107 protein-coding genes (2 of these 107 running past the window's edge) are annotated in these 113,691 nt (G+C 64.7%); 61 read left to right on the top strand and 46 right to left on the bottom strand.

Features of this window, described 5'->3' with window-relative positions:
- Positions 1-922, top strand: the 3' portion of a protein-coding gene (locus ACW5CM_RS13465) for a mannitol dehydrogenase family protein (RefSeq protein WP_457125303.1). The gene continues 557 nt to the left of window position 1, outside the view; 922 of the gene's 1,479 nt are visible here — the last part of the coding sequence; the start codon falls outside the window, past its left edge; its stop codon occupies positions 920-922.
- A 69-nt stretch (positions 923-991) separates the two neighbouring features.
- Here the strand turns inward: ACW5CM_RS13465 and ACW5CM_RS13460 are convergent, their stop codons facing one another.
- Positions 992-1,489, bottom strand: coding sequence for a DUF4188 domain-containing protein (locus ACW5CM_RS13460; RefSeq protein WP_439255539.1), 498 nt, complete (start codon positions 1,487-1,489; stop codon positions 992-994).
- Positions 1,490-1,559: 70 nt separating this feature from the next.
- On the opposite strand from ACW5CM_RS13460, the gene ACW5CM_RS13455 reads away from it, so the two are divergent.
- The 4 genes from ACW5CM_RS13455 (at position 1,560) to ACW5CM_RS13440 (ending at position 7,259) form a co-directional block, all read left to right on the top strand.
- On the top strand, positions 1,560-2,168 hold the full coding sequence (locus tag ACW5CM_RS13455; RefSeq protein WP_457125302.1) for a MerR family transcriptional regulator: 609 nt from the start codon (positions 1,560-1,562) through the stop codon (positions 2,166-2,168).
- 249 nt (positions 2,169-2,417) lie between these two features.
- On the top strand, positions 2,418-6,263 hold the full coding sequence (locus tag ACW5CM_RS13450; protein WP_457125301.1) for an SdrD B-like domain-containing protein: 3,846 nt from the start codon (positions 2,418-2,420) through the stop codon (positions 6,261-6,263).
- A 252-nt stretch (positions 6,264-6,515) separates the two neighbouring features.
- Positions 6,516-7,025 (top strand): nucleoside deaminase, encoded by a 510-nt coding sequence (locus ACW5CM_RS13445; protein WP_457125300.1) that lies wholly within the window; start codon positions 6,516-6,518, stop codon positions 7,023-7,025.
- A gap of 57 nt (positions 7,026-7,082) precedes the next feature.
- Entirely contained in the window at positions 7,083-7,259 is a 177-nt protein-coding gene (locus ACW5CM_RS13440; RefSeq protein ID WP_439255545.1) for a hypothetical protein, read from the top strand.
- A gap of 12 nt (positions 7,260-7,271) precedes the next feature.
- Here the strand turns inward: ACW5CM_RS13440 and ACW5CM_RS13435 are convergent, their stop codons facing one another.
- Positions 7,272-7,664: a winged helix-turn-helix transcriptional regulator gene (locus tag ACW5CM_RS13435; protein WP_457125299.1), complete on the bottom strand. Its 393-nt coding sequence runs from the start codon at positions 7,662-7,664 to the stop codon at positions 7,272-7,274.
- Between the two features lie 83 nt (positions 7,665-7,747).
- Here ACW5CM_RS13435 and ACW5CM_RS13430 point away from each other — a divergent pair, with 83 nt between their 5' ends.
- Positions 7,748-8,158 carry a RidA family protein gene (locus ACW5CM_RS13430; protein WP_438252592.1) on the top strand — a complete coding sequence of 137 codons (411 nt, stop codon included), beginning with the start codon at positions 7,748-7,750 and terminating at the stop codon, positions 8,156-8,158.
- Positions 8,159-8,192: 34 nt separating this feature from the next.
- Here ACW5CM_RS13430 and ACW5CM_RS13425 read toward each other — a convergent pair whose 3' ends face one another.
- The 6 genes from ACW5CM_RS13425 to ACW5CM_RS13400 all read right to left on the bottom strand — a co-directional run bounded on the left by ACW5CM_RS13425 (position 8,193) and on the right by ACW5CM_RS13400 (position 17,046).
- Positions 8,193-8,573, bottom strand: coding sequence for a nuclear transport factor 2 family protein (locus ACW5CM_RS13425; protein ID WP_457125298.1), 381 nt, complete (start codon positions 8,571-8,573; stop codon positions 8,193-8,195).
- Positions 8,574-9,012: 439 nt separating this feature from the next.
- Positions 9,013-12,363: a DEAD/DEAH box helicase family protein gene (locus ACW5CM_RS13420; RefSeq protein ID WP_457125297.1), complete on the bottom strand. Its 3,351-nt coding sequence runs from the start codon at positions 12,361-12,363 to the stop codon at positions 9,013-9,015.
- Between the two features lie 10 nt (positions 12,364-12,373).
- The gene (locus tag ACW5CM_RS13415; protein WP_457125296.1) at positions 12,374-13,432 is read right to left on the bottom strand and encodes a DUF8606 domain-containing protein; all 1,059 of its coding nucleotides are present in this window, start codon (positions 13,430-13,432) and stop codon (positions 12,374-12,376) included.
- 21 nt (positions 13,433-13,453) lie between these two features.
- Entirely contained in the window at positions 13,454-14,563 is a 1,110-nt protein-coding gene (locus tag ACW5CM_RS13410) for a restriction endonuclease subunit S (protein ID WP_457125295.1), read from the bottom strand.
- Positions 14,560-16,014 (bottom strand): type I restriction-modification system subunit M, encoded by a 1,455-nt coding sequence (locus ACW5CM_RS13405; protein WP_457125294.1) that lies wholly within the window; start codon positions 16,012-16,014, stop codon positions 14,560-14,562. Before ACW5CM_RS13405 ends, ACW5CM_RS13410 begins: the two co-directional genes overlap by 4 nt.
- Positions 16,015-16,149: 135 nt before the next feature.
- A complete protein-coding gene (locus ACW5CM_RS13400; protein WP_457125293.1) occupies positions 16,150-17,046 on the bottom strand; it encodes a hypothetical protein in 897 nt (298 codons plus the stop codon).
- A gap of 145 nt (positions 17,047-17,191) precedes the next feature.
- Here ACW5CM_RS13400 and ACW5CM_RS13395 point away from each other — a divergent pair, with 145 nt between their 5' ends.
- Positions 17,192-17,719 carry a helix-turn-helix domain-containing protein gene (locus tag ACW5CM_RS13395; protein ID WP_439255551.1) on the top strand — a complete coding sequence of 176 codons (528 nt, stop codon included), beginning with the start codon at positions 17,192-17,194 and terminating at the stop codon, positions 17,717-17,719.
- The gene (locus ACW5CM_RS13390; protein ID WP_457125292.1) at positions 17,716-18,267 is read left to right on the top strand and encodes a VapC50 family PIN domain-containing toxin; all 552 of its coding nucleotides are present in this window, start codon (positions 17,716-17,718) and stop codon (positions 18,265-18,267) included. The genes ACW5CM_RS13395 and ACW5CM_RS13390 overlap by 4 nt, the downstream gene beginning before the upstream one ends.
- Positions 18,268-18,422: 155 nt before the next feature.
- On the opposite strand, the gene ACW5CM_RS13385 is transcribed toward ACW5CM_RS13390, so the two are convergent.
- The 5 genes from ACW5CM_RS13385 to ACW5CM_RS13365 are packed head-to-tail and all read right to left on the bottom strand — an operon-like array spanning position 18,423 to position 24,087.
- Complete coding sequence (locus ACW5CM_RS13385; RefSeq protein WP_457125291.1) at positions 18,423-20,633, bottom strand: arylsulfatase; 2,211 nt, start codon at positions 20,631-20,633, stop codon at positions 18,423-18,425.
- Positions 20,630-21,442, bottom strand: coding sequence for an ABC transporter ATP-binding protein (locus ACW5CM_RS13380; protein ID WP_457125290.1), 813 nt, complete (start codon positions 21,440-21,442; stop codon positions 20,630-20,632). The genes ACW5CM_RS13385 and ACW5CM_RS13380 overlap by 4 nt, the downstream gene beginning before the upstream one ends.
- A 38-nt stretch (positions 21,443-21,480) precedes the next feature.
- Positions 21,481-22,275, bottom strand: a complete 795-nt coding sequence (locus ACW5CM_RS13375; RefSeq protein WP_457125289.1) for an ABC transporter permease — start codon at positions 22,273-22,275, stop codon at positions 21,481-21,483.
- Entirely contained in the window at positions 22,272-23,075 is an 804-nt protein-coding gene (locus ACW5CM_RS13370) for an ABC transporter permease (protein ID WP_457125288.1), read from the bottom strand. Before ACW5CM_RS13370 ends, ACW5CM_RS13375 begins: the two co-directional genes overlap by 4 nt.
- A 7-nt stretch (positions 23,076-23,082) precedes the next feature.
- Complete coding sequence (locus ACW5CM_RS13365) at positions 23,083-24,087, bottom strand: ABC transporter substrate-binding protein (RefSeq protein ID WP_457125287.1); 1,005 nt, start codon at positions 24,085-24,087, stop codon at positions 23,083-23,085.
- 146 nt (positions 24,088-24,233) lie between these two features.
- On the opposite strand from ACW5CM_RS13365, the gene ACW5CM_RS13360 reads away from it, so the two are divergent.
- Positions 24,234-25,259 (top strand): LacI family DNA-binding transcriptional regulator, encoded by a 1,026-nt coding sequence (locus tag ACW5CM_RS13360; RefSeq protein ID WP_457125286.1) that lies wholly within the window; start codon positions 24,234-24,236, stop codon positions 25,257-25,259.
- A gap of 114 nt (positions 25,260-25,373) precedes the next feature.
- Here ACW5CM_RS13360 and ACW5CM_RS13355 read toward each other — a convergent pair whose 3' ends face one another.
- Positions 25,374-26,222 carry a hypothetical protein gene (locus tag ACW5CM_RS13355; RefSeq protein WP_457125285.1) on the bottom strand — a complete coding sequence of 283 codons (849 nt, stop codon included), beginning with the start codon at positions 26,220-26,222 and terminating at the stop codon, positions 25,374-25,376.
- A 238-nt stretch (positions 26,223-26,460) separates the two neighbouring features.
- Here ACW5CM_RS13355 and ACW5CM_RS13350 point away from each other — a divergent pair, with 238 nt between their 5' ends.
- Entirely contained in the window at positions 26,461-27,444 is a 984-nt protein-coding gene (locus ACW5CM_RS13350; RefSeq protein ID WP_457125284.1) for a PfkB family carbohydrate kinase, read from the top strand.
- A gap of 79 nt (positions 27,445-27,523) precedes the next feature.
- Positions 27,524-28,111 carry a TetR/AcrR family transcriptional regulator gene (locus ACW5CM_RS13345; protein ID WP_457125283.1) on the top strand — a complete coding sequence of 196 codons (588 nt, stop codon included), beginning with the start codon at positions 27,524-27,526 and terminating at the stop codon, positions 28,109-28,111.
- A gap of 102 nt (positions 28,112-28,213) precedes the next feature.
- On the opposite strand, the gene ACW5CM_RS13340 is transcribed toward ACW5CM_RS13345, so the two are convergent.
- Positions 28,214-29,437, bottom strand: coding sequence for a hypothetical protein (locus tag ACW5CM_RS13340; protein WP_457125282.1), 1,224 nt, complete (start codon positions 29,435-29,437; stop codon positions 28,214-28,216).
- Between the two features lie 99 nt (positions 29,438-29,536).
- On the opposite strand from ACW5CM_RS13340, the gene ACW5CM_RS13335 reads away from it, so the two are divergent.
- Both ACW5CM_RS13335 and ACW5CM_RS13330 read left to right on the top strand, forming a co-directional pair.
- Positions 29,537-30,787, top strand: a complete 1,251-nt coding sequence (locus ACW5CM_RS13335; protein WP_457125281.1) for an MFS transporter — start codon at positions 29,537-29,539, stop codon at positions 30,785-30,787.
- Complete coding sequence (locus ACW5CM_RS13330) at positions 30,777-31,346, top strand: DapH/DapD/GlmU-related protein (protein ID WP_457125280.1); 570 nt, start codon at positions 30,777-30,779, stop codon at positions 31,344-31,346. The genes ACW5CM_RS13335 and ACW5CM_RS13330 overlap by 11 nt, the downstream gene beginning before the upstream one ends.
- Before the next feature lie 73 nt (positions 31,347-31,419).
- Here ACW5CM_RS13330 and ACW5CM_RS13325 read toward each other — a convergent pair whose 3' ends face one another.
- Positions 31,420-32,085, bottom strand: a complete 666-nt coding sequence (locus ACW5CM_RS13325) for a hypothetical protein (protein ID WP_457125279.1) — start codon at positions 32,083-32,085, stop codon at positions 31,420-31,422.
- Positions 32,086-32,163: 78 nt separating this feature from the next.
- Complete coding sequence (locus ACW5CM_RS13320; protein ID WP_457125278.1) at positions 32,164-32,460, bottom strand: DUF503 domain-containing protein; 297 nt, start codon at positions 32,458-32,460, stop codon at positions 32,164-32,166.
- 100 nt (positions 32,461-32,560) lie between these two features.
- Here ACW5CM_RS13320 and ACW5CM_RS13315 point away from each other — a divergent pair, with 100 nt between their 5' ends.
- The 3 genes from ACW5CM_RS13315 to ACW5CM_RS13305 all read left to right on the top strand — a co-directional run bounded on the left by ACW5CM_RS13315 (position 32,561) and on the right by ACW5CM_RS13305 (position 36,312).
- Positions 32,561-33,901: an HNH endonuclease gene (locus tag ACW5CM_RS13315; protein WP_457125277.1), complete on the top strand. Its 1,341-nt coding sequence runs from the start codon at positions 32,561-32,563 to the stop codon at positions 33,899-33,901.
- Positions 33,902-34,059: 158 nt separating this feature from the next.
- A complete protein-coding gene (locus tag ACW5CM_RS13310) occupies positions 34,060-34,632 on the top strand; it encodes a PadR family transcriptional regulator (RefSeq protein ID WP_457125276.1) in 573 nt (190 codons plus the stop codon).
- On the top strand, positions 34,633-36,312 hold the full coding sequence (locus tag ACW5CM_RS13305; protein WP_457125350.1) for an ABC1 kinase family protein: 1,680 nt from the start codon (positions 34,633-34,635) through the stop codon (positions 36,310-36,312).
- A 10-nt stretch (positions 36,313-36,322) separates the two neighbouring features.
- Here ACW5CM_RS13305 and ACW5CM_RS13300 read toward each other — a convergent pair whose 3' ends face one another.
- Positions 36,323-36,814: a single-stranded DNA-binding protein gene (locus ACW5CM_RS13300; RefSeq protein WP_457125275.1), complete on the bottom strand. Its 492-nt coding sequence runs from the start codon at positions 36,812-36,814 to the stop codon at positions 36,323-36,325.
- A gap of 303 nt (positions 36,815-37,117) precedes the next feature.
- Here ACW5CM_RS13300 and ACW5CM_RS13295 point away from each other — a divergent pair, with 303 nt between their 5' ends.
- The 3 genes from ACW5CM_RS13295 to ACW5CM_RS13285 all read left to right on the top strand — a co-directional run bounded on the left by ACW5CM_RS13295 (position 37,118) and on the right by ACW5CM_RS13285 (position 41,892).
- Positions 37,118-40,417, top strand: coding sequence for a M66 family metalloprotease (locus ACW5CM_RS13295; protein ID WP_457125274.1), 3,300 nt, complete (start codon positions 37,118-37,120; stop codon positions 40,415-40,417).
- A gap of 127 nt (positions 40,418-40,544) precedes the next feature.
- Positions 40,545-40,904, top strand: coding sequence for an ArsR/SmtB family transcription factor (locus ACW5CM_RS13290; RefSeq protein WP_438252682.1), 360 nt, complete (start codon positions 40,545-40,547; stop codon positions 40,902-40,904).
- Position 40,905: 1 nt separating this feature from the next.
- Entirely contained in the window at positions 40,906-41,892 is a 987-nt protein-coding gene (locus ACW5CM_RS13285) for an SRPBCC family protein (protein WP_457125273.1), read from the top strand.
- 94 nt (positions 41,893-41,986) lie between these two features.
- On the opposite strand, the gene ACW5CM_RS13280 is transcribed toward ACW5CM_RS13285, so the two are convergent.
- Complete coding sequence (locus tag ACW5CM_RS13280) at positions 41,987-43,756, bottom strand: sugar phosphate isomerase/epimerase and 4-hydroxyphenylpyruvate domain-containing protein (protein WP_457125272.1); 1,770 nt, start codon at positions 43,754-43,756, stop codon at positions 41,987-41,989.
- A gap of 109 nt (positions 43,757-43,865) precedes the next feature.
- On the opposite strand from ACW5CM_RS13280, the gene ACW5CM_RS13275 reads away from it, so the two are divergent.
- Genes ACW5CM_RS13275 through ACW5CM_RS13250 form a run of 6 tightly spaced genes read left to right on the top strand, consistent with a single transcriptional unit; the run spans position 43,866 to position 49,414 of the window.
- Positions 43,866-44,414, top strand: coding sequence for a TRAP transporter small permease (locus ACW5CM_RS13275; RefSeq protein WP_438252685.1), 549 nt, complete (start codon positions 43,866-43,868; stop codon positions 44,412-44,414).
- Positions 44,411-45,685 (top strand): TRAP transporter large permease, encoded by a 1,275-nt coding sequence (locus ACW5CM_RS13270; RefSeq protein ID WP_457125271.1) that lies wholly within the window; start codon positions 44,411-44,413, stop codon positions 45,683-45,685. Before ACW5CM_RS13275 ends, ACW5CM_RS13270 begins: the two co-directional genes overlap by 4 nt.
- Positions 45,682-46,641: a shikimate dehydrogenase gene (locus ACW5CM_RS13265; RefSeq protein ID WP_438252687.1), complete on the top strand. Its 960-nt coding sequence runs from the start codon at positions 45,682-45,684 to the stop codon at positions 46,639-46,641. Before ACW5CM_RS13270 ends, ACW5CM_RS13265 begins: the two co-directional genes overlap by 4 nt.
- Complete coding sequence (locus tag ACW5CM_RS13260; protein WP_438252688.1) at positions 46,641-47,684, top strand: DctP family TRAP transporter solute-binding subunit; 1,044 nt, start codon at positions 46,641-46,643, stop codon at positions 47,682-47,684. The genes ACW5CM_RS13265 and ACW5CM_RS13260 overlap by 1 nt, the downstream gene beginning before the upstream one ends.
- Positions 47,685-47,703: 19 nt before the next feature.
- Positions 47,704-48,678, top strand: a complete 975-nt coding sequence (locus ACW5CM_RS13255) for a phosphotriesterase family protein (RefSeq protein WP_457125270.1) — start codon at positions 47,704-47,706, stop codon at positions 48,676-48,678.
- A 46-nt stretch (positions 48,679-48,724) separates the two neighbouring features.
- Positions 48,725-49,414, top strand: coding sequence for a TetR/AcrR family transcriptional regulator (locus ACW5CM_RS13250; protein WP_457125269.1), 690 nt, complete (start codon positions 48,725-48,727; stop codon positions 49,412-49,414).
- A 48-nt stretch (positions 49,415-49,462) separates the two neighbouring features.
- On the opposite strand, the gene ACW5CM_RS13245 is transcribed toward ACW5CM_RS13250, so the two are convergent.
- From ACW5CM_RS13245 to ACW5CM_RS13235, 3 genes are read right to left on the bottom strand one after another with little or no spacing between them, the layout of a single operon-like run.
- Positions 49,463-50,188: a ribonuclease H family protein gene (locus tag ACW5CM_RS13245; RefSeq protein ID WP_457125268.1), complete on the bottom strand. Its 726-nt coding sequence runs from the start codon at positions 50,186-50,188 to the stop codon at positions 49,463-49,465.
- A 48-nt stretch (positions 50,189-50,236) separates the two neighbouring features.
- Positions 50,237-50,464 carry a hypothetical protein gene (locus ACW5CM_RS13240; RefSeq protein ID WP_457125267.1) on the bottom strand — a complete coding sequence of 76 codons (228 nt, stop codon included), beginning with the start codon at positions 50,462-50,464 and terminating at the stop codon, positions 50,237-50,239.
- Between the two features lie 7 nt (positions 50,465-50,471).
- Entirely contained in the window at positions 50,472-51,374 is a 903-nt protein-coding gene (locus tag ACW5CM_RS13235; protein WP_457125266.1) for a VOC family protein, read from the bottom strand.
- 124 nt (positions 51,375-51,498) lie between these two features.
- On the opposite strand from ACW5CM_RS13235, the gene ACW5CM_RS13230 reads away from it, so the two are divergent.
- A complete protein-coding gene (locus tag ACW5CM_RS13230; RefSeq protein WP_438252694.1) occupies positions 51,499-52,566 on the top strand; it encodes a mechanosensitive ion channel family protein in 1,068 nt (355 codons plus the stop codon).
- Here ACW5CM_RS13230 and ACW5CM_RS13225 read toward each other — a convergent pair.
- A complete protein-coding gene (locus ACW5CM_RS13225; RefSeq protein ID WP_457125265.1) occupies positions 52,532-52,882 on the bottom strand; it encodes a protealysin inhibitor emfourin in 351 nt (116 codons plus the stop codon). The two genes, ACW5CM_RS13230 and ACW5CM_RS13225, sit on opposite strands and share 35 nt — an antisense overlap.
- Positions 52,857-53,921, bottom strand: a complete 1,065-nt coding sequence (locus ACW5CM_RS13220) for a M4 family metallopeptidase (RefSeq protein ID WP_457125264.1) — start codon at positions 53,919-53,921, stop codon at positions 52,857-52,859. Before ACW5CM_RS13220 ends, ACW5CM_RS13225 begins: the two co-directional genes overlap by 26 nt.
- Before the next feature lie 171 nt (positions 53,922-54,092).
- On the opposite strand from ACW5CM_RS13220, the gene ACW5CM_RS13215 reads away from it, so the two are divergent.
- Both ACW5CM_RS13215 and ACW5CM_RS13210 read left to right on the top strand, forming a co-directional pair.
- On the top strand, positions 54,093-55,610 hold the full coding sequence (locus ACW5CM_RS13215; protein WP_439256385.1) for an SDR family NAD(P)-dependent oxidoreductase: 1,518 nt from the start codon (positions 54,093-54,095) through the stop codon (positions 55,608-55,610).
- A 174-nt stretch (positions 55,611-55,784) separates the two neighbouring features.
- Positions 55,785-56,654 carry a metallophosphoesterase gene (locus ACW5CM_RS13210; RefSeq protein ID WP_457125263.1) on the top strand — a complete coding sequence of 290 codons (870 nt, stop codon included), beginning with the start codon at positions 55,785-55,787 and terminating at the stop codon, positions 56,652-56,654.
- A 59-nt stretch (positions 56,655-56,713) separates the two neighbouring features.
- Here ACW5CM_RS13210 and ACW5CM_RS13205 read toward each other — a convergent pair whose 3' ends face one another.
- On the bottom strand, positions 56,714-57,508 hold the full coding sequence (locus tag ACW5CM_RS13205; protein WP_457125349.1) for a GntR family transcriptional regulator: 795 nt from the start codon (positions 57,506-57,508) through the stop codon (positions 56,714-56,716).
- A 110-nt stretch (positions 57,509-57,618) separates the two neighbouring features.
- On the opposite strand from ACW5CM_RS13205, the gene ACW5CM_RS13200 reads away from it, so the two are divergent.
- Genes ACW5CM_RS13200 through ACW5CM_RS13175 form a run of 6 tightly spaced genes read left to right on the top strand, consistent with a single transcriptional unit; the run spans position 57,619 to position 63,371 of the window.
- Positions 57,619-59,127, top strand: coding sequence for an ABC transporter substrate-binding protein (locus ACW5CM_RS13200; RefSeq protein WP_457125262.1), 1,509 nt, complete (start codon positions 57,619-57,621; stop codon positions 59,125-59,127).
- Between the two features lies 1 nt (position 59,128).
- The gene (locus tag ACW5CM_RS13195) at positions 59,129-60,145 is read left to right on the top strand and encodes an ABC transporter permease (protein ID WP_438252700.1); all 1,017 of its coding nucleotides are present in this window, start codon (positions 59,129-59,131) and stop codon (positions 60,143-60,145) included.
- Positions 60,142-61,047, top strand: a complete 906-nt coding sequence (locus ACW5CM_RS13190) for an ABC transporter permease (protein ID WP_438252702.1) — start codon at positions 60,142-60,144, stop codon at positions 61,045-61,047. The genes ACW5CM_RS13195 and ACW5CM_RS13190 overlap by 4 nt, the downstream gene beginning before the upstream one ends.
- Positions 61,044-61,853, top strand: coding sequence for an ABC transporter ATP-binding protein (locus ACW5CM_RS13185; RefSeq protein ID WP_457125261.1), 810 nt, complete (start codon positions 61,044-61,046; stop codon positions 61,851-61,853). Before ACW5CM_RS13190 ends, ACW5CM_RS13185 begins: the two co-directional genes overlap by 4 nt.
- Positions 61,850-62,656, top strand: coding sequence for an ABC transporter ATP-binding protein (locus tag ACW5CM_RS13180; protein WP_457125260.1), 807 nt, complete (start codon positions 61,850-61,852; stop codon positions 62,654-62,656). The genes ACW5CM_RS13185 and ACW5CM_RS13180 overlap by 4 nt, the downstream gene beginning before the upstream one ends.
- A complete protein-coding gene (locus tag ACW5CM_RS13175) occupies positions 62,640-63,371 on the top strand; it encodes a tyrosine-protein phosphatase (RefSeq protein WP_457125259.1) in 732 nt (243 codons plus the stop codon). The genes ACW5CM_RS13180 and ACW5CM_RS13175 overlap by 17 nt, the downstream gene beginning before the upstream one ends.
- A gap of 133 nt (positions 63,372-63,504) precedes the next feature.
- Here ACW5CM_RS13175 and ACW5CM_RS13170 read toward each other — a convergent pair whose 3' ends face one another.
- Positions 63,505-66,033, bottom strand: a complete 2,529-nt coding sequence (locus tag ACW5CM_RS13170; protein ID WP_457125258.1) for a DEAD/DEAH box helicase — start codon at positions 66,031-66,033, stop codon at positions 63,505-63,507.
- Between the two features lie 165 nt (positions 66,034-66,198).
- Complete coding sequence (locus ACW5CM_RS13165; RefSeq protein WP_457125257.1) at positions 66,199-66,573, bottom strand: zinc ribbon domain-containing protein YjdM; 375 nt, start codon at positions 66,571-66,573, stop codon at positions 66,199-66,201.
- Between the two features lie 74 nt (positions 66,574-66,647).
- Between ACW5CM_RS13165 and ACW5CM_RS13160 the strand changes: the two genes are divergently transcribed.
- Positions 66,648-67,010, top strand: a complete 363-nt coding sequence (locus ACW5CM_RS13160) for an ArsR/SmtB family transcription factor (protein ID WP_439256401.1) — start codon at positions 66,648-66,650, stop codon at positions 67,008-67,010.
- Positions 67,007-68,638 carry a SulP family inorganic anion transporter gene (locus ACW5CM_RS13155; protein ID WP_457125256.1) on the top strand — a complete coding sequence of 544 codons (1,632 nt, stop codon included), beginning with the start codon at positions 67,007-67,009 and terminating at the stop codon, positions 68,636-68,638. The genes ACW5CM_RS13160 and ACW5CM_RS13155 overlap by 4 nt, the downstream gene beginning before the upstream one ends.
- Positions 68,639-68,653: 15 nt before the next feature.
- Here the strand turns inward: ACW5CM_RS13155 and deoD are convergent, their stop codons facing one another.
- Together deoD and ACW5CM_RS13145 are read right to left on the bottom strand one after the other, a co-directional pair.
- Positions 68,654-69,364, bottom strand: coding sequence for a purine-nucleoside phosphorylase (gene deoD, locus ACW5CM_RS13150; protein WP_457125255.1), 711 nt, complete (start codon positions 69,362-69,364; stop codon positions 68,654-68,656).
- Between the two features lie 28 nt (positions 69,365-69,392).
- A complete protein-coding gene (locus ACW5CM_RS13145) occupies positions 69,393-70,418 on the bottom strand; it encodes an FUSC family protein (protein ID WP_457125254.1) in 1,026 nt (341 codons plus the stop codon).
- Between the two features lie 133 nt (positions 70,419-70,551).
- On the opposite strand from ACW5CM_RS13145, the gene ACW5CM_RS13140 reads away from it, so the two are divergent.
- The 6 genes from ACW5CM_RS13140 (at position 70,552) to ACW5CM_RS13115 (ending at position 76,636) form a co-directional block, all read left to right on the top strand.
- Entirely contained in the window at positions 70,552-71,625 is a 1,074-nt protein-coding gene (locus tag ACW5CM_RS13140) for an iron-siderophore ABC transporter substrate-binding protein (RefSeq protein ID WP_439256404.1), read from the top strand.
- Positions 71,626-71,642: 17 nt separating this feature from the next.
- Positions 71,643-72,668, top strand: coding sequence for a FecCD family ABC transporter permease (locus ACW5CM_RS13135; RefSeq protein ID WP_457125348.1), 1,026 nt, complete (start codon positions 71,643-71,645; stop codon positions 72,666-72,668).
- The gene (locus ACW5CM_RS13130) at positions 72,665-73,687 is read left to right on the top strand and encodes a FecCD family ABC transporter permease (protein WP_457125253.1); all 1,023 of its coding nucleotides are present in this window, start codon (positions 72,665-72,667) and stop codon (positions 73,685-73,687) included. The genes ACW5CM_RS13135 and ACW5CM_RS13130 overlap by 4 nt, the downstream gene beginning before the upstream one ends.
- Complete coding sequence (locus tag ACW5CM_RS13125; protein ID WP_438252714.1) at positions 73,684-74,484, top strand: ABC transporter ATP-binding protein; 801 nt, start codon at positions 73,684-73,686, stop codon at positions 74,482-74,484. The genes ACW5CM_RS13130 and ACW5CM_RS13125 overlap by 4 nt, the downstream gene beginning before the upstream one ends.
- Positions 74,474-75,415 carry a siderophore-interacting protein gene (locus ACW5CM_RS13120; protein WP_457125252.1) on the top strand — a complete coding sequence of 314 codons (942 nt, stop codon included), beginning with the start codon at positions 74,474-74,476 and terminating at the stop codon, positions 75,413-75,415. The genes ACW5CM_RS13125 and ACW5CM_RS13120 overlap by 11 nt, the downstream gene beginning before the upstream one ends.
- A 165-nt stretch (positions 75,416-75,580) precedes the next feature.
- A complete protein-coding gene (locus tag ACW5CM_RS13115; protein WP_457125251.1) occupies positions 75,581-76,636 on the top strand; it encodes a DUF998 domain-containing protein in 1,056 nt (351 codons plus the stop codon).
- A 15-nt stretch (positions 76,637-76,651) separates the two neighbouring features.
- On the opposite strand, the gene ACW5CM_RS13110 is transcribed toward ACW5CM_RS13115, so the two are convergent.
- Positions 76,652-77,659: a LacI family DNA-binding transcriptional regulator gene (locus ACW5CM_RS13110; RefSeq protein ID WP_457125250.1), complete on the bottom strand. Its 1,008-nt coding sequence runs from the start codon at positions 77,657-77,659 to the stop codon at positions 76,652-76,654.
- A 214-nt stretch (positions 77,660-77,873) separates the two neighbouring features.
- Here ACW5CM_RS13110 and ACW5CM_RS13105 point away from each other — a divergent pair, with 214 nt between their 5' ends.
- The 11 genes from ACW5CM_RS13105 (at position 77,874) to ACW5CM_RS13055 (ending at position 92,391) form a co-directional block, all read left to right on the top strand.
- Positions 77,874-79,880: a beta-galactosidase gene (locus tag ACW5CM_RS13105; protein ID WP_457125249.1), complete on the top strand. Its 2,007-nt coding sequence runs from the start codon at positions 77,874-77,876 to the stop codon at positions 79,878-79,880.
- A 105-nt stretch (positions 79,881-79,985) separates the two neighbouring features.
- Positions 79,986-81,212 (top strand): sugar ABC transporter substrate-binding protein, encoded by a 1,227-nt coding sequence (locus ACW5CM_RS13100; protein ID WP_457125248.1) that lies wholly within the window; start codon positions 79,986-79,988, stop codon positions 81,210-81,212.
- A 65-nt stretch (positions 81,213-81,277) separates the two neighbouring features.
- On the top strand, positions 81,278-82,897 hold the full coding sequence (locus ACW5CM_RS13095; protein WP_438252721.1) for an ABC transporter permease subunit: 1,620 nt from the start codon (positions 81,278-81,280) through the stop codon (positions 82,895-82,897).
- Positions 82,897-83,811, top strand: a complete 915-nt coding sequence (locus ACW5CM_RS13090; RefSeq protein ID WP_438252722.1) for a sugar ABC transporter permease — start codon at positions 82,897-82,899, stop codon at positions 83,809-83,811. The genes ACW5CM_RS13095 and ACW5CM_RS13090 overlap by 1 nt, the downstream gene beginning before the upstream one ends.
- A 146-nt stretch (positions 83,812-83,957) precedes the next feature.
- Positions 83,958-85,490 carry a sodium/proline symporter PutP gene (putP, locus tag ACW5CM_RS13085; RefSeq protein ID WP_457125247.1) on the top strand — a complete coding sequence of 511 codons (1,533 nt, stop codon included), beginning with the start codon at positions 83,958-83,960 and terminating at the stop codon, positions 85,488-85,490.
- 99 nt (positions 85,491-85,589) lie between these two features.
- The gene (locus ACW5CM_RS13080; RefSeq protein ID WP_457125246.1) at positions 85,590-87,416 is read left to right on the top strand and encodes a helix-turn-helix domain-containing protein; all 1,827 of its coding nucleotides are present in this window, start codon (positions 85,590-85,592) and stop codon (positions 87,414-87,416) included.
- Positions 87,417-87,508: 92 nt separating this feature from the next.
- Positions 87,509-88,771: a hydroxymethylglutaryl-CoA reductase, degradative gene (locus tag ACW5CM_RS13075; RefSeq protein ID WP_457125245.1), complete on the top strand. Its 1,263-nt coding sequence runs from the start codon at positions 87,509-87,511 to the stop codon at positions 88,769-88,771.
- On the top strand, positions 88,768-89,709 hold the full coding sequence (locus ACW5CM_RS13070; RefSeq protein ID WP_457125244.1) for a hydroxymethylglutaryl-CoA lyase: 942 nt from the start codon (positions 88,768-88,770) through the stop codon (positions 89,707-89,709). The genes ACW5CM_RS13075 and ACW5CM_RS13070 overlap by 4 nt, the downstream gene beginning before the upstream one ends.
- A gap of 13 nt (positions 89,710-89,722) precedes the next feature.
- Positions 89,723-90,157, top strand: coding sequence for a hypothetical protein (locus ACW5CM_RS13065; RefSeq protein WP_438252727.1), 435 nt, complete (start codon positions 89,723-89,725; stop codon positions 90,155-90,157).
- The gene (locus ACW5CM_RS13060) at positions 90,157-91,545 is read left to right on the top strand and encodes a tripartite tricarboxylate transporter permease (protein WP_438252728.1); all 1,389 of its coding nucleotides are present in this window, start codon (positions 90,157-90,159) and stop codon (positions 91,543-91,545) included. The genes ACW5CM_RS13065 and ACW5CM_RS13060 overlap by 1 nt, the downstream gene beginning before the upstream one ends.
- A gap of 150 nt (positions 91,546-91,695) precedes the next feature.
- On the top strand, positions 91,696-92,391 hold the full coding sequence (locus tag ACW5CM_RS13055; RefSeq protein WP_438252729.1) for a GTP pyrophosphokinase: 696 nt from the start codon (positions 91,696-91,698) through the stop codon (positions 92,389-92,391).
- Here ACW5CM_RS13055 and ACW5CM_RS13050 read toward each other — a convergent pair.
- Positions 92,388-93,602: an amidohydrolase gene (locus ACW5CM_RS13050; RefSeq protein WP_457125243.1), complete on the bottom strand. Its 1,215-nt coding sequence runs from the start codon at positions 93,600-93,602 to the stop codon at positions 92,388-92,390. The genes ACW5CM_RS13055 and ACW5CM_RS13050 overlap by 4 nt on opposite strands.
- Before the next feature lie 130 nt (positions 93,603-93,732).
- Here ACW5CM_RS13050 and ACW5CM_RS13045 point away from each other — a divergent pair, with 130 nt between their 5' ends.
- The gene (locus ACW5CM_RS13045) at positions 93,733-95,232 is read left to right on the top strand and encodes a SulP family inorganic anion transporter (protein ID WP_457125242.1); all 1,500 of its coding nucleotides are present in this window, start codon (positions 93,733-93,735) and stop codon (positions 95,230-95,232) included.
- 22 nt (positions 95,233-95,254) lie between these two features.
- Here the strand turns inward: ACW5CM_RS13045 and ACW5CM_RS13040 are convergent, their stop codons facing one another.
- The 3 genes from ACW5CM_RS13040 to ACW5CM_RS13030 form a co-directional block, all read right to left on the bottom strand.
- Complete coding sequence (locus tag ACW5CM_RS13040; protein ID WP_457125241.1) at positions 95,255-96,265, bottom strand: LacI family DNA-binding transcriptional regulator; 1,011 nt, start codon at positions 96,263-96,265, stop codon at positions 95,255-95,257.
- A 9-nt stretch (positions 96,266-96,274) separates the two neighbouring features.
- Entirely contained in the window at positions 96,275-97,933 is a 1,659-nt protein-coding gene (locus tag ACW5CM_RS13035) for a glycoside hydrolase family 13 protein (protein WP_457125240.1), read from the bottom strand.
- 163 nt (positions 97,934-98,096) lie between these two features.
- On the bottom strand, positions 98,097-99,023 hold the full coding sequence (locus ACW5CM_RS13030; protein WP_457125239.1) for a 2-hydroxyacid dehydrogenase: 927 nt from the start codon (positions 99,021-99,023) through the stop codon (positions 98,097-98,099).
- Positions 99,024-99,129: 106 nt separating this feature from the next.
- Between ACW5CM_RS13030 and ACW5CM_RS13025 the strand changes: the two genes are divergently transcribed.
- A complete protein-coding gene (locus ACW5CM_RS13025; protein WP_438252735.1) occupies positions 99,130-99,558 on the top strand; it encodes a DUF1761 domain-containing protein in 429 nt (142 codons plus the stop codon).
- A gap of 140 nt (positions 99,559-99,698) precedes the next feature.
- On the opposite strand, the gene purQ is transcribed toward ACW5CM_RS13025, so the two are convergent.
- Together purQ and purS are read right to left on the bottom strand one after the other, a co-directional pair.
- On the bottom strand, positions 99,699-100,406 hold the full coding sequence (gene purQ, locus ACW5CM_RS13020) for a phosphoribosylformylglycinamidine synthase subunit PurQ (RefSeq protein WP_438252736.1): 708 nt from the start codon (positions 100,404-100,406) through the stop codon (positions 99,699-99,701).
- Positions 100,403-100,651 (bottom strand): phosphoribosylformylglycinamidine synthase subunit PurS, encoded by a 249-nt coding sequence (gene purS, locus ACW5CM_RS13015; RefSeq protein WP_438253062.1) that lies wholly within the window; start codon positions 100,649-100,651, stop codon positions 100,403-100,405. Before purS ends, purQ begins: the two co-directional genes overlap by 4 nt.
- A gap of 173 nt (positions 100,652-100,824) precedes the next feature.
- On the opposite strand from purS, the gene ACW5CM_RS13010 reads away from it, so the two are divergent.
- Complete coding sequence (locus ACW5CM_RS13010) at positions 100,825-101,397, top strand: NADPH-dependent FMN reductase (RefSeq protein WP_438252738.1); 573 nt, start codon at positions 100,825-100,827, stop codon at positions 101,395-101,397.
- A gap of 120 nt (positions 101,398-101,517) precedes the next feature.
- On the opposite strand, the gene ACW5CM_RS13005 is transcribed toward ACW5CM_RS13010, so the two are convergent.
- From ACW5CM_RS13005 to ACW5CM_RS12990, 4 genes are all read right to left on the bottom strand, one after another.
- Positions 101,518-102,195: a response regulator gene (locus ACW5CM_RS13005; RefSeq protein WP_438252739.1), complete on the bottom strand. Its 678-nt coding sequence runs from the start codon at positions 102,193-102,195 to the stop codon at positions 101,518-101,520.
- On the bottom strand, positions 102,192-103,451 hold the full coding sequence (locus ACW5CM_RS13000; protein ID WP_457125238.1) for a sensor histidine kinase: 1,260 nt from the start codon (positions 103,449-103,451) through the stop codon (positions 102,192-102,194). Before ACW5CM_RS13000 ends, ACW5CM_RS13005 begins: the two co-directional genes overlap by 4 nt.
- 92 nt (positions 103,452-103,543) lie before the next feature.
- Positions 103,544-104,389: an exodeoxyribonuclease III gene (locus tag ACW5CM_RS12995; RefSeq protein WP_457125237.1), complete on the bottom strand. Its 846-nt coding sequence runs from the start codon at positions 104,387-104,389 to the stop codon at positions 103,544-103,546.
- A 28-nt stretch (positions 104,390-104,417) separates the two neighbouring features.
- Entirely contained in the window at positions 104,418-104,954 is a 537-nt protein-coding gene (locus tag ACW5CM_RS12990) for a YbhB/YbcL family Raf kinase inhibitor-like protein (RefSeq protein ID WP_457125236.1), read from the bottom strand.
- A gap of 209 nt (positions 104,955-105,163) precedes the next feature.
- Here ACW5CM_RS12990 and pyrE point away from each other — a divergent pair, with 209 nt between their 5' ends.
- Both pyrE and ACW5CM_RS12980 read left to right on the top strand, forming a co-directional pair.
- A complete protein-coding gene (gene pyrE / locus ACW5CM_RS12985) occupies positions 105,164-105,721 on the top strand; it encodes an orotate phosphoribosyltransferase (RefSeq protein WP_457125235.1) in 558 nt (185 codons plus the stop codon).
- A complete protein-coding gene (locus ACW5CM_RS12980) occupies positions 105,718-106,620 on the top strand; it encodes an ROK family protein (protein WP_457125234.1) in 903 nt (300 codons plus the stop codon). Before pyrE ends, ACW5CM_RS12980 begins: the two co-directional genes overlap by 4 nt.
- Here ACW5CM_RS12980 and ACW5CM_RS12975 read toward each other — a convergent pair.
- Positions 106,617-107,492: a helix-turn-helix transcriptional regulator gene (locus ACW5CM_RS12975; RefSeq protein WP_457125233.1), complete on the bottom strand. Its 876-nt coding sequence runs from the start codon at positions 107,490-107,492 to the stop codon at positions 106,617-106,619. The two genes, ACW5CM_RS12980 and ACW5CM_RS12975, sit on opposite strands and share 4 nt — an antisense overlap.
- Before the next feature lie 101 nt (positions 107,493-107,593).
- Here ACW5CM_RS12975 and ACW5CM_RS12970 point away from each other — a divergent pair, with 101 nt between their 5' ends.
- Entirely contained in the window at positions 107,594-108,286 is a 693-nt protein-coding gene (locus ACW5CM_RS12970; protein ID WP_457125232.1) for an SDR family NAD(P)-dependent oxidoreductase, read from the top strand.
- A 43-nt stretch (positions 108,287-108,329) separates the two neighbouring features.
- On the top strand, positions 108,330-110,009 hold the full coding sequence (pgi, locus tag ACW5CM_RS12965) for a glucose-6-phosphate isomerase (RefSeq protein ID WP_439256429.1): 1,680 nt from the start codon (positions 108,330-108,332) through the stop codon (positions 110,007-110,009).
- A 283-nt stretch (positions 110,010-110,292) separates the two neighbouring features.
- Here the strand turns inward: pgi and ACW5CM_RS12960 are convergent, their stop codons facing one another.
- From ACW5CM_RS12960 to ACW5CM_RS12940, 5 genes are all read right to left on the bottom strand, one after another.
- Positions 110,293-110,445, bottom strand: coding sequence for a hypothetical protein (locus ACW5CM_RS12960; protein WP_438252752.1), 153 nt, complete (start codon positions 110,443-110,445; stop codon positions 110,293-110,295).
- A complete protein-coding gene (locus ACW5CM_RS12955; protein ID WP_457125231.1) occupies positions 110,442-111,011 on the bottom strand; it encodes a YdeI/OmpD-associated family protein in 570 nt (189 codons plus the stop codon). Before ACW5CM_RS12955 ends, ACW5CM_RS12960 begins: the two co-directional genes overlap by 4 nt.
- A 1-nt stretch (position 111,012) precedes the next feature.
- A complete protein-coding gene (locus ACW5CM_RS12950) occupies positions 111,013-111,816 on the bottom strand; it encodes an HAD-IIA family hydrolase (protein WP_438252754.1) in 804 nt (267 codons plus the stop codon).
- A 108-nt stretch (positions 111,817-111,924) separates the two neighbouring features.
- Positions 111,925-112,761, bottom strand: a complete 837-nt coding sequence (locus tag ACW5CM_RS12945) for an SDR family oxidoreductase (protein ID WP_457125230.1) — start codon at positions 112,759-112,761, stop codon at positions 111,925-111,927.
- Positions 112,762-112,846: 85 nt separating this feature from the next.
- Positions 112,847-113,479, bottom strand: coding sequence for a metal-dependent transcriptional regulator (locus ACW5CM_RS12940; protein WP_438252756.1), 633 nt, complete (start codon positions 113,477-113,479; stop codon positions 112,847-112,849).
- 22 nt (positions 113,480-113,501) lie between these two features.
- Between ACW5CM_RS12940 and ACW5CM_RS12935 the strand changes: the two genes are divergently transcribed.
- Positions 113,502-113,691 carry the beginning of a TrmH family RNA methyltransferase gene (locus ACW5CM_RS12935; protein ID WP_438252757.1) on the top strand. 428 nt of this gene lie beyond the right edge of the window, so the window shows 190 of its 618 coding nt (coding positions 1-190); it begins with the start codon at positions 113,502-113,504; the stop codon falls past the right edge of the window.

Raw genomic sequence — 113,691 nt, 5'->3', positions numbered from 1 at the left:
CACGGTCATGTCGTGCGACAACATCCCCGGTAATGGTGAAGTCGCGCGGGGCGCGTTCACCGCCTTCGCGGCTCTGCGCGATGCGGAACTCGCCGAGTGGATCGCCGCGGAGGTCGCCTTTCCGAGTTCGATGGTCGACAGGATCACCCCGGTCACGTCGCCCGCGGACATCGTCGAGCTGTACGACCGCTTCGGTGTGGACGACGCCTGGCCGGTCGTCGCGGAGCCGTGGGAGCAGTGGGTGCTGGAGGACCGGTTCCCCACGGGGCGGCCGCGGTACGAAGACGTCGGCGTGCAGATGGTCGACGACGTCATCCCGTACGAACTCATGAAGCTGCGTCTGCTCAACTGCACGCACCAGGCCATGTGTTATTTCGGGCACCTCTTCGGCTATGCATACGCACACGAGGCCGTGGCCGATCCCGCGATCCGGCGCCTGCTCGTCGATTACATGGATCAGGAGGCGACGCCGACGCTGCCACCCGTCCCCGGTGTCGACCTCACGGCGTACAAGGCGTCGCTCATCCAACGCTACGCGAACCCCGACGTGCGCGACACGCTCGCACGGCTGTGCGCCGACAGCAGCGACCGGATCCCCACGTGGCTCGTGCCGGTCATCCGTGAGCAGCTGGCGGCGGGCGGTGACGTCCGCCGGTGCGCGGCGATCGTCGCCAGCTGGGCCCGCTACGCCGAGGGTGTCGACGAGAACGGTGCACCGATCGACGTCGTGGATCAGACACGGGAGCGGGTGATGGCCGCCGCGCGGCGTGACCGGACGCGGCCGGGGGCTTTCCTCGAGGAGCGCGAGTTCTTCGGGGACCTCGCGGATGACGCGCGGTTCGTCGCCGCCTATGTTGAGGCCGTCGGGCTCATCCGCGACCTCGGTGCACGCGAGGCGCTGCGCCGTATCGTCACAGACTGAGTCGTGTCGATCTGCTGAAGATCAGGGTGTTGCGAGCACCGTTGGAACCCAAGGGCGCGCTGCCGGGCGCTAGGCGTTACGCGATGCAGGCGTCCGCCCCTCGGCGAATCGCGCCTGTGCCCGGTTGTGACGCCCGCTGACTTCGACGAGCTCGGTAGCCTTCGCCAGCCCCATCTTCTTGGTCGACACGTACATGCTCTCGGCACGTTCGACGAGGAAGGTCTCGTGCCAGATTCCGACCGCGCCCGGTGCTTTGCGGGCGGCTTTGTTGAAGGCGGTCCAGGCCGGGCGATGCTCTTGCGAGGGTGCGGATGCGTAGGCGTAGAGCTTGTCAATGGATGACCAGTACTGCGTGACGTAGGGGCCGTCGCTGCCGAACATCAGTTGGAAGCCGAGCAGGCCTGATTCCTCGTCGACCGACAGCTCGCGCAGCATCCGGGGCATGGCGAAGAATGCCGGCATCCACAGATCGGGACGCCACCAGCGGTTGATCTGCATCCCGATATGGAAGACGATGAGCTCGCCCTCGTGGTGGTGGGTCATGCGACCGGTGATGACTTTTGACATGGTGTCCTCCTGATCGGATAGCGGCACTATCCATAATGGATAGCTGTACTATCGATGTCAAGAGGTGGCTATGAGAATTTCGGAGCTGTCGGCGCAGACGGGTGTACCGGTGCCGACGATCAAGTACTACCTGCGCGAGCGGCTGCTGCCTGAGGGGGAGCGCAGTGCGCCGACCCAGGCCGCGTACGGCGAGGTGCACGTGCAGCGGCTGCGCGTCATCCGCGCGCTGATCGAGTCCGGCGTGAGTATCGCGGAGACGCGGCAAGTGCTGGACGCGCTGAACAACCCGCCGGAGAACCCGCACGAACTGCTGGGTGCTGCGCATGCCGCGATCACGCCACCGGCCGACGAATCGCTTGATCTGACCTCGACGCGGGACATCGTCGTAGGCCTCGGGTGGAAGCCCGGGATGTGCGACGACGCGGTCCTGCACGACGTCGCCCGCGCGCTGCAGGGGCTGGAGCGCGCGGGCTTCGATCTGGCGAAGGGCGTGGTGCCGGTGTACCTCGAGAGTATGCGGGCGATTGCGGATGCTGAGATTGCCGGTGTGCCCACCGAGTCGGCTGAGGCCGCGGTCAGGTATGTCGTGCTGGGGTCGGTGCTGGTCGAACCGCTGCTGCTGGCGCTCAGGCGAGTCGCGCAGCAGGTGGCTTCGGTGGAGCGGTTTGGCGAGGCGTGAGCATCATCAGCAACTGATTCGTTCAGCCACTCATCGATGGTGGAGCTTGGGGTGAAAATAAAAAGCGTATCCGCGTAATGAATCACCCCTTTCGCCGTCTGTTCTTATGCGGAGACTCTTTTCTTCGCACGATGAGTCCTGGAACCCGAATCCCAGGGGTCATCGACCCAGCGCCGCGACCGCGGCGCTGACGCAGGGGCGCGTATATCCATACGCGCCTCTTTTTGTTTGCCTTCTGGGGAGAAGTCGATGTCACAATCCATCGCGCCGCGTTCGCGTGCGCGCATATTCATGCACTGGTTGGCAGGGATCCTTGTCGCCGTGCTCGCTGTGGGAGGTCTGAGCACTCCAGCGTTCGCGGCTGACGGCCAGGTCACTGTAAATCCGGTCGAATCCGGCAGCAACCACGGGGGTCTGCCCGTGCTGACCGAGGGCGGCACGTATGCGCTCCAGCTCGGCTACACGCGCATGGCGGATGGTGCCGTCGTCGCCATCACGCTGCCGGAGGGAATCACAATTCCCGCAGCTGCACTGAGCGTTCCCACCGGGAATACCGCCGTCCAGTCGCTCGGTATCAACGCCGACGGCCAGCTCGTGGTGACGTTCAACAAGCCGTTCCCAGAGGACATCGCCCAGGGTGTGCTCGATCTGAACTTCACGGTCGACGCGGTCGAGAACTCCGAGGAACGCGACCTCGTGTGGAATGTGGACGGCGTGCCCACCACACAGAAGGTCATCGTCGTCGCACCCGGTGAGTCGCCCCAGTCGACGACCACGTGGTCGAACAAGTCGGTTGGGGGAGTCTCTGTCCCGCACTCCGTCGTCGATGGCACGGTCGTCATCGACGAGCGCGCTCTGGACGTTGAATTCCCGTACACAGTTACCGTCTCCAGTACCGATGCGCGCGACGTGACCATCACCGACACCCTCGGCGCAAACCTCGCATTCGTCGAGGGCTCGCTGGAAGGCTCCAAGGTCGTCCGCGACGCCAGCGACCTCAACCCCGTCACCACGGCGCTCGACGCTCTCCCCGCCATCTCCGGGGCGAGCTTCACGCATTCCTTCCCCGCCGAGGCGAACTCCGTATATAAGTTCACCTACACGGCGAAGATCGCGGATGCCGCGGCACTCGACGCGGTCCGCGCTGAGCTGCAGAAGGCATACGACGGCGTCGACAAGGTCAACGGCGGCAACTACTTCGTCACACTGACCAACCAGGTGGACGTCAACGACCAGAAGCACTCCACGAGCACGCGCATTCAGGGCAGTGCCAAGGGCCTGGATCGCCCGGGCTACGGTGCGGCTTTCGGCAAGGCTGTGAACCCGAGTGCTGTCCAGCTCGCGGAGCAGCTCGCTGCCGGTGCGACCCTCGGTGATGTCATCCCGGTGACCTATACGCTGCGCGCCGACTTCACGGCCTTCGCTGACTTCGCCGGCGGTCCGTTCGCGATCGACCGCAACGTGATCATGACCGACACCCTGCCCGCCGAGGCCTCCTGGAGCGCAGACGAGGACGGGTTCCTCCTCCTCACCGACCAGAACGGCGACGTCATCACGCTCGCTCCCGCTGAGGGGCTCACGGGGAATATCGGCAACGCCATCCTCGCGGACGAGTACGTGCACACCTACGCTGTCGACGGCAAGATCCTGTATGTCAACCTCGGCATGGACCTCACCAAGTCCTACACGCTGAAAGCTGCCGCGAATATTGCCGCGCTTCCGCAGCGCTCGAGCCACGAGACGCAGTACGTGACCGAGTACCGCGTCGACAACCGCGTCTCGTTCGCCTATGGTGCGGGCGGCAAGCGCGAGTCGCGGTCGGCATCCACGAAGATCACCGTCCCGAAGGACACCTCCGGCGGCGTCGACGACCCGAACCGGTTTAACAAGACCACCCCGGGCAGCGCGATCACGCTGACCTCGGGTACGTCCACGACGATCCCGTACACATTCACTGTCGGCCGCGGCGTCGGGGATGCAGCATCCTCGAGAATCATCGATGTCGTCGACCACTCGGTGTTCGATGTAACCGAAGAGACGCTGCCAGCCATCCAGGCTTCGATCACCGGCATGTATGACTGGAATTATCCGCTCGACGGCGACACCTTCGATGTGTCGCTGGACGGCGATGGCAACCTGGTGATCGCACCGAATGCGGCGTTCCCGAAGGATGCTTTGTGGGGAGCATCCGCTGCCGCACCGTTCACCGGCACGTGGAACATCACCATCGACCTGCCGACGCATGTCCTGCAGGGCAAGCAGACGCTCGAGATCGACAACACGGCGCGCTACGAGGGTGCCGGTCAGGAGATCGTCTACACCTCGGGCTCCAGCACCAGCGCGACGAGCTTCGGCAACGAGATGGAGGTGCGCAAGCGCATCTACGACGCCGCGAACGATGCGTTCACCGGTAACCTCCGGGCCGAACTGGACTCCGATGGTGCTCTCACGCAGAGCGACTTCGTCTACCGGGTTGAGCTCATGCCGCACGGCACCTTCGCGAACATGGTCGCTGACGTCGTCGACGTGCTTCCTTCGGGCGTGGAGTTCGTCGGGTTCGTCGCCCCGGGTGACGTGGAGTCTGGTAAGACGACCGGTGGGGATTCGTATGCGATCCCCGGTTCGAATATCACCGCCACCTACGACGCCGACAACAACACTGTCGCGCTGGAAAAGGGACGCTTGACCAGTGGTGAGACGCTCGCGCTGTACTTCAAGGTGCGGGTCACGGACTATGACGCGAACGTTGGCATCACCAACAGGATCGGCGCCGTCGGGGCGACGATCACGCCGACGAACGAGTATCCGTTGAGTCTGCTCAAGCGCGACAGCACGGATGCCGCGAAGCTGATCACCGACCCTGGTGCTCGGTTCTCGGTACTTGCGGATGACCAGCAGACGGTCGTGCTGAGCGACCTGCGTGTGGTCGACGGCAAGCTTGTCACGGCCGAGGGCAAGACTCCGGTCGTCGCCGAGGTCGGCAGCTACTGGCTGCGGGAAGATGTCGCTCCGGCCGGATACAAGAAGGCTGACGAACTGAGCCCGATCACGGTCGACGCGAGCGGCACCTCTGCTGACGTCGTTCTGTACAACACGCCGGGCGAGACGGTCGAGCCGGAGAAGATGTACGCCATCGGCGACGTGACCTGGATCGACGCGAACAAAGACGGTCGGCAGGATGACGACGAGCAGGTGCTGCCCGGCGTCACAGTTGAACTGATCCAGGACGGCGAGGTCATCGCGACCACCACGACCGACGAGCGCGGTCGCTACCTGTTCGACGAACTGCCCGCGGGTGAGTACGAGGTCAAGTTCACGCTGACCGACGAGCAGCAGGAAACCTACGTTTTCACGCAGGCGGATGCTGGCACGGATGACGCCGTGGACTCGGATGCGGACCCGGAGACCGGGATGACGCAGACGATCGTCCTCGGTGAGGACAACACACGACTCACTCACGAGTACGAGTGGGCGAATGTTCGCGCCTCCGAGGGCATCGATCCCACCTGGGATGCCGGTGTGATCGTGCGTGAGCCGGTTGAGCCGACGGAGCCTGTGGAGCCGACGGAGCCTGTGGAGCCGACGGAGCCGACCACGCCGACGGAGCCTGTGGAGCCGACGGAGCCTGTGGAGCCGACGGAGCCGACGGAACCGACGGAACCGACGGAACCGACGGAACCGACGGAACCGACGGAACCGACGGAACCGACGGAGCCTGTGGAGCCGACGGAGCCTGTGGAGCCGGTCGAGCCGACGGAGCCTGAGGTTCCTGGTACGCCCGAGGGGCCGACCGCTCCCGAGGGGCCGACCGCTCCCGAGGAGCCGACCACGCCGACGGAGCCGACCACTCCGGAGGAGCCGACCACGCCGACGGAGCCGACCACGCCGACGGAGCCGACCGCTCCCGAGGGGCCGGTCTCGGACGCCCCGAACGACAGCGCCGATGAGCCTGTCGACCCGGCGCACCCGGGTACACCGGGCGTGAACGAACTGCCGAGGACCGGTAGCTCGGTTCCGCTGGGTCTCATCGGGGCCGCGTTGCTGCTGATGCTGGCTGGTGCCTCGATCTTCGTATGGAGACGCCGCACCGCCTGACAGTGCTGAAGAAGGGCGCGGACCGGTTTCCCTGGTCCGCGCCCTTTCCGGTCCCCCCTGTCGCTTCCCCCGGTCACTGAGCCTGGCTGACGGTGTTCTCATCGGTGTGGTCTTCGCCGGACTGGTCACGATCGCGCTATTCGTGGTGACGATCTGGCCTGTCGTGCGGTGGTCGAAGCGAATCGGGAAGAAGCGCCGAGTCTGAGAGGGGCAGTCGGTGGAGCGCTCGAGTGCGCGGGCTACGCTGGCGGCATGGATGCGAATGCAGCGGCCACGGGTGATCGCGAGAGTGCGGGTCGTGACAAGGACTTCTTGCAGCAGGCGGTGAGGCTGGCGGTCGACAACGTCGCCGACGGCGGTGGCCCATTCGGGGCGCTGGTGGTGCGCGATGGTGAGATCATCGGCGTGGGACAGAACAGGGTCACGCGGGATCATGATCCCAGTGCCCATGCTGAGGTGATGGCGCTGCGCGCAGCGGGGCGGCGCATCCGTGATTTCTCGCTGGAAGGTGCGACGCTGTACTCGTCGTGCGAGCCGTGCCCGATGTGCCTGGCCGCGTCGCTGTGGGCGCGCGTTGATCGTGTCGTCTACGCTGCTGACCGCCACGATGCAGCCGCCGGCGGTTTCGATGACCTTGCGTTCTATCGCCTGTTCGAGACCGAGCGTTCCGAGTGGGCGGTGCCGGTGGAATCGTTGCGGATCAGTGAGGCGGCGGCGCCGTTCGAGCGGTGGCTGAGCACAGAGGCGCGGACGGAGTACTGAGCCACGACCGCGGTCGACTCTCGGAAACGGCAGATGCTGCGCCGTTACGCTGGAGGAATGAACAAGACCAGCGTGTGGACCATCGTCGGTGTCGTCGTCGCCGTGATCATCGCATGGACGCTCGTCAGCGTGCTGTTCAGCGTTCTCTGGTTCGTCGTCAAGCTCGCTGTCGTGGCCATCGTCGCGGTGGCGGTTTACCTCGTGCTCCGCGGAGTGTTCAGCAAGCAGGAGTGAACGACTCTGCGGTTACGAGCGCAACCCGGTCGCGGAGTCATGTTCGGCATCGAACTGCTCCCGGGCCAGGTTGACATCTCCGAGGTGAGCGGATGTCCACGCGAGCAACGAGTCGATGAGGTCCTGCAGCGTCTGTCCGAGGTCTGAGATCCGGTATTCGACGGCGATTGGTCGTGTCTCGATGACAACGCGCGTCACCATCCCATTGCGTTCCAGCCGACGCAGAGCCGTAGTCAGCGACTTCTGAGAGACGGCGGGGATGGCTCTGCGCAGCTCATTGAAGCGTCGGGGCCGTTCGCAGAGTCGGTCGAGGATCAGGAGTGACCACTTGTCCAGCACTTGGTCCAGAAGCTCGCGGTGCTCGTCAGAGATCTGACCGGCGACGCTGAGGGCGGTTTCGTCCATGAAACCTAGTCTCGTTGAAGTGTCCTTCAAATACTAGGTATAAAAAGGTTACTTGATTATTGAGAGCGAAAGCAGGTAACCCCATGGCTGTAGAACTGATCACCCCGGAGGGCATGTTCCAGCCGGTCCCGTACCACCACGTCTCCGTCAGTTCGGGAAGCCGCCAGGTGAGAGTGTCTGGCCAGATCGCTCGCGACGAGCACGGCAACCGGCTGTTCCCCGGTGACCTGGCCGGCCAGCTCGCTCATGCGCTGCGCAACACCGCTCGCGGGTTGGCGGGTGCCGGAGCCAGTTTCGCTGATGTCGTGCGACTGCGGGTGTATGTCATCCCCACAGACGAGACGATGTATCCAGACTTCATGCGCGGGCTCGAGAGCGTGGTGGAAGAACTCGGGATTCCGCAGCCGCTGCCGCCGCTGTCTGTCATCGGGGTGAACTATCTGTTTGAGCCGGACGTGCTCGTCGAGGTAGAGGCGGATGCTGTGCTCGACTGAGCTGCGCGCCTGCTGGCGCGTGGTGGACAACGAGCTAGGCGCCGGCTCCGCCCGGTCGAGTTCCCGCCGGAGCCGTCTGCTCGACATCCGTCCAGACCTCGGTGAGCTGCACGATGAGACCGTCACGCATTCGGGCGAAGCTCGCGCACTCGAAATGCTGGATGCCGGCGTCATCGCGGCCGGTGACGCGGGAGCGGCACGCGGCCTCGGTTGGGCTCGCGACGAGTTCTTCGACCTTCAGATGCGCGAACCCGGGGTAGTCACGGTTGACCCGGATCCACTCGGCGCGTCCGAACGACTCACCGGTGTGCACGTACCGGCAGAGGAACTCAGGATGCAGGAATGACTCGAGGTCATCCCACCGCTTCTGGTCGATCGCGGTCATGAGTCCTCGTAGAGCGGTTCCGGCATCCATGACGGCATCCTACGGTCGACCACCGACAGCAGCGCCGAGCGGTCGGTGTGTCAAGGCGGGTCATCTTCGCAAGAGCGCGACGTCGGCGGTGATGGTCGTGAGCTCGGAGAGCTTCATGTTGAGATTCTTGCACTCGGGTGGGACGTTCAGATGGCCAGATTCCCGGTTGAGAAAGCAGTAAGATAACCGCCACAAACAGCCCGGTGGGTCGCGGTTCCGCCAGCCCGCGAAGGACTACTACTACAGGCAGCGACTCGATGTCGCGCACGAGCTTGTTCTTCTCACCACGCATCACGACTCGGAACCGAGCGAAAAGGTTGCCGCCGAGCAGGCCGCACCCGGTGGGGCGGTCCTTGCTGGTCTTTATGCCGGTCCGGTCACGAGTCAGCCGAGCATCGCGCTCGGCGTGAGCAAGCGACACCCCGCTGAGAGCCTCGTCCTATGCCACCTGCGAGGGAATAGCTGTTTCGCTGATGCCGCGCAGCGTCTCGACAATGAGGTCGACGTCCGCCTCAGGGAAGACGAGGTCGGGTCCGGTCGGCGCCTGGTCGGTGTACGGGGGTTCGAAGAGGCGCCCCGGATCCATGACTCCATTCTTCGTGAGCTCGTCCACGATGAGGTTTACGAAGCGAATCTGGACCACTGTGAACTTGGTTTCGTCGAGGTACCTCTCGAATGCTTCTGCGGCGGCAGAACGATCGAGTCCCACTAGACCACGGACGAAGAGGCCGAGGCCGCCTGGGCGATCATTTGCCCAGACCATGTCGACAGGACCAGCACCCGCAGCGACGAGCATTCCTTCCAGCTCGGTGAGGTCGTCCGGGGTGAGTTGCTTGTTGCGTCGCAGTCGCTGGAGAGCGAGCTTGTCGAGGTGCTGGCGGAGGTAGGCCTCAGCTTTGGAACGGAACCGTTCGAAATCGGTGCCCGGCGTGGCCCGAGGCAGTTCGATCTCGACGCCCTCACCGAGGACATCTTCGAAGTCGGTGTAAACAGGGTTGCGCCGAGTCCTCTCGATGAAGCGGACGAGGCTCCTGATCCGGCGGCGCGCGAGCTCGAGCATGGGGAGTGTCACATCGACCCACCACTCGTCACCGGCGAGCGACTCCAGCAGCACCGCTTGCTCGGCGACTGACGGTATCGACGTCTTTCCGAGAAGGGACGCGGCGATCTGCTGGACGGTTTCACGGATCCGCTCGGAGAGCATAACGTCACCGTCAAGCTGCGCGAGCTGGTGGTGGAGGATCAAAAGATCGAAACGCTTGGCATCCTCGTCGTCATCTCGCACGGATGACGGCAATCCTGCCAGCCGCAACAGCTCCTCCACCCGTGGTGGAGTGAGGACCTTCCACGCGCCGGTGTGCGAAAACTCCTCGACTGCCTTCCTGGAGGGGCGGACGACGAAGTTGTCGAGGTTCATCCCTGCAACGATCTTGTGCAGTGTGGACACGGTCGTAGAACGCAGTTCGGGTTCCGCCTCTCCGAGCGCCGTGACGAGCCCGAGTCGCGCTTCGAACAGGCGCTGTGAGAGCGACTTCTGCAGTTGACCGGGCGATCCGGGGAGGTCCTGGCTGAAATAGTCGAGATTGCCGCAGAAATCGAAGACGAGGAAGTCCTTCTTATCCTCGCCGGGGCCGAAGAGGTCGGGTCGCAGGCGTGTGCCTCGGCCGGTCATCTGCCAGAACTTTGATTTCGAGCGCACCACCTTGAAGAACACGAGATTCACAACCTCGGGCACGTCGATGCCGGTGTCAAGCATGTCGACGCTGATCGCGATGTGGGGGACCTTCTCGGCAATGGAGAAGTCATCGATCAACGACTGCGCGTACGGTGTGTCGTGCGTGATGACGCGAGCGAAGTGCCCCGCGAGCTCGGGGTACGCGATGTTGAAGCGCTTCTCGATGAACTCGGCGTGCTTCTGGTTCTTCGCGAAGATGATCGTCTTTCCGAGTCGGTCGCCACCTGCCACCTTGTAGCCGCGCACCATAAGAGTCTTCAGAACCTTGTCGACGGTGTCTTCGTTGAACAGGAACCTGTTGATCTCTTCTGCGCCCACCTCGTCAGGTGGGCCATCCTCGCCCCAATCGAGGGCATCCCACTGGTCCTTCTCCTCCTCGCTGAGGTCGTCGTAGCGGATGCCCGCGCGTAAAAATCCACCTTCGAAGCTGATCCCCTTCGGCGGTACGAGGTAGCCGGCATCTACGGCTTCGTCGAGCGAGTAGTTGTCGGTCGGTACTCCGTCTTCAAGGTGGAATAGGCGGTAAGTGTTGTGGTCGACCTCATCCTTTGGTGTGGCGGTGAGGCCGACGAGCATGGCGTCGAAGTAGTCGAAGATCGCGCCGTACTTGGCGTAGATGGAGCGGTGGGCCTCGTCGATGACGATGAGGTCGAAGTGACCCGGCCCGAACCTGCGGAGGCTATCGTCGATCTCGTTGATGAGATTCATCATCGTGGGGTAGGTCGAGACATAGACGCGGCCGTCGACCGCCTTCTCGTTGACAAGATTGATGGTTGTTGAGCCGGGAAGGTGGGTCTTGAACGCGTTCGTTGCTTGCTTGACCAGCGCTTTCCGATCGGCAAGGAACAAGACCCGTTTGACCCAGCTTGCTTTCTGCAATAGATCGATGAGCGCAATCGTGGTTCTGGTCTTTCCGGATCCCGTGGCCATAACAAGCAGCGCCTCGCGCTGCTTGCGGTCGAACGCATCACCGACCGCCTTGATCGCGCGTACCTGATACGGTCGCCCCGCGATGTCGGTGTTCACTGGCTGGTGAGCCAGCGACAGCATGGTGCCGCGGCGTTGGATGAGGAGCTCGAGTTCGTCACGGGTGTAGAAGCCCTGAATCTCTCGGGGTGGGTAGCCTCCCGCGTCATCCCAAATGCGATGCACGTAGCCATTTGTGTAGAAGATCACCGGTCGACGCCCGAATTGTTTCTCAAGGCAGTCAGCGTAAAGCTTCGCCTGTTGCTGGCCCACCTCAGGCGACTTCGACGTGCGCTTTGCCTCGACGACCGCCAGCGGCAGGCCATCCAATCCCCACAAGACGTAGTCGACAAACCCCCGGCCCTCGGCGTTGGGCATGCCCGTGACCTCGAACTCGCGGTCGCGTTCCTCCTCCATCGGCCACCCCGCTTCACGGAGTAGTACATCAATGAACAAGTCGCGTGCCGCGGCTTCGTCGTAGTCGCGGGTGTCGGGTGCCGCCGCTGCCTGCGCTGCCGCGATCTGTGACTTCAGGTTCGCGATCTGTTCCTCGTGTGCGGCGAGTCGGTCGTCCCGTTCGGCAAGCACCCGTGTATGAGCCTCGTCCTGCTGACGGAATTTCTCGGAGAGACGGGAGACATCCTCAGGCGAGAGCGGTGTTGCTGCAGAGGCTAGCTTCGGATCGAACTGCGCCTGCAGCGGGACAATATCCGGACGCGGCGAGTGATGGTATGAGGCCCAGACGACGATGTTGAACAGCTCGCGCAGCACAGCGAGCGCAACGTCCGCGCCGATCTGCCGGGTGTCGTGCACTGCCGTGTTCGAGAGGCGGCGAATCACGTTCAGCTTTTGTGCGATTGGCGCCGGCACGCGCGACTTGAACGCGGCGTCATTGATCTTCGCGGAGAGATCGTCGCGGTACGGTCCGTCCAGCGACAGCACCTCGTAGAGATAGTCGACAACCCGCTCCACGACACGGCGGCTGTAGAAGCACGCCGACCGCGGGTCGGAGATCAGGTATGACTCCGCGCGAACACAGTCGTCGTGCACGTGCGGCAGTGTCTGCCGCACGAAGTCGAAGTTACCCATGCCGCTGCCCCTACTCGCCTTCTTCGTCGATTCCGAAGTGCTGGGTGAGTCGCTCCAGCGTGAACTCCTGGCGGAGCTTGCACGCGCTGTGCTGACTCGCGAACATACCCTTCTCCCAGTAAGCATCGCGCTCGGAAATCGTCTTGATCCATTCGACGGGGACGACCCACTCTGCGTTTTCATCGACGTCGTCGCTCTGGTGCGTGTATTTCCCGGTGAGAGGTTGTGATGCAAGCGGGGCGAGCTCATCGCCAACGCGCACGCGGGCGTCTTCGAAACGCTGTGCCGGTGCGAGCACCTTGCCGACACCGACAAAGCCAGTCCCGGGAACATTGACCCAGATGCGGGCACCGATGGGCAGCGACCTGATCGTCTGCGAGTAGAACTTGCCCCCGCCGGCAGAGACGAAGCCGAACCGGCGAGCGTCTTCCCACGGTCGATCGCCCCCGAAAGATACGTACCAGTCGACGCCGTTCCAGGGAGCACGCTTCGAGGTCGACTTCGTGGTCTGTGCCGACGGAGCGTCGACGGATGCTGCGAGCCACGACCTCGCTAGGTACCGCCGATCCTCATCCTCGATGTAGGTGAAGAACACCGCGTTGATCGGCACGCCGAAGCCGCGCAGGTAATTGACGATGCGCTCCGAACTGGCGTCGAGCGCCGAGGCGACGACGGTCAGCTGCATCTCGGCGTTCAGCTCGTCGGGTGGCGCCGAGCCGAAGACTTCCTCGAATGCTGACTCGAACGGCTGGCCGAGGAACTTTCCGGCGATGTCGATGACGTCATCACGTGAAAGCGTCGACACCCACGAGCCGTAATCGAGCACCTGCGCAACGACCTCGCGTGGTGTGCGATCGCGCTTGAGTTCCAGCACGTGCAGGTTGCCGTCGGCGTCGATCGCCAGCAGGTCGATGCGCTTCCCGTATGGCGTCACAACTTCGCTGCCGATGATCAGCAGAGGGATGCCGAGGAGCGACGGGTCGCGCTTGAGAAACTGGTGCAGCTCGTTCTCCGTGGGCAGCGCAGCGGGTGTGAGCGGCTTGGGCTGGTCGCCGTCGATGCGCCACATTCTCATTTCAACGGGCATGAGTCACAGCTCCCCTCGGAATGCGCGGGACTGAAGAGAGGCGAAGAGTTCGTCGTCTGCTCGAAGAGCGCGCTGAAGAGTGCCGTGCTGTCGAGTCGCTCGATCCGCTCGCGCCTCGAACGTCAGTCGCGCCTCGATTGGCGGTAAGGGGATGGGGACCTTCCGCAGATCGCCGATGTTCAGACCTTGCACGGCTACACCTTTCGTGTGCCGTGCCATCCAGCGCTGAAGCCCTGGAGCGGACATCGAGGCCCGGACGTACTGTGAAGTCGCGGAGTCGGTGATCGACAATCTCGCCGAATCCTGGGTGATATTGGCGCCGTCCAATTCGGGCGGGATTTGGGCGAACCGGCCGACATGGCCGCGGATCGACATCAACAGGTCACCCTCGCGGAGCAACGACCGCTTGTACGAGGCGGAGATCGCCGGATCGGTGCGGCGGACGCCGGGGACCGAAATTCCTCCGTTCTTCATGTCTGCTACCCGTATATACGGGACGCCACCGCTGATCTCGGGTCCGGGCTTCAGTATCCCGTAGGTGATCGGCCGGCCTGCCTCGATCAACTCGTCGAGGGGGGAGACGGGTAGTCCTTGTGGGTTCTCCGCTGGATCGCCGAACATTTCGTGGTAGATCGACAGGGTCAGGGAGCCGAGGTGGGCAAGCACCTGATGGCGCTTTGCGCGGATTGTGTCGGCCTGGTCGAGGATTGTCGCAATCCTTCGCTGCTCCTCCAGTGGCGGTTGCGGCACCCTCGTTTCCTTGAGCACCTTGAAATGACGTGAGTACCCGAGGCTCGGGATTCGCCGCGAGCGCAGGTAGTGATAGACGTACTTTGGATCGAAGTCCTGACGGGTCTTCAGGAGCTTTACCCCGTCGGCTCCTACGGCAAACGGAAAATCAACGAACTTTAAGGCGCGTGTGTGATCCCCGAAGACGATAACGGGCGGTTCCGAATGGACAATCGAAGTCTGGTCATTGGTGTAGCCCGCGACGACCGAGCGACCCTGATCGATGATCGGGACGGCACCGGAAGGGAGGAAGGCTGACTGTGGGATCTTCTCGTTGCCCCGTGAGACGTCTGTGATCGCCTCGGCAAAGGGCACGGTTTTCATGTGAGCATCGCTTTCAGCTCGGCAAGGCCGGCTTCGATCTCGGTCTCTAGCTTCTCGATATCGGAGATGATGTCGAGCGGGTCGCGGTGCTCGATCTCGTCGTGGACGACTTCTTTGTAGCGGTTCAGCGACAGATCATAGCCTTGCGCGACGATATCGGCCTTGGGCACGAGGAAGGACTGCTCGGTTCGCGCTCGCTTCTTTTCGGCATCCCGCGCACCCCATCGCGCAAGCACGTCAGGTACGTCGTTCGCTTCGATCGGGTTGCGCTTGTCGTCGAGCGAGAAGCCGTCGGCACGCACGTCATAAAACCAGACGTCATCCGTGCCACCAGAGTTGGTCTTCGTGAAAAAGAGGATGGCAGTCGAGACTCCAGCGTAGGGACGGAAGACTCCCGAGGGAAGCTTGACGACAGCATCCAGCTTCTGGTCTTCCACGAGTGCTTGGCGAAGTGTCTTGTGTGCGTTGCTCGACCCGAACAGCACACCGTCTGGCACGATGACGGCCGCGCGCCCGCCTGGCTTGAGGAGCTTCAGAAATAGCGCTAGAAAGAGCAGCTCGGTCTTCTTCGTCTTGACCGTGCTCTGTAGGTCCTTTGAGGTCGACTCGTAGTCGAGCGATCCGGCGAAGGGTGGGTTGGCGAGGATGAGCGTGTACTTCTCAGCGTCCATCGCTGCGCCTTCGGAGAGCGAGTCGCGGTAGCGGATGTCGGGGGACTCGATGCCGTGCATCAGCATGTTCATGCTGCCGATGCGGAGCATGGTGGAGTCGAAGTCGTAGCCGTGGAACATCGAGTGGTGGAAGTGCTGCCGCTGCGTGGCACTCAGGAGCGTAGTCGAGTGGGTGTCTCGGACGTACTCGCTCGCGGAGACGAGGAAGCCGGCGGTCCCGCATGCGGGATCACAGATCTCGTCTCCCGGTTGGGGGGCGGTCATCTTCACCATGAGGTCGATGATGTGGCGCGGAGTGCGGAACTGCCCGTTCACGCCGGCAGACGCGATCTTCGAGAGGAGGTACTCGTACAGGTCGCCGTTGGTGTCGCGGTCCGCCATCGGGATGCCGTCGAGCATGTCCACTACCTTCGACAGCAGGGCTGGCGCGGGGATGGTGAAGCGAGCGTCCTTCATATGTTGGCTGTAGGTGGTGCCGTCGCCCATATTCCGCAGGAAGGGGAACACCTCGTCGCCGATGATCTTGAACATCACCTCTGGAGACGTGTTCTTGAAGTGGCTCCATCGCAGTGCTGACTGTCCGGGCAGGAACACAGGGTTCTCGGGCGCGCCGCCGGTGATGCGCGCCTTCTTTTCCGCGAGGGTCTGAATGTCGTCGAGGCGCCGGACGAACAGGAGGTAGGTGACCTGTTCGATGACCTCGAGCGGGTTGCTGATGCCGCCCGACCAGAAGGCGTCCCAGACGCGGTCGATCTTGCTCTTCAACTCTCCGGTGATCATACGAGTAACTCTAGTTGGGCGTGGTGGCGCGGACTGGGTCACGGCTTGTCTCTCTATTGCGCGGCGCGTCCGGGCAGTAGATCAGTCTCCATGGGGCCACCGACACTGGGATGCCCGTCGTCGAGCCTCGTCGGATCAACTTAGGAAACTGGATTCCTCCTGGATCAATGCCGCGAGACGATTGCGCCCGGCCGCGATATCGAACGACATCCCAGCCGTCGAGTCCATGGCGTAGTGCAGCGGCCACGTCGTGAGTGTTCCGTAGCGTGCTGAGTAGATGCCCACGTGCTCGATCTGGAAGGTATCAGATTGATCTAGAAGGGCGTACGCCAACAACTGATGAAGGTGCTCAGGGCGCAGGATATCCGGCCTTAGCCCAGCCTTTATCTTCGGAGCCAGGTTCGACTTGATGTCAATAAGGACGCCGTTGGCGATCAGGTCGGCTTCAGCTGCGATCCGTTGTGCATCACCAGGTGCTGTCAGATCGAAGGTTGGGGCGATAGCCAACGGTGCCTCGAGCTGTCCGAGGAGGTTCTTGGAGGCAACGCTCATCAGGGCCGTGAGCTCTTCGATCGCCTTAGGGCTTGCTTCAGAGAGCATTGCTTCGGCCGAGAACGCGCGTCCGAGCACCAACGACGGGATGTACGGAGCCGATGCGGCGCCGGCGCGGAACGCGCTCACGCAAAGAGCCAGGGCCCACACTGCTTTGGCTTGAACGTCACGGGCTCCGGAGCTGGCTAAGAGCTGAGTCAGATCGTAGATCGTCGAGCGGTAGTCATCGTTGAATGGGAAGAGCTGAAGCGCCGCTTCCGGGGCCTTTTCGGGTTCGAGTGTTATTTGCACGAAGAGGTCAATCGCAGTCCCAACGGTTCCCGGGTGCGCGCCAGACGAGTCCACAAGGAGCTCGCCTGCCCTCGCTTTGTACTCCACTTGAAGCCCCTTGGAATTCGGGAAGGTTGTGCGCAGGTACTGTCCGATCGAGGAATTGCGGTCCCTGATGTCCTTCGTGAGCGTGCCATGGGTGAGGAACATGGCTCGAACCTACCGCTGGTTGCGGTGACGCGACTCGCATGAAGATGCGCCGACTCATCGAGAACCGATGCCGCGTGGTTCCTGAGAGCACGGCGGGCACGGACTCACCGTTCGATTTTTTCGAATTGCGGAGTAGCATGGGCGCATGAGCACCTCGACTGATGTGCCCCGCGGCGCACGCAAGGCACAGACTTATCTCCCCGAGGCAGAGGGCCGCGGTGAGCTTCTCGATTTCGCTGAGCTGTTGCGCGAGCTTGAGGGGTATCTGGCGCAGAGCTCGTCTAAGGCCGCACTTGTCGACCCCCACGGCAACGCCCGCCCGATTCCAGACGAGATTTTCCGTATCCTCGACCAGGTGACGAATGCGCTCGCTGCGGGCGAAGGCATCACGATCGTTCCACAAAGCGCGGCGATGACGACGCAGCAGGCAGCGGATTTCTTGGGGATCAGTCGCCCGACGCTTGTTCGCCTCTTGGAAGCCGGTGAAATCCCCTTCGAGAAGCCTGGTCGTCATCGTCGGATCCGACTCGAAGATCTGGTTTCGTACCAAGCAAAATTCCGCGCCGAACGTCGCGCCGCTCTCCGTGAGCTGCAACGGACCAGTGCCACGGCGAAGATCCGGATCGGAGACCCGAGCAGCGTAAAGCGCATGGCGGAGCTGGACGCTGAGTGAGTTTTCCGGCGTTCTTTGACACGAATGTCCTGTACGGGGCGCTGATCAACGACTTCATTCTCGAACTAGCGGATCGCGGTCTGTTCCGACCGCTCTGGTCGAAGGATGTGATGGCCGAACTGTCGAAGAACCTGGTCGCGAACGGTGAGGATCCGCACCTCGTCGAAAAGCGTGTTGCCACGATGGAGCACTACTTTGTCGGCGCGATGGTGACGGGCTACGACAATCTCGTTTCGACGATGACGAACGATAAGAAGGATCGACACGTCCTCGCGGCCGCGGTTCGCGGTGGCGCGGAAGTGCTTGTCACGTTCAATATGAAGGACTTTCCTGCGGACTCAGTTGAGCCGTTCGATCTCGAAGTCGTCCACCCTGATGATTTCCTCCTGGATCAACTCGACCTGTACCACGCGCCGACGTTGCGCGCCCTGGTCGAACTCGTTGAGGGATATGATTCCCCGACGATGACTATCGATGACTTTCTGCTTGCGCTCATCAGAGCCGGCGTGCCGAAGTTCGCGGAAGCCGTGCGCGCCCGGCTCTACTGATCCCTCAAGGCTCTAGTGCCGCTGCGAGCGGGTTCATGCCGAAGGCAGCTGAGACCGAGGTTGCTCGTCCACCGAGCGGTACGCCTGATCGGCACCCCGCACCACGGAGTATCCGCCACCCCTTCTATATATCCATCCACGCCACCCGATCGGGCCTACTCCAGCAACTCCACCGTCACGCTCTCGAAGTCGCCCTCAAATGCAAACTCTCCGACGCCATCCTTCCGCGCCGGCGACAACCGATCAGCCCCGATGTCCAGGCCCTGGAACGATACGAAGTACTCGAAGGTCTCATCCAGCCGCAGCTGCCCGCTTGGTTTCCCATCGATGAACAGCGCGGCGGTGCCGCCCGTGCTCTCAGAGTCGATCACAAAGCGCAGGCGCAGCTCAGTTTGCCCCGCCGGAACAGGAATCGTGGAGCGCAGAATCTTGTGGTCGCCGTAGTAGTTGAAGTCGTACTCGAGGTGGCCATCCCGGATCAACAATGAGTAGCCACTGTTCCAGCTGCCGTGTGCGATGAGTACTCCTTCTTCTGTCCCGCGAGGCCGCTCCACCGTCGTGGTGATCTCGAACGAACGGCCCGGAACAGGCGGAGCCGCGCCGTTTCCGATGTGCTGCACGCCTTTCAGATACACGAACTTCTTACGATCTCGGGGCGAATGGGGGCTGAACTTCGCATTGGCGCGCTGCGCAAAGCCGCGATCGTCCAGCGGCAGCACGGAGTTCTTCTCTGCCTGCACCCACCACTCGTCGACGAGCTCCCTGAGCTTGTCCGGCCGCTCAGCAGCCAGGTCATGTGTCTCCGAGAAGTCCTCTGCGAGGTGATAAAGCTCCCAGCGGTCCGTGTCGAAATCGGCACCTCGCACATGGAAGGCGACAGCCTTCCACCCGTCCTTCCAGATCGCACGGTGGCCGAGTGTCTCGAAGTACTGCGAACGTGACTGGCTGTCGGGTGAGCCACCCGTGAGCGCCGAAAGCATCGAACGGCCGTCGACAGGACGTTGCTGCAACCCTCGACGCGTGACGGGGGCTTCGAGTCCTAGATGATCGAGAACGGTGGGAACGATGTCTGTCACGTGTTGGAACTGCCCCAACTTCGCTCCGCGTTGCGATCCGGGGGAGTCCTTAGGCAGGCGGATGAGCGCCGACGTGCGGATGCCGCCGGCATGAGTGTTCTGCTTGTAGCGACGCAGCGGGGTGTTCCCTGCCTGCGCCCACCCGAGCGGATAGTTGACCTGTGTAGACGAACCGTCGATCAGGTCGGCATTCGCGATGACCTCATCGAGTTTGGGGAAGTGCCCGTTCTCGTACTGGGTGGTGTTGAGAACGCCATGCGGGCCGCCCTCTTGGCTCGCGCCGTTGTCGGCGAGGAGCACGAACAGTGTGTCATCGAGTCGACCCAGCTCCTCGATGCCGGCCACGAGCCGCCCGATTTCGTGATCCGTGTGCTCAAGGAATCCCGCGAACACCTCCTGAAACTTGGCATAGGCGTTCTGCGCTTCAGGGGCGACGTCATCCCACGCCTGCACGCCATCGTTGCGTGGAGGCAGATCGGTACCTTCCGGAATGACACCCGTCTCGAGCTGCCGTCGATAGCGGCGCTCGCGAATCACATCCCAGCCTTCGTCATACTTACCGCGATACTTCTCGACGAACTCCCGTGGCGCCTGGAACGGTGTGTGTGTTGCCCCTAAAGCGAAATACAGGAAGAACGGTTTCTCTGGCGTCACAGACGTCTGATCGCGGATGAACTCGATCGACTTGTCGACCAGATCAGTGGTGAGGTGATATCCCTCCTCCGGCGTCGCCGGCGGCGGAACGGGGTGGTTGTCGTAGTAGAGCTCAGGATGGAACTGGTCAGTCAATCCCTCGAGGAACCCGTAGTACCGCTCGAAGCCTCGTGCCAGCGGCCACTGATCGTAGGGGCCGGATGGCGTCGTCTGATCCATCGGCGTCAGGTGCCACTTGCCGACAGCGAGAGTGTTATATCCCTCATCGACGAGCATCTCCGCAATGGTCGCTGAATCATGCCCGATGCGCCCCCGATACCCGGGGAAGCCGTCATCCACATGCGAGAGGTAAGCCATGCCCACCGCGTGGTGGTTGCGTCCTGTGAGCAAGCTCGCACGCGTTGGCGAGCACAGCGCTGTCGCATGGAAATTCGTCAGCTGTGCACCATCAGAGGCAAGCGCATCCATCGCCGGCGTGGCGATCTCTGATCCGTAGCATCCAAGGCTCCCGAAGCCCAGGTCATCCAAAACGATGAAGACGACATTCGATTTTCCAGTTGCTTGCGCCCGCTCTGGCCACCACGCCTCGGAGTCTCGATATGTAGTGCCGATCTTTCCGCCGAATTGCTGTGTCATCGGTGTGCCTCTCCGACGCCGAGATCTTCGAGGATGCGCGACAGCTTCTCGGCATACGAGGGGCTCGATTTGTCGCGATCCTGGTCTTCAATGTCGATGATCGTCTTGACTCCAGCGGGGCGCGTCGACAACACGACGACCTGGTCACCAAGCGTGATCGCCTCCGACACGTCATGCGTGACAAGGATGACGGTCGGTTTCACAAGGTCGAGCATTTTTCGCAGCTCACCCTGCAATGTGATCCGGGTGAACGCGTCGACGGAGGCGAACGGCTCATCCATTAGGAGCAGGCGGGGTTGCAGCGCGAGGGCGCGCGCGATGCCGACGCGCTGTGCCATGCCGCCGGAGAGCTGACGAGGATATGCGCGCGCGTAGTCGGCTAGCCCCACTTTCGCGAGAAAATCGTGTGCGAGCTTCTTTGCTTCGGCGCGTGAGTGGCCGCGCACTTCGAGCCCGACAGTGACGTTACGCTCCACAGTCATCCACGGAAAGAGACCGGGCTGCTGGAATGCCATGCCGAGGTGATTGGTAGGACCGAGCTTTACCGGCTCGCCCTCCCAGTAAAGCGTGCCTTTGGTCGGTGCCATGAGCCCCGCGGCCAAGCTGAGGAACGTGCTCTTGCCGCAACCGGACGGCCCGACGAGCGAAACCACGCTCCCGAGGGGCGCCGTGAAGTTGAGATTGTCGAGGATCGGAGCATACCCGGATGACGCCGACGAGTTCGTGTACGCGAACGAGACGTTCTCAGCGCGGAGTTCGCCGGGCACACCGGCCTTCGAATCGGAACGGAGAGATGCATTGCTGGACATGAGAAGTATTCCTGTCTTGAAACGAGAAGCAGATCGTACTAAGCGCTGTAATCGGCTTTGGACGACGTGAGTAGGCCAATAAGCCAGCTCACAGCCGCGCCGACAAGGCCGATGACGACCATGATCGCGATGACGACCGGGGTGTCGAGCGAAGACGATGCGTTGATGATGATGTAACCGAGTCCGGCGCTGGATCCGACATACTCCGCCGCGACGACCGCAATCCAGCCGAGGCCAGCCGCGGCTCGTGATGAGTTCAGGATCGACGGGGCCGCTGCGCGGAACTGGACGCGGAACAGCGATTGCCAGCGCGACATGCCCAGCATCGTTGCGACGCGCAGCAGTGTGGAGTCCACATTGCGCACAGCATCCGACGTCGAGATCAGCATGACGAAGAACACCGCGTAAGCGACGAGGAAGACCTTGCCGCCGATACTCGTTCCGAACCACAGGATCGTCAGCGGAATCCATGCGAACGGGACGATGAACCGCAGAATCTCGATAACCGGGTTTAGCGCCAGCCCCAGCCGCGGTAAAGCACTGAGTACCAGCCCCACGATCACTCCCGCCGTTGTCCCCACGACGAATCCGAGGATGAACTCAAGAATGCTGACGCCGAGCCCGCCCCAGAACGACGACGTCGAAACGAGCCGCACAAACGCGTCCATCACGTCCGTGACGGTCGGGAGAACGACGACGGGAACGCCGCTGATCGTCACCGTCGACTGCCAGATGATCAAGATGATCGCCAGGCCAATCAAGCCGGGCCACGCATTGCGGGCCCACGCGACTACGCGATTTGCGGACGCTCCCCCGGGCATCTGATTGATCATGCGCTTCTCCATTGCTGAGCACCCTTCATCGCGAAGCTGTACAGACCGTTGAGGAGAAGCCCCACGGCGCCAAAACAGAGCATGAGCGCCATGACGGTCGGGACGTCGTATCCCTGCTGGGCGCGGACGAGGCTCTTGCCCAGGCCGCTGTCGGCGGCTATGAGTTCGGCGATGATCACCGTGCCCCAGCCTGCGGTCAGGGCGACGCGAAGACCGATCAGGACTTCCGACATCATCGAGGGCAGCACTACGAAACGCATCTTCTGCCAGGTGCCCATGCCGAGCATCGTGGCTGACTTCTCCAGCGCAGACGGGATACGGGTCGCGCCGTCGACCGCGTATACGATCACGACGAGATATACCGCGAGCCCGACCAGGAATAGCTTCCCGGAGTAGCCGAATCCGAACCAGACGATCGCCAGAGGGATCCAGGCGATGCTGGACACTGGGCGGATCATCTCGATCGCCGGGAGGAACATTCGACCGAGGAAGTGGATGCGTCCCAGCAGCAGGCCGGTCACGATGGCGAGGAAAGCACCTATCGCCCATCCACCGACGAAGACGCCGAGACTGCTAGCGAGATCGCTCCACAGCGACTTCTGGGCATAGGTGATGAACGCGTCAAGGACTTCGATTGGGCTGGCGAGCTTGGAGATACGCCCGCTGTCGCCCGCGAGCGCGGCCGCGATTACAGCCCAGACGGCGATGAACCCGAAAACGCCGATCAAGCCCCAAAGCCACGGATTGCGCTGCAACGAACGCGGCCTGCTGGCCGTCTCGATCGCTCTTGTGTCAGTCATTCAGAGGTCACTTCTCCAGCGCGCGTTCGGCGAACTCGGTGTTAACGAACGCGGTCACGAAGTCGTTCAGATCGACGTCTTTCGCCGGAGCGAACCCGAGCTCCTGCGCAAGGGCGGCGACCTTGGCGAGTCCCTCTGTGTCGGGCACGTACGTGGGAGCCACCGAAACGAGTCCTTTATCGAAGGAGTACTGCACTGATTCGACGTCAACGCCGGCGAAGTCCGCCATGAGTGCGTACGCCTCGTCGGGAGAGTCCGTGATGAAGTCCGTGGCCTCGAACTGGGCGCGCAGCACATCATCAACGGCCTCGGGGTTCTTATCGGCGAACGACTGCGACACGATAAAGCCATCACCAGGCGCGTCGGAGCCGAGCACATCGGAACCGGTGAACAGCACCGTACCGATGTCCTTCAGGACCATGTCGGCAGCGTACGGAACGTACGTTGCTGCGACGTCGACGTCACCTGATTCCAAGACGCCCACCATCCCAGGGCCGGTGCCCGAGACGAAGTACTCATTGCCGCCAGGCTCGATGCCCGCGTCCTTGAGCCCGATCTCGAAGAACAGCGTCGAAGCGGTCTTCTCCCCGCTGACGACGACCTTTTCCCCTGCCAGATCTTCGGCGGATTCAATGCCGCTGTCTTTGCTGACCACAGTGACATTGGCGTTGATGAACGACTGGCCGACGAAGTACGCCGCGTCAGGGGACTGCGAGAAGATCACGGTGGCCGAAGCGCTGTTGCCCCAGGTCATATCGAGCTGCCCTGCGGCAAGTGCGCTGGCAGCGCCAGGCAGGCCCTGGGTGATTTCAACCCAATTCACGTCGTAACCGAGGTCCTCAAGGTGGGTGTTCTTCTGCATGATTGGCACCGGAGAGACCACAGGGAAATACCCGATGTTCAGAGTCTTGCTGTCGCCCTCCCCGTTACCGGGTGCGGCGGAGCAACCCGAGATGGCGAGCAGAGCAGCGGTGCCGATGGCAGCCGCCCGCAGGGTGCGAAGTGTGGACATGGTGCTCTCCTTTGAACGGTTCCCGTCGTGTGCCGGGAAGGGGCTAAACTCCCTACTAGATCGATCTAGTAGATGGATCTAGTGCAGACTACGACAGAGGCGCGATAGTGTCAACGGCGTCGCCGAAGGAGTCGAAGGAGATCTGAATGGCCCGAGTCACTCTGACCGATGTCGCTCGTCGCGCGGGAGTCTCGCGCGCGACGGCATCGCTAGTTCTTCGCGATACGGGCAGCCTTTCCGACGCCACGCGTGTGCGCGTGCGCGCAGCGATGGATGAACTCGGCTACGTCTACCATCGGGCCGCCGCGGCCATGCGTGCTGGGCGCACACAATCGATTGGACTCATCGTTCCGGACGTTTCCAACGGTTTCACGGCCGAGATGACCGTCGCGATCGAACGGACGCTCGCGGCAGCAGGACACGTGACGCTCATGGCCAACTCGCTCGAGGACGCCTCTCGTCAGGATCTGCTCGTCAGCTCGATGCTTGAACGCAATGTGGATGGGCTGATAGTGGTGCCGGCAGTGGGGACCGACCAGTCATTTAAGCAGCGCCTGGTTGATGTCTCGCTGCCCGTTCTTATCGCCACGCGCGACATCGACGCTGCCACTCTCGCGTATGCCGGGATCGACAACCTGGCGGGCGGGCGGCTGGCCGCAAGTCACCTCGTCGAACATGGCGTACAGACCGTGGCGTATATCGGTGGAGAAACAGGGCTGGCGCCTCGGCGGGACCGGCTTGTCGGTGCGAAGGAAGTGTTGGTGCGTGCCGGCGCGCAACTGGCACTGGATCTCCCCGGTCCGGCGAACGGTGAATGGGCTCGCGACCTGGTGAACTCATTGGCCTCCAGCGGGGACTTGCCTGAAGCAATCATCTGTCACAACGACATCGTCGCGTTCGGCCTGTTTCGTGCACTACGCGAACGGGGATTCTCACGAGAGGCATTGCCCCGCGTTGTCTCATATGACGAAGTTCCCGCAGCAGCACTGTGGGAGCCGCCGCTGACGACCGTGGGTGCGCGCGGGCTAGACGTCGGCAACTCCTGCGCCGAGGCGCTTCTCTCGCGGATCGCGAACCCGGACGGAGCGCCCGAAACCGTGCTGGTGTCGCCGCATCTGATTGTGCGCGAGTCCTGTGGTTGTGTGCCGTCGCCGAGTCGCGGAACGTCTTGAATAAAGTGATCGCTTGCTCACCTTCCACAAGTTTTCGAACGTCCGCAGGTCAGGCACGCTAGAAGGCAGCAGAGGCCCGAATCTCCCGTCGGGCCCCTGCTGTAGCTCACCGGCTTACGGCTGAACGAACACCTCGTCAGCCAGCATCCCGGGGCTGACCCGGATCAGCACCGTCTCGCCGTCCGGAACGAGGAAGGCCTGAGAGCCGGTGGCAGATGCACCGTTGTAGAGCTCGTCCATCCCGATGCCGTCAGCCAGGACGACCATCGAGTCGTAGCTGTTGACGACGTTGCCGGCGCTGGTGACGAAGGCGATGCCGACCTCGGCCGCGAGACCGGACTCATCACCGGTGTATGTGACCGTGTAGTTCACGATCTCGTAATGCGACCCCGCAGGTGCCGGGTCGTTGAACATGCCGTCGGCAACTGCCGCCGCCCCGTCAGCGGTGTAGCTGTTCACGACGACGGTCCAGTCATCGGTGCTGATCTGCGAGGCAAGCGGGTACGGGTTCTCGCGAGTGCCCTGCTCGGCAGCATCCGCCGGCTCTTCCTCATCTACCGCGACGACCTCTTCATCTGCAGGCTGTGTGACGGTGGTTTCGGTGTCGCCGAAGGCCTCGTCGAACGCTTCATCGGCCGCGCTCGCGATAACGCCCAAGAAGACGACCACCCCGACGATCGTGCCAACAACGGACAGGATGAGGCCGACGACGCCCATCCACTTGCGCCCGCCCTTGAGGAACAGCGACACGAGGCTGAGCACGAACGCGATCGGCAGCAGGATCCAGCCGACGATCAGAGCGCCAGGAATGCACGCGAAGATGAAGCCGACGGCTGCCACGATGAGCGCGACCAGCGCGAGGACGTTCGTCTTCTTCGGCGCGGATGCCGTCGCCTCAGCGGGCGGCATCGGAGGAGGCATCTGCTGCGGAGCGGGAGTCGCAGGAGGGTTGGGAATGGACATGTGATTCTCCTTCAGGAGTGTGCGTGGAGCACCGGCCTGCCCCACGACGGATGCCGTAGGGCGATGGTTCGCACGCACGCCGAATATCGCCCTAAGGGCAGGGCGCGAATCGGGGAACTCGAGTCGGGTTCCAGGGCCCGTGCGGACCTATCGAGGTTGAGTGTATTCGGGGGCATGGACATTGGTCCCGATGCCTTGCAGCGACTGGGATGTCCGGCGACCGCGGTAGCATCCGACCATGGCATCGCAATTTCTGGAGACAGGCCGTGCGCACCGCCCCCGCGTGATCCACACCGGCCAAGCCTTGGTCGACCTGGTCATCGAAGTGCCCGACATCCCCGCGCGCGGACAGAACGTGATGGCCGGCTCCGACGCTCAATACGCCGGCGGCGCCGTCACCGTGCTGCTCGCAGCAGCCCGCCTGGGTGCGCAGTGCGTGCACGCGGGCGCACTCGGCACCGGCCCGCACGGTGATCTCATCCGTGAGGCACTGGATGCTGATGACATCACAGCATCCGCCCCGCCGATCATGACGCGTGACACTGGCGTGTGCGTCGTGCTGATCGAGCCGACCGCCGAGCGCACCTTCATCACGACGCTGGGCGCCGAGCGTGACATCACAGTCGACTCGCTTGCAACCGCCGTCGTCCAGCCAGGCGACCTCGTCTGCGTCACGGGATACTCCCTCGCCGTCGCACAGACCCGAGACCCGCTGCTGACCTGGTTGGCAACCCTCCCCGCGGACGCCGTCGTCGTCCTCGACCCCGGGGCCGCGTTCGCCGCGCTGCCTGCCGACGCGCGCGACGTGATGCTCGCCCGCACTGACGTATGGACCGGCAACGCCGAGGAAGCGACCGACCTGCTGGCGGTGCGGGCTGTTCCGGTCGAAGCATCCGAACGCGAAATCGTGGCGCAAGCCGGCGCGCTGGCGCCGCTGATGCGGGCCGGTGCGATCACCATCGTCCGCGACGGCGCCGAGGGTTGCGCGGTGCAGGCGCGCGGCGAAAGCACCTACGTGGCGGGCTTTCCGCAGACCCCCGTAGACACCAACGGGGCCGGTGATGCCCACACGGGTGCGCTGCTGGCCGGTATCGCGGGCGGCGCGAGCTGGGTGGACGCTTGCCGACGTGCCAACGCGGCGGCCGCGATCAAAGTCACCCGGCGAGGGCCGACAACCGCGCCGACCGCAGTTGAGGTCGAGGAGTTCCTGCGCGGCCGGTGAGTCCCTGAAACCATCTTCGGTGCGAAATTTTGTCACGGAGCGCTCAGTATGTGCTATTTTGCTCGGCTACGATCAGGGAATGGCCCGTCCAAGAAGCGAAAAGGCACGCCAGGCTGTCCTGGCTGCGATGCGGAATGCACTGGCCACCGGGGGATATGAAACTGCGACGATCGAGGGCTTGGCTGCCGAAGCTGAGGTATCGAAGCAGACGATTTACCGTTGGTGGCCGTCGAAATCAGCGATCCTGGGGGAAGCGCTGCTCGAAGGGGAATTACCGGGGAAAACCCCGCCGGTTCCGATGACAACGGATCTCGGCACCGACCTGCGCGAGTGGGTGGCGACGATGATGACGCATATCGGCACCACCGAGAACACTGCGCTCGCGCGGGCGCTGATCGCCGTCAACGTGGCAGATCCAGAACTGGGTGCACGGCTCAATGAGCGGTTCACCGAGCCGATCATCGGGTGGATCACCGAGCGTATCGAGCGTGGCAAGCAGGCCGGTGAAGTGCGTGTCGAGATCGATGCGGCAGCCGTTGCGAACCAGTTCGCCGCGGCCGCCTCATATGCGGCTCTGCTCGGACGCAAGATCGACGACGCTCAGGCGGATGCTCTCGGCGAGGTGCTCATGCGCGGCATCGCCGTTCCCGAGGCATCCGCGTCCTAACAACGCCGGCACTTCGACAGGCTCCGTGACCAGTAACGCCGGGCGGCGGCTCTCGCTCCCTGAGCTTGTCGAACGGGCGGCATCCGCTGTCCGCGGCATCCGCTATCCACCCGGAAGGTAGACGACCGAGCCGCTGTCGCGCGTGGAAGTGAGATACCCACCGATGGTCCGGATCCCGTCGCCGCTGGGCAGCTCTGCGATCGTGTTGGCCTCGAGGTCGAGGATGAGCGCCGGTGCACCGAAGGGTGCCGTGACGATGGTCTGTCCGTCGGCTGAGACGGCGTCGAGCTCGATGTCGGGGAAGTTTTTGCCGGTCGCTACCGAGTCGAGTCCGTTGTCCAGGCCGCCGGGGAGCTTCAAGACGGGGGTTCCTGCACTGTCGACGGCGGCGATAGTCCAGTAGTTGAAGTCGTCCAATTCGTAGAACACGCCATCCAGGGCAGAGGGCATGCCGGGGCCACGGGCACTGTCGAGCTTGCCGATCTCATTGCCGTCGAAGTCGTAGCCGGTGTAGGTGGCTTCGGTGAAGGAAACGCGGTCGGTGGTCAGCGCGAATCCGTCAGCGGCGAAGTTCACGAGGTCGTTCGGATCGCCGGGACTGCTTCCGGAGGCGGTGATCTCGCCAGTGGCGGCGTCGAAGATGGAGTACTCGGTGGTCATCATGTCGACGCACGCGATGTGTCCGGACAGCAGGTGGCATTGGGCGACGGCGCTCATCGCGGCCTGCCAGGCGATCTGCCCGGCACCATCGAAGGCGAGCAGCACCTCGCCGGCGTCGGCGGCGGCAAGGGCGTAGGCCGTCTCGCCCTCATGGGCGAACGCGGTCAATATCGAGATGTTGATGGGTGCTTCGTAGATGTTGGTGCGCTCGCCGGTGGCCAGGTCGACGCGCACGACGATGGAGCGGTAGGCGCCGTCGGCATTCATCTCGCTTTCGGAGGTGTACAGACGCTCATCCAGAACGGGCGCGCAGTTCACGCCGCCCGGCGTTTCGGTCTCGAGCCGCCACATGTCGCTGCCGGTTGCGAGGTCGGTGGCGATGAGCGTGACGGCCCTGTCTGTCAGATCGCGATGGATGGCGACGCCATCTCGGATGCCGCAGAGCATGTCATCGGAGACCCATTCGCCGGACGTTCCGGTGGAGTACTCGTTGAGCATCCACGCCCCGTCGTCGCCGGATGGATGCAGCACCAGATCAGTGGGAACGTCAGGGCCGCCGGAGTCGCCGCCGGAGATCAGGCCGCATCCGGACAGTGTTGCTGTCAGTGCCAGAGCGGCGGATGCTGCGGCGAAAGCGGCCGCGCGGCGCGTGCGTGTCGTGGTCATTGTGGATCCCCCCGTGGCGACTAAGACGCGACCAGCATAGCGAGGGCGGCCGCGCGGACCGCGGCGCCCGCCCCGTTGCCCCGGCCTACGCTGTTAGATATGCCCAGCACGACCACCGTCGCTCCTCTTCTCCGCCGCGCGCGCGTCGGCGTCGCACTGCTGTTTCTCACCAACGGTGCCCTGTTCGCGAACATTTTGCCGCGCTATCCGGAGATCAAGCGGACGCTCGGATTGGATGCTGCAGCCTACGGCCTCGCGATCGCCGCCTTCCCCGCCGGTGCGATCGTTGCCGGGCTTGCTGCGGCCGTGCTCATCCGTCGCTTCGGCTCGGCGAAGGTCGCCGTCATCGGCACCATCATCACCAGCCTCGGCCTGCTTGCGGCGGGAATCGCGCCGTCGGCACTGTTCTTCGCGCTGGGCCTGTTCCTCGGCGGCGCTTCCGACGCGATCACCGACGTCGGCCAGAACGCGCATAGTCTGCGCGTGCAGCGCGGCTACGGCCGCTCGATCATCAACTCCTTCCATGCGATCTGGTCGATCGGTGCGGTTCTCGGCGGATCGATGGCAGCTGTGGCGATCGCGATCGCGCTGCCCCTCGGCATCCATCTCGCCATCTCTGCCGTCGTGTTCTGCATCGTCGCGCTCATCGCACTTCGTCTGTGTCTGCCGGGCCGCGACGACGTCACCGAAGAGGATGCCGTCGCCGACGGCCCCGAGATCCGCGATGCCGTACGGCGGGGAATCTCGGGAAGGACGGTCTTCGTGATGGTCGCGCTCGTGCTCATTTCTATCGCTGGCGCCGTCGTCGAGGATGCTGGGATGTCGTGGGCGACCCTCTACCTCTCGGCCTCGCTGGACGCGCCCGCGGTCCTCGCCGCGACCGGCTATATCGCCCTCGTCGGCGCGCAGTTCATCGGACGCCTCGCCGGCGACCGCTTCGTCGACCGGTTCGGACAGCGTGCCGTCGCCCGTGCTGGAGGGCTGCTCATCTTCGTCGGGATGGGGCTGGCGCTGATGTTTCCGACCGTGCCCGGCACGATCCTCGGCTTCGCCGCGGCAGGTTTCGGGTCGGCGACGCTCATTCCCGCCGCGATGCAAGCAGCCGACGCGCTTCCGGGCCTGCGCCACGGCGCCGGCCTCACGATCGTGTCGTGGCTGCTGCGGCTGGGCTTCCTGCTCTCGCCGCCGTTCGTCGGTTTCATCGCGGACAACGCCGGGCTCCGGTGGGGGTTGCTCGTCGTGCCCGTTGCGGGACTCGTCGCGATGGTGTTCGCCGGCGTGCTGGACAGGCGGCGGGCTCCTGGACTGATCACCACGGCTGCAGAGAAGGAGAAGGACCATGGATCTTGACGATCTTCTGGACGAACTGAATTCTGGTCGCACCATTAAGGGGAACTCGCCACTGCACGAGGTCATGCATCGGACGAGTCAGGAGGCGATGCACATCACCGGTGAGCTCAACGGCAGCTACCACGAGCCGGCCGAAGTGCGCGCGCTGCTGTCGCGTCTGATCGGGAAGCCGGTGGATGAGACGGTGACGATGTTCCCGCCGTTCTCCTCAGACTTCGGGCGGAACATCACGCTCGGCAAGCGCATCTTCATCAATGCCGGATGCAAGTTCCAAGACCAGGGCGGCATCACCATCGGCGACGACTGCCTCATCGGACACAACGTGGTCATCGCGACCCTCAACCACGACCTGGCTCCGAGCCGTCGTGCGGACATGCACCCGGCTCCTGTCACGATCGGCCGCAACGTGTGGATCGGCGCCAACGCCACCATCCTGGCCGGGGTCACGATCGGCGACGACGCCGTTGTGGCTGCGGCATCCGTAGTCACCAAGGATGTGCCGGCGGGGTCGATCGTCGTGGGCTCACCCGCGCGTGTGGTGCGCTCCGTTCCTGAGTGAGCGGGGCGGGGGTGAAGGTAGGCGCGCTACGAGCGCGTCCCGGTGTGTGCCGCGCACGTCGGCCCACCTGGGGTCACCCGGCCTCGGTGCGCCGATCTTGGAACGCGATCGTCGCAAGGACGCCGACCAGCAGCACCAGCTCGAACGCATTCGTGACCGCTCCGCTGGGAAAATCGAACGGGATGGCGCTTCCGATCACCATGAGGATGGTGACGATGCACAACCACGGCCACCCCTGGCGCTTCCACGCGTAGATGCCGGCGACAAGCAGCGCGGCAGCCACGAACAGCACCATGAGCGGCGGGCCACCCGGGGCATTCTCATTCGAATAGCTCAGCGTTCCGTACTCGTGCTGCGCGACCAGCTGCGCCGGAGCCGCGCCCACGATCACCTCGTAGGTGATGAGCGCGGCCGTGATCACGATGGCTCCCAGCGTCGCCCACGAAGTCTTGGCCCAGCGCACACCAGCACGAACGAGCACGTTCCACGCGACGAACACCAGCATCGGAGTCACCAGTGCGTGCAACCAATAGCGCACGGCGTTCAGCGCCTCGAGGCCCGCGCTCTCGCCGATCAATGAACCGAGACCGATCACGGCGTTGTCATAGACGAGCGCGGCGAATACGAGTAATGCGAGGTCGGAGACGACCAGCCGCCCGCGTCGAACTGCCAGCGCGATCCCCCAGATCAGCAGGACGAGGTACGCGATTGCGAAACCCAAGAAGAGAATGGTGTCCATCATCACCTCCGGTCGTGTCGGGCAAGAATGTCACACGACGGCGATCGGGGCTAGGGGGGGTCCGGTCATTGGCCGCGATCAGTCGTCGCTGGAGTGCAATCCGCGGCGGGTCGACAACAGCGTGATCTCGGGATGCTCCTCCGCCAGCATCCGCTCCGCGCGATCGAGGACGTCGCGAACATGGGCGGCTTCTGCCGCGATCGCGGACACTCCGATCTCTGATCGCCGGTGTAGATCGTGGGCGCCGACCTCGGCGGCGGCGGATTCGGTACGACGGGCCAGGTCGGAGATCAATGGACGAATCACGCTGCGCTTCTCCTTCAGGGAGCGCACATCGCCGAGTAAAACATCGCACCAGAGCCAGCCGATCCACATGCGGCAAGTGTGGCACGTGAGCCACCCTGTTATCTGCCGAAAGTTCGATTCTTTCGAAATATTGTTCGACAAAACTGGACTTAAGAGCTAAGCTGGAGTTGTGTCACAGTTGACCGCAATCCACGAGGCCCTGAAAGGGCTGGACGCCGTGTTGGTGGATGCCGGTGACTCGAATACTTTGACGAGAGAACAGCTCATCGCAGCGGAAACGGCTGTCGGTCTCCTGCAACGGAGATTGGATGCCCTGCATGTCGATGTCGCCGCCGGGATCGCTCACGAGTCGCGAACGGAACTCGGTCCAGACAGTTTGGCGAAGCAGCAGGGGTTCCGCACGGCCGCCAAGCTGATTGCTGCGACGACGGGGGTGTCGTCGGGTGACGCATTCCGGCTGATCAAAGTGGGTGAGGGGACCGCGCCGCGGTCAGATCTGCTGGGCAACCCTCTGCCGGCGAAGTATCAACTGGTGCGTGAGGCTCTGGCTGCTGGAGAGCTGAGCGCGCAGGCGGCGGCGATGATCATCACGCTGCTCGATCGCTGTCGGGTGGCCGCGGGCGCCGAGCGCATCGCCGAGGGGGAGAGAGTCCTCACCGAGAACGCCGTCGGGCTCAGCCTCGACGAGTTGCGCAAGCTCATTGTGCGCGCCGAGGCATGGCTTGACCCCGACGGCATCGAGCCGCGAGAAGAGGAGCGGCGCAGTAAGCGCTTCTTCAACATGTTCGAGCGCGATGGAGAGCTGCATTTCAGTGGCAAGACCGATATCGAAAGCGGTGCCCCGATCCTTGCCGCGTTCCGCGGCTTCGTGTCTGCCGCGTTCGCTGCGCGTAAGGATGCAGTCGACCACAATGCCCCGGATGCTGACCGCCGCAGCGTAGCGATGATTCAAGCGGACGCATTCGCGGCGTTCTGCTCCCACGTGCTCGGATGCGACTCGAAGCTACCGCTCGCCGGTGCTACGGTCATCGTCCGCATCAGCCTGCAAGATCTGATCTCCGGTACCGGATGGGCAACGATCGACGGCGCAGATCAGCCAGTCAGCGTCAGCGCAGCCCGGCGAATGGCCGCGGGTGACGGCATCATCCCCTGTGTCCTCGGCGGTGATAGCGAGATTCTCGATTGGGGCCGGAAGAAGCGGCTGTTCACTCGAGCTCAACGGTTGGCGCTCGTCGAACGGGACGGCGGCTGCGCAATGTGCGCTCTTCCACCCGAAATGACCAAAGCTCATCACATCCGGTGGTGGCAACGACATCACGGTCGAACCGACCTGATGAACGGGGTGCTGCTCTGCGAGACGTGCCACCATCGCATCCACGACAACGGGTGGGAAGTCAGCGTTGACGGCGTCGGCGCTGGGGCACGGGTCTGGTTCATTCCCCCGAACTATGTCGATCCAGCACGCGAGCCCCGGCTCGGCGGGCGTGCACGATTCGATATTGCGGCATGAGGTATTGCGGCATGGGGCACTGCGGCATGAGGTACTGCGGCATGAGGTACTGCGGCATGAGCGGGTCTCTTCGCGCCGCACCCTTCCCTAGCGATACTGAACGATATATCGTTAACTTCCCAGAGTCATCCGGCGTCACCCACTATCGGGAGGTCCTCATGAGCACGTCATTCCCTTCGAGCCCGTTCGGCGACGGAGCTATGTTCGGCGGTGCCGGCGGTCCGGCATCCGCGATCTTCGATGCGATGGATCAACTCAGGAAATCCTTCGAGCAGCGCACGGGGCCCTCGCGGATGGCGCGCGGAGATGTGCGGTCGGCCGTCATCACGCTCCTCGCCGAAGAGCCGATGCACGGGTACCAGATCATCCATGAGATCGAAGAGCGCTCCGGGGGCGCGTGGAAACCCAGCGCCGGATCGGTCTATCCCACGCTGCAGCTCCTGGCTGACGAAGGACTCCTCACCGCAGAAGAGCAGAACGGCCGCAAAACCTACTCGCTCACCGGTGCTGGGCGTGAAGAAGCCGAGATCGCAGCCGAAAAGCCAGCACCATGGGCCGCGTTTTCTTCCCGCGACGGATCAACTCACACTGCGCTGCCGAAAGCGGGAATCGATCTCGCCAGCGCGGCCGCGCAGGTCGCTCGCACCGGCTCTCCCGCACAGGTGCAGGAAGCGGTGACCGTACTCGAAGACGCACGGCGCCGGTTGTACGCGATCCTCGCCGAGAAGTGAATCGGGGCAGTGAGTCCCCACCGCGCACGCTACCGCCGCATCATCGCGTTCGCCGCCAGGCAATTGGTGCAGCTGTGGTGGTTCGAGCTGTTCCTGCCACGCGTCGGCCTTTCGCGCGTCACGGAGCGCACTCGCGTCGGACGGATGCAGCGACTGGCCCAACGATTCCACGTGCTCGCAATCGAGCTCGGTGGACTCATGATCAAGGTGGGGCAGTTCCTCTCCTCTCGTCTTGACGTTCTCCCGCCCGAGATCACCGATGAGCTCGCCGGGCTGCAAGACGAAGTCCCCGCTGTCTCCTTCGCAGACATCAAAGCACTGGCCGAAGCTGAACTCGGCGTTCCACTCGAACGCGCATTCGCCTGGGTCGATGAGCAACCGCTTGCGGCCGCATCGCTCGGCCAAGTCCACCGCGCCCGCCTCTCCGCACTCGACGCCGCCGATACCGGACTCGGAAACGTCGTCGTGAAGGTGCAGCGTCCCGGCATCGACGAGATCGTCGCCACCGACCTCGCCGCGCTTCGCCGCGTCGCCGGCTGGCTGCGCCGAATCCGCCTCGTCTCCAGCCGTGTCGATGCGCCAGCCCTCGTCGAGGAGTTCGCCCAGACCAGCCTGGAGGAGATCGACTACCTGCACGAAGCAGCGAACGCCGAACGCTTCGCGGACAACTTCGCCAACGACCCTCGTGTCAACACCCCACAGATCGTCTGGGAACGCGTCACCCGTCGCGTGCTGACGTTGTCGGACGTTACCGCGATCAAGATCAATGACGGTACGGCCCTGCGCGCGGCGGGGATCGACCCGACTGAGGTCGCGAAGGTCTTCGCCGAGGTCATGTTCGACCAGGTGTTCAGTCACCGTTTCGTACACGCCGACCCGCATCCGGGCAACATCTTCGTCACGCCCGCATCGGGGGAGGGAACAGCGACGGGGACAGGCTGGCGACTCACCTTTGTCGATTTCGGCATGATGGCCGAGGTGCCAGACGGGTTGCGTGACGGGCTGCGAACGCTGCTGATCGCCGTCGCCGGGCGCGACAGCAAAGGCCTGGTGGATTCCGCGCAGGAAATCGGGATGCTACTCCCCACCGCCGACACCCTCGAACTCGAACGTGCCCTGACCGCCCTGTTCGCACGCTTCGGCGGGATGGGCGTCGCCGAACTCAGCAAAGTCGACCCGAAGGAATTCAGCGCCTTCGCTGCCGAATTCGGTGATGTCGTGCGGTCGCTTCCGCTGCAGCTGCCTGAAGATATGCTGCTGCTCATCCGTGCGGTCTCGCTCACCTCAGGCATGTGTAGCGGGCTTGACCCCGCCTTCAATGTCTGGGACGCGGCCGAGCCCTATGCCGCGCGCCTGATCCGCGATGAGAGCGGCAACGTCGTGCAGGAACTGGCCCGTCGAGCACTCCGCACCGCAGACGTCACCTGGCGGCTGCCGCAGCGCATCGACAACGTCATCACCAGTATTGACAACGGAACGGTGACGTTCGACACATCCCGCCTCGAACGGCGGCTCGACATCGTGATGAGCATCGGCCGTCGCGCGGTTGCCGCAGTCCTGTTCGCCGGCATGCTCGTCGGCGGCGCACTACTGCTCACGCCGCTGCCCGCGCTGGGAGCGGCGCTCATGATTGTTTCGGCGGCGCCGCTGCTCTATGCGCTCTTCGGTGGCCGGCGCTGAAGCCCCGACATCAGAACGGCGTCTCGTCGACCGCCGCCCACCCAGCATCCGACGCGGGCGCCGCTGCGTCCACCGCAACTGGCGCGCCCGCTGGCGCCACTACGGGCACCGTCGCTGACACAGCTGCTACCGGCGCCGACCGATCCCCGCGCGTCACCTGCGCTGTCGCGTACCGGAGTGAGGGCCCGATCTCGTCGATCTGCAACTCGATGCTGACCCGCGAATTGCCCTCGCGATCCTGGTAGCTGCGCTGCTGCAGACGCCCGGAGGCGATCACCCGGCTGCCCTTCGACACTGATGAGGCAATGTTCGTTGCGAGGTCGCGCCAGGCAGAGCAGCGCATGAACAGCGCCTCGCCGTCCTTCCATTCGTTCGCCTGGCGATCGAATGAGCGCGGCGTGCTGGCGATGGTGAAGCTCGCCACCGCCGCACCCGACTGCGTGTAGCGCAGTTCGGGGTCGGCCGTCAGGTTCCCCACGATGGTGAGAGTCGTCTCGTTCATGTTCTTCACTCCGGTTCCGTATGTCTGTATCTCGTATCGAGACTGTCTCATCGGTGAGACGTGCTCACTGTAGATCGGGCATCCGACATTCTCGGCGTGCGAACGCACCCGAGCCCCTAATCGCGACGAATCGCCCTGCTACTGAGTTAATGACCGCAGCGTGCAGTATCCTGGATAAGAATTTGGTAAGGGTCTGCGCAAAATGCTCGCCAGTCGAGCAGTCGCCGCTGATCGACTGCCTACACGGTCGTGTCCACCTGGCGCGGCCTGACTCGTTCCCCCCAATCGAGGAAATCCCCCACTATGCCCCCCAGCAAATTCACGCTGTCAACCGCTCGGCGGATGAGAACAGGGTTCGTCGCTTCGCTCTGCGTCGCAGCCCTCGCCGTGCCGATGGTTGCCTCTCAGGAGACAGCCGCCGCTGCAGCGACGGCTCTCCCGGTTACCGACAGCTACCGCGCATCCGCCGACATCGGCTTCCACGACTACACACGCGACGGCTCTGAGCGTGAGATCCGCAACGACCTCACCGGCGATCTCGGCGCGATGGTCGAGTTCGCGCAGATGACCACCGTCGACCCCACCGACAACGCAGCGCACGAAGGACCGACGCTGGTCGCCGATCGTATTGCGCTGCTCATGGTCACACCGACCACGGTTGTCGATTCCCTGAAGGTCGAGGTGAAGGTCAAGGGCGAGGTCAAGGGCACCGTCGACCTCGCACACCCGAATCTGCTCCCGGATGCTGATCAGAGCTTTGACTCGCGCGGAACCGTGGCATATTCGCTGCGCGCGTGGTCGGTCGAACTCCCGTACGAGTGGGTGCAACCTGGCATCACGCTTACGGTGACCGACGGCGCCGGACGCACCGGAACGCTCGACACAGTCGATGTCGGTGCGCCGCGTGAGATGGTCATCAACAACATCCGCTTGGGCATGCTCACCTTCCCGCCCGTAGCCAACGGACAGCGCTTCCTCAACGACCCGGCGTCGGGTGCGACTGACTACTTCCAGACGATCCCGCTGTCCAGGCTCACCATGGCGAAGTACGAGGACGTCGAACTCGACAAGGTCATCGTCCACTCGGGTGACATCTACACCGTCGACAGCCCGGATCCCCGTATCGGCAGCGTCTACGCAGGCACCATGCGCGAGAACGTCGGAAAGGCGCAGGTCTCCACCGGCATCAACCTCGCGACGTGGGGCATCACGAGCTCCCCGATGAATCAGCGCCAGCCGGGCAGCACCAACCAGCGCGTCATCCACCACTCCGCTGGGCTCTACTCGAACGGCCGTCATCGCCACGGCCTGTCCGGTGGCAACGGCATGGCGACGCTGTACGACTCCGTCGGAAATGAGCTGAGCCACGAGCTCGGTCACTCCTACGGTATCGGGCACTACCCGGGTGTGAACAACAAGGCGACCGGCGATGACATCGTCCGCGACGCCTCGCACAACATGGACTCGGGATGGGGATACATCGCCTACCGGGGGCTCATGCGCTCAAACCTTGACCAGCGTGCGTACCGGCCGTTCCCGTCGATCAACGGCATGGATTTCCGTGAGAACCTGGCCGGTCGCTACAACTTCAACACCGACGCGATGGCCGGTGGCTGGGATGCCAGCCCGGTTTCCGACTACACCCACCACACTCGCTACACTCTCAAGCGCATCCAGACCTACCTGCGGGATCTTGTCGCGGACACGTCCTACCCGAGCGGCTACCGCGACTGGGATGAGAAGGCAGGCGCCTGGGTCGATGCGAAGCAGGCGAACCCCGAATTCAACATGCTTGCTCCCAAGCAGGTCGGTGTGCCGGTGTTCACCCTTCTCGGTGGATACAACCCGGCCAAGCCCGAGCAGACGCTGATGTACCCGGCATTCCGCTCGAACTACGGTGTGACATTCGATCTGCCGCAGGTGGACCCGCAGATCCAGTCGTACGATCGTGCGTGCTGGGTCGAGGTCACCTTCCAGAATGCTGCCACGCAGTACATCGCCCTGGATGCCAGTGACGGTGTCAAGCAGCTCAACGTGAACATCGCCGAGAGCGAGCGCCCGACCGGTGCGCAGATCTCGTGCCGGGTCGAGAAGCAGACGACCAACATGGGCGAGCCCATCACGATCGCCACTGACCTCGAGCCGATGCCCGCTGCGGTCGTCGTCGGCATGGATGACGGGTTCGATGCGCTCCGCGAGCAGGAGCTGCGCAAGCTGGAAGCGACCCTTCTCGGACTCGAGAATGTTGGTGCCCCGGTGCTGAGCGTCCCGGACATGATCATCCTCCAGGGGTGGGCAGATGATCTCTCCCCGCTGAGCATGAAGGCTCGTCGCGTCGCGGAACGGATCCTGCAACTGACTGCTGATGCACTCACGGTCGAGGCCTACCTTGCTGAGCACGGAGGTAAGGGTGTCACCGCAGCAGATCTGCCTGAACTCGCCTCGTTCCTCGAGGATCGCGGGTATGCCGATGCTGATGGTGCAGTCGACACTCCGGCCGGTTCGGCTGTGACCGTCAACCAGGGACGCTGCCTCTACCTCGATGACAAGAACCTTTTGCGAGTGGATGCTGATCAGAAATGTGCTGACAACCACAAGGAAACCTGGTTCGTTGACATCGCGGGTCGCATCCACAGCGCCCAGAACCCGAACCTGTGCGTCACGCATATGGGTACGTACGGGGTTTCTGACTGCTCGTTGAACAACATCGAACAGCGCTGGGTCTTGAACGGCGACTCAACCGTTGTGCGTGCTTCGAATACGCGCAGTGCAATGGACTACAACCGTAAGACCTCGTATGTGACCTCATATGGGGTGTCGGGCACCACGAACCAGTACTGGGTCGGCTTCAAGACGAACACCAACCCGCTGCTGGCATACCTCAGCGCAGATGGCCTCGCCCTTCTCGCTGGAACCAAGGAAGTCGACAAGCCTGCCGTCGAGGCACCCGTTGAGGGCAACCCGGCCGAGGAGGTTCCCGTTGACGAAACTCCGACCGAGGTTCCGGACGAGCCAGTGACCGGCGGAATCGGCGACGCGATCGACGAGATCGGCTCTACGCCGGTCGACGACGAGACTCCCGCGGAGGGCGAGCAGCCCGTTGAGGGTGACAAGCCTGCTGAGGGTGAGAAGCCTGCTGAGGGTGACAAGCCTGTTGAAGGCGACAAACCTGCTGAGGGTGAGCAGCCCGCTCCCGTCGAGAGTGACGCACCTGTCGTCGAGCCGGGAGAGAACCCCGACGTGGATGCTCCCAACACTGAGGCGCCAGCGCCGGATGCTGGTGACAAGCCCGCAGCGCCGGTCGAGGGCGGTATCGGAGATGCGGTGGGCGCCCCCACACCCACACCCACCCCCGCCCCCACCGAGACTGACCCGGTTGCCGTTCCTGATGCGGCGCCGGACGGTGCTGGAAACGTTGCGGATGAAACCGCAGTGGGCGGCGTCAGCGATGCTGTCGGCGGCGAGACACCTCCCGTTGCCGTCGAGCCGGCAGGAGACCTTGCGACCACCGGTGGCTCACCGGCATGGATCGCGCTGGGCGCAGCCCTGGCGCTGTTGCTCTCCGGCGGTGCGGTACTGATGATCCGCCGCGTGCGTTCCTGACGAACGACTCATGAATATCGGCCGGCTCCGCATCTGCGGGGTCGGCCGATATCTTGTTCGACAGCACGGTGGCGGTGGCGGCGCCCGCCCTTGACGCAGCATCCGCACGGGCGTAACGTACAACCAAATGGTTGCACGAATGGGATTGAGTGAAACGGACATCGACCGTGTCTTCCAAGCGCTTGCTGCCCAGACGCGGCGTGACATCCTGCGCCGTACGATCAACGACGAGCAATCTGTCTCGATGCTCGCGGGCGACTACGACATGTCGTTCGCGGCCGTGCAGAAGCACGTCGCCGTTCTCGAGGCCGCCGGTCTCATCATCAAGCGCGCCGAGGGACGCGAGCGGCTCGTCCGTGCGAATCCTGAGATGATCGCACGCGCTCGGGCGCTGCTCGCCCAATACGAAGCCCTGTGGCGGTCGCGCATCGCCCGCCTCGACGACCTGCTGGCAGAGACGCCGGCGCCCAAACAACAAGGAGAGTGAAATGCCTGTCACCGATGTCACCACGGATGCTGAGAACCTCACCATGACCGTCGTCGCCGACCTCGTAGCACCGGTCGAGCGCGTGTGGGCGGCCTATAGCGATCCGCGCCAGCTCGAACGGTTCTGGGGTCCTCCCGGGTGGCCCGCCACCTTCACCACCTGGGACCACGCCGTCGGCGGTCGCGCGATCTATCACATGACCAGTCCGCAGGGCGAGAAATCCTCGGGGGCCTGGGAGTTCCTCGCGATCGAGGAGCCACACCGGTTCGAGGTGCTCGATTCCTTCGTCGACGATGACGGCACGCCGTTGGAGGGCTTCCCCGCCATGCGCATGGCGTTCTCATTCGAAGCATCCGGCGACAGTACACGCATGGTCACAACCAGCTACTTCACTTCGGCCGAAGCGCTCGAGCAGGTCGTCGCGATGGGCGCGATCGAGGGCACGAAGATGGCGATGGGCCAGCTGGATGCCGTACTGCAGGACCTGCGCGATTATGCCCAGGGCAAGGGCACGCGCGTCGAGCTGCTCGATGACACCCATGTGCGCATCACGCGTCTCGTCGATGGCCCGCGTGAACTCGTCTGGCGCGCGCACCATGAACCGGATCTGATCAAGCAGTGGATGCTCGGACCCGACGGCTGGGAGATGACGGAGTGCGTGGCCACCACGACGGTTGGTGAGAGCTACCGCAACTCCTGGGCGCCGGTCGGTGACACCGAGGGCGAGCCATTCGGGTTCGAGGGTGAAGTCCTGCTCATCGATGCCCCGCGTCGCGCTGTAACGACAGAGCGGATGCAGGGGATGCCGACGCAGACGCTCAACGACCTCAACCTCTACGAGGAGGATGGCGCCACCCTGGTCACGGTGCTCATCGAGTACCCCGACCTGGAGACCCGCGACATGATCCTCGCCACCGGCATGGCCGATGGCATGGAGGAGTCGTTTGCCCGTCTCGAGCGCGAGGTGCTCAGCCCCACGCGTTCATAACTCCTGAGAAATCAGCAGTTCGGCCCCGGATCCGGCAGATTCGGGGCCGAACTGCGTGAACTTCAGGAGTTGTGCGCGCGGGGCGGGCGAGAATCTACCGTTGTGCGGCCAACCGGATCGGCGCATTCGCGCCGCCGTAGCCGTCGTAGCCGCCGCGGCGTTCGACCACTTCGAAGAACACGTCACCGATCGTGCGGGTGTAGAAGTGGATGAACTCGCCGGCGGCATCGCGATCGTAGAGCAGATCCAGCTCCTGCAGCGATGACAGTAGTTCGGGGGAGAGCCCGAAGCGCGCACCGAGGTCGTCGTAATAGTTCGCCGGAATCCGGAGGTGGTCGATACCCCGTTCGCGCGCCCGGCGGGCGACCGTGAACACGTCATCGGTGCGCACGGCGATATGGCGTGCCGGCCTCGGCGCCGTGGGCGGGGCCAGGTTGATGGGCACCCGAACGATTCCATCCGGTGTGCGCATGACCTGACTGCGGATCAGCCCGTGCGGGCCGGGTACGTCGGCCGGCGGCTCGGCTTGCAGTGACAGCGCGCTCGACATGAACAGCACCGCTTCGTCGAAGTCCTGCCACGCATATGCCAGATTGATGTGGTCGATCTCGCCGACGAGTCCGTCCACCGCGCCGGTACCGCCATCGAACTCCTGCAGCCAGGACTTCTCGACGGGCAGCGAGCTCCAGAACACCTGCGTTCCGTCCGGAGATGCGACGCCGCGCAGCGCCTGCTCACCTTCATACGTGCGGCGGAATATGTTCTGCGACCCCAGCGCGATCGCCCGGTCGACAGCGGCTTCAGCATCCGCCACCTGCAACCCGATCCCCGACAGCCGAGGCTCATCATGGCGCACCTGCTCGTTCAAAATCACGCGTGCAGCGCCCGCGCTCCACAGCCGCACGGGCTTGGAGCGGTGACGCCCCTCGAACGCGAATCCGAGTTGGGCGAGCAGTTCGTCGACCTCGGCGAGATCTGTGCCGGCCACCTCGACGAAATCGAGACCGGTCACCGTCGGCGCTTCCCCGAGCCGACCGTCGTCCCACCCGTTTGCAGCGGCGGTCCGATCGGCGAGCCAGGCGAGCGACCGGTGCGCATGTGCGGCAGTTCGCACCGTATCGGTCTGTCGGAACGTGTCATTGAACACCTCCAGCGACCACGGTCCCGCGTAGCCTGCGCGCACCACATGCGTCATGAAGTCCACGAGGTCGAAGTCGCCTTCACCGGGGAACAGTCGGTGGTGGCGACTCCAGCTGAGCACGTCCATGTCGAGCTTCGGGGCATCGGCCAGCTGCAGGAAGAAGATCTTCTCGGCCGGGATCTCTTCGATGCCGGCTGGATCGTGCCCGCGCGAAAGGATGTGGAAACTGTCCAGACAGATACCGAGATTCGGCCGATCCGCGCGCCGCACGATCTCCCAGGCGCGCCGGTAGTCGTCGACGTACTTTCCCCAGGCCAGCGCCTCATACGCAAGACGGATGCCGTGCGCCGCTGCCCGATCGGCCAGCTCACCCAACTGGCGCGCCGCCACCTCGTCATCGTCGATCGTGGCGGTGCCGACGTTGCTGCAGACGAGCATCAGATCGGTGCCGAGGCGGTTCATGATCTGGAACTTCGCCTCCGCCCGCCGCAGGGTGTCGGCGAAGACGTCGTCGGTGACGCCCTCGACATCACGGAACGGCTGGAACATGTCGATGCGCAGCCCGAGCCGGTCGCACAGCGCGCGAATCTCCTCGGGGGATTCCGGCGCGGCGATGAGATCAGCATCCATGATCTCGACGCCATCGAAGCCGGCTTCAGCGCAGGCATGGAGTTTATCGACGAGTCCGCCGGACAGGCAGACGGAAGCGATTGAGGTGAGCATGGCAGTGAACGTACCAGTTTGTACATTAATTTCCCAGAGGTGTTGCTGAATCAATGTACTAACCGGTACATTCAGTTCCAGCATCATCGATCCCGAGGACAAAGACGTCGTGACTCAACATCAGCAACCCCACCGCACCGGCGTGCTGCGCCGCATTGTGCGTGTCATCACCGGTATAGAACTCGCCATCGGCGCTCTCGCTGTCATGGTGATTCTCGTCCTGGTCTTTTACCAGGCACTGCAGCGATACCTGCCCGTCGAAAGCATCGCCTGGACCGGCGAGCTTGCCCGCTTCGCGCTGCTGTGGGCGACATTCGCGGCCATGGGCATCCTGGTCACCAGCCACGGACACATCGCCCTGGAACTCGTCGACTCGTTACGCAACCCGATGACCGTGCGCATCATCCAGGTGTTCTCGCTCATCGTTGTCGCAGCAACCGGCTTCGGACTCAGCATGGAGGCCTGGGCGCTGATCGAAACCCAGGGCATCGTGAAGTCCCCCGTGCTGCGCGTGCCGATGTCCTGGGTCTACATCCCCGTGCTCATCGGCACCGTCAGCACCACCATTCGCGCGCTCTTCGCGGCTGCAGACATCGCCATGCACGGCCCTGTCGCCGCCGACGTCGAGGAAGACCAGCCGGAGGTGGCAGGACTGTGACTCTTCTCTTTCTCGTACTCGCGATCGGCCTTCTGCTCGCACTCCGCGTTCCGGTGCCGTTCGCATTCCTCGGCCCGTCGCTGGTCTACATGGCCATCGAGGGACAGTCGCTCGGTATGGCGCTGCGCACCGTCACCAACGCCGCCAGCAGCTTCCCGCTGCTCGCTGTTCCCCTGTTCATTTTCCTCGGCGCCCTGGCCAACCACGCCGGCATCGCCGACCGGCTGTTCCGCTTCGCTCAGGCAGGACTCGCGAACATCCGCGGCAACCTCGGCTACGTCGCCGTCGGAACCAGCGTCGGCTTCTCCTGGATGAGTGGCTCCGCCGTTGCCGATGCCGCCGCCCTCGGCAAGGTGCAGATCCCGGCCATGGTGCGTGCCGGCTACGGCCGCCGTTTCGCCACCGGCGTCTCGGCGACGTCATCCCTGATCGCACCGGTCATGCCGCCGAGCATCCCCGCCGTGATCTACGCGGGCCTTGCCGCAGTCTCGACCGGAGCGCTGTTCGCAGCATCCGTTATCCCTGCGCTGCTGATGGCGCTCGGCCTGTGCATTGTCGTCTGGGCACTCGTCAGGCGGATGCCCAACGTGAAGAAGGGCACCTTCGACCGCGCCGAGTTCGTCGCGTCGAGCAAGGGCGTCATCCTGCCGCTGCTCGCGCCGTTCATCATCCTGGGTGGCATCCTCGGAGGATTCTTCACCCCAACCGAGGCCGCAGCAGTCGGTGTCGCCTACATCATTCTCGTCGGCCTCATCCAGCGCTCGCTGAATCTGAAGAGCTTCATCAACGCGCTCACCGAGACCGCCACCACGACCGCGTCGATCATGATCATCGTCGCCTCAGCGTCACTGCTCGGCTACATCCTGGCTCGTGAGCGGCTGCCTCAGATGCTCACCGAACTGGTGTTCGCCATCACCGACAGCCCGACGGTATTCCTCATCCTTGTCACGGTCCTGATGCTGATTCTCGGCACCGTGATCGATGCGACCGCGATCCTGGTGCTGACGGTTCCGATCATTCTTCCGATCGGCAACCAGATCGGCGTCGACCCGATCGTGCTCGGTCTGCTGATGATCCTCTCGCTGATGATCGGCCTGCTGACCCCGCCGGTCGGAACCGTGCTGTTCGTGACGGCAGCCGTGTCGAAGACGCGCATCGGCGAGGTGTTCCGCGGATCGCTGCCGTTCATCATTCCGCTGCTGGTGATCTGCGTGCTGATCATCGCGTTCCCGAGTGCAGTTATGTGGCTGCCGGGGGTGCTGGGTCTATGACGCTCGCGCCTGCTGCGGTCGACACTCGCCGTCCTGCCGTGCTCATCGGCCTGATCGGCGAGGGCGTCACACCGTCGCTCACCCCGCCGATGCACGAGTTCGAAGGCGCACGGCACGGGATGCACTATGTGTATCGCACGATCGACATCGATCAGAGCGAGGCGACGAGCGGGGCGCTTCGCCCCCTACTCGAAGCGGCACGTCGCCTCGGGTTCACCGGCCTAAACATCACGCATCCGGTCAAGCAGGCAGTCATCCCGCTCCTGGATGATCTCAGCGACAGCGCCCGCGCCGTCGGCGCAGTCAACACCGTGGTGTTCACGGATGCTGGCGCCATCGGCCACAACACCGACGTCACCGGTTTCGCCGCTGCAGTGACAGACGCCTTCGGTGACGAGCACCTCCGACGCGTCGTGCTGTTCGGCACCGGGGGAGCGGGCTCGGCTGTCGCGACGGCGCTCGCACAGTTGCGAATCGATGAGCTGATCCTCATCGATCAGGTGCGCGAACGTGCCGACGCGCTCGCCGCGCAGGTCCGCGCAGTAACAACCGCGACCGTTCGCGCGGCCGATGTCGACGAGTTCCCGGCGCTCATCGCAGACACCGATCTGATCGTGAACGCGACGCCAATGGGCATGGCCGCCCACCCCGGCACGCCGTTTGACGTTGCACTTCTCCCGGACGCCATTCGCGTCGCAGACATCGTCTACCGTCCCGCGGAAACGGCGCTGCTCAAGGCTGCTCGCGCCCGCGGCATCCGCACCATGTCGGGGCTGGGCATGGCCATGCACCAGGCCGCCGACGCCTTCGAGATCTTCACAGGAAAGCGTGCGGACCGTCAGGCGATGCTCGCCGACCTCAATGACCTGGTCGCCCAAGAAGCGACCATGACCCCCGCCACCGCGACAGCACAGAGCGTGGCACCCCAAACAGCACCAGAAAGAGGAGAAAAGTGATGAATGCACGACGCACTCGGCGAACAATGTGGCTCGCCTTGGTCGCAGCACCGGCGATGATGCTGGTTGCCTGCTCCAGCGCAGGAGAAACCACCACCGGCGGCGATGGCGGCGGCGATGCCGATGCCGGCACCGTCCAGAAGCTCTCGCTCGCCCACAGCTACAACGAGGACCAGCCGCAGCACCGCTGCGGTGCACAGGTGATCGCTGACGAGGTAAACGCCGCCGGCGTCGGCCTGGAGATCGAGATCTTCCCATCCAGCCAGCTGGGTGGCGACGCGGACCGCATCGCGTCCGTGGCATCCGGTGACATCGACATCGACATCCAGGGTGCATCTGCGCTGGGTGCGGTCTACGAACCGATCAGCGTGCTCGACTCGGCATACGCGTTCGATGACGCCGACCACCTCGCCACGTTCATGGCGAGCGATGCATCCGACACCGTCACCGCGGACTTCGAAGAGGCATCAGGCGTGCACACGATGGGCGCGTGGTCGGCCGGTGCACGTCAGTTCACGGCGAACACGGCGATCCGCACACCCGAGGACCTCGAGGGTCTGCGCATGCGGTTCCCCGGATCCCCACAGTTCCTCATGAACGCCAAGGCGCTCGGCGCTGAGGCGACCGAGGTCGCGTACGAGGAGCTCTACCTCGCCCTGCAGCAGGGCACGGTCGATGGTCAGGAGAACCCGATCACCAACATCGTGGCCTCGAACCTGAAGGAGGTTCAGGACTACGTCAGCATGAGCTCGCACCAGCTGAACACGAACCTCGTCATCGTCGGTCCTGTCTGGGACGAGCTCAGCGATGAGCAGCAGCAGGCGCTGACCGCTGCGACCGAGACGGCGGTCACTGAGGTGACCAGCTGCGTCGCCGAAGACGAAGAGGCGCTCCTCGAAGAGTGGCGCACCGGAGATGACTGGGAGGTCATCGAAGACGTTGACCGTGACGCATTCAGCGAAAAGGCCGAGGAATACCTCAGCGGTGTCCTCACCGGTGACTCGCTCACCGTTTACGAAGCCATCCGCTCGACCGCAAAGTGATCTGGATGACCGTTTCTGCATGACGCGTTCGGTACCCACGTTCACAGGGGAGGTGAACGAAGATGCGCTCGGGATGACCCTCATCCACGAGCACATCTTCGTCACCGACCCGGAACTCGACATCAATATGCCTCATCCGGAATGGGATGAGCATGCCTATCTGGAACAGGCTGTCGCCACGCTCTCCGAGCTACATTCGTTGGGAGTGCGGACCGTCGTCGACCTGACGGTGCCCGGACTCGGGCGCGACGTGCGCCGGGTCGCCGAGGTCGCCGCACGCGTGCCGGTGCAGATCATCGCTGCGACCGGATGCTACGCGGCCGAGGTGCTCTCCCCGTTCTTCCGGCTCAACGGCCCAGGCCTCGTCGTCGACGGTCCCGATCCCCTCGTCGACCTCTTCGTCGGAGACATCGAGCGGGGGATCTCCGGCACGGCAGTGCGCGCGGGCATGATCAAAATCGCGACGGATGCCGCGGGTTTCACTCCCGATGCAGCGCGGGTGTTCGCGGCGGCTGCCGAAGCACACCGACGCACCGGCGTGCCGATCACGACCCATTCGCATGCGGCCTCCCACGGGGGTATCGCCCAGCAGGACGAACTCGAACGGCTCGGCGTTCCGCTAGACCGCGTGGTGATCGGGCACAGCGGTGACTCCACCGACCTCGCATACCTGCGGGGGCTCGCCGATCGGGGATCCTATCTCGGGTTCGACCGGTTCGGCATGACACATCTTGCACGCGACGAGGATCGAGTGCGGATGCTGCTCGAACTGCTCGACGCCGGATACGCCGCACGCATCGTGCTCTCGCATGACGCGGCGATCTTCAGTCGGGTGACGCCGCCATCGTGGCGGGCGACGCATACGCCCGACTGGAAGATGTCGTACCTGTGCGAGACCGTGCTGCCGCAGCTGCGTGCCGCCGGTGTCGACGATGCCACCGTGCATCAGCTGATGACTGTGAATCCGCGACGAGTGCTCGCGGGTGGGGCATGATGTGTGCACAGCGGTTGGACCGCTGCGCCAAGAGAGACGAGATGTGATGACCGAGAGTGTTGTGGCTGAGCCGATCGTGCGCAAACGAGACGCCGAGCGCACGCGCGCGGAGCTGCTCGCAGTCGCCACCGAGGCTTTCGCTGAGTCGGGGTACGCCGGCACTCGGGTCGATGAGATCGCCGAGCGCACGCAGACGACGAAGCGGATGATCTACTACTACTTCGGGGGTAAGGAGCAGCTCTACCTTGCTGTGCTCGAGAACGCGTACCGCGGCATCCGTGAGACGGAGCAGGCGATCCACGCCGGAGACCTGCCGCCCGTGGAAGCACTGCGCCAGATCGCGGAGCTCACCTACGACCACCACCGCAATCACACGGACTTCATCCGCCTCGTCTCGATCGAGAACATCCACCACGGCGAGTTCATCAAACGGCTTGAGGGGTTGCGCACACTGAATCAGCCGGCCGTCGACGTGCTCGAGGTCGTGCTGGAGCGGGGGAGGTCGGAGGGCTCGCTGCGCGCCGACGTCGACGCCCTCGACGTGCACCTGTTGATCAGTTCGTACTGCTTCTTCCAGGTCGCCAACCAGCACACTTTCGGGTACCTGTTCGATCGGGATCTGCTCGCCGAGGAACGGCGCGAACACCTGCGTTCGATGATCGGTGACGTCGTCGTTGCCTGGATGACCGCCTCCACCGTTCCGGTCGCAGTTGGTGCTGCTAAACCCGCGAGATAGCAGCACCAAGTGCGACCGGAGCACGGGTGGGAGCAGCCGTGCGGGCGGTCAGATCAGGCGGCGCAGCGCCTCGTCCAGCGAGATCGCCTGGCCTGCGGCGCGATCGCGCAGGCGGGAATGCTCGTCGGCGGTCAGCGTGACCTGCACGGTGACGGGCTCGGCGGCCGAGACGTTCAGACCGTCGAGAAGATCGGATGCCTCGGCCCACAGCTGCTGGGGGCGGCCGGACCCTTCGGCAAGCTCAGGGACCGGTTGGGGCTCAGCGGCCGGCTGACCTTCGCTCGCTGAGCCGGTCGAAGCGGCCGCGCCGCCCATCATGAACCCGGGCCCGCGGTTCGGCTCGCGCTTGGCCTGATACGCCTTCGCGGCCGAATTCGCCCGTACATCGGCGGCCTCATTCAGGTCGTGACCGGCGTGGCCCTTGACCCAGACGAACTTCACATCGCGGCCCTGCATCGCCTCATCGAGCGACTCCATCAGGTCGCGGTTGAGCACGGGAGCACCGTCGGCTTTGCGCCATCCGCGGCGCTTCCATCCCGGCATCCATTTGGTGATTGAGTCGATGACGTACTTGCTGTCGCACATGATCAGCAGCGATTCGTTGCTGCCAGCAGTCGCCCGCAACAGCTCCAGCACGGCCTGCAGCTCACCCTGGTTGTTCGTGCCGTGCGGTGATCCGCCGGCCGCCCAGTTCGCATCGTCGATGTACCAGGCCCAGCCGTTGGGGCCAGGGTTTCCCAGGGCGGAGCCGTCTGCTGCGGCGGTGATCGTCATCCTTCAACCGTAACCGCCCGGCCGCCGTCGCCCGGGCGCGGCGGCGCGTCAGTCTTTCGGCTCAGCTGTCTCGATGACAGCGGCCTCCGGGGCCGGCGGTGCAACAGGGAACACGATCGAGGTCACCTCGGTAGCGAAACCGAGTCCGAGACCGATATCGAGTGGATCGACAGCGGAGGGGGCATCCAGGTGATCGACAGCATCCGCCTCCTGCGGCTCGCCGGGCAGCGCCGCCCAGGCGCTCTTCTCTTCAGGTCGTTGTGCGAACAGTCCCATGGAATCCTCAGAAGTCGGCGATGATGAGCTTCTTCATCTGCATCATCTTCTCGTACGCGCCTGGGCGCGCCATCAGCTCGCCCATGTTCTCCGGCACGATCTGCCAGCAGAGCCCGTAGCGATCGGCCAGCCAACCGCACTGTTCAGCCTCCGGCATGCTGCTCAGCGCGTTCCAGTACTCGTCGATCTCGGCCTGGTCGGTGCAGCGCACCTCGAGGGATACGCCGCAGTCGAAGGTGAAGTCCTGCACGATCGCCGAGTCCATCATCGCGAACCACTGCCCGGCCAGGCGGAACTCGCCGAACATCACGCTGCCGGCATCCGCTGGTCCGGTCTGCTCCGGATACTCCGCGATGAAGCCCACTCCGGCGGCGGGAAACAGCGATGAGTAGAACGTCGCGGCCTCGCGCGCCAGGTTCTGGACGGGACCGGCGAACATCAGCTGCGGGATCACGAAGGGCCGCGGCTCGCCCTCCGGATTCGTCAGCAGCAGCTGCCAGCTGACGCCGTAGCGATCCTGAACCCACCCGTAGCGCGGGCTGAACGGATACTCGCCGAGCTCCATCATCACGGAACCGCCATCGCTGAGCTTCGCCCACGTCTCATCGAGGCTCGCGCGTGCTGTGTCGCGGTCGCCATCGAAGCGCAACGGATCGAAGTTCAGCATGAACGACACCGAAGGGTTCGGGCGGAACTCATCCCCGGCGTTGATCAAGGTGAGCAGATAGCCGTCGATCGCGACGTCGACGGTGAGCGTCTTACCGGCGAATTGCGCCTGCCACTCGTCGATCTCGTTCGGATACGTTGCCCCCACCGTCGCGGTGGTGTCGGGGAAGACATCGGCGTAGAACGCGCCGGCCTCGTCGGCGTTCTGGTTGCACCAGATGTTCGGGACGATTTTTTGGGACATGACGACTCCTTGTTGCGTTCGGATCCCCTCGCACGGTTGTCCTGCTCGAATCCAGCGTGCTCCCGAGAGCTGGCGGATGCAAGGGGGTTGAGCACAGTTCGGGCGGCGCATCTAGGGTGGGGGGATGGCGTCCTCGATTGCAATCGACTTCAACTGGGGTTCCTGGCTGGGCACGGCGATCGCCTTGCTGATCGCTGTCATCGCTGTCGCCGCTGTCGTGATCGGCGCGCGGTTCATCGCCGGTCGGGCGCATGGGAGTGCAGCGTGGGTCCGGGACCTTGAGCGGCGCATCCGCACTCCCGGAATGGTGCTGGTATTTCTCATCGCGGTTTGGATCACGTTCGCCTTCACTGAGCCTGCCCAGCTCGAGTGGTGGGCGGTGCTCGAACGTGTTCTGCTGATCGCGGTCGTCTTGGTGGGGGCGTGGTCGCTGTCGACGCTGGTCACCTTCGGCATGGAACAACTCATGCAATACGACGGCACCCGCAGCGACGCCACAAGTGCTGAGGGGCGACGCCGTAAGACCCAGCTCACGGTGTTGAACCGCCTGGTCGTGGTACTGATCTCGATCATCGCGGTCGGTGTGGTGATGTTCTCATTCCCGGAGGTGCGGGCGGTGGGTACCAGCATCCTGGCATCCGCCGGTGTCGTCAGCATCGTCGCCGGCCTTGCCGCGCAGTCAACCCTCGGAAACCTGATTGCCGGGGTGCAGATCGCGTTCAACGGTGCAATCCGAGTCGGCGACGTCGTGGTGATCGAAGGCGAAATGGGAACGATCGGCGAGATCAACCTGTCGTATGTCGTCGTCTACATCTGGGACGAGCGCCGGCTCATCCTGCCGTGCACCTACTTCACGACGAACCCGGTCGAGAGCTGGACTCGGCGTTCGGAGAAGATCCTCGGCACCGTCTACATGGACCTTGATTGGCGCGTGCCGGTGGATGCTGTCCGTGAGAAGTTCATGGAGATCATCGAGGGATCGGATGCCTGGGACCGCCGCTCCGCGAACGTCCTGGTCACCGGATCCGAGGGCGGTTACGTCACGGTGCGGTTCAAGATCTCGGCGAAGAACTCCGACGATCAGTGGGATCTGCGCTGCCTCGTGCGCGAGAAGATCGTGACCTGGTTGCAGCAGGAGCACCCCGAGGCGCTGCCGGTCACGCGGGTGACGTTGGAGCGTCCGGCGCAGTAGCGGCTGCGCCGCGCACCGCGTCGACGAGTTCCCGCCACGCGCCGGTCAGCTCGGATTCGGCCAGTTCACGTTCGCGCTCCTCGCGGGCTATGCGAGCCCGGATGCTCCACACATAGCGGTCAGCGCCGGGTGAGGTTTCCTTCGGGTCGCTCCAGGGGCAGCGTTCGATCAACGTGATCCAGACATCGACGTCCGGATAAGGCGGCTCCACCTCCCAGCGGCGACGGATGCCGGCGACCCCACCTGATCGCACGACGGCGATCATGACGGGCGAGGCGGTTCCTGCGCTGTCATTCGGCGCGTCGATCTCGTTCATCCTCGAAGACTCCCACGGTTCTCCAGGCGTCGCGCACGGCCGCGGCGACTTCTGACTCACCGTACTCCCCGATGGCTGCGGCCACGGTGGCATCGGCGAACTGGCGGAACGTCGCTGTCGGCGACAGGCCACCGGTGAGCGCGCGGTACCAGACCAGGCCCGCACGCTCCCAAGCGTGGCCACCCAGGGCGCGGGCGGTCAGTGCGAAGGCGCGGTTCGGGATGCCGGAGTTGATGTGCACACCGCCGTTGTCCTCGGTGGTCTGCACGAAATCGCGCATGTGTCCGGGCTGCGGGTCCTTGCCGAGCTCGTCATCGTCATAGGCGGTGCCCGGCTCGAGCATCGAGCGCAGCGCTGTGCCCTGTACCGCGTCGGTGAAGATGCCAGCGCCGATCAGCCAGGTCGCCTGATCTGCGGTTTGGCCTGCGCTGAACTGTTCGGTCAAGGCACCGAAGACGTCGGCGATCGATTCGTTCAGGGCACCCGGCTGCCCCTGATACTCGAGATTCGCGGTGTGCTGGATGACGCCGTGCGCGAGTTCGTGACCGATGACGCTGAGCGAACCAGTGAAGCCCTGGAACACCTCGCCGTCGCCGTCACCGAACACCATGCGCTCGCCGTCCCAGAAGGCGTTGTCGTAGTCGATGCCGTAGTGCACGGTGGCGTCCAGGCGTGCGCCGAGCCCATCGAGGGAGTTGCGTTCGAACGCCGCGAGCAGCAGCTCGAACGTCGCGCCGAGGCCGTCGAACGCCTCATTGGTGGTGGCATCTGCGACGGCGGGGTCGCCTTCGGCGCGCACGACGAGTCCGGGGAGCTTCTCGGTGTTCTGTGCGTCGCTGATCGTGCGGTTCGGAGCATCCGTCAACTCCGCGATGAGGTCGCCGTGCTCGTCGATCGACAGGTTGATCCTGGCGCGGAACGGCGGCCGACCAGCAAGCAGGGTCTGGCGCGCAGCATCCGCCGCCTTGGTGAAGCGCCCCGACTGCGCGACGCGCGCGAGCAGGTACGCCGGGACGATTCCGTGTGCGCAGTGGTCCATACCGCGACCATACGCGCAGGGACGGACGCTTTCGAGTGCCGGATCCCAGACGGAGTGTGTGCGCCGCGGCGTGTTGGGGCGGTGACACGCCGCCGGAGCGGACGGACGTCTGGGATTCGGCACGGGATGCCTCGGGTCAGACTCCCAGCACTCTCGCGTAAAATCAGCCCAATGACCGATGTGCCTGCTGCCGACACCTCTGATCTCGGCGACGGCCTCGATCCCGCCGATCTTGAGACCACGCTGCGGGTGCTCGCATCCATGGACCAGATCAGCGAAGAGCATCCCGACTACATCGCCGTCCGCCGTGCGACCGCGGCGATGTTCAAGGCCGTCAAGCGCGTGCGCCGCAAGGAGATCCGCGACGCGATCGCGGCGGCCGACAGGGCAGTTGTGGCGAACACCGCCACCGGCGCACCCGACCGGATCGACGACGAGACTCGTGGAAATGATCTCGCCTCGAACGTGGATGCTCCGATCGCCGGCGAGCTGCTCAAACCCCGCAACTGCTACATCTGCAAGCAGCCCTACACGCTCGTCGACGCGTTCTATCACCAGCTTTGCCCGGATTGCGCACGCTTCAGCCACGGCAAGCGCAACGCCCGCACCGACCTGACCGGCAGGCGCGCGCTGCTCACCGGGGGCCGCGCGAAGATCGGGATGCACATCGCGTTGCGACTGCTCCGCGACGGCGCGCACCTGACGATCACGACCCGCTTCCCGCGTGATGCCGTGCGCCGCTTCTCGTCGCTGCCGGATGCTTCGGACTGGCTGCACCGGTTCCGCGTCGTCGGCATCGATCTGCGTGACCCTGCCCAGGTGATTGGGCTGGCCGATTCGGTCGCCGCGCAGGGGCCACTGGACATCCTCATCAACAACGCCGCACAGACGGTTCGGCGCTCGCCGGGTGCATATTCTCTGCTGGCGGATGCTGAGATGCAGCCGTTGCCGGATGGGCCGCTGCCCGAGATGGAGACGTTCGGGCACACTGTCGATCCGCATCCGCAGGCGTTGCAGGCCTCGGTGGATTCGAACCCCCTGCTGTCGGTGGCCGCTCTCGGCGGCACCGTGGCCGAGCAGGGCGGGCAGGCGCTCACCGCCGAAGACCTCGCACGACTCGCGATGGCGCCGGGGTCGTCTTCGCTGGCCAAACACGCTGACGGTTCGGCGATCGATGCGGGCGGCCTCGTGCCGGACATCGACCACGTCAACAGTTGGGTGCAGTCGATCGAGCAGGTCGACCCGCTCGAGATGCTTGAGGTGCAGCTGGCGAATACGACCGCGCCGTTCCTGTTGATCAGCCGGCTTCGGGCCTCGATGGCTTCGTCTGATGCGCACCGGAAGTACATCGTGAACGTCTCGGCTATGGAGGGGCAGTTCTCGCGCCGCTACAAGGGCCCGGGGCATCCGCACACCAACATGGCCAAGGCGGCGCTCAACATGCTCACCCGCACCAGTGCCGGCGAGATGCTCGAGAAGGACGGGATTCTGATGACGGCCGTCGACACCGGCTGGATCACCGACGAGCGACCGCACCACACCAAGGTGCGTCTCGCCGAGGAGGGCTTCCACGCACCGCTCGACCTTGTCGATGGCGCTGCGCGCGTGTACGACCCGATCGTGCAGGGCGAGCTCGGCATCGATCAGCACGGGGTGTTCCTGAAGGACTACAAGCCGAACCCCTGGTGATGGGGCTGGGCGTTCGGGGCATCCGCCCTGTTACACCCGTCGGAGCGTGTTGCACCTGACGGACCTTTTGGCCCGATTCCTCCTGCATCCGCAACATCCTCCGACGGATGCAACGGCTGCGCCCGCGCCCGAATTCGCACCGGCTGTTAACCTCCACGCGGTAAACCTGGTGTTATGTCTGCTTTGCGAATCTTGCACCTCACCGACACCCATCTTTTCGGGGATGAGACCCTGCACTACGGGGTCGTTGACACCGCCGAACGGCTACGCCTGACGCTCGCGCATATGGCAGATCGCCCCTTCGATCTGGTCGTGTGCTCGGGCGATGTCAGCGAAGACGGGTCTGAGGGTTCGTACCGGCGCGCTCGTGATCTGATTGGCGAATGGGCGCGCGAGCGCGGCGCCCGTGCGGTGTTCGCGATGGGGAACCATGATCGCCGTGCGCCCTTCCGTGCGGTGCTTGGCGGTGGACAACCGGATGCTGGCGAGCAAACCCTCGAAGGTGCAGAAGCCCCCGTCGCCTCAGTCGCTGAGCATGACGGCTGGCGCGTGATCGTGCTGGATAGCTCGGTGCCCGGCCGGGGGTACGGAGCCATCGATCAGGCGCAGAAGCAATTTTTCGAACAGGCGATCCAGAGCCCGGCCGAACACGGCACTGTCGTGGTCGTGCATCACCCGCCGATTGACGCGCAGACCGATCTCTTGCAGGCTCTCTGCCTTGATGAGCACGATACCGCGTGGCTGTTGTCAACGATTCGCGGCACCGATGTGCGGGTCATCCTGAGCGGTCATTACCACTTGCCGGTCGTTGAAACCGTTGGTGGCGTGCCGATCGTCGTCGCCCCAGGGGTAGCAAATATCGCCCGGGCTTTTGATCGCCGCACCGAAGAATCTGCCATCGATGCTTACGGCGGAGCGACCGTTGATATCTCGGCTGACCGCGTGCGCGTCGTGCCCTTCGAGCAGCGGATGACGGCGGATGCTGAAGTCTTCAAATTCGAAGAGGAAGCGGTCGTCCGCATCATCGCCGCCGCCGGGCGCTAAGCTCGACCCGATTCGTGCGAAGTCCTGAGATTCGGATGCCGCGGGCAGTGCCCAAACCGTCAAACTGCGTCGTTGTCATAGCGCAACACGAACTTTGCTTCGTCGCCGCGCAGTCTGCGGCGAACATAAAACACGGGGGTGCCGTACGCATCGGCGGAGACGCCATCGCGCACCAAAAGCGCGGTTCCCAGGGGCACATCGAGCACATCGGCGTCGTCGAAATCGGCGGCAACAGCACTAAAAGCGCGCCATAAATAGCGCAGGTCAAGGCCGAATCCATCGGCGAATGCGCGCACGACGAGGCCGTTTTCACCGACCCGATCCAGTACTTGCGACCACTGCGCAGAGTGCCAGTACGAGTTGGCGATCCAGCGGCGTCCGCCGCGCACCATCACGGTGTCGATCCTGTGCACATCAGCGACCGGAATCCCCAGGTGGCCGGCTGCTTCTTCGGCGAGCGAACCAGATGCAGGACCGAACGACAAAACCCGCTCATCCACTTGGCGCACGGGGGCTGCGGAGCGCCGGAGTGCTGCCGAATCGAGGGCATCGGCGGTGGCATCCGACTGTTGACGGGATCGCGGCAGGGTGGCAACAATCTCGACCAGATCGGGAGGGGAAACGACAAACGTCCCTACGCCGCGACGGATCTCGACGGCACCCAGGCGCTGCAGTTCGATAATCGCCTGACGCAGGGTAAGTCGAGCCACCCCGAAGCGCTCGGCGAGCGTGGCTTCATTGGGTAACCGTGAACCGGCCGCGAGCGCACCCGACTGAATTTCTTCCCACAGCTCTGTCGCAATCCGACGGTAAACCGGCCCGCTGTTGTCCACACGGCTACGACCACTTTGCATACCGTTCACCTGAAACTCCTCATCGCGTCATGGACGATCCGTAGACATATAGACGTCTTGATCACAGCACGCAGGGATCCGAAAAATTACCTGCAAGAGAAAGGTACGTCATGCGCAGAATGATCGCCTCGACCGGTATGGTCCTCGGCGGAATCCTCCTGGTCGGTTGTGCGACCGGTACAGGTTCAACTACACCGGCGAGTGACCCCACCTCGGTCGCATCCGATGCAATCGTCGACATCCGCGTCGGCCTCGAACCCACCAGCCTCGATGTGACCACCACCTCGGGCGCAGGCCTCGTGCAAGTCATGCGGGGCAACGTCTACGAAGGTCTCGTCGGTATTACCGAAGACCTCCAGATCGTTCCGGCGCTCGCCTCGGAGTGGGAGGTCAGCGAAGACGGCCTGACCTACACCTTCACCGTTCGTGACGACGTCACATTCCACGATGGAACGCCCATGACCGTGGATGACGTCGTGGCATCCCTTCAGGCCGCCAGCGCCGAAGGATCGGTCAACCCGGATGCCAAGCGCATGACCCAGGTGGCAAGCGTCGAATCAACCGATGCCTCCACCGTCGTGATCACGCTCGAAGAGCGCGACATTAACTTCTTGGACACCCTCACCACCGCTGCCGGATACGTTGTGTCCAGTGCGTCTGACGCAGACCTTGCGTCCGAAACCAACGGCACGGGCCCGTACACGCTCGACCAGTGGAACCGCGGCGCAACCCTCGCCCTCACGCCGGCCGACGACTACTGGGGTGACGCTCCCGCAAACGGCGGTGTGGTTTTCCACTACATTTCCGATGAGACCACCGCATCTACCGCTCTGCAGAGCGGCGAGATCGACATGATCGCCGGAGCGACAGCTGAAACGGCTGAGTTGTTCAGCGCAGACGACGCCTTCCAGGTTGTCGAGGGTGACTCGACCAGCTGGATGACCCTCGGGTTCAACCACACTGTCGAGTCGCTGTCAGATCAGCGCGTACGCCAGGCCCTGCGCCAGGCAATCGACAAGTCAGAGCTTGCTGAAATCGTCGGTCAGGCTACAGAAGCCGGAAGCATCACGGTTCCGAGCGACCCGTGGTTCGTGGACATGACTGACTCGGCGCCGTTCGACCCGGAAGCTGCGAAAGATCTTCTCGCAGAAGCAGGCTACAGCGACCTCGACCTGACGCTGACCGTGTCGAATACCTACGACACGATCATCACCGAGTTCATCGCCGCTGAGCTCGCCGACATCGGGGTCAACGTCACGATCGACACCGTCGAGTTCGCTACCTGGCTCGAAGATGCGTACACGAACAAGCAGTTCGAGCTCACGATGGTGCTGCACGTCGACCCGTCGACGGCCACGTATTACGGCAACCCGAACTACTACTGGAGCTACGACAACGCCGAGGCGCAGGCTCTTGTTGCCGAAGCGCGCACAGCCACCACCACCGACGTACGCGACGAAAAGATGCGCGAACTCGTCACCCTGGTTGCTGAGGACTCGGCTAGTGACTGGCTCTACACGGCGCAGACCGTCGTTGTCGCGAATGCCGACGTTGCCGGATTCCCTGTGGACCGTATCTCGAACAACTTCCGCGTCAGCGGTATCACCGTCGCGGAGTAACGTGACCATCTCGGCGACCTTGAGCCGGCCACGTGCCGGGCGCGAAGAACTCCTTCGCGCCCGGCACGTCGTGGCCGAAGTGCTCGGAGAGATCGGCATCCTGCTGCTCTCCCTGTTTGCCGCGAGCATCGTGATCTTCGGCCTTCTGGCGATCCTTCCAGGAGACCAGGCCGCGATGCTGGGCGGGATGGATGCTACGCCCGAACAGATCCTCACGTTGCGTGCCCAACTGGGCCTAGACCGACCCATCTGGGAGCGGTACTTCGATTGGATCGGCGGCGTACTTACCGGCAACCTCGGAGTCTCCGGGCTCGACGGTCGCGCGGTCGCCGCAGAACTCGGCGAGAAACTACAGGTCACCGTGCCCTTGGGTATCTTGGCCCTGCTGCTTAGCGTCGTCATCGCTCTGCCCGTCGGCATTCTCGCGGCGGTATATCGCGAGAACGCTTTTGGTCGTGCGATTGCGGGGCTCAGCCAGCTCGCCGCAGCCATTCCCACTTTCGTTTTGGGGCTGTTGCTCGTCGTCGCCGTCGCTCTTCCCACACGCCTCCTGCCGGTGCAGGGCTTCCCCGCTGATCGCTGGGCCGACCCCGCAGAAGCGCTGCGCTCACTCATCCTCCCGGCAACGGCCATCGCCATCGGGCAGGCCGCAGTACTGGTGCGCTTCGTGCGCAGCGCCACCATCGACGTGCTCATGAAGGACTGGGTGCGAACCGGGCTCGCCCAGGGATGGCCGCTCAGCTCAGTGCTGCTGCGACAGGGCCTGCGCAATGCGTCGCTTCCGTTGCTCGGCGTGCTGGGGCTCGAAATTGCTGGCGTTCTCATGGGATCGGTCATTGTTGAGCAGCTCTTCGCGCTTCCTGGTGTCGGAGGAATGCTGCTGGCGGATGTCGGTAACCGAGACATCGTCTCTATTCAAAGCACCCTGTTCGTGCTCACCGCGCTCGTCATGATCAGCACGATGGCACTCACCACTCTTTCCCGTGTTCTTGACCCTCGTATCCGGAGGACCCAGTGATCACTCGTTTCATCCGGCATCCGCTGGGCGCCATCGGCCTCGTGCTCGTGGCGATTCCCACGTTGGCAGCCCTGCTCTCGCTGGTGTGGACGCCCTATGACCCGGCCGCCTTCGACCCGATCAACCGCTGGTTGCCGCCTTCGCCAGAGCACCTGTTGGGAACGGATGCCGGAGGGCGCGATCTCTTCAGCATTCTGCTTGCCGGTGCCCAATCGACTATGACTGCCACCGTGCTTGCCACAGCGATCGCCGTGGCGGTGGGCCTGCCGCTGGCTATGGCGACCGCCCTCGCGGGGCGGCGACTGGGGGCAGCCCTCGAGCGAGCAATTGATGTGGCCATTGCCTTCCCCACGCTGGTGCTCGCCATCATCCTGGTTACCTCATATGGAGCAAGCCTCTGGGCCTCGTCCGTCGCGATCGGCCTCGGCGGCGCCGTCGTCATCGCCCGCACGATGGTGCCCGAACTGCGTGGTGCGCTCGCCGCTGACTACGTGACGCTCGCCTCTTCTGGCGGGGTCGGCACCCTGGGTATCCTCTCGCGGCACGTCTTGCCCAACGTCGCACCCACGCTTCTGATTCGCGCCACGCAGCTCCTTGCGGCTGCCGCGCTCGCCGAAGCCGGGCTCTCGTACCTCGGTTTCGGAACCCCTGCACCGACGCCGTCCTGGGGTCGGACTCTTGCCGACCTGCAGTCACAGGTGCTCGTGCGCCCCGAAGTGCTGATTGCCCCGAGCCTTGCGATCACCACTCTCGTGATTGGGTTCGCACTGTTGGGCGATGCGCTGCGGGATGCCCTCGAACCCGGCCAGCGCAGCAGGCCCGTCACGCGTGCGCAACGCCGACATGCTGCATCCGTCCCCGACACTGTTTCCGCCCCCGACACCGAGAAGGTGACCGCATGACTCTCTTGGATATTCGCGACCTCACAATCAGCATCGGCGACCGCCGTCTCGTCGATGGAATATCGCTAAGAGTCGATAGAGGAGAGCGAGTGGGGCTGATCGGTGAATCCGGATCAGGCAAATCGCTCACCTGTATGTCGGTGCTCGGGCTGCTGCCTGCGCGCGGACAGGTCAGTGGCAGTATCACGGTCGAGGGTACGCAGATAATTGGCGCCGACCAGCGCACGCTCCGAGACCTGCGAGGTCGGCGGGTAGGCTGCGTGTTTCAAGAGCCGCAGAGCGCGCTCGACCCGCTGCTTCCCATTCGTCGACACCTCGTTGCACCGCTGCGAGCGCACGGACTGCTGCGCCGTGCGGATGCCAGAGCAACCGCCGTTCGCCTGGCGGAAAGCGTGGGGCTTCCTGAACCAGAATCAATGATTCGTCGGTACCCGCATGAACTTTCCGGCGGACAACGCCAGCGCGTCATGATCGCGATGGCCATGTCGACGAGTCCGTCGCTGCTGTTGGCTGATGAACCAACCACCGCGCTTGATGTCACGGTGCAGGCGAAGGTGCTCGACCTGATGGGCGACCTGGTTCAGCAGAGCGGCGCCGGCAGTTTACTCGTGACACACGACATGGCCGTTGCCGCGTCGCACTGCGATCGCATTGTCGTGATGCGCGCGGGGCGAATCATCGAGGAGGGTACCGCCGAGCAGCTTATCCAGCGCCCGCGAGAGGGGTACACCGCCGATCTCATTGATGCGGCGTATGCGACAGGATGGCAGCCGCAGGTCAAGACCCGTGTGGCGGTGGCCGCATGAACAGCGAACTCTTCAGGGCCGAAAACCTGCGGATGGTGCACCCCGGCATGCGGCGACCGGCGCTGGATGGTGTGAACCTGACGATTGAATCGGGTCGTAACCTCGGCATCATTGGTGAATCAGGATCGGGTAAAAGCACGCTCGCACGCATCATGCTCGGGCTGCAAAGCCCGACCTCTGGAACGGTTTTGTACCGCGGCGAACCGGTTCCAACCGGGCGCGGTCGTCGGGCGCGAGAGTTTCGCCGCAGCGTTCAGGTCGTACTTCAAGATCCATTCACGTCGCTGAATCCCCGGATGCCAGTAGGCAAGATCATCGCTGAACCCGTGCGTGCATTGCGGCCGAAGTGGGATGCTGAGGCGCGAACTTTCGAGTTGCTGGCCGCCGTTGAACTTCCGGCAGAGGTCGCACAGCGGCTTCCCCGAGAGCTCTCGGGCGGTCAGCGTCAGCGGGTCGCTATTGCTCGTGCGCTCGCCGTGCGACCCGAAGTTGTTATCGCCGATGAACCCGTGAGCGCGCTCGATGTGTCGGTGCGCGCCCATGTGCTGCGGCTTCTTAGGCGACTAGTCGCCCATGAAGAACTGACCATTGCCGTCATTTCGCACGACCTAGGAATCGTCGACGGACTGTGCGCCGATGCAGCCGTCATGTCGGCGGGAAATATCGTCGAGCACGGACCCGTCTCGCAGGTGCTGGATGCGCCGCAGCATCCGTATACCCGCGAACTCATCGCTAGCGTTCCGGTACTTCCGGTACGAAAGACCGCATCTCGAGAGGAGGGCGAGCATGACGCTCCCCGCTGAAACCACTGCACGCCTACATAATTTGCGCCCCGTGGGCGGATTGCCCACCAGCAGCGGAGAGTGGGTGCGTGACGACCTGATGTGGCGTTCGGCAGCACCATTCGCCGCGCGCGCACATGCGAGCGATCTGATCGCCGGACTCGGCATCACCTGCGTTATCGACCTGCGCGATAGGGGAGAGCGCGACCGCACCCCCGGGGCATGGCGGCATGACGACCTCGCCGTGCGAGAGATGCCGGTGTTCGACGACCGGCTGCGCGACATCACCTTCGATGGTTTGCCCGAGCTTTACACGTATATGACCGGTGATTTCGCCCCATCTCTGGTCGCCGCATTCGCGGCGATCGCCGAGCAGGCCGAGCAAGGCGTGCTCATTCACTGCACCGCTGGTAAGGACCGCACCGGCATGCTCAGCGCTTTTGTACTGGATGTGTTGGGGGTCGACCGAGCGCTGATACTCGATGACTTCGCGGCATCCCAGAGTCACCTAGGGCCTGAGTATCTCGCTGATCTCTTTGCAGACGCTGACGTCGAGAACCTACCCGGAATCGTCGCCCACCGCGCCACGGCTTCACCGCCCGAGCTTCTCGCCGACGCACTCGACGCTCTGGAATGTGAGTACGGCAGTATTGCGGCTTTCCTGCTGGCACACGGAGTGAGTCAGGCGCAGCTTGAGCGCCTGCGCGCGGTGTTGGTGGTGCAGGGGCGGGACTAGCCCTTCGCAGGCGCGCCCGATTCGTGCCAATCCGGAGGTCTTCGCGCGATCTGGAGGCCACATTCTGGCCTCCAGCCCTCCGTATCGGGTGTTTACCTCCGGATCGTGCGACCGAAAATGCCGGATGCCGCTGCTACAGCCGATCAACACCGGTAACAGTCACCACGGCTTCGCCGGCTTCATCGGATGCCGCAAGATCGACGGTCGCGGAGATGCCCCAGTCGTGGTCGCCAGCCGGGTCGTCGATGATCTGACGCACCGTCCAGCTCGTGGCGCCCTCAGTCAGGAGCAGCAGCTTCGAGCTGCGGGCATCCGCTCCGGTGAGGATCTCGTCGTGGTCGGCGAAGTAGGCGTCGAGCGCATCGTTCCACCCATCGGCGCCGAATTCGGAGTCAAGCGCGGCCAGGGCATCGACATCTTCGAGCGCGGCCAGCTGCACGCGACGGAACAGCTCATTGCGCACCAGAATTCGGAATGCACGCACGTTGCTTGTGAGTCGCTTCGGAGCAGGCGGCACGATCGGATCGTCATCCGCACGATGCAGATCGACGATGCCGTTATCCGTGCCGGCACGCAACTCTTCCCACTCATCGAGCAGGCTCGAGTCGACCTGGCGCACAAGCTCACCGAGCCACTCAATCAGGTCGCGAAGGTCTTCGTTCTTGAGTTCCTCCGGAATGGTCTGCGACGCCGCACGATAAGCATCCGACAGGTACCTCAGCACCACTCCTTCGGAACGAGCGATCTTGTAGTACGCGACATATTCCCCGAACGACATGGCTCGCTCATACATGTCGCGCACGACAGCTTTTGGATGCAGTTCGAAGTCGCGAATCCACGGCTGCGCGGCACTGTACGTCTCGAACGTCGCACCGAGAAGTTCCTCGAGCGGCTTCGGATACGTGATCTGCTCGAGCAGTTCCATGCGCTCGTCGTACTCGATGCCTTCGCGCTTCATCTCTGCGACGGCATCGCCGCGGGCGAGGAACTCCTGCTGGCTTAGCACCGCACGCGGATCATCGAGGGTCGACTCCACGATCGAGATCATGTCGAGCGCGAATGTCGCGGCATCCGGGTCAAGTAGTTCGAAGGCTGCCAGTGCGAACGGCGACAGCGGTTGGTTCAGCGCAAAGTTCGGTTGCAGATCAACGGTGAGACGAATCTCGCCAGAATCCGATTGCTCGACGATGCCCGACTCACGCAGCGTGCGATAGATGCCGAGGGCGCGGATCGCGAGCTGACGCTGGCGTGATCGCGGTTCATGGTTATCATATACCAGTACGCGCATATTTCCGAACACATCGCCGCCGCGACCGATCACATTGAGCATCATCGCGCTCGTGATCTGCATGTGCGAGGTCAGAGTCTCCGGTTCCGCGTCCACGAGCTTGCGGAACGACGGCTCTCCCCATGACACGAAGCCGTCCGGAGCCTTCTTGCGGATGAGCTTGCGCTTCTTCTTCGGGTCGTCGCCGGCCTTCTTGATCGCGGCGGCGTTCTCGCTCTCGTGCTCCGGAGCCTGGCAAACCACGGTGCCCGCGGTGTCGAACCCGGCGCGACCGGCGCGGCCCGCAATCTGATGGAACTCACGCGCATTCAGCTGACGCATCCGCGTGCCGTCGAACTTCGTCAGCGCCGTCAGCAGCACCGTGCGGATCGGGACGTTGATGCCGACGCCGAGGGTGTCCGTGCCGCAGATCACACGCAGCATCCCGCGCTGGGCGAGCTGTTCGACAAGTCGCCGATATTTCGGCAGCATGCCCGCGTGATGTACACCGATGCCGGCACGCAGGAACTTGGACAGCGTCCGGCCGAATGCCGTGGTGAAGCGGAACTCACCGATTAGCGCTGCGATCTCATCGCGCTGCTCGCGCGTCGCGATCTTCGTGCTCGACAGTGCTTGCGCGCGTTCCATTGCCGCGGCCTGTGAGAAGTGCACGACATAGACCGGCGATTGGCTGGTGTTCAGCAGATCCTCGACGGTCTCGTGGATTGGGGTCAGTTCATAGAAGAAGTGCAGTGGCACCGGGCGCTCGACTCCGGTCACGACCGCAGTCTCGCGGTGCGTGCGACGGGTCAGGTCCTCCGCCAATGCGGTCACATCGCCGAGCGTCGCCGACATCAGCACGAACTGCGCCTGTGGCAGAGTCAGCAGCGGAACCTGCCACGCCCACCCGCGCTCGGGGTCGGCGTAGAAGTGGAACTCGTCCATGACGACCTGTCCGACGTCGGCATCCGGTCCCTGGCGAAGCGCGAGGTTCGCCAGGATCTCGGCCGTGCAGCAGATGATCGGCGCATCCGCGTTCACCGATGAGTCGCCGGTGATCATGCCGACGTTCTCGGGGCCAAAGGTCTCGACGAGAGCGAAGAACTTCTCGCTCACCAGGGCTTTGATCGGAGCGGTGTAGTAGCTGCGGCGTCCGTGGACAAGAGCGGAGAAGTGTGCCCCGATCGCGACGAGCGATTTTCCGGTGCCGGTCGGCGTCGACAGAATCAGGTTGTTCCCTGACACGATCTCGATGACCGCCTCATCCTGCGCCGGGTAGAGCTGGATGCCGGTGGACTCTGCCCATTCGACGAACGCCAGGTAGACGGCATCCGGGTCGACGGCCCCCGTATCGTCGCGCAGGGAGGTCGGATCGAGGTGCGCGGAGGAAGTCATGGTCCTTCGATCATCTCTCACTCAACCGAAGGGCACGCACCCTCGCCGCGCACAACTCCTGAGAAATGCTGCGTGGTGACGATCACATCGGCCGAAACAGCCCGATCCGCGACAGTTTTCAGGAGTTATGAACCAGAAAGACAGTTATGAACCAGAAAGACCGGCTCAGACCTTCTTGACGACGCTCGACTTCAGCAGCATGGGACCGAATCCGTCGACCTTGCAGTCGATGTCGTGGCCGTTGACCGGATCGATGAGGCGGATGCCGCGCACCTTGGTGCCGGCCTTGATCGCCTGCGACCCCTTCACTTTGATGGAGGTGGTCACCACGACCGAGTCGCCATCGGTGAGGACGTTGCCGACGGAGTCCTTCACAACAGCGGCATCGCCAGCAGCGGCGTCAGCGTCAGCATCGGCGGACGCGGCATCGGCCTCAGCAGGAGACCACTCATGTCCGCACATCGGGCAGACGAGCAGCGCGCCCATTTCATAGGCGTGCTCGCTGGAGCACTCGGGGCACAGGGGAAGCGAATCAGCCATGCCGCCATGATACCGCGATATGATGAAATCATCAGACCGCCACGGCCTGATGGTTCCGAAGGAGGGCTCGCCGCATGTTCACCGACCCGAATCGGCCGCTCTATGAGGTGAAAGCCGGGCTCTTTAAGGGCCTCGCACACCCGATCCGGATCCGCATCCTCGAGGTGCTCTCCGCGACGCCCGAGGCCTCGGTTTCCGAGCTCCTCAAAGCCATCGACATCGAGGCTTCACATGTCTCCCAGCACCTGTCCGTGCTGCGCCGCAACCGACTGGTCATCTCGGAACGTCGCGGCAGCCTCGTCTTCTACCGCCTCGCCTACCCGCAGGTGGCGAATCTGCTCCACGTCGCCCGGGCACTGCTAGCCGAGATACTCGAGACCACCCAGGAACAACTGATCGCGCGGGAAGGGCTCCCCGAGATCCTGGTTCGTTCATGAGCCTTCGATCTGCGCTGACGCTGCTGCCGGCGGCATCCGACTATCGCGGACTGCGCCGCAGCTGGAAAGGCGACATCCTCGCGGGGATCACTGTCGGCATCGTCGCGCTACCGCTGGCACTCGCCTTCGGTGTCAGCTCGGGCGCGGGAGCCGCAAGCGGGCTGGTGACCGCGATCATCGCGGGCTTCGTCGCAGCGGTGTTCGGCGGGTCCCACGTGCAGGTGTCCGGGCCGACCGGCGCCATGGTGGTCGTGCTCGCACCGATCCTCGCGCAGCATGGCGCAGGTGCTCTGGCCGCGGTCTGCCTGCTCGCCGGGATCATGGTGCTCCTCGCCGGCGTGCTGCGCCTGGGCCGCACCGTCGGATACATTCCGTGGCCGGTGATCGAGGGCTTCACCCTCGGCATTGCCATCATCATCTTCCTGCAGCAGGTGCCAACCGCGACCGGCACCCCGATCGGTGACAGCACAAATGCCGCGATCGCCGCGTGGCAATCACTGATGATGGTGGGCTGGCCGAAGCTCGGCTGGTCGCTGCTGCTCGTCGTCGTGGTCGTCGTGATCATGCTCGTCGCGCTGAAGATTCATCCGCGCTTTCCCGGTTCCCTGCTCGCGATCGTCGTTGCTTCCCTGATCGGGCTGGCTCTGCCCGTCGACACGATCGGACAGCTGCCGACGGGCTTGCCCGCGCCGACCCTGCCCACACTTGACCCCGCGGTGCTGCTGTCGTTGGCGGGGCCCGCCGCTGCCGTGGCCGCGCTTGCCGCGATCGAGTCGCTGCTCTCCGTACGCGTGGCATCCACGCTCGCCGACACCGGCCACTATGACGCCGACCGTGAGCTGGTCGGGCAGGGACTCGCCTCGCTCGCCGCGGGACTATTCGGCGGGATGCCGGCGACCGGCGCCATCGCCCGCACCGCAGTGAACGTCCGGGCGGGGGCGCGCACGCGGCTCGCGTCGATTGTCCATGCCGTGCTGCTGCTGGCGATAGCCCTGGTCGGAGCATCCGTCGTCTCGCATATTCCGCTCGCAGCTCTCGCCGGTGTGCTGATGGTGACCGCCTGCCGCATGGTCGCGCCGTCGACGGTGCGCACCGTGATGCGCTCGACGCGGGCGGATGCTGTCGTCTTCTGCCTCACCGCCGTGATCACTGTCAGCGTCGATCTCATCTACGCCGTGCTCATCGGCCTCGTCGCGGCCGGCTTCTTCGCGCTTCGTCAGCTCGCGCGCACCAGCGGTGTGTATCGCGAGGAGCTGCCGGGTGCGGCGCAGCCAGGGGATGAGCGCATCGCGGTGTTCCGACTGGAGGGTGCGCTGTTCTTCGGCGCGGCCGAGAAGACCATGGAGCGGGTCAATGAGCTGCGCGATGTCGAGGTCGTCGTGCTGCGGATGTCTCAGCTGCAGGTCCTCGATGCGACCGGCGCGCAGGTGATCACCGAGCTGATCACGTCGCTGGAACGGCGGGGCATCACCGTGCTGGTGAAGGGCATTGCGCCGCAGCATCGTGAGCTCGCCGAGCGCGTGGGCGTGATCGCATCCCTGCGTCACCAGAACCACCTGTTCGAGGATCTCGGCACCGCTGTCGCGCATGCGCGCAGTCACATCGTGCGGGCGGCCTCGGCGGGGTGAGGCTTGGGCCGGGTCTCAGGCCGTCGCCGCGCGCAACGCGATCTCGATCATGTCGCCGAAGGTCTGCTCGCGCTCCTTCGCGGTCGTCTCCTCGCCGGTGATGAGGTGATCCGACACGGTGCAGATGCTCAGCGCCTGACGGTCGTAGTAGGCCGCGAGCGTGTAGAGCCCGCTGGTCTCCATCTCCACGCCCAGCGCGCCGTGCTTCACGAATGGTTCGCTGAGCTCTGGCCGAGTGCTGTAGAACTGGTCGCTCGAGAACAGCAGGCCGACGTGGACGTTCGACGGAATCGACAGCTCCTCGCTCGCCTCCACCGCTGCGCGCAGGAGCGCGAAGTTTGCAACGGGCGCGTAGTCCAGGCCGTTGAATCGCACGCGGTTGATGCCCGAATCGGTGCAGGCGCCATTGGCGATGATGATGTCGCGCACCGCCAGCTTCTCAGTCAGCGCACCGCAGGAGCCGACGCGCACAATCTTCTGCACGTCGTACTCGTTGAACAGCTCATTGGCGTAGATCGCCATCGACGGCTGACCCATGCCGGACCCCTGCACCGAGATGCGATGGCCCTGCCAGGTGCCGGTGAATCCCAGCATCCCTCGGGTCTCCGAATACAGCACGGCATCCTCGAGGAAAGTCTCCGCGATCCACTGCGCCCGCAGCGGGTCTCCGGGGAACAGGACGACGGGGGCGATCTGACCGGGCTCAGCGGCGATGTGGGTGCTCATGTGTCGAGCGTAGTCACCCCGCGTGGGCTCAGTCCTCGACGAGCGCTTCGCGGATGCGGCGCAGATCCTCCATGAGTGAGCCGATGAGAATCCAGTGACCGGATGCCGGCGGCCTCACCCGCAGCGGAGCCGTCAGCGCTTGGATCGCCGATGTCTCGGTCGTCTCTTCCGGCGCGACCTCAGCGAGCTGCACGGCCAGCCGCACGTCGTGGCCGGCGCGCCGCAGCTGCTCGGCAATCGCGCGCACGGTCGGTTCGTCGGCGAGAGTGTCGTCATAGTGGTCGAAGTACGCCCGCGTCATTCCAATCACCTGCGTGACGATCGGTGCCAGCCGGGTGAGTAGGGCGCGCATCTCGGCGAGATCGCCGCGAGCGGCGCGGCGCGGGTTCAGGGTCAGTGATTCCTCGCCGGCGGTGACCGATTCCTCGGCGGCCTCTTTCATCGGACGCAGCAGCCGCGCTTCCAGCATGAGCTCCTGCAGCTGCTGCGGCGTTCGGGCCGTGGGCAGCGCAACGGCCAGCCGATCCAGGCTCGCGGCCAGCTCAGCACCGAGCAGACCGAGGTCACGGCGTGCCGGAGCGGTGAGGACGGGCGGCACGATCAGCGCGTTCACGATGAGCCCGATCGCGACGCCGATCAATGTCTCCAGGATCCGATCGACCGCGTACTGCGGGCTCGAGGACCCGAGCGCCAGCACGAGCATCGCTGAGATGGCAACCTGGTTGCCCACCCCCGGTGTCGCGCGGAAAGCCCAGGCGACGAGCATCGCCACGACGATCGCGAGCAGCACTACCCAGCTCTGCGGGCCCAGCAGCAGGCTGAGCGCTGACGCGATGACAACGCCGACGATGACTCCGAGGCTGCGTTCGATGGCCTTGGTGAATGACTGGTTCACACTCGGCAACACGACCAGCAGGGCGCCGATCGCGGCGAACACGGGCAGTGGTCCCGGCATCAGCCATCCGGCGATCAACCATGCGCCGATCGTCGCCACGGCCGACTTCACGACCTGCAGCAGGGGAGCGCGCTTCGCGCTGCGCACTGTCATCCGCATGAGGCAACGTTAGCGTCGTAATGTCAAAACTCACTCTTGTGAGGTGACCCTAACCTCGTGTTACATTAGGCGAGGCTTACCAAAGTCTCCACGCTTCACGTCACCCGAAACCACCAACCCGAAAGGGAAGCCTGTGCGCATTTCCCGTCCCGTGGGCATCAGCGCAGCAGCTGTTCTGGCCGTCGGCCTCGTAGCCTGCTCGTCGCCCGCCCCCACCAGCACCGACGCATCCGCTGGCTCGAATCCGGCATCCGATGATGCGTTCCCGGTAACGGTCGAGCACATCTACGGCGAGACGACGATCACGCAGAAGCCGGAACGGGTTGCGACCGTCGCCTGGGCGAATCACGAAGTGCCGCTCGCTCTGGGCATCGTCCCGGTCGGTATGAGCAAGGCGACCTGGGGCGACGACAATGACAACGGGGTGCTCCCGTGGGTCGAGGACGAGATGACCGAACTCGGCGTTGACGTCTCGCTGATCGGCGATGAGAAGGCCGAGCAAGCCGGCGACGTTCCCGTGCTGTTCGACGAGACGGACGGCGTCGACTTCGAAGCAGTCGCCGACACGAACCCCGACGTCATTCTGGCCTCATACTCCGGCATCACGCAGGAGGAGTACGACACCCTCTCCAAGATCGCACCGGTCATCGCCTACCCCGAGATCGCCTGGGCGACCTCGGTCGAGGACATGATCACGATGAACTCGACGGCGCTCGGCCTCGCCGAGGCGGGCGACGCTCTGATCGACGAGATCCACGCCGAGACGGATGCTGCGCTTGAGGCCCACCCGGCACTCAAGGACGCAAAGCTCCTGTTCACCTACCTCGACCCGAGCGATCTGAGCCAGGTCGGCTTCTACACCCCCGCTGATACGCGCCCCGGCTTCCTCATGGACCTCGGCCTTCCGGTGCCGGAGGTCCTCGAGAAGAACGCCGACAGCACCGAGTTCTACCTCACACTCAGCGCGGAGGAAGCCGACAAGTTCAACGACGTCGACGTATTCATCTCCTATGGGGATGAGTCGATGATCGCCACGCTCCAGGCCGACCCGCTGCTGTCGAAGATCCCCGCCGTCGCCGAGGGGCGGATTGCGATCCTTCCGGATGCTACGCCGATCGCAGCCTCCGCGAACCCGTCGCCGCTGTCCATCGGCTGGGGGATCGACGACTACTTCGCGATCCTCGAGGCACCGCTGCTGAGCGAGTGACCTCAGTCGCCACGACCATGACGCCGGGTGCCGCAGAACTGCGGCGCCCGGCGCTTGCCCGCATCGTCTGGCTGCTCATCGGTGCGGGCGTCATTGTCGTCCTCAGCATCCTCTCGCTGTCTTTCGGGGTGCGTGCGGTCTCGATCGACGATGTGCTCACCGCCCTCGGCGGACACGACGAGACCATCGCTCACGCGGCGATCATCAAGCGCATCCCGCGCACGGTGCTGGCGATTCTCGTCGGCGCAGCCCTCGCCCTGTCCGGGGCGACCATGCAGGCTGTCACGCGCAATCCCATCGCCGAACCGGGGATTCTCGGTATCTCGAACGGCGCCTCCCTTGCCGTCGTGTTCGGCATCGCCTTCTTCGGACTGTCCAGCGCATCCAGCCAGATGTTCGTCGCGATCGCGGGTGCGGCCGTGGCCGGCGTCTTCGTCTACGCCGTCGGATCATTGGGGCGCGGCGGCGCAACTCCGCTGAAACTCGCCCTGGCGGGGGCTGCGACCTCGGCCGCGCTGGGCGCGCTCATCAGCGCCATCATGCTGCCGCGCGCCGACCTGCTGCAGACGTTCCAGTCCTGGATGATCGGCGGTGTCGGGGGTGCTGAATGGCCCCGGATCGCGGTCATCGCGCCAGCGCTCGGCATCGGCGCGCTCATCTGCTTCGCATGCTCTCGCGGGATGAACTCGCTCGCGCTCGGTGACGACATGGCCGCAGGCCTCGGAGAGAACGTCTTTCGAACGCGGCTCATCTCGGCTCTCGGTGCGGTGATCCTCGCCGGAGCCGCCACCGCGATCGCCGGCCCTATCGGCTTCGTCGGCCTCGTCATCCCGCACCTGTGCCGCCTCCTGATCGGCACGGATCATCGCTGGCTGCTGCCGTTCTCCGCGATCGCAGGCGCGGCGCTGCTGCTCGCAAGTGACATCGTCGGCCGCGTCATCGCCCCCTCCGGAGAAGAGATTCAGGTCGGCATCATCACTGCGGTGATCGGTGCACCCTTCTTCATCTGGATCGTCCGCAGGCAGAAGGTGCGTGAGCTGTGACGGCTGCGATCATCGCCGGTCGCCGCGCGCGCCACCGCCGTCACGCCATCGCGAGCATCGTGCTGGCCGTGCTGCTGCTTGCACTCGCCGCGATCGCGCTCATGGTGGGCAACACTTTCTACACCCCCGGTGAGGTCATCCGAGTGATCCTGGGTGAGACCGTGCCGGGAGCATCCTTCACCGTCGGTGAACTCCGCCTGCCGCGCACCGTGCTCGCCATCCTCGCCGGTTTCGCGTTCGGAATCGCCGGTGTGGCGTTTCAGACGCTGCTGCGCAACCCGCTCGCATCCCCTGACATCATCGGCATCACCGAGGGGGCGAGTGCAGCAGCCGTCGTCGGCATCGTCGTCCTCGGCCTCACCGGCCCGATGGTCTCGGTTCTCGCACTGGCGGGCGCCCTGATCACCGCCCTGGCGATCTACCTGCTTTCGAACAAGGGCGGCTTCGCCGGCATCCGCCTGATTCTGATCGGGATCGGCGTCGCGGCGATGCTGCACAGCGTCGTGTCGTACGTGCTCTCCCGGGCTGCGCAGTGGGACATCCAGACGGCTATGCGCTGGCTTACCGGCAGTCTGAACAATGCGTCCTGGGACGATATCGTCCCGCTCGTCATTGCCAGCGTTGTCGTGCTGCCGTTGCTGTTCAGCCAGGCCCAAGCGCTCGGGATGCTGCAGCTCGGCGACGAGTCGGCCGCAGGCCTCGGCGTGCGGGTGCACGCGACACGGCTGATGTTCATCATCGGCGCTGTCTCGCTGCTGGCTTTCGCGACAGCCGCGACCGGACCGATCGCCTTCGTCGCATTCATGTCCGGACCCATCGCCGCTCGCGTCACCGGACCTGGGGCGAACCTCCTGCTGCCATCCGCATTCGTGGGCGCGGTGCTCGTGCTCGCGGGCGACCTGATCGGTCAGTTCGTCTTCGACGCGCGCTACCCCGTCGGCGTGATCACCGGAATTCTCGGTGCGCCGTACCTGATCTATCTACTCATCCGCACCAACCGTTCGGGAGGCTCGCTGTGACCGAGGCCCACACGCTGTCCGCCGAGGCGGTGACGCTCGCCTATGGTGACCGCACCGTCATCGACGGGCTTGATCTGGCCATCGCTCCGGGAAAGATCACCTCGATCGTCGGATCGAATGGATGCGGCAAGTCGACGCTGCTACGTTCGCTCGCACGTCTGCTGTCGCCGGCATCCGGTCAGGTCGTCCTCGATGGCAAATCCGTGCACTCGCGCCCGACTAAGGAGATCGCACGAGTGCTGGGACTGCTGCCGCAATCGCCGATCGCGCCGGAGGGCATCGCCGTGGCCGACCTGGTGGGCCGTGGCCGGCATCCGCACCAGAAGATGCTCGCGCGGTGGAGCGCACACGACTACGAGGTTGTCGCCGATGCGCTTGCTGTCACCGGCATTACCGATCTTGCCGATCGCAGCGTCGACGAACTCTCCGGTGGTCAGCGCCAACGCGTCTGGATCGCCATGGCTCTCGCACAGGAGACGGACATCCTGCTGCTCGACGAGCCGACCACGTTCCTCGATGTCGCTCACCAGGTCGACGTGCTCGACCTGCTCACGGACCTCAGCGTCTCGCGCGGCACCACCATCGTCATGGTGCTGCACGATCTGAACCTCGCCGCCCGCTACTCCGACGAGCTCGTCGCGATGCGTGACGGCAAGGTGCACGCGCTGGGCGCACCGGATGAAATTCTCACCCACACGCTGGTCGAAGAGGTCTTCGGCATGGCTAATCAGATCACGACCGACCCGGTTTCCGGGAAGCCGATGGTCACACCGATCGGGAGGCATCATGTCCGCTGAAACTCGTACTCGTCCCTCCTATGTCCTCGCCCGCGCCGAGGTGCGAGCTGTTGAGCGGGTGTCGCCGAGCTTCGTACGCATCACCTTCGGCGGTTCGGAACTTGCCGAATTCGGCACGCCCGGAGATGTGTATGACGCGCGGATCAAGCTGGTTTTCCCGCCGGCATCCGGAATTCTGCCGCCGGTCGCGCGCGACACCGACGACTGGTGGGGTGCGTATCTCGCCGTCCCGGAGGAGGAGCGCGGCTCGATGCGCACCTATTCGGTGCGTGATTTGCGAGTGATGGATGCCAGCACCGAGGTCGTCGTCGACTTCGTGCTGCACCTGGAACCGGGGCTGACCGGGCCCGCGTCGCTGTGGGCGAGCTGCGCCGAAGTCGGTGATGAGCTGCTGATCGTCGGGCCGCGGCGTGGGCGGGAGGACCGCAACGGTATCGAATATGCGCCGGGCGGTGCATCCTCCGTGATGTTGGTCGGGGACGAGACGGCTGCCCCGGCGATCGCGCGGATCCTCGAGGATGCTCCGCGCGATCTGCGTGGAATCGCGTTCATCGAGGTTCCGGCGGCAGCAGACCAGCTGACGATCAATGCACCCGCCGGAGTCGACGTGCACTGGCTGCCACGCGGTGATGCGGCGCATGGGCTGCGGGTCATCCCGACCGTGCTGGACTATCTGGGAGACACCGGCCACGCCGAGATCGTCGTGCAGGATGCTGAGGGCGAAGACCTGGTGTGGGAAACGCCGATCTACTCGGGCAGCGGCGAGGACGTTGCGCCCACTGCTTCGGGCGACAACAGGTACTTCTGGATTGCGGGGGAGAGCGGCGTCGTCACGACGCTGCGCCGCCACCTCGTGAAGGAGCTCGGCATCGACCGCGCACAGGTGGCCTTCATGGGCTACTGGCGCCGCGGCGTCGCCATGCGCGGCTAGCCCGCGCGCACCGCCGCGCCCCGGCGTACCCACCACCCACCACCCACCTGTTCCGGTCGCACTTGGTGCTGCTATTCCGCGGTTTTAGCAACATCAATTGCGACCGGAACGGGGGATGACGTCGGCAGCGCGTGGTTTGATCGAAGCATGGAGCAGGATCCGCAGATGGCGCAGGAACCCGAGATGACACGGGAGACCCGTGCGATCTGGGCGACCCTCATCTGCTTCGTCATCGGGGCAGCGCTGGGAACGCTCGTGCTGTGGGGAAGCCCACGCCCGATCGCGGGTGACGGTTCGGTGGGTCTACCCGCCGCGTTCGTCGCGGGAGGCATCGCCGCCGCAGCCTTCGTGGTTTCGACGTTCCTGCATCGCCGCGGTCAGAACCAGGAGATGCCGCGCTGGCAGATCATCATCTCGGCATCCTCCGCCGTTGCCCTCACCCTGGCCTTCGCCGGGGTCACAGCACTGGGCGTGCTGCTGGCCAGTGAAGTGCTCGGCGTCGGATTGCAGGGACTGGAGCTTCCGGCATTCGGCGGTGCCCTCGTCATCGCGGTGGCCAGCGCGATTGGCGGTCGCCTCGCATTCGACGCCGGCATTGGCCTGCGCACCACCGACCTCGCCACGCTGCTATTCAGCTATCTCGCCATCGGCACGCTGTTCGCCATGCTCACCGCAGCTGATCCCCATTGGTGGGAGTTGAACTTCTCACAGCTCGGCATCGGCGACGGGGCCTGGGCGTTCAACGGGACGCTCGTCGTCGCCGGCATCCTGACCGCGACCGTCGGCATGTATATCGGACGTGATCTGCACCGCATCCGCGGCGACGCCTGGTTCGGCCGCATTGCGGCTGTGTCACTGCTGTGGGTGGGGACCGGAGTCGCGCTCGCCGGGGTCGGCCTGTTCCCGGTCGAGCAGATCGTCGTGGTGCACAACATCGCGGCCGCCTCGACGCTCGTGCTGTTCGTCGCAGCCGGAGTCGCGACGACCGTTGCGATGCCGGGGCCACCGCGTCCGCTGCTGGTGGTCACGGTCGGCATCGCGCTGCTGCTCGTGGTCGCGTTCGTCCTCGCGGACGGCTTCAAGCTGTACTCGCTCACGGTGCTCGAGGCGATCGTGATCGGTCTCGGGCTGCTGTGGCTGACCACTCTCGTGCGCATCCTCGCGGTGCTGACTCCCGAGATGAGCCGCCCCTCGGCGCGCGGATCACTACTGCACGCCTGACGGCGGCGCTGAAGGTCAGGCGCTTTCACGCACCACAAGTTCGGTATCCAGGATCACTGACCGGGGCGGTGCTCCGGCGATCACGTCGAGCAGCACGTGCACCATCTGCGCGCTGATCTGCTCCCAGGGCTGGCGCATCGTGGTGATGGACGGCTCGTGCGTCGCGGCAAGACCCGAGTCGTCGAAACCGGCAACGGCGACATCCTCGGGAACGCGCAGCCCGGCGCGTCGAACAGCGGCGATCGCGCCGGCAGCCATCCTGTCATTGGCGGCGAACACAGCATCCACCCCTCGTTCGAGGAGGCGGGTCATCGCTGTCTGGCCCGATTCGAACGAGTAATCGCCGGTCTCCACCAGGGTCGCGTCGAACCGATCACCGAGCTCCTCGCGGAAGCCCACCAGCCGATAACGCCCGCCCGGCGTGTCATCGGGGCCGGAGATCATGCCGATGCGCTCGTAGTTCTTCTCGCGGAGATACGCGACCATGGTTCTGGCCGACGCCACCTCTTCGACCGAGATCGTCGACAGCTCGGTCTCGTGACCCAGCGGCACACCACAGCTCACGATCGGGATGCCCTCGTCGAGCAACTGCTCGAGCAGTGGCTCCGACTCGTGTGAAGAGATCAGCAGGACGCCATCGACGTGCCCCGCGCTGATGAAATGAGCAACGCTTTCGCGCTCGGCCGGGGTGCCGGCGACGAGGAGGACGAGGGTCATCGAGCGCTGCGCGAGCGCCTCGGCCGCTCCACGCAGCAACAGGGCGAAAGTCGGGTCGTCGAACAGCAGCTGCTGCGGCTCCGTGAGCAGGAACGCCATCGACCCGGCCCGCCCGGTGGCGAGGCTGCGAGCGTGATGGTTGGCGGTATACCCGGTGGAGACGATGGCCTCTTCGACAGCGACGCGCGCGTCGGGAGACACCCAGTGCCCGCCGTTGATCACGCGCGAAACAGTGCTGCGGGAGACCCCTGCCCGCACGGCCACATCGCGTATCGTCGGCTTGCGCCTCGCCGTTACGTCACTCATCGCTCTGACTCTACTCACTCTCCGTCTGTGTACTGGGCGCCACACTGGGACCGGTCTCAGTTGGATAACGGTTGGTTGCACCCCGGTGGTGATCTTCTGCCGTATGGGATAGAACTGAGACCGGTCCCAGTCTTTTACTCATCTCGACTGAGACCGGTCCCAGTCAAAATTTTGACGGGGATGCACCTGTGCACACCGACTCAATGGAGCGACGATGACGACCCCCCACGCCTGGCCCGAACTCCGGGGAATCGCCTACGGCGGCGACTACAACCCCGAGCAGTGGTCTCGTGAGACCTGGCGCGAAGACGTCGTTCTCATGCGTGAAGCGGGTGTCAACCTGGTCAGCGTCGGGATCTTCTCCTGGGCACTGGTCGAGGTGGCCGAGGGAGAGTTCGATTTCTCCTGGCTGGACGAGCTGCTCGATTTGCTGCATGAGAACGGCGTCCACGTCGACCTCGGGACTCCCACCGCCTCCCCACCAGCCTGGTTCTTCGCGAAGCATCCCGATGCTCATGTCATCGACCGCGATGGTCGAACGATGGGCTTCGGCTCGCGGGGGATGGCCTCGCACTCCTCCGTCGCGTATCGCGAAGCCATCGTGCGCTACGCTGACGCGCTCGCTACGCGGTATGCGAAGCATCCAGCCGTCGTCCTCTGGCATGTGCACAACGAATACGGTGTTCCGGTCGGCGAGGACTACTCCCCGCAGTCGGTCAACGCATTCCGCGGATGGCTTCAGGAGAAGTACGCCACCCTCGACGGACTCAACTCGGCATGGGGCACCGCTTTCTGGGGTCAGCACTACACCGCGTGGGAGCACATCGGCGCTCCCGCCGCCGCGCCCAGTGTCGTGAACCCCGCCCAGCGCCTGGATTTCGCGCGTTTCACCGATCACCAGTTGCGGGCCTGCTACATCGCAGAGCGCGACGCGATCCGCGTGCACGCTGACCAGCCGATCACTACGAACTTCATGGCGAACCAGAGCTGGACCACCGACCTGTGGGCATGGGGCCGTGAGGTCGACATCGTCTCGGACGATCACTACCTGTGGGCGCCGGACGAGGACGCTCACATCGGCCTGTCCATAGCGGCCGACCTCAGCCGCTCTGTCGGTGGCGGCAAGCCGTGGATCCTGATGGAGCACTCCACCTCGGCCGTGAACTGGCAGCCGCGCAACATCGCCAAGCGCCCGGGCGAGATGGCGCGCAACTCACTCACGCACTTCGGCCGCGGTGCGGACGCCATCCTGTTCTTCCAGTGGCGCGCCGGTCGCTCAGGCGCAGAGAAGTTCCACTCGGCGATGCTGCCGCACGCCGGAACGAACTCACGGGTCTTCCGCGAGGTGGCGCAGCTCGGTGGCGACCTCGGGCGCCTCGAAGAGGTGCAGGGCTCGACCGTCGAGGCCGACGTCGCAATTCTCTGGGATTTCGAGTCGTTCTGGGCGCAGGATCTGGAGTGGCGGCCGACCGATGACATCTCACACCAGGAACGCATCCGCGCGTACTACGAGCGCCTGTGGCGCGATGGCATCACCGTCGACTTCGCGCTTCCGGGCCAGGATCTTTCGCAGTACAAGCTCGTCGTCGCCCCCGCGCAGTACATGCTGACAGCGGCGGATGCTGAGAACCTCACTCGCTACGTCGCAGACGGCGGAACACTGCTGGTGTCATATTTCTCGGCCGTTGTCGATGAGAACGATGCCGTCCACCCCGGAGGCTTCCTCGCTCCGCTGCGCGATGTTCTCGGCGTCGATGTCGAAGAGCACCTTCCGCTGCGCGCCGGCGCCACGGCCGGTGTTGCACTGGGCGGAGGCGAGCTGCTGGGCGCCGACCACTGGCAAGAGGCGCTGCGCCTGCATGGTGCGGATGTCTTCGGCCGATACAGCCAGGGCCCGGCGGCGGGCGAGCCCGCCATCACCCGCAACACGCACGGCGACGGCACCGCCTGGTATGTCAGCACGCGACTGGATGCTGACAGCCTGAAGACCCTCATGAACGCGGTTTACGCCGATGCGGGCGTATCGACGGAAGGCCTGCCCGAGGGGCTCGAAGTCATCACGCGTCACGGCGCCGACGCGTCGTATCGGATCGCCGTGAACCACAACGAGCAGGATGCCGTGCTCGCAGCAGACGGGCATGAACTGCTCAGCGATACCGAGGTGCAGGGCAGCTTCACCGTTCCAGCAGGCGGCGTCGCCGTCATCCGCACCACCAAATAGACAACTCCATAGCGGCGGACCATCCGGTCCGCCGCACACACCCGGTCGTGACGATGCGGCTCGCTCTGCGAAGCGCGTCGGCGACCACAGCAGATTGGAACCCGAATGCGTAAGCACATCGGAATCAGCGCATTTGCGCTGGCAGCGGCCGTCGCCCTGACCGGCTGCGGTTCGAGCGCTCCTGAAGGCGGCGACGATGCCCCCGCTGGCGATGGCGCAGAACTGGTCATCTGGACGGACGCCGAGCGCGAAGCAGCACTCACGGCAGCAGCCGAGTCGTTCGAAGAGGAGACCGGCGCGAAGATCACGCTCGTTCAGAAGAACTTCGAAGATCTCCGCAATGACTTCATCGCACAGGTGCCGACCGGTGAGGGCCCCGACATCACCGTCGGTGCACACGACTGGCTGGGCGCGCTCGTCGCGGCCGGTGTCGTCGACACCCTCGACCTCGGTGATGCAGCCGAGGAGTTCGAGCAGGTCGCTCTCGACGCCATGACCTACGACGGCCAGCTCTATGCGCTGCCCTACTCACTCGAGACCGTCGCCCTCATTCAGAACGTCGATCTCGTCGGCGATGCGGCACCGGCGACGTGGGACGAGATGATCCAGAAGGGCATCGACTCCGGCGCCGAGCGTCCCTTCGTGATCAATACCGCCGGTGAGACCGGCGATGGGTACACGATGTACGGTCTGCAGACATCATTCGACGCACCGGTGTTCGTGCAGGACGACTCCGGCTCGTACACGAGCGAGGTCGGCATGGGCGGTGCTGCCGGTGAGGCCTTCGCCACCTGGTTGGGCGCGAACGGTGCGAACGGCACCGGCTACATCTCCACCACGGTCGACTACGACATCAACAACGAGCTGTTCGTGTCCGGCAAGGCGCCGTACACGATCCAGGGCCCGTGGGTGATGAGCGTCTTTGACGGCATGAACGTGACGGTAAACCCGATCCCGTCTGCCGGTGGCTCCGCTGCTGCTCCGTTCGTCGGTGTGCAGGGCTTCTACCTCTCAAGTGCGAGCAAGAACGCTCTGCTCGCACAGGAGTTCCTGGTGAACTACCTCGGCACCGAGGATGCCCAGCGTGCGCTGTACGAGGCTGACCCGCGCATCCCGGCGTGGACGACGTTGGCCGACGAGGTCTCCTCTGACCCCATCACCGCTGGTTTCGTTGAGTCCGCAAAGGGCGGCGTCCCGATGCCGTCGATCCCCGAGATGGGCTCGGTCTGGGACCTGTGGAACGCTGCTCAGGTGCAGATCATCAACGGTGCAGACCCGGCCAGCACGTGGAACACCATGGTCACTGACCTTGAGGCCACTCTGGCCGGTTGATCCGTCGGGTCGGGAGGCGCTCGCGTCTCCCGACCCTGCAGCACACCTCGCAGAAGGAGTACTGGATGTCGATCGAGGCACCGACCGAAGCAGCTCACGCCGCGCCCACCCCGCGGAGTGAGGCGCATGCCAAGCGCTGGCGCGGACCCGGCTGGGGATTCATCATCAAGCTCGTGCTGATGGCGCTGGTGAACGCCTTCGGCATCCTGACGGCGATCTCGGCCTGGCGTGCGGAATCATGGATCGTGCTCGGCGTGATCGTGGTGCTCGTGGTCATCGCCGATGTCGTGTACTTCGGCAGACGCGCGCTGCCGATGAAGTACCTGCTGCCGGGATTGGTATTCCTGCTCGTGTTCCAGGTATTCATCTTCGGCTACACCGCATATATCGCCTTCACGAACTATGGCACGGGCCACATCGGCACGCAGGAGCAGGCTGTCGAGGCGGCGCTCATCCAGGGTGAGCGCCGAGTGGATGCCTCGCCGACCTACCCGCTCTCGGTCGTGCAACGACTTGACGAGATCGGCTTCGCCATCGCGAACGATGAGGGCGACGTGCTGGTCGGCTCTGCGATCGAGCCTCTCAGCGAAGCATCCGGCGCCACGCTGGGCGGCACGGGCGCACCCAACGAAGTGCCCGGCTGGACGGTCATCCCCCGAGCCACCGTACTGACCGATTCCGCACTCCAGGGGCAGATCAGCGATTTGAGAGTCGCCGTCTCGGATGACCCGAACGACGGGTCGATCCGGACCAGGGATGGCTCATCCGGGGCGGTTTACGAGTCCACTCTGGTGTGGGATGCCGAGACACAGACGATCACTGACACCACCAGCAGCACGATCTACTCGGCGACCGACGACGGCTCGTTCGTCTCGGCCGACGGCAAGGCGCTGCCGACCGGGTGGTACGTGAACGTCGGCTTCGCGAACTTTCTGAAGCTGTTCACCGACTCCGCGCTCGCCGGAACGCTCGGCAGCGTCACGATCTGGACGTTCGCGTTCGCCATCCTGTCGGTCGGACTGAGTTTCGCCGTGGGGCTGGGGCTTGCCATGGTTTACAACGACCCGCGAGTCAAGGGCCGCCGCATGCTGCGGGCGCTGTTCATCCTGCCGTACGCGTTCCCCGCCTTCATGGCCGCCTTGCTGTTCCGCGGTATGTTCAATGCCGAGTTCGGCGTGATCAACGAGATGTTCTTCTTCGGCAGTCACATCAACTGGCTGGGAGACCCCTGGCTCACCAGAGCCGCGGTGATCTTCGTCAACGTCTGGCTCAGCTACCCGTACTGGTTCCTGGTGTGCACGGGCGCGCTGCAGTCGCTGCCCGGCGACACGCTCGAGGCAGCCGAGATCGACGGCGCGAACAAATGGCAGCGGTTCCGCTCGATCGTGCTGCCGCTGCTGCTGGTGTCCACCGCCCCGCTCCTGATCGCCTCCTTCGCGGTCGCGTTCAACAACTTCACGGTCATCTACACGTTCAACAACGGTGGTCCGGGGATTCCGGGAGCACCGTACGCACTCGGATCAACCGACATCCTGGTGTCGGCGATCTACGACGTCTCCGGTGTCTCCGGGGGCGCCTCGGACTACGGCCTCGCAAGTGCCCTCTCCATCGTCGCTTTCATCGTGGTCGGGATCATCTCCGTGGTGAGCTTTCGCCAGACCCGCAAACTCGAGGAGTACCAGTGATGTCCACGCAGACCAGAGCAGTCGTGACGAACTCCTCAGCGGATGCCGTGACGGCGCGCGCCGGTGCCCGCCGCCGCCGGTGGTGGGCCGAGGTCGGGTGGAAGTACATCCTTGCGGCCGTCGTGCTCTTCTTCGCGGCGTTCCCACTCGTATATGTGCTCTCGGCGTCGCTGAACCCGAAGGGCAGCCTCGCGGCCAGCAACGATCTGTTCGCCGTCTTTGATCTGAAGAACTACATCGCGTTGAGCGAGTCCAGCTACTGGGTGTGGTTCGGCAATACCCTCACGATCGGGATCATCACAGCAGTCGCATCGGTAATCATGGGGGCCGCGGCCGCCTACGCCTTCTCGCGGTTCCGCTTCACCGGTCGCCGGGTGAGCCTGACAGCGCTGCTCGTCGTGCAGATGTTCCCGCAGGCGCTGGCGTTCATCGCCATCTTCCTGATGCTGTTGACGATCGGGGAAGTCGTGCCTGCACTCGGCATCAACTCGAAGATCGCGCTGATCTGCGTGTACCTCGGCGGCGCGCTGGGGGCGAACACGTTCCTCATGTACGGGTTCTTCAACACCATCCCGATCGAGATCGACGAATCCGCGAAGATCGACGGCGCAAGCCACGCCCAGATCTTCTGGAAGCTGATCATGCCGCTGGTGGTGCCGATCCTCGCGGTCGTCGCCCTGCTGTCGTTCCTGGCATGCTTCGGCGACTTCATCCTGTCGAAGATCATCCTGACGTCCGAAGACAACTGGACTCTCGCCGTCGGCATGTACCAGTGGGTATCGAATCAGCTGACCTCGCGCTGGGGCTTGTTCGCGGCCGGCGTCGTGGTCGCGGCGATTCCCGTTCTCGCGCTGTTCTTCTCGCTTCAGAAATACATCGTCGGTGGGCTCACACAGGGGGCCGTCAAGGGCTGACTCCGGCATCCGTCCGCCTCCTCAGCGCCAGAAGAACTCTGACCGTGATCGTCCACCATCGTCGAATAGGGGTGGCCCCCGGCATCCGTCCCTGTCAGTATCGAGGCAGAACCGCTGCACCGATCTGCAACGAAAGAGGGACGACGATGTCCGATCAGGTATTCATCTTCATCGCGTTGGGGCTCTACTTCGCCGCGATGCTCATCATCGGTTATCTGGCATTTCGCCGGACGAAGGACCACGAGGATTACATGCTCGGGGGGAGGGATCTGCCGCCGTGGGTCGCTGCGCTGAGCGCCGGAGCATCCGATATGTCCGGCTGGCTCGTCATGGGTCTTCCGGGCGCGATCTATCTCTCCGGACTCATCGAGGCATGGATCGCCGTCGGTCTCACGATCGGCGCCTACCTGAACTGGCTGCTGGTCGCCCCGCGGCTTCGCGCGTACACACAGGTTTCGCGCAACTCGATCACCATTCCGAGCTTCTTCGAGAACCGGCTGCGTGACTCGTCGCGGATGCTGCGCATCCTCGCCGGTGTCGTGATCCTGGTGTTCTTCACGCTCTACATCTCTTCCGGCATGGTGGCCGGCGGTTTCTTCTTCGAGAGCTCGTTCAACTCCGACTACCTGCTCGGCATGGTGTTGGTTGCCGGAGTCACTCTTCTCTACACGCTGTTCGGCGGGTTCCTCGGCGCTTCGTTCACGGACGTCGTGCAAGGACTGATGATGGTGATCGCCCTGATTGTCGTCCCGGTCGCTGCGATCATCGCCGTCGGCGGTTTCGGCGAGGTGGCCACGTACGTCGAAGACCTTGCCCCGAACCACATCTCGGTCATCGGTGGAACTGCTCTGACCGGTGGAACGGTTTTGGCTATCATCGGGTCGCTCGCTTGGGGACTGGGCTACTTCGGCCAGCCGCACATCATCGTGCGGTTCATGGCGCTGCGCAACCCCGGCGAGGCGAAGGCTGCCCGCCGCATCGGAATGAGCTGGATGATCATCTCGCTGATCGGCGCAGTGTTCTCTGGCTTCGTCGGCATCGCCTACATGGCACACCAGGGCATCGATCTCGGCAACCCCGAGACGGTGGTGCTGGTGATGGCGCAGACACTGCTGCACCCGTTCGTCGCCGGCCTCGTGCTGGCGGCGGTGCTCGCGGCGATCATGAGCACGATCTCCAGCCAGCTGATCGTCGCCTCGTCGGCTCTCGTGGAAGACCTCTTCAAAGTGGTCAAGAAAGAGCCGTCGCCCAAGCTGCTGGTGATGCTCGGACGACTGACTGTGCTCGGCGTCGGCATCATCGCCGCGCTGCTCGCGATCATTCCCAACGATACGATCCTCGGGCTGGTCTCGTTCGCATGGGCCGGTTTCGGTGCGGCCTTCGGCCCACTGATCTTGCTCAGCCTGTTCTGGCGCAAGCTCACCAACTGGGGTGCCCTGGCTGGCATGTTCGTCGGTGCCGCCGGCGTCTTCATCTGGAAGGCCGTGTGGCCCGAGATGTACGAACTGCTGCCCAGCTTCATCTGCGCGATGATCGTCGCGGTGGTAGTCAGCCTCATCACCCACAAGGACGGGACGGAGCGCCAGGACGAGATCCTGCAGGAGTTTACTGACACCGGCACGCTGCTGACGGTCAACGGCGTGGGGCGCGGAGCACGTACCGACCGCATGACGCCGTAGGGCTTGCCTGACGAGGGGGCGGATGCTGCGGCATCCGCCCCCTCGTGGCGCTCGCCCGGCGTGCAGAGGGGCACGCCTGCCGCGCGGGAGAATGAAAGCATGTCCTCCGACCTCGCCACGATCATCCGCTCGCTGGCCGACGGCGCAGCCGTCGATTCCGATGCGCTGCGAACCGCGCTGGAAGGCGACGCGGATGCTGCGGATGCACTGGTGCACCTGGGGCGCAGCCTGGCGACACTTCGTCAGCGGGGTGCCGAGCTGCGCGCGGTAATGTCGTCGACTCGCGACCTGCTTTCGGTGACCGATCCTGACCTCATGCTGCAGCGCATTGTGGATCGCGCGCACGAGCTCATGGAGGTCGACGTCGCCTATCTCTCCGTCTACGAGCCTGTCCAGGACGAGCTCTATGTCCGTGCCGAGACCGGGACTATCTCTCCCCGGTTCCTCGGCATGGTCGTGCCTGCCGGTGTCGGCCTCGCCAGCGTCGCCGTTCACACTCAGCATCCGCAGTGGGTAGAGGACTACTCCACGCTCACAAGCGTGCCCCACGATCCGACGATCGACGCGATCATGAGGGAGGAGCAGTTGCGCTCGCTGCTCGGAGCGCCGCTGGTCGTCAACGGCATGGTTCTCGGGGTGCTGTTCGCTGCCAGTCGTGTGCCCCATGCCTTCCGTCCGGACGAGGTCGCGCTGCTCTCGGCCTTCGCCGGACACGCCGCCCTCGCGCTGCACCAGGCGCAACTGCTGCGCGACGCGACTGAGGCGACGGCGGAGGCAGCCTCACGCCAGCGGGACGTCGAGTGGGCGGCGGGCCTGCACGATGCACTCACCCGACTGGTCGTCGATGGGTACGGTGCCGAGGCGATCGTCGATGCGCTCGCGGAGGCACTTGGCCGGCAGGTGACGCTGGCGGGTGATGAGGACCTGCCCGCCGACCCCGTGGTGCGACGAGCCGCGACCGACGCCGCTCAGAGCGGTCGCAGCGTCGTGGTGGCCCATCCGCGGATCGAACTGGTGGCCGCGGTACTCGGAGCGGGTACGCGATCCAGCACGTTCCTGGTGGCCGGCGGCGAGCGGATGCTGACGCAGATCGAGCGGCGCACGGTCGAACGCGCGGCCCTCATGGCTGCGCTCGTCCGGCTGCGCCGCGACGCCCTGGATGATGCAGAAGAGCGTGTGCGCGGCGAGCTCGCCACCGAACTGCTCGAGGGGCCGACCAACCGGGCGTCGGGGCTTCGTCGTGCCGCCGTCCGCAACTATGCCATCCATGATCCGTGGGTCACCATCGTCCTGCCATGCGCCGCAGGAGATCGCACGCGACTGGTCGCACGGCTGCGCTCGCATACCGACTGGCTCGTCGCGACATCGCCGCATGGCGTGACGGTTCTCGCGCCGCTCGGAGAGCAGCCCGCGCAGTCGTCACCGGTCGCCGTCGCGCGCGTCGTGCAGGAGATCTGTGCGGATGCGGCGCCGTTCGCGCTCGCCACCGGATCCACCACGCTCGATGCGGCAGCCGCAGAGGCGCCGAACTCGTGGCATGTTGCGGCGCTCGCACGAGGTCTCGGCATCAGCTCCGGCGTGCTCGACGCGGTCTCGCTCTCGCCGTATGCGCTGTTGTTCGGGGGTGACGGTGCCGCGCTGGCCAACTTCGTGGGTAGCATGCTCTCGCCGGTGCTGCGCTGGGATCAGACACACGGCAGTGTCCTCGTGGACACCCTCGCCGCACTGTTCGACGAGCGCTGGTCGTTGGCTGCCACCGCACGCACGCTGCACATCCACCTCAACACGCTGAAGCAGCGCATTCACCGGATGCAGCTGCTGCTTGGCGACGAGCTGAACCAGCCGGAAGCGCGCTTCCGGCTGGAGCTCGCCGTACGGGTGGAGCGAGCCAGAGGAGCTGCAGAACAGACATTGCACATCGATTGAATGTGTCCGAATCGGATCTATGTCGAGGGGTGCGGCCGCTGATTAGATGTCGAAGTTGGGTGGCAACGACCGCCACATGAAAGGACGACGACGTGGCTACGACATCCCGCCTGAGCGGACTACGCAATCTGACCGTCGAGGAACGACGAAAGACCGTGACGGAAGCGATCGGCGACGTCGATCTGAGCGCCCTGGCCGGAGACGGGCTGAGCATCGAGCAGGCCGACCGCATGGTCGAGAACGTGATCGGGCAGATCAGTATCCCGGTCGGTGTGGCCACGAACGTCATCGTCAACGGCCGTGAGGTCCTGGTGCCGATGGCCACGGAGGAACCCTCGGTCGTGGCCGCCGCATCCAACATCGCGCGCATGGCGCGTCGGTTCGGCGGCATCGTCACCACCTCCACCGAGCCCCTCATGCAGGCCCAGATCCAGTTGCTCGATGTCGCCGATCCACACGGCGCCCGTGCACGCATCCTCGAAGCGAAGGACGAAATCCTCGCGCTGGCGGACGAGCAGGATCCCAAGCTCGTATCGGTCGGCGGCGGCGCACGCGACCTGCTCGTACGCACGATCCACGGACTGCTCGACGAGCACTTCATCGTGCACCTGGTGGTCAACGTCGGCGACGCCATGGGCGCGAATGCCGTGAACACGATGGCCGAGGCGATCGCGCCCAGGCTTGCAGAGATCGCCGGCGGGCGATCGTTGCTGCGGATTCTCACCAACCTCGCGGACCTGCGCCTCACCCGCGCACGCCTGACCATCCACCCCGATGAGGTCGGCGGGTCGGAGATTGTCTCGAACATGGTCGCCGGCGCGGCCCTCGCCTATGACGACCCGTATCGCGCCGCGACCCATAACAAGGGCATCATGAACGGCATCTCCGCTGTCGTTCTCGCCACGGGCAACGACACCCGAGCAGTGGAAGCCGGCGCACATGCCTACGCCGCACGCGACGGCCAGTACCGTGCGCTGTCGCGCTTCGAACAGGATGCCGATGGCAACCTCACCGCGACCATTGAACTGCCGATGGCGGTGGGTCTCGTCGGGGGAGCGACCAAGTCGCACCCCGCAGCCCGCGCAGCAGTGGCGATGACCGAGGTCACTACCGCGCGAGAGCTGGGCGAGATCGTCGCCGCGATCGGACTTGCGCAGAACGTCGCCGCCGTCCGTGCCTTGGCCGCCGAGGGGATCCAGCGCGGGCACATGGGCCTGCACGCCCGCAATGTTGCCGTCGCGGCTGGCGCCGGAGCCGATGAGGTCGACCGGGTTGCCGCCGCACTGGTGGAGCGGGGTGCGGTACGCGCCGATGTCGCCGAGCAGATCCTCGCCGAACTTCGAGCCGCGCGATGACGACCACCCGCAGCCTCGGCCTCCCTACCGTTGCCCCGCACCAGGGCCTTGCCGACGACGTGGAGATCTGGGAAGTGGCCCCTCGCGATGGGCTGCAAGCAGAGAAGACGCTCGTCGACGTCGATACCAAGGTCCAACTCATCGAGCGTCTGGCCGCGGCCGGTGCTCCGGTGATCGAGGTCGGCAGCTTCGTACGTGCCGACCGGGTGCCGCAGATGGCAGATTCCCGTGAGGTTTTCTCCCGCACGAAGCATCTCGCGGCACGCACCCCTGTTCTCGTGCCGAACGTGCGGGGTTACGACCTTGCGCGTGAGGCGGGAGCGGACGATATTGCCGTGTTCCTGAGCGTCACCGAGTCGTTCTCCGAGGCCAACCTCGGCGCGTCGAGAGAGCGGATGGAACAGGCCGTGGAGCAGGTTGTGACACGCGCTGCAGCCGACGGAGTACGCGTTCGCGGCTATTTGTCGATGGTTTTCGGAGACCCGTGGGAGGGTGAGGTCGCCGTCGGAGAGGTCGTGCGTCTCGCGCGTCTCATGCGCGACTGGGGCATCGCGGACCTCTCGCTCGGCGACACCATCGGCGTCGCGACCCCCGGCCATGTTCGCGGTGTCGTCAGAGCGCTCGTCGCCGATGGCATCCCGACCTCGGCGTTGGCACTGCATATGCACGACACCTACGGCATGGCGCTCGCGAACGTCTACGCGGGTCTGGAAGAGGGTGTGCGCATCTTCGATGCCGCGGCAGGAGGCGTGGGCGGATGCCCGTTCGCGAAGTCTGCCACCGGCAACCTCGCCACCGACGATCTTGTATGGATGCTCACCGGGCTCGGCATCCGCACTGGCATCGACCTTGATGCACTTACCGAGACGAGCGCCTGGCTTTCCCAGGTGCTCTCCAAGCCCACTACGTCACGAGTCGCAGCGGCGCTGACCCGATAGAGAGGACATTCCCTTGTCAGAAAGACAACTCCTGGAGGTGTGGGGCGACACCGTCGATAGCAAGCACCTTCTCGCCTCGATCGGACTCGGTGTCGGCATCGCCGTGCCGGTCTTCCTCGTCGCAGAGTGGGGCTTCGCAGAGCTCACGGGCGGAGATGCGCTCGGCGGCTCCTACGCACTGGTGACCGGGCTGGCCGCCTGCGTGCTCGCAGCAGTGATCGCGGCACGCCTGTTCAAGCCCAAGCGCATCGTCAGCATCGGGGAGGCTCCCACCGGATCTCGCGAAGCAGCGATGGACTCCATCGAAGCCGAGCTCGGCCCTCTCGGTGACCCAGACGAACTCCCGAGAGCGACACTCGCCGAGGTCAAGGAGCTCGGGTTGTACGACGACCTGCGCGCCCAGCATGAGAAGAACCAGCGCAAGCTCGCAGCCGGGGAGGTGGTGTGATGGAAACCTTCCTTGAACCCACCCTGTGGGCCTTGGGCATGGCAGTGCTCGGCACCGTCATCTTCGCGCTCATCGGCCTGGTATCCGGAACGGATGAGACGGCGACGATCGCCCCGCTGACGCTTCTGGTCATCCTGCTCGGCGTTCCGCCCGCCGGTGTTTTCGCGTTCTTCATGGCAGCTATCGCGGCCAAGCACATCACGCACGCCATTCCCACAACCCTGTTGGGCATACCGGGTGACACTCTCGCCGCCCCGCTGCTGCGCGATGCGCAGATGCTCAGGGAGCTGGGCGTGCCGCACATCGCTCTGCGCAAAGCCATCTCCGGTGGTGTGGTCGCCGCGATCATCGCCGTTCCTTTGGCCGTGTTCTTCGCCTGGATCCTCACGCCGTTCTCCGCGGCGATCAGCTCGGTGGCCCCCTGGCTCTTCTTGGCAGCGACTGTGCTCATCGCGGTGCTCTCGAAGGGACGCTGGGGTGCGCTGATCGCGCTGGTGCCGTTCGTGCTGATCGTCGTCGGTCTGCAGGGCTTCTCCTCCGAAATTCTCGGCAAGAGCCTGTCGATCAGCTTCTTCCTCGGCATCGCAATCGGCCCGCTCATCGCGGACCTCGTCCTGGCTTCGACGCCGGCCGGTCGCGTGCTGATGAAGCGGGATGCACCGCGTTCATTCGACCTCGCGCCGGATGTGCGCACCTGGAAGGGGCGGATGCCCAACCCGATGCGCGTGCTCGATCGCGGCCAGCTGGCCAGCACAGCCGGGGCCGCGGTGATCTCCAGCGCAACCTTCGTGATCTCGCCTGTGGCGATGACGGTGCTGATGGGTGAGGCATTCGGTGGACGCATCAAGAATGGATATCGCCGTCTGACGACGATGATGGCGGTGAAGAACGGCACGACGGAATCCACCTACATCGCCGAGACGCTGATCCCGCTGATCGCGATCGGCCTGCCGCTGTCGCCGATGGCCGCAGGTCCTGCGAACCCGCTGTTCAACGCGCCGCCGGTGTACACGATCAATGCCGAGACGGGCGAGACGAACAACCTGCACAACATGCTCGGAGCCTGGGAGTTCCTCTTCTTCGGGCTTGCCGCGGTGCTGATCGCCATGATCATCACCTACCCGTTCGCGATGACGCAGGCCCACCGCGCGGCGTCCTGGATCATGAAGAAGGTCTCGCATGAGGCCATCATCGGCGCATTCGCCGGTCTCATCGCCGTGATCTGCCTCTACGAGGGCGGGATCATCGCGCTGCTGGTGGCCCTCACGATCGGTCTTGTCGGCGGGCTGCTGAACAAGCTGTTCCAGGTGCACACCGGCGTTCAATTCATGGGCTACTACGTGGCCGTGCTCACCGTGCCGGCGATCGCCGGGCTGCTCGCGGGCTGATCGCAGGAGCGTTCGACGAAGAAGCCGTCACCCGCAGGGGGTGGCGGCTTCTTCGCGTGTAGTTCTACGGGCGCGGGCTTAGATGCTCCAGCATCCGCCGAGAGCGAAACGCACAGCGCGTTCTGAACGCGGACGCGTAACGTCGGGGTTATGACGAGCGTCGATGTGACCGAGGCCGACCTGGGCCACGTGAAGGAGCTCCGTGACGAGTTTCAGCGGTTCCTGCGGGAGTACGAGTTCGGCATCCGCGAGGTCGAGACGAAGATCTCGATTCTGCAGGATGAGTTCACCCACGATCACGCCTACAACCCGATCGAGCACGTCAAGACGCGGCTGAAGAGCCCCGACAGCATTGTCGAGAAGATCGCCCGCAGGGGAATCGACGACCCGGACTTCGCCCGCATCCGTGAAGAGATCACCGATATCGCCGGTGTTCGCGTGACCTGCAGCTTCGTCGCAGACGTGTACCGGCTGTTCGACCTGCTCGCTGCACAGGATGACATCACCATTCGTGTCGTGAAGGACTACATCGCCAAGCCGAAGGCGAACGGCTACCGGAGTCTGCACGCGATTCTCGAAGTGCCCGTGTTCCTATCGACCGGACCGCTGTTAGTTCCGGTCGAGGTGCAGTTCCGGACGATCGCGATGGACTTCTGGGCGAGCTTGGAACACAAGATCTATTACAAGTTCGCCAAGCAGGTGCCTGCGCATCTCGTCGACAGCCTGACCGATGCGGCCGAGGCCGCGAGCGAGCTCGATGTGAAGATGGAGCGCCTACACCGCGAAGCGCACGGCGTGCAGCAGCGGGAATTGCCAGCGCCGCCGCCGAGAACCGTGCAGGTTTAGTCCAGGAATTCCCGGGCAGCGGTGGCCAGCGCGGTGACGCCGATCTCGATCGTCGGGTGAATCTCCGGCGCGAAGAACGGGGAGTGGTTGGTGGGAATGGTCTGGGCGACCGAGTCGTTGGCGACCGCCGCGGCGAACGTCGCGGGGTCGATGCCGCCCCAGAACCAGAAGACCAGCGGTGCGCCGGCATCGCGCGCGAACCACGACACGTCCTCGCTGCCGGTGATCATCCCCGGGTCGATCACGGCGGCTTCGCCGAGCGTGCGCTTCAACGCTGCCGTGACCCGCGTCACAGCATCCACGTCGTTGATGGTGGGCGGCAGGACGTGGTCGGTGCGGATCTCGGGTTCGCGCTCGGCTCCGGATGCCAGGGCCTCGGCCCGGACGATTCGCTCCACGCTCGCGAGCACACGCGCGCGTGCCTCGTCGTTCGGGTAACGCAGACTGAGCTCGAGCGTCGCCTCTGCGGGGATGATGTTGTTCTTCAGCCCGGCGTGGATCGAGCCGACCGTAACGACCGCGACATCCTGCGGGTCGGTTTCCCGTGAGGCGATCGTCTGCAGTCGCATGACGGTGGCGGCAGCCATCACCACGGGGTCGACAGTCGTGTGCGGTCGGGATCCGTGCCCGCCACGGCCGTGCAGCGTCACGGTGAGGCCGTCGGATGCTGCCATCTGCGTGCCGCTGCGAACGCCGATGATGCCGGCGGCGAGGGGAGTGACGTGCTGGCCGAGCACGATGTCGGGCTTCGGGTAGCGGTCGAGGATGCCAGCATCCAGCATCGCCCGCGCACCGGCGCCGTACTCCTCGGCGGGCTGCATGACGACGACAACGGTTCCCGACCACTCGCCGCGAGTTGCGAGCAGCTGCTCCACGGCGCCGATCATCGCGGTGACATGCATGTCGTGGCCGCACGCGTGCATGACGGGGACCGTGTTTCCGGCTGGATCGATTCCGGTCGCGGTGCTGGCATAGGCCAGCCCGGTCTGCTCTTGGACGGGCAATGCATCCATATCGGCGCGCATCCAGACGACAGGTCCGTCGCCGTTGCGCAGCAGCGCGACAACACCGGTAATGCCCACGCCCTCTTCGACTTCGAGCCCGAGATCGCGCAGGTGGCCGGCGGCGATGCCGGCGGTGCGCGTTTCCTGGAACGACAGTTCGGGATGCCGGTGGAGGTCGATGTACAGCGATTCGAGGTCGATGCTCATGGGCTGAGCTTATCGGCGCTCCTCGCGCAGTTCACGGTGTCCTGAGCCCGCCTCGGGCGAGGGCAGCAGGCTAGGGCTCCGAGCTAGGGTGGAAGCCGCCCCCTTCCGGGCAATCACCCCTGGAGTCTTCATGACCACAACCGCTGACGACCGTGCCCGTTACCGTGCGAATCCGTCTGTGCTCGACGCGCTGAAGAGCCCGCGACTGCTGACCCGGGAAGTGCTCGCCGGACTCGTTGTGGGACTTGCTCTCATCCCCGAAGCGATCGCGTTCTCGATCATCGCCGGAGTCGACCCGAAGGTCGGCCTGTTCTCGGCGTTCGTGATGGCCGTGTCAATCGCGTTCGTCGGCGGACGCCCGGCCATGATCAGCGCTGCCACCGGCGCCGTCGCTCTGGTCATCGCCCCGGTGATGCGCGAGCACGGGATGGACTACTTCATCGCGACCGTCATCCTCGCGGGCATCTTCCAGGTGCTGCTCGCGGTACTCGGCGTCGCCAAGCTCATGCGCTTCATCCCGCGCAGCGTCATGGTCGGATTCGTCAACGCACTCGCGATCCTCGTCTTCATTGCGCAGCTTCCGCACCTGATCGATGTGCCATGGCTGGTGTATCCGCTCGTCGCGGCAGGAATCGCGATCATGGTCCTCATGCCGCGCATCACCAAGGTCATCCCGGGTCCGCTGGTGTCGATCGTTCTGATCACCGCGGTCGTCGTCGTGTTCGCGCTGGATGTTCCCACCGTCGGCGACGAGGGCGAATTGCCGCGGAGCCTTCCCGAGCTGTTCCTCCCAAATGTTCCGCTCACCTGGGAGACGTTCGCGATCATCGCCCCGTTCTCGCTGGGAATGGCGCTGGTCGGGCTTCTGGAATCGCTCATGACCGCGAAGCTCGTCGATGAGATCACCGATACGCACTCGCGGAAGACGCGCGAGGCATGGGGGCAGGGCGTGGCGAACATGCTGTCCGGTTTCCTGGGCGGCATGGGTGGCTGCGCGATGATCGGGCAGACGATGATCAACGTGAAGGTGTCCGGTGCCAGGACGCGGATATCGACGTTCTGCGCGGGCGTGTTCCTGCTCGTCCTGGTCGTCACCCTCGGTGACATCGTCGCGATCATCCCGATGGCGGCCCTGGTCGCCGTGATGATCATGGTGTGCGTTGCGACCTTCGACTGGCACAGCATCCGCCCCTCGACACTGAAGCGCATGCCCAAGAGCGAGACAATCGTGATGGTCTCGACCGTCGTGATGGTCGTGCTGACCGAGAACCTCGCCATCGGCGTCGTCGCCGGGGTCATCGTCGCCTCTGTGCTGTTCGTCCGCCGCGTCGCGCACGTCGTCTCGGTCACCCGCACGATTGACGAAGACCGCGCACACTACGTGGTCGACGGGGCGCTGTTCTTCGCATCGAGCAACGACCTGACCACCCAGTTCGAGTACACCGATGACCCGGGCCGCATCATCATCGACATGTCGCGCTCTCACATCTGGGATGCTTCGACGGTCGCGGCTCTGGATGCCATCGTGACGAAGTACGCCCGACTCGACAAGCAGGTCGAGCTCGTCGGTATGAACGATGCGACCGGAGTCTTCCACAGCCGGTTGAGCGGTGGGTTCCCGGCGGCGTAGCCGCGTCCAGGACCGTGCCGCTTCAGGCCCGCGCGGTCGTCCCGCGCACGATGAGCTCGAACGGCAGTTCCTCGTGCTCTTGGGCGGGAGCCGCCGCATCCGCCGCCAGCTTCGTGAGCACGGCGTCGGCCGCCCGCTCACCCTGGCCGAGCGGGAACTGATCGACCGTTGTCAGACCGAAGAACGCACCGAGCTCATGACCATCGATGCCGATGATCGAGAGGTCTTCCGGTACGCGGAACCCGAGATCACGGGCTGCCAGAAGGGCGCCGATGGCCATCTCGTCGGATGCAGCGAACACCGCGGTCGGGCGCGGACCCGGACGCCCGAGCAACTGCTTGCAGGCACGGTAGCCGCCGTCCACGGTGAAGTCCGCCGGCTCCAGGAACTCTGGTTTCAGAGTGACTCCGGCATCCGCCAGCGCTTTCTCGAAACCGAGCCGACGGTTGGTCGGAATGTGGAAGTCAATGTCGAACTCCGGGTTCGCCCCGATGTGCGCGATCGCGGTGTGCCCGAGGCTCAGCAGATGCTCGGTCGCAAGCTGTGCAACCGCGAGGTCGTCCACGCTGAGCGTGTCGAGCTTCGGATTGGGGCCGCCGATGGCGATGATCGGCAACCCGAGTGCGAGCATCCGGTCGGTCTCTTCGTCGTTCAGCTCGATCGACACGGCGATCACAGCATCCACACGTTGACGTCTCAGGGCGGTTTCGAAAACGCTCCGACGAACATCCCTGTCTGCGGTGATGTTGTAGAGCGTGATGTCGTAGCCCTGCCGCATCAACGCGCTGGATACCCCCGACAGGACCGTGCTGAAGAACCAGCGGTCCAGGAACGGGACGACCACGCCGATGTTGCGCGTGCGCCCCGACGCGAGACTGGATGCCCGCGAGGAGACCACGTAGCCGAGCTTCTGCGCCGCCACGTGGACTCTCTCGCGGGATGCCGCCGACACATAGCCGCGACCGCTGAGGGCGCGCGAAACCGTCGCCGTTGATACTCCGGCGAGTTGCGCGACCTCATCGATGCCGACCATGTGCGGCGGTCAGGCCTTCCGGTACCAGGCTGCGGTGTCGGTGGGCACCGCGGTCCCCTCGAACGCCTGGCTCTGCGCGACGAAGGTCACGCCTTCGCCGAGCTCGAGCGGAGCGGAACCGAGGTTCGCCACCACATGCAGGTCGCCGCGGCGGAATGCGACAGCATCCGCTCCGAGGTCTTCCCACACCATCGAGCCGGTACCGAGCGCGCTTTCGCGGCGCAGGCGCAGCAGCTGCTTGTACAGGTTGAGGGTGGATCCGGCATCCGCCTCCTCGACGTCGCGGGCGAAACGGGCCCACTCGTCCGGCTGCGGCAGCCAGGAGCCACCGGTCTCGTTGAAGCCGAAGGCCGGGGCATCCGCTTCCCACGGGATCGGCACGCGGCAGCCGTCACGGCCATAGCGCTCGCCGTTCGTGCGGAACCAGGTCGGGTCCTGTCGGAACTCGTCCGGGATCTCCATCGCCTCGGGAAGACCCAGCTCTTCGCCCTGGTAGAGGTAGGACGAACCCGGCAGGGCGAGCATGACGGTGGTCGCGGCACGCGCACGGGCAAGGCCGGTCGCCTGGTCAGGCTTGCCGGCGGAGAGCGGGCCGATGCCGTCGCCCTGCGGGCTGTCGGCGGTCAGTGCCAGACGCGAAGCGTGGCGAATCACGTCGTGGTTGGACAGCACCCAGGTGCTGGGCGCCCCGACGTCACCGAACTGCTCGAGCGACTCTCTGATGACGCCGCGGATGCGCTCGGCATCCCACTCGGTCATCATGTACGGGAAGTTGAAGGTCTGGTGCATCTCGTCCGGCCGCACCCAGAGGGCGGTCTGCTCGAGCGTGGGCAGCCAAGCCTCGCCGCACAGGGCGCGATCGCCGTCGTACTCGGCGAGCACCTTGTGCCAGTCGCGGTAGATGTCGTGCACACCGTCCTGACCCCAGTAGGGGACGTCGTCCACGCCGCCCATCGAGCCGGCGTCGGCCGGAGGCGTGTAGTCAGGCAGGCCGTCGGCCTTGATCATTCCATGGGCGACATCAACGCGGAAGCCGTCGACACCGCGGTCGAGCCAGAAGCGCAGCACGCCACGGAACTCTTCGCGCACCTCTTCGTTGGTCCAGTCGAAGTCGGGCTGGGTCGCATCGAAGATGTGCAGGTACCACTGGCCGGGCGTGCCGTCGGCCTCGGTGACACGCTCCCACATGCCGCCGCCGAAGACGCTCTCCCAGTTGTTCGGGGGCAGTTCGCCGTTCTCGCCCTTGCCGTCGCGGAAGACATACCGCGCGCGCTCGGGGCTGCCGGGGGCTGCCTTCAAAGCCGCCTGGAACCAGACGTGCTGGTCGGAGGAGTGATTCGGGACCAGGTCGACGATGACTCGGATGCCGCGGGCGTGAGCTGCGGCGAGCATCGCGTCGAAGTCGGCGAGGGTGCCGAAGAGTGGGTCGACGTCGCGGTAGTCGGTGACGTCGTAACCGGCATCCTTCTGCGGACTCGTCATGAACGGGCTCAGCCAGATGGCGTCGATGCCGAGTTCCTGCAACGAGTCCAGCCGGCCGGTGATGCCGGGAAGGTCGCCGATTCCGTCGCCGGACGCGTCAGCGAATGACCGGGGATAGATCTGATAGATAACGGCGCTGCGCCACCACTCGGAACCGGGCGCCGCGGACTGCTCAAGCTCTGTCATGCGACGAGCCTACTGCAAGCGCTTACAGATGCGCTAGAGCGCCGATCGAATCGGTTCGGTGCTCCTGCCCTCCGGCACACTTGCAGGGCGATCGTACGGGCGCAGGGCGACACGCCGTGAAATGCCTCTGCATCCGGGAAACGGACCTGCATCCGTGCCGGTGTCAGCCGCTGATCACGACGTTCACCGGGGCCTCGCCGCGCAGCATCCGCTCGACCTGCTTGCGGATCAAACGCGCGATGCGCGGATTCATGGCAGTGGATGCTCCGCCCACGTGCGGTGAGATGAGGACGCCGTCGGTCTTCCAGAGCGGATGCTCCGCTGGGATTGGCTCCGGATCGATGACGTCGAGGGCTGCACGGATGCGGCCGCCCTCGCGCACCAGTGCATCGGTGTCGATGAGGGTGCCGCGGCCGACGTTGACCAGAAGCGCGCCGTCGGGCATGCGTGCGAGCATCCGCTCGTCGAACAGATGATGCGTTGCCGCGCCTCCGGGGAGGGTCAAAATGACGATCTCCGCATCGGCGACCAGCGTCTCGAGCTCATCGATCGCATGCACCTGCACGCGGCCCAGGCGCTCGTGCCACACCGGTCGGGCGGTGCGCGCGACTACCGTCAACTCAACCTCGAACGGCTCCAAACGCAGCGCGATGGCTTCGCCGACGCCGCCGAATCCGACCAGCAGTACCTTGCGGTCGGCCAGGCTCTCCGCGAATACCGGTGACCACTCGCCCTGCTGCTGCGCGAGCACGAACCGGGGGAACTGCCGCTGCGCGGCCAGCGTGAGGGCGAGTGCGAGCTCAGCGGTGGATGCCTCGTGCACGCTTGCGGCGTTGGCGAAAGGCATCCCCGCAGGCAGGACATCGGCGACCCCGTCGTATCCGATCGACTGGCTCTGCACGAGTCCGATGTCGAGGCCCTCGAGGTTGCCGAGTACCTTCGAGCTACCCATGTACGGAGAAACCGCCAGATCGATGCGCTCGCGCGGCGCTGGGGAGCGCATATCCCAGACCTCGAGCTCCACGCCCTCGGGCAGCGTGCCGATGTTCTCGGCCAGGCGGGCGGTGGGGACGGTGACGAAGAGATTCACACTCTGAGCCTATCGACCGCGGAGGGCCTATCGATCGTGACCGGGCAGGGGAGTAGCCTCGGCCACAACGGCGACGCTCGGTCGCGCAGATTCTCAAGGAGGAGTCATGATTCCGGAGATCAACTACTGGGCGGTGCTGCTGGCCATGCTCTCGAGCATGATCGTCGGGTCGATCTGGTACACCCCGAAGGTGTTCGGCACCCGCTGGGCGCGGCTGGCGAATGTCGACATCGAAGGCTCTGCCAAGAGCGCCCTGTGGCCGATCATCACCACAGTTCTCGTGAGCTTCATGACGGCATGGGTTCTTGCCGGAGCATCCGCCATCGCCTGGCACTTCTACGAGGGGTCATTCTTCAGCGCGGCCGTCGTCACGGCCATCCTGCTGTGGGCGGGGTTCACTGCCGCCCGTTTCATCACGCACGACGCCTTCGAAGGTCGCCCCACTCAGCTGACGACGCTGAACATCGCGCACGAACTGGTCACCGTGGTGATCATGGCCGTGATCATCGGAGTCTGGCCGCCGGTTCTCGGCTAGTTCTGGCGCGTTACGTCTGTAGGAGGGTGTTGCACCTGTCGGACTCTTTGTGGAAAAAGGTCCGACGGATGTAACAGTCTCCGACGGATGTAACAGATGGATGCCGCGGCATCCGCCCCCGGCAGGGAAAGGCTACGCGGCTACGCGGCTACGCGGCTGACGGCGGCGATGGCGCTCGTGAAGAACGCCAGACCGTCGATGCCCGAGCGCATGGCCTGAGCCGTGTTCGGGCCGAAGCCCGCCTCGGTGGCGTGCTCGGGGTGCGGCATGAGGCCGACAACGTTGCCCGCCTCGTTGCGCACGCCGGCGATATCGCGCAGCGAGCCGTTCGGGTTGACCCCCGCGTAGCGGAAGGCCACCAGGCCCTCGCCCTCCAGTCGGTCGAGCGTCTCGTCGTTGGCGATGTAGCCGCCCTCGCCGTTCTTCAGCGGGATGATGATCTCCTGGCCCTGCGTGAACTCGTTCGTCCAGGCGGAGCCGGTGTCTTCGACGATGAGCTTCTGATCGCGGCGCACGAAGCTCTGGTGCTCATTACGGATGAGGCCGCCGGGCAGCAGGTGCGCCTCGACGAGCATCTGGAATCCGTTGCAGATTCCGAGCACGGGCATGCCCTTCGCTGCGGCATCCTTCACCTCGGCCATGATCGGCGACAGCGCGGCGATGGCGCCGGAGCGCAGGTAGTCGCCGTAGCTGAAACCGCCGGGCAGGACGAGAGCGTCGACGCCTTCGAGATCGTGTGAACCGTGCCAGAGCGCAACGGGCTCGGCGCCGGCGAGGCGTACGGCGCGCTGGGCGTCGCGGTCATCCAGTGACCCGGGCCAGGTGATGACCCCGATGCGGACGGTCACTCGACGACCTCGATACCGACGACGTCCTCGATTACCGAGTTGGAGAGCACGTCTGCTGCGATCTTCGCGGCCTCGGCGAGCACGGCGTCGGTGACCTCACCGTCGACGGTGAGTTCGAAGCGCTTGCCGATGCGCACGTCGCTGAAAGCGGTGACGCCCAGGCGTGCAAACGCACCCGAGACGGCCTTTCCCTGCGGGTCGAGCAGTTCGGACTTGGGCATGACGTCGACGACGATGGTGGGCATGAACGGCTCCGGATGTCGCGGGAAGGCGGGCATGCCCAGTCTAGTGTCCTCGTAGCATCCGCTCTGTGCTCCCAGGGAAGTGATTGCATGCGTCGGAATAGAATCGACGCGTCGGTCGTTGACACCGGCAGACCGCAATCGGCTCAGCTGAGCCCGAACAGAAGGAAACACCTGTGACTCGCACTATCGGCTACATCGTCGGCAGCATCTCCAGCGCCTCCATCAACCGCCGCCTTGCGCGCGTTCTGGCGAATCTCGCCCCTGAGGGCACGGAACTTGTCGAGATCCCGATCAAGGACCTCCCCTTCTACTCGCCGGACTTCGACGGCAACTTCCCGGAGGTGGCCACCGAGTACAAGAAGGCCATCGCCGACGTCGACGGTGTCATCATTGTCACCCCCGAGTACAGCCGCTCCATCCCCGGAGTGCTCAAGAACGCCCTGGACTGGTCGACCCGCCCCTACGGTGACATGTCGTTCTACGGCAAGCCCGTCGCCGTCATCGGTACCTCCGGATCCGGTGTCGCAACCGCAGCGGCCCAGCAGCACCTGCGCGCGATCCTCGGTCACTTCAGCGCAATCACGATGGGCCAGCCTGAGGGCTTCATCCAGGACCGCCCGGGCCTGTTCACCGAAGAGGGCCAGGTCACGGATGACTCGACCGCTGGTTTCCTCGTCGGCTACCTCGAGGCGTTCAACGGCCTCATCAACCGCGTGCAGCACTCCGCGGAGCTCGTGAACTCCTAAGCATTCTCGCTTGATCGGATGCCCTGCAGCCTCGTGCTGCGGGGCATCCGTCGTTTTCTCGCCATCGTCGAACTCCAGTACGTCGGTCTCAGTGAGGCCCCGAATTACCGAATGTAAGGTTCACGCCAACCCATGCCGCAGCGCCAGCACCACCGCCTGCACCCGATCGCGGGCACCGATCTTCTGCAGCACGCGTGAGACGTGGGTCTTCACCGTCGCTTCACCGATGAACAGTGCTGTCGCGATCTCTGCATTGCTCATCGCTTCGGACAGGAGCGCGAGAACTTCTGCCTCACGCTCGGTAAGCGGCTCGATGAGATCGAGTGAAGGGGCGGATGCCGTGGCCACAGTGCCGTCCCCCGTCGAGGCCGTCGCATACCGCTGCACGACACGCCTGGTCACCTCTGGTGCCAGCATCCCGTCGCCTGCGGCGAGCACGCGCACCGCGGCGACCAGATCCTCCGGGCCGCCGTTCTTCAACAGGAAACCGCTCGCGCCAGCATCCAGAGCGCTGAACAGATAGTCATCGCGATCGAAAGTCGTCACGATCGCGATCGCGGCGTGCACATTCGGATCGGAGATGATCCGTCTGGTCGCCTCGATGCCATCCATATCGGGCATCTGTACATCCATGCAGATGACATCCGGGTGCAGAGTGGATGCCGCAGTCACCGCTTCGGCGCCGGTCGATGCTTCGCCGACCACGGTGATGTCGGGCTGGATGTCGAGGATAGTGCGGAATCCGGCGCGCAGCATCGCGTGATCGTCGACGAGCAGTACGCGGATCGGGTCGGTCATGCGGCGGCTCCTGCCAGTTCAGCGTGCGCGGCCAGCGGAATCTGCACGCGCACGCGCCAGCCTCCACGCTCGCGAGGTACAGATTCAATCGTGCCACCCGAGGCCAGGGTGCGCTCGCGCATGCCCAGCTGTCCCATTCCCGGCCGGGGCGCGAGCACTGGCCGGCCGGTGTTCACCACTTCGAGCTCGATGCCGGTCGCGGTGTAGCGCAGACGCACGTCGGCCGTAGCTCCGATGCCCGCATGGCGGCGGGCGTTGGTGAGTGACTCCTGTGCGATTCGATAGAGGTTTACCTGCACGACTGACGACACTGGCTGTTCTTCGCCGACGACCGTGTATTCGGTCGGGAGTCCTGCGCCATTCGACGCCGCGACGAGTCGCGCGATGTCGGCGAGCGAGACGGTGGACGCAGCATCTTCGTCGTCGCCGTTCGACCGCAGGGTCTCCAGGAGATGTCTCAACTCGCTGATGGCTTCGCGCGCCGATTCTTCGACGCTGGAAAGGATCTGCTTCGACCGAGCGGGGTCCTGATCGAGGACCATGCGCGCGGCCCCTGCCTGCACGCCCATCACCGATACATGGTGCGCGACGACGTCATGAAGCTCGCGCGCGATGCGGACGCGATCGAGCGCCACCGCCTGCGCCGCAGTGACCTCGCGCTCGCGCTCCAGGTCTTCTGTGCGCTGCTCGAGGGACTGACGCTGCATTGCGGCCTTCCAAGCGTGCTCTCCGAAGTAGTAGGCGCCGCCGAAGTAGAGCACGTTCACCAACAGCTGCAGCATCATGAAGGCGAGGTACGGCGACATCGCCCCCGCGACGATCTCCTCTTCGTTGGCGGTGTCGATCGCGTCACGGTACATCGTGATCATCAGCCAGATGAACATGCCGACGATGATCGACACCCGCACGATCATCGCCGCACGGCGGTTGGCCATCCACGCACCCACCGTGTACAGCCCGATGAACATCGCGATGTTTCCGGCATACATCTCCGGCACGCGCAATGTCGCGGCGAAGAAGTACGCGACTGAGACGATGACCGCGACCTGAGCAGGCCAGATGCGGCGCGCGGCGAGCGGAAGCGCGAGCACGAGCAGGTAAACAATCGCCTGCCACAGTGGTGCCTGCTCTTCGCCGTACAGTCCGGAGACCGCCGACAGCGCGGCGCTAATGATGCCGGCGACGAACACGACGCCGGCCAGCAGCAGGTCGGACTGTCGTTGGCGCGCGGTCAGCGCGCGTGATGATGCGGACATACTTCCACGGTACGGGCAAGCGGATGCCGGGACATCCGCCGCACGACGGACTCGCCGCCGCTACCTGCTGGCGATGAGCCGCGGCAGTCGAGTCACGCGAAAATCATCGGCATGTCATCGTCGTCATCGGTGCTCCCGAAGTCGAGATCAACGACCACCGGAACGTGATCGCTGGGCTGGACGCCCTTGCGCTCATCGCGATGGATGGATGCCCCGGTAACGGCGCCGGCGAGCGCGGGGGAGCCCAGCACGAAATCGATGCGGACGCCCTCGTTGCGAGGGAACTTCAGGCGCTGGTAGTCCCAGTAGGTGAAGCCCTCCGGCAGCAGCGGACGCACGACATCGGTGAGTCCAGCATCCTGAAACGCGAAGAACGCGGCGCGCTCTTCGGGAGAGACATGGGTGGAGACGCCCTCGACGATGTCGGGGTCGCCGTTGTCGGCGTCGAACGGGATGATGTTGAAGTCGCCGACCAGGGCCAAGGGCAGGTCAGGGTTCTTCTGCAGTTCGGATGCCGTGTGCTGGCGCAGCGCCTCGAGCCAGTGCAACTTGTACTGGTAGTGCGGATCGTCGAGCGAGCGGCCGTTGGGCACGTACAGGCTCCACACCTTCACACCCTCGATCGTGGCACCGAGCGCACGCGCTTCGAGCGGAGCATCCGGTCCTTCGTGGCCCTTGGCGAAGCCGGGCATCCCGGTGAACGCGGTGTCAATGTCGGTGATCGGCAGGCGGCTCGCGATCGCGACGCCGTTCCACTGATTCAGCCCGTGCACCTCGACGTGGTAACCCGCCTCTTCAAATGGCGCGTAGGGGAACTGCTCGGGCTTGCACTTGATCTCCTGCATCGCGAGCACGTCGATGTCTTCGCGCACGGCGAATTCCACCGTGCGGGTGACGCGGGTGCGGATGGAGTTGACGTTCCAGGTGGCCAGGCGCATGCCCCCAGCCTAATTGCGGGCAGGGACGTCAGTGTTCGGACGGGTCGGCCGTGCCCATCAGCACGCCGCGTGCCAACGAATGGAAGTGCCGGTTGAAGCCGAGCACCGCAGGGGTCGATCCACGTGCGATATCGAGGGTGGGAACGTCCAGGGCGTCGACGACGAAGAAGTAGCGGTGCACACCGGTGCCCTCCGGCGGAGCAGCGCCGATGAACCGTTCCGTTCGGGATTCGTTCGGCAGGACTGTGGCGCCAGCGGGAAGGGCCGCCAGGTCACCGGCGCCGCTTGCCAGGGACGTGGTCGCGGCCGGGAGGTTGTATGCCGCCCAGTGCCAGAATCCCGATCCGGTCGGAGCATCCGGATCGAAGCAGGAAATCGCAATGCTCTTCGTGCCGGCAGGCGGCGTCGACCACTGCAATGCGGGAGATCGATCCTCGCCGCCACGATCGGCCGACCAGGCGAACAGCGGCAGCGCGCCATCGGGTTCGAAATCAGGGCTGGTGAGTTCCAGCGGCAGGAAGTCGCGCAGTGTGGCGAGTTCGGCATAGGGATCGTACGAGAACACGGAGGCTCCTTCACGTCGCGGGTTCCGATCAGACTCGGCTCATCGCCACGATAGACGCTCGCATCCCGTGCTGGCCAAACGCTCGGGGCCGTCGCCGGTGCACAACTCCTGAAGAACCGGCCCGGTCGGCGCCAATTCGGGCTGAATCGACCGATCCGGTTGCATTCTTTAGGAGTTGTGCGCGGGCCGTGCGCCTTACACTGGATGCCGTGACTCTCGACGCCGACCGCCAGTCCCTGCTCGCCCTCATCAAAGATGAGGCGGTGTTCCACGGTGACTTCACGCTTTCCAGCGGCAAGCAGGCGACGTACTACGTCGACATGCGCAGGCTCACCCTCGATCATCGTGCCGCTCCCGCGATTGGCCGCATCATGCTCGACCTCATCGGCGACCTCGATGTCGCAGCCGTCGGCGGGCTGACGCTCGGCGCCGACCCGATCGCCAACTCCGTGCTGCACGCCTCGGTCGACACTGATCGTCCACTGGACGCGTTCGTCGTCCGCAAGGAGCCCAAAGACCACGGCCGCGGACGCCAGATCGAAGGGGCCGATGTCGCGGGTAAGCGTGTCGTCGTGCTGGAGGACACCTCCACCACCGGACAGTCCGCACTCAAAGCCGTTGAGGTGCTGCGCCGCGAAGGCGCCGAAGTCATCGCCGTCGCCGTGATCGTCGACCGCAAGACCGGCGCGCAAGCAGCCATCGAGGCGGAGGGCCTGAAGTGGCTCGCGGCCTTCGACCTCGACGACCTCGGCCTCGACCCGCAGTGACCCGCTACGCCCTCGCCGTCGACGTCGGCGGCACCAAGATGGAGGCGGCGCTCGTCTCTGACGAGGGCGTGCTGGTCAACGGCAGTCGTTCGCGCAGCGCGACCGGACGCGCCGCGACGCCCGGGTCGTTGGATGCGGCCGTCGTGCAGGTCGTCACACACGCACTGGCGCAGCTTCCCGAAGGTGCCGGCCTCGTCGGAGCCGGTGTCGGCAGCGCCGGTCCGATCGATCGACCGGCCGGGCAGATCCTGCCGGTCAATATGCCTCAGGCGCTCGGCTACCCGTTGGCGGATGCGGTGCGCCGCGCAGCATCCGAAATCGTCAGAGCGGACGTCCCCACCGTCTTCGGGCACGACGGCGGTGCGCTCGCTCTCGCCGAATCGTGGCTGGGTGCCACCCGTGACGCGAAAGCGTCGCTGTCGATCGTCGTCTCCACCGGCGTCGGTGGCGGATTCGTCATCGGCGGTCAGTACATTCCCGGCGCATCCGGCAACGCCGGACACCTCGGCCAGGTGCGCCGCGAAGGTGGGCTGACGCTCGAGCAGATCGCCTCCGGTCCCGCGAGCGCGGCATGGGCGCAGACCCAGGGCTGGACCGGTTCGACCGGTGAAGATCTCGCTCGGGATGCGGCATCCGGTGATCGGATCGCGCGCGCGGCCATCGAACGTTCCGCGCGCGAGGTCGGCCAGGCGCTGGCGGATGCTGCGACGCTCGTCGACCTCGACATGATCGCCATCGGCGGCGGCTTCTCGCGCGTGTCGGATGACTACATCGACCTTGTGCAGCAGGCGCTCATCGCCAGCGCCGCGCACGACTACTCGCGTCGCGCACGAGTGGTGCGCTCGGGCCTCGGAGACGAGGGCCCGCTCATCGGCGCGGCCGCACTCGTGCTGCGTTAGGCGCCGCTCAGCGCACGCGGTGCAGTCGCCGCCGATACCCGAAGGAAGTCGAGCTTCGCCGCGGCATCCGACCCGGTGGCGGCGGTGTACGCGACGATGCGCAGGTCGGTGCCTGAGACGGTGAACACGTCGCAGTCGAGTTCAATGTCGCCCACGGCCTCATGTCGAATCACTTTGCGCTCCGATTGGTGCTCTCCGACCGCGCCGCTATGCCAGAGGGCGCGGAATCGCTCGTTTGATCCGAGAAGCTCATTGACCAATGCCTTGACGCCTTGGTCGTCCGGATAACGCCCGCTCACTCGGCGCAGGTCGGCGACGAGCGATGCTTCGAACACTTCGGGGCTGCCGGACTGGCTGACGACCCTCTTCTTGTCATCGCACTGGGATGTGCCCGTGAAGTGCTGCCTCAACAGGTTGGGTGGCCCGGTGGCCGTCGAGGAAGGATCGCCCAGCAGCGTCTTCCAGAGCGGGCTCGCGGAAATGAGATCCCATGATGCGCTGAACACCGCAAGGGGAGTCTCGCCGAGCCGGGAGATCAGCCGCTGGATGCTGGGAGGGATGTGCGTCGGGACCTGCCCTGGTGAGGGCGGGAGGAGCCCCGCGACGACGAAGAGATGGTCGCGTTCGGCGTCGCTCAGCTGAAGGGCGCGAGCGAGTGCCGCCGTCACCTGGGCAGAGGGATGCCGAGCCCGGCCCTGCTCCAGCCGGACGACGTAGTCGACGCTCAGCCCTGCGAGTGCGGCGAGCTCTTCTCGACGCAGCCCCGCGGCGCGGCGGTCATCACCTGAGTACAGGCCGACATCGACAGGGGACAGTCGATCTCGCCACGCACGCAGCACCCCGCCGAGGTCCGAGATCTGCTTCTGCTGCATCCCATCAGTCTGACAGCGTCTGAAGGAGCTTGGGTGGTACTGCGGGTCCCCCCGCCCATCCGGGCCACGACAGCGCCGCACCGCATCCACAGACTGGAAATATGACAACAACACTGATCACCGGAGCCAACAAGGGCCTCGGATATGAAACCGCCCGTCGACTCATCCAAGCAGGACACACCGTGTGGATGGGGGCACGCGATGAGACGCGGGGGAAGCAGGCCGCCGATGAGCTCGGCGGGCGCTTCGTCCAGCTCGATGTCACGGACGACGCATCCGTCGACGACGCCGTGCGAAAGATCACGGATGCCGGTGGCCTCGACGTGCTCATCAACAACGCTGGCATCTCGGGGCCGATGAAGCCCGCTGAGCAGCTGACCGCGGAGGATGCCGCTCACGTGTATTCAACGAACGTCGTCAGCATCGTGCGCACGACGTCCGCATTCTTTCCGATTCTGCGCGAATCCAGCGCGCCAACCATCGTCAACGTGACGAGCGGTCTCGGGTCGTTCGCTGCTGTGCATGATCCTGAACGCATCGAGTCGATGCTCGTCGCGCCGCTGTACACCTCATCGAAGTCGGCGGTCACCATGCTTACGGTGCAGTACGCCAAGGCGTTTCCCGAGATGCGGATCAACGCCGCCGACCCCGGTTATACGAAGACGGACTTCAACGGTAATCAGGGCACTCAGACGGTGAGCGAAGGAACCGATGCGATCGTCGAGCTCGCCACCAGGGGAGGGCAGGGTTCGACCGGCACGTTCATCGACCGCTCAGGAGTCGCTCTCTTCTAGAGCGCGACACCCCGGCCCCGTCGGCTGGAGTAGTTTGGTCAGCGTGACCGCTCCTATTGATGCCACCGCCACTTCCGCCTGGGCCGAACTCGAAGCCCGCAAGAGCGGGTTCGTCCCCGACCTGCGCAGCTGGTTCGACAGCGACCCCGGCCGAGTCGAACGGATGACGTTCGACCTCGCGGATCTCCGAGTCGACCTGTCGAAGAACCTCGTCGATGACGGCATCCTCGCCTCCCTCGTATCGCTCGCCGAGCAGACCGGTGTAGCCGAACACTTCGCCGCCATGCAGCGCGGTGAGCACATCAACACCACCGAGGACCGCGCTGTTCTGCACACCGCGCTTCGCCGACCCGCCGGCATCCAACCCGCCCTCACGGTGGATGGGCAGGACATCGACCACGATGTGCAGGAAGTACTGGGCGCCATGACGGCGTTCGCCGACCGAGTGCGGTCGGGTCAGTGGCAGGGCGTGACCGGCAAGAAGGTCACGCACGTGGTCAACATCGGCATCGGCGGATCCGACCTCGGCCCCGTCATGATCTCGGCGGCGCTCGAGCCTTACGCGACCGCCGGCATCCAGGCGCGGTTCGTGTCGAACATCGACCCGTTCGACATCACCGAGAAGACCAAGGACCTCGACCCGGAGACGACGCTGTTCATCGTCGCATCCAAGACCTTCACGACGTTGGAGACCCTGACCAACGCGCGCCTCGCGCGGGACTGGTTGTGGGCCGGCCTGATCGCGGCCGGCGCGATCGAAGACACAGAAGAGGCGAAGACGGATGCCGTCGCCCACCACTTCGCGGCCGTCTCCACTGCGCTCGACAAGGTGGCCGCCTTCGGCATCGACACCGACAACGCCTTCGGGTTCTGGGACTGGGTTGGCGGCCGCTACTCGGTCGATTCAGCCATCGGCCTGTCCGTGATGATTGAGGCAGGCCCCGAGGTATTCCGGGAGCTTCTCAGCGGATTCCACGCGGTCGACGAACACGTGGCATCCACCCCTCTCGAGCGCAACGTGCCGATCCTGATGGGCCTGCTCAACGTTTGGTACACGAACTTCCTCGGCGCGCAGTCGCACGCCGTACTTCCCTACGCGCAGCAGCTCAGCCGTTTCGCCGCGTACCTGCAGCAGCTGACCATGGAGTCCAACGGCAAGTCGGTGCGCTGGGATGGCTCACCGGTCACCACCGACACCGGCGAGATCTTCTGGGGCGAGCCGGGAACCAACGGCCAGCACGCGTTCTACCAGCTGATCCACCAGGGCACGCGCCTGATCCCGGCCGACTTCATCGCCTTCGCGAACCCGGCCTATCCGCTCCAGGACGATGGGCGTGATGTGCACGGCCTGTTCCTGGCGAACTTCCTCGCTCAGACCAAGGCGCTCGCGTTCGGCAAGACCGCGGCAGAGGTCGAAGCCGAAGGCACCACGGGCCCGCTCGTGGCTGCGCGGACCTTCGCCGGCAACCGCCCGACGACATCGATCTTCGCGCCCGCGTTGACCCCGCGCGTGCTCGGCGAACTGATCGCCCTCTACGAGCACATCGTCTTCACGCAGGGCGTGATCTGGGGAATCAACTCGTTCGACCAGTGGGGCGTGGAGCTCGGCAAGCAGCTCGCGCTGCAGATCGCGCCGGCGATCGAGGGGGATGCTGCAGCGCTCGACGCGCAGGATGCCTCGACCAAGGCGCTGCTGGCGTACTACCGGGAGCACCGGGCGTAACCCCGGGCGCGCCGAACCACCGGGAGCACCGGGCGTAACCCCGGGCGCACCGAACTACCGGGAGCACCGGGCGTAACCCCGGCGCGCCGAACCACCGGGCAGGTGGCGCTTGGGGTCGCTTCGGAGGCGGCCGGGCGGCACGAAGCGACACCTGCGTGGGTTGAGTCTGGGCGGTCCACCGGGCAGGTGGCGCTTGTGGTCGCTTCGGAGGCGACTGGGCGGCACGAAGCGACACCTGCGTGGCCCGAACAGGGCATAGGGAACGGCGCGGCGCGCCCGGCGCTCACTTCTTACGGTCGTCGTCCCAGGGGCCTTCCCACCAGTTGCCGCGGCCGCCCTTACCGCGCCGTGACCTGACGAACTGCACGACGAAGACGACGAGCGTCGACAGCAATATCACGAACATCACCAGGAACATCACGTCGCGCTCACTCATGGCCGCTTCCCCTCTGCTGCGTCGGTGACGATCTTCGCGATGCGGGCGCTTCTGGTTTCAGCGCGCCTCGCCGTCGCGATGTGCGTCAGCCCGAGCTTCTTGACCGACTTCGGAAAGGCGTCCCAGGCTGCACGCGCAGCGGGGACGGCGTCCAGGGCGGCGGCGAGCTCGTCGGGTTCGATGCCGGCCTCTGGTCCGTCGAGCATCTCCCAGGTGCCGTTGGCCTTGGCGATCTCGATGACGCGGATGCCGGCAGGCGCGAGCTGGCCCTGCTGCTCCAGCTCCACGAGGCGTGCCTTGTTCGTCGCAGCCCAGCCACTCGACGGTCGCCGTGGCGAGAACCACTGCCCCACGCCCTCGGGGAACGTGCGCACCGGTCCGTCGATCCAGCCGAAGCACAGCCCCTGCCGCACCGAATCCTCGTAGCCGACGCTGTCGCCCGTGGCGGCGCGGCGCACGTTCAGCAGCCACACGCCCGCCGAGTCCGCATGGTGTTCTTCGAGCCAGGCGCGCCACGCTGCGGCATCCACCGCCGTGATCCGCTCGCCCTCGTCGAGTACGCCCATGTCAGCCCTGTGTCGGGATCGCCCCGGTGATGGTCGGCAGCAGGTCAGCGACCGAATCGACGATCTCATCCGGGCGGAACGGGTACTTCTCGATCTCGGCCTGATCGCTGATGCCGGTCAGCACGAGCACGGTGTGCAGGCCCGCCTCGATGCCGGCGACGATGTCGGTGTCCATGCGGTCACCGATCATGCCGGTCTTCTTCGAGTGGGCGCCGATCTTGTTCAGCGCCGAGCGGAACATCATCGGATTCGGCTTGCCGACGACATATGGCTCGCGTCCGGTGGCCTTGGTGATGAGTGCCGCGACAGCACCGGTCGCGGGCAGCGGGCCCTCGGCGCTGGGGCCGGTGGCATCCGGGTTGGTGATGATGAAGCGCGCGCCCTTGTTGATGAGGCGAATCGCCCGCGTGATCGCTTCGAAGGAATAGGTGCGGGTCTCACCGACGACCACGAAATCGGGATTGGTCTCGGTCATCACGAACCCGGCGTCATGCAGGGCGGTGAGGATGCCGGCCTCGCCGATGACGAACGCAGAGCCGCCGGGAACCTGCTGCTTCAGGAAGTCCGCCGTCGCCAGCGCCGAAGTCCAGATGCGCTCCTCCGGAACATGCAGCCCGCTGGAGCGCAGCCGCGCGGAGAGGTCGCGTGCGGTGAAGATCGAGTTGTTCGTCAGCACCAGGTACGGGATGCCGGCTGCCTCCCACCCGGCGAGCATCTCGGATGCCCCGGGGATGGCGTCGTTCTCATGGACGAGCACGCCGTCCATGTCGGTGAGCCAGCATTCGATGTCGTCGCGATGTGCCATGTGCTCAGCCTATTGGTTGGCGCCTCGCCCGTCGGAGCATGTTGCACCCGTCGGAGGTTCTGGTCGAATTCCTCCGACAGGCGTAACAGCCTCCGACAGGTGTAACAGTCAGTGGATGAACACGTCGCCGCTGGCGCGCACGGTGATGTCGCTGATGTTCACGCCCCAGGGCTGATTAATGACATAGACGACGTTCTCAGCGAGATCCTCGGGGGTGAGTGCCCAGTACTCGATGCTGTCGGAATCAGTCTGTTCCGCCGGCAACTCGCCCTTGATGAACTTCTCGGTGCTGTCGGAGTAGGCCTGAGCGTTCTGGCCGGCGAGCCCGGAGATGGCCGTCTCGTTCACGACAGCGCTGGCGAGGTTGGTGCCCGGAACGCCAGTCGGCTTGAGCGTTGTCACCTTGATCTTGCCGTGCGACTCGATGCGCAGCGAGTCGGAGATGATCTTCACCGCCGCCTTGGTCGCGCTGTAGACGCCTGATCCCGGCATTCCTGCGTTGCCGTAGATCGAGGAGATGTTGACCACTTGGCCGCGTCCCTGCTCCATCATCTGGTCGTACACGGCGGTGATGCCGTTCACGACGCCCTTGATGTTGATGTCGATCGCCTTGTCCCAGGCCTTCGAAGCCTTCTTGTGATCAGACCAGAAAGCCAGCGGCATGATGCCGGCGTTGTTGAGCATGACGTCGATGCGACCGAACTTCTCGACCGCGAAGGATGCCACAGCGTCCATCTGCTCCTTGTCGGTCACGTCGGCGACGATGTACTCGGCGCTCTGCCCCTTGGCCTGAATCTCGCTGACGACGGACTTCAGGTTCTCCTCATTGATGTCAGAGGCGATGACGTGTGCGCCGAGTCCTGCGGTCATTCCGGCGACAAGCTTCCCAAAACCGCTGCCGGCACCGGTGATGATGATGACTCGGCCATCGACGTGATTCGTCATTTTCCAACCTCCAGATAAGTATGCGTACGTATATAAATACGCTGGAGGGCAGAGAAATATTCCCGATGGGGAAGGGGAGCGGATGCTACGCGCTCAGCCAGACGATATCGGCGGTGCCTTCTGCCAACACGACTGCGCGCCCGTCGAGCTCGATGCCACCCGCAGTCACGCGCACGTGAGAGGCCACGGACAGGCCCAGATTCTCCAGTGAACGAAGCAGCTCCGGATCCGTGTCGGAAACCCGCAGCACGCGGCCTTCATGACCGACCGGCGCCTCCGCGAGCAGCACGAATGGGCAGCGCTCGACGTGGCCGGTGGCATCCGGAATCGCATCGCCGTGCGGGTCGAACCGTGGTCGGCCGAGCCGAGTATCGATGCCCTCCAGCAGGCGGTCGCTGATGGTGTGCTCGAGCACTTCGGCCTCATCGTGGACTTCATCCCAGGCGTAGCCGAACTCCTGCACGAGCCATGTCTCGATCAGGCGGTGGCGGCGCACCATGCCGAGGGCCCGCTGGGTGCCAGCATCCGTCAACCGCACGGCACCGTAGGGCACATGCGAGACGAGGCCGGCGGCGGCGAGCTTCTTCACCATCTCGGTGACGCTTGACGGCGCGATGCCGAGCTTCGCAGCCAGCGCGGACGGCGTGATGGGCGCATCCTGCCATTCGGTGTGCGCGTACACCGTTTTCAGGTAGTCGTCTGCTGCCGGGGATGCCACGGTTCCAGACTACGCTGACACAGTGACCGAGACTCCTGAACGCACCACCCACGGCCTCGGACCCTGGGTAGGCGACTGGCCGGAGGGCGAGCAGTACGACCCGGAGCTGCTCGAGAACGGCGACACGCGCAACGTCATCGACCGGTACCGCTACTGGCGGATGGAGGCGATCGTCGCCGACCTCGACACCCATCGGCATCCGTTCCATGTCG

This window comes from Microbacterium wangyouchuni, from assembly GCF_054072595.1.
The sequence above is the reverse complement of the archived record's forward strand: the minus strand, read 5'-3'. Positions and strand labels throughout refer to the sequence as shown.

Bases quoted from the DNA above. Each gene is read 5' to 3' on its own strand.
- ACW5CM_RS13240 (WP_457125267.1), bottom strand. From the start codon at position 50,464: ATGGGACTGTTCGCACAACGACCTGAAGAGAAGAGCGCCTGGGCGGCG.
- ACW5CM_RS13405 (WP_457125294.1), bottom strand. From the start codon at position 16,014: ATGATCACCGGAGAGTTGAAGAGCAAGATCGACCGCGTCTGGGACGCC.
- deoD (WP_457125255.1), bottom strand. From the start codon at position 69,364: ATGAGCACCCACATCGCCGCTGAGCCCGGTCAGATCGCCCCCGTCGTC.
- ACW5CM_RS13175 (WP_457125259.1), top strand. From the start codon at position 62,640: ATGACGCTCCCCGCTGAAACCACTGCACGCCTACATAATTTGCGCCCC.
- ACW5CM_RS13170 (WP_457125258.1), bottom strand. From the start codon at position 66,033: ATGACTTCCTCCGCGCACCTCGATCCGACCTCCCTGCGCGACGATACG.
- ACW5CM_RS13355 (WP_457125285.1), bottom strand. From the start codon at position 26,222: ATGTCCATTCCCAACCCTCCTGCGACTCCCGCTCCGCAGCAGATGCCT.
- purS (WP_438253062.1), bottom strand. From the start codon at position 100,651: ATGCCCACCATCGTCGTCGACGTCATGCCCAAGTCCGAACTGCTCGAC.
- ACW5CM_RS13325 (WP_457125279.1), bottom strand. From the start codon at position 32,085: ATGGACACCATTCTCTTCTTGGGTTTCGCAATCGCGTACCTCGTCCTG.
- ACW5CM_RS13155 (WP_457125256.1), top strand. From the start codon at position 67,007: ATGAGCCTTCGATCTGCGCTGACGCTGCTGCCGGCGGCATCCGACTAT.
- ACW5CM_RS13145 (WP_457125254.1), bottom strand. From the start codon at position 70,418: ATGCGGATGACAGTGCGCAGCGCGAAGCGCGCTCCCCTGCTGCAGGTC.
- ACW5CM_RS13135 (WP_457125348.1), top strand. From the start codon at position 71,643: ATGACGCCGGGTGCCGCAGAACTGCGGCGCCCGGCGCTTGCCCGCATC.
- ACW5CM_RS13425 (WP_457125298.1), bottom strand. From the start codon at position 8,573: ATGGATGCCGGAACCGCTCTACGAGGACTCATGACCGCGATCGACCAG.
- ACW5CM_RS13395 (WP_439255551.1), top strand. From the start codon at position 17,192: ATGAGCACCTCGACTGATGTGCCCCGCGGCGCACGCAAGGCACAGACT.
- ACW5CM_RS13310 (WP_457125276.1), top strand. From the start codon at position 34,060: ATGAGCACGTCATTCCCTTCGAGCCCGTTCGGCGACGGAGCTATGTTC.
- ACW5CM_RS13090 (WP_438252722.1), top strand. From the start codon at position 82,897: ATGTCCACGCAGACCAGAGCAGTCGTGACGAACTCCTCAGCGGATGCC.
- ACW5CM_RS13300 (WP_457125275.1), bottom strand. From the start codon at position 36,814: ATGAACGAGACGACTCTCACCATCGTGGGGAACCTGACGGCCGACCCC.
- ACW5CM_RS13035 (WP_457125240.1), bottom strand. From the start codon at position 97,933: ATGACAGAGCTTGAGCAGTCCGCGGCGCCCGGTTCCGAGTGGTGGCGC.
- ACW5CM_RS13380 (WP_457125290.1), bottom strand. From the start codon at position 21,442: ATGTCCAGCAATGCATCTCTCCGTTCCGATTCGAAGGCCGGTGTGCCC.
- ACW5CM_RS13025 (WP_438252735.1), top strand. From the start codon at position 99,130: ATGATTCCGGAGATCAACTACTGGGCGGTGCTGCTGGCCATGCTCTCG.
- ACW5CM_RS13070 (WP_457125244.1), top strand. From the start codon at position 88,768: ATGACGACCACCCGCAGCCTCGGCCTCCCTACCGTTGCCCCGCACCAG.
- ACW5CM_RS13420 (WP_457125297.1), bottom strand. From the start codon at position 12,363: ATGGGTAACTTCGACTTCGTGCGGCAGACACTGCCGCACGTGCACGAC.
- ACW5CM_RS13040 (WP_457125241.1), bottom strand. From the start codon at position 96,265: ATGGTCGGCATCGATGAGGTCGCGCAACTCGCCGGAGTATCAACGGCG.
- ACW5CM_RS13360 (WP_457125286.1), top strand. From the start codon at position 24,234: ATGGCCCGAGTCACTCTGACCGATGTCGCTCGTCGCGCGGGAGTCTCG.
- ACW5CM_RS13000 (WP_457125238.1), bottom strand. From the start codon at position 103,451: ATGTCCGCATCATCACGCGCGCTGACCGCGCGCCAACGACAGTCCGAC.
- ACW5CM_RS13245 (WP_457125268.1), bottom strand. From the start codon at position 50,188: ATGACGATCACCGCCGCAGCAGACGGCTCCGCCCTGGGAAACCCTGGC.
- ACW5CM_RS13400 (WP_457125293.1), bottom strand. From the start codon at position 17,046: ATGTTCCTCACCCATGGCACGCTCACGAAGGACATCAGGGACCGCAAT.
- ACW5CM_RS13450 (WP_457125301.1), top strand. From the start codon at position 2,418: ATGTCACAATCCATCGCGCCGCGTTCGCGTGCGCGCATATTCATGCAC.
- ACW5CM_RS13350 (WP_457125284.1), top strand. From the start codon at position 26,461: ATGGCATCGCAATTTCTGGAGACAGGCCGTGCGCACCGCCCCCGCGTG.
- ACW5CM_RS13265 (WP_438252687.1), top strand. From the start codon at position 45,682: ATGACGCTCGCGCCTGCTGCGGTCGACACTCGCCGTCCTGCCGTGCTC.
- ACW5CM_RS13430 (WP_438252592.1), top strand. From the start codon at position 7,748: ATGGCTGTAGAACTGATCACCCCGGAGGGCATGTTCCAGCCGGTCCCG.
- ACW5CM_RS13340 (WP_457125282.1), bottom strand. From the start codon at position 29,437: ATGACCACGACACGCACGCGCCGCGCGGCCGCTTTCGCCGCAGCATCC.
- ACW5CM_RS13335 (WP_457125281.1), top strand. From the start codon at position 29,537: ATGCCCAGCACGACCACCGTCGCTCCTCTTCTCCGCCGCGCGCGCGTC.
- ACW5CM_RS13295 (WP_457125274.1), top strand. From the start codon at position 37,118: ATGCCCCCCAGCAAATTCACGCTGTCAACCGCTCGGCGGATGAGAACA.
- ACW5CM_RS13080 (WP_457125246.1), top strand. From the start codon at position 85,590: ATGTCCTCCGACCTCGCCACGATCATCCGCTCGCTGGCCGACGGCGCA.
- ACW5CM_RS13105 (WP_457125249.1), top strand. From the start codon at position 77,874: ATGACGACCCCCCACGCCTGGCCCGAACTCCGGGGAATCGCCTACGGC.
- ACW5CM_RS13290 (WP_438252682.1), top strand. From the start codon at position 40,545: ATGGTTGCACGAATGGGATTGAGTGAAACGGACATCGACCGTGTCTTC.
- ACW5CM_RS12945 (WP_457125230.1), bottom strand. From the start codon at position 112,761: ATGACGAATCACGTCGATGGCCGAGTCATCATCATCACCGGTGCCGGC.
- ACW5CM_RS13210 (WP_457125263.1), top strand. From the start codon at position 55,785: ATGTCTGCTTTGCGAATCTTGCACCTCACCGACACCCATCTTTTCGGG.
- ACW5CM_RS13165 (WP_457125257.1), bottom strand. From the start codon at position 66,573: ATGGCTGATTCGCTTCCCCTGTGCCCCGAGTGCTCCAGCGAGCACGCC.
- ACW5CM_RS13455 (WP_457125302.1), top strand. From the start codon at position 1,560: ATGAGAATTTCGGAGCTGTCGGCGCAGACGGGTGTACCGGTGCCGACG.
- ACW5CM_RS13005 (WP_438252739.1), bottom strand. From the start codon at position 102,195: ATGACCGACCCGATCCGCGTACTGCTCGTCGACGATCACGCGATGCTG.
- ACW5CM_RS12975 (WP_457125233.1), bottom strand. From the start codon at position 107,492: ATGCAGCAGAAGCAGATCTCGGACCTCGGCGGGGTGCTGCGTGCGTGG.
- ACW5CM_RS12995 (WP_457125237.1), bottom strand. From the start codon at position 104,389: ATGCGCCTGGCCACCTGGAACGTCAACTCCATCCGCACCCGCGTCACC.
- ACW5CM_RS13320 (WP_457125278.1), bottom strand. From the start codon at position 32,460: ATGTGGATCGGCTGGCTCTGGTGCGATGTTTTACTCGGCGATGTGCGC.
- ACW5CM_RS13095 (WP_438252721.1), top strand. From the start codon at position 81,278: ATGTCGATCGAGGCACCGACCGAAGCAGCTCACGCCGCGCCCACCCCG.
- ACW5CM_RS13435 (WP_457125299.1), bottom strand. From the start codon at position 7,664: ATGGACGAAACCGCCCTCAGCGTCGCCGGTCAGATCTCTGACGAGCAC.
- ACW5CM_RS13045 (WP_457125242.1), top strand. From the start codon at position 93,733: ATGACCACAACCGCTGACGACCGTGCCCGTTACCGTGCGAATCCGTCT.
- ACW5CM_RS12970 (WP_457125232.1), top strand. From the start codon at position 107,594: ATGACAACAACACTGATCACCGGAGCCAACAAGGGCCTCGGATATGAA.
- ACW5CM_RS13365 (WP_457125287.1), bottom strand. From the start codon at position 24,087: ATGTCCACACTTCGCACCCTGCGGGCGGCTGCCATCGGCACCGCTGCT.
- ACW5CM_RS13100 (WP_457125248.1), top strand. From the start codon at position 79,986: ATGCGTAAGCACATCGGAATCAGCGCATTTGCGCTGGCAGCGGCCGTC.
- ACW5CM_RS13285 (WP_457125273.1), top strand. From the start codon at position 40,906: ATGCCTGTCACCGATGTCACCACGGATGCTGAGAACCTCACCATGACC.
- ACW5CM_RS13115 (WP_457125251.1), top strand. From the start codon at position 75,581: ATGGCGCAGGAACCCGAGATGACACGGGAGACCCGTGCGATCTGGGCG.
- ACW5CM_RS13415 (WP_457125296.1), bottom strand. From the start codon at position 13,432: ATGTGGCGCATCGACGGCGACCAGCCCAAGCCGCTCACACCCGCTGCG.
- ACW5CM_RS12960 (WP_438252752.1), bottom strand. From the start codon at position 110,445: ATGAGTGAGCGCGACGTGATGTTCCTGGTGATGTTCGTGATATTGCTG.
- ACW5CM_RS13055 (WP_438252729.1), top strand. From the start codon at position 91,696: ATGACGAGCGTCGATGTGACCGAGGCCGACCTGGGCCACGTGAAGGAG.
- ACW5CM_RS13330 (WP_457125280.1), top strand. From the start codon at position 30,777: ATGGATCTTGACGATCTTCTGGACGAACTGAATTCTGGTCGCACCATT.
- ACW5CM_RS13225 (WP_457125265.1), bottom strand. From the start codon at position 52,882: ATGAACGAGATCGACGCGCCGAATGACAGCGCAGGAACCGCCTCGCCC.
- ACW5CM_RS13180 (WP_457125260.1), top strand. From the start codon at position 61,850: ATGAACAGCGAACTCTTCAGGGCCGAAAACCTGCGGATGGTGCACCCC.
- ACW5CM_RS13370 (WP_457125288.1), bottom strand. From the start codon at position 23,075: ATGACTGACACAAGAGCGATCGAGACGGCCAGCAGGCCGCGTTCGTTG.
- ACW5CM_RS13120 (WP_457125252.1), top strand. From the start codon at position 74,474: ATGTCCGCTGAAACTCGTACTCGTCCCTCCTATGTCCTCGCCCGCGCC.
- ACW5CM_RS13385 (WP_457125291.1), bottom strand. From the start codon at position 20,633: ATGACACAGCAATTCGGCGGAAAGATCGGCACTACATATCGAGACTCC.
- ACW5CM_RS13185 (WP_457125261.1), top strand. From the start codon at position 61,044: ATGACTCTCTTGGATATTCGCGACCTCACAATCAGCATCGGCGACCGC.
- ACW5CM_RS13460 (WP_439255539.1), bottom strand. From the start codon at position 1,489: ATGTCAAAAGTCATCACCGGTCGCATGACCCACCACCACGAGGGCGAG.
- putP (WP_457125247.1), top strand. From the start codon at position 83,958: ATGTCCGATCAGGTATTCATCTTCATCGCGTTGGGGCTCTACTTCGCC.
- ACW5CM_RS13445 (WP_457125300.1), top strand. From the start codon at position 6,516: ATGGATGCGAATGCAGCGGCCACGGGTGATCGCGAGAGTGCGGGTCGT.
- ACW5CM_RS12950 (WP_438252754.1), bottom strand. From the start codon at position 111,816: ATGGCACATCGCGACGACATCGAATGCTGGCTCACCGACATGGACGGC.
- ACW5CM_RS13160 (WP_439256401.1), top strand. From the start codon at position 66,648: ATGTTCACCGACCCGAATCGGCCGCTCTATGAGGTGAAAGCCGGGCTC.
- ACW5CM_RS13260 (WP_438252688.1), top strand. From the start codon at position 46,641: ATGAATGCACGACGCACTCGGCGAACAATGTGGCTCGCCTTGGTCGCA.
- ACW5CM_RS13440 (WP_439255545.1), top strand. From the start codon at position 7,083: ATGAACAAGACCAGCGTGTGGACCATCGTCGGTGTCGTCGTCGCCGTG.
- ACW5CM_RS13230 (WP_438252694.1), top strand. From the start codon at position 51,499: ATGGCGTCCTCGATTGCAATCGACTTCAACTGGGGTTCCTGGCTGGGC.
- ACW5CM_RS13110 (WP_457125250.1), bottom strand. From the start codon at position 77,659: ATGAGTGACGTAACGGCGAGGCGCAAGCCGACGATACGCGATGTGGCC.
- ACW5CM_RS13215 (WP_439256385.1), top strand. From the start codon at position 54,093: ATGACCGATGTGCCTGCTGCCGACACCTCTGATCTCGGCGACGGCCTC.
- ACW5CM_RS13345 (WP_457125283.1), top strand. From the start codon at position 27,524: ATGGCCCGTCCAAGAAGCGAAAAGGCACGCCAGGCTGTCCTGGCTGCG.
- ACW5CM_RS13280 (WP_457125272.1), bottom strand. From the start codon at position 43,756: ATGCTCACCTCAATCGCTTCCGTCTGCCTGTCCGGCGGACTCGTCGAT.
- ACW5CM_RS13200 (WP_457125262.1), top strand. From the start codon at position 57,619: ATGCGCAGAATGATCGCCTCGACCGGTATGGTCCTCGGCGGAATCCTC.
- ACW5CM_RS13220 (WP_457125264.1), bottom strand. From the start codon at position 53,921: ATGGACCACTGCGCACACGGAATCGTCCCGGCGTACCTGCTCGCGCGC.
- ACW5CM_RS13060 (WP_438252728.1), top strand. From the start codon at position 90,157: ATGGAAACCTTCCTTGAACCCACCCTGTGGGCCTTGGGCATGGCAGTG.
- ACW5CM_RS13255 (WP_457125270.1), top strand. From the start codon at position 47,704: ATGACGCGTTCGGTACCCACGTTCACAGGGGAGGTGAACGAAGATGCG.
- ACW5CM_RS13205 (WP_457125349.1), bottom strand. From the start codon at position 57,508: ATGCAAAGTGGTCGTAGCCGTGTGGACAACAGCGGGCCGGTTTACCGT.
- ACW5CM_RS13375 (WP_457125289.1), bottom strand. From the start codon at position 22,275: ATGATCAATCAGATGCCCGGGGGAGCGTCCGCAAATCGCGTAGTCGCG.
- ACW5CM_RS12955 (WP_457125231.1), bottom strand. From the start codon at position 111,011: ATGGGCGTACTCGACGAGGGCGAGCGGATCACGGCGGTGGATGCCGCA.
- ACW5CM_RS13410 (WP_457125295.1), bottom strand. From the start codon at position 14,563: ATGAAAACCGTGCCCTTTGCCGAGGCGATCACAGACGTCTCACGGGGC.
- ACW5CM_RS13050 (WP_457125243.1), bottom strand. From the start codon at position 93,602: ATGAGCATCGACCTCGAATCGCTGTACATCGACCTCCACCGGCATCCC.
- ACW5CM_RS13250 (WP_457125269.1), top strand. From the start codon at position 48,725: ATGACCGAGAGTGTTGTGGCTGAGCCGATCGTGCGCAAACGAGACGCC.
- ACW5CM_RS13235 (WP_457125266.1), bottom strand. From the start codon at position 51,374: ATGTCCCAAAAAATCGTCCCGAACATCTGGTGCAACCAGAACGCCGAC.